The organism is Pseudomonas sp. StFLB209, from assembly GCF_000829415.1.
Taxonomy (GTDB): domain Bacteria; phylum Pseudomonadota; class Gammaproteobacteria; order Pseudomonadales; family Pseudomonadaceae; genus Aquipseudomonas.
On the sequence record NZ_AP014637.1, the window covers coordinates 1644741 to 1757855 of the forward strand.

Sequence of the window (113115 nt, forward strand, 5' to 3'; positions counted from 1 at the left end):
TCGTCGGCATCACCAACAATGCCGAAATCCGCGAAGGCTTCTTCTACGCCAAAGAAAACGACGTGATCATCCGCAACATCACCATTGAGAACCCATGGGATCCCGAGCCGGTCTGGGATGCCGATGACGGCAGCGCAGGCAACTGGAACTCCGAATACGACGGCCTGACCATCGAAGGTGCCAACAACGTGTGGGTGGACCACGTGACCTTCACCGATGGTCGCCGCACCGATGACCAGAACGGCACCGCCAATGGTCGTCCCAAGCAGCATCACGACGGTGCGCTGGACGTCAAGAATGGCGCCAACTACGTCACCATCTCCTACACGGCGTTCAAGTCCCACGAAAAGAACAACCTCATCGGCTCCAGCGACAGCCGCACCACCGATGACGGCAAACTCAAGGTCACCATTCATAACAGCCTGTTCGAGAACATCTCGGCCCGCGCACCACGGGTGCGGTTCGGCCAGGTGCATCTGTACAACAACTACCATGTGGGCAGCACCAGCCATAAGGTCTACCCGTTCAGCTATGCCCATGGCGTTGGCAAGAACTCGAAGATCTATTCCGAGAAGAACGCCTTTGAAATCTCCGGTATCAGCGGCTGCAGCAAGATCGCCGGCGACTACGGTGGCAGCGTCTACCGCGACCAGGGTTCGACCCTCAATGGCAGCACGCTGAGCTGCTCGTGGAGTTCGAACATCGGCTGGACCCCGCCCTACAGCTACAACCCGTTGAACGCCGACAAAGTGGCCGCCGACGTCAAAGCCAAGGCCGGTGCCGGCAAGCTCTGACCCAGCCCGGTGAGCCGCGCATGAAGAACCCTCGGCAACGAGGGTTTTTTATTGCGCCTGACGCGTCACTGCACCAGTTGGTTGATCTCGATGATCGGTAGCAGCACGGCCATGACGATCAGCAGCACCACCGCGCCCATGACCACGATCATCAACGGCTCCAGCAGCGCGGTCATGCCCATTGCCCGGCGTTCGATATCCCGCGACAGGGTCTGCGCCGCACGGTCGAGCATGGGCGGCAGCGAGCCGGTTTTCTCACCGCTGGCAATCAGGTGAATCAGCAGCGGCGGGAATACATTCTCCATGCGCAGCGCGGTGGCCAGGTTGACGCCTTCACGCACTTTGGCAGTGGCTTCGCTGACGCTCAGGCTCAACCGGTCGTTGGACAAGGTCTGACGCGCCGCCTCCAGCGCCCTTAACAGCGGCACCCCGGCGCCGCCAAGGATCGCCAGGGTCGAGGCGAAACGCGCGGTGTTCAGGCCCAGTACGAAGCGGCCAAACAACGGTAACCGCAGCACCCGGCGATGCCAGCTCAGGCGCGCCGCCGGCCGGCGCAGGTACAGCCGCCAGGCCCAGAAGCCACCGGCCAGCATCGTGGCGCACAGCCAGCCCCAGGCGCGGATGAAATCGCTCGCTTCGAGCATCGCCACGGTCAGCCCCGGCAGGTCCTGGCGTGCCTGGGAAAACGCACTGACCACCTGCGGCACCACATAGCTGAGCAGAAAGATCACGATGCCGACCGACAGCAGCCCGACCACACCGGGATAGATGAACGCGGTCAGAATCTTGCTGCGCAGGTTGTTGCGCTCTTCGATGTAGTCGGCCAGTCGCTCCATGACCTGGGCCAGGTCGCCGGACTCTTCACCGGCCGCAATCAGCGCTCGGTAGATGTCCGGAAAATCCTGGGGCCGCGCCGCCAGCGCGTCGGCCAGGCGCATACCGCCACGCACATCAGTGCGCACTGCACTGAGGGTCTGGGCGACGTGCTTGCGTTCAGCCTGCTCGACGGTGGCGCTCAGGGCGGCTTCCAGCGGCAGGCTGGCACCGAGCAGGCTCGCCAGTTGGCGGGTGGCCCAGGCCAGATCGTTGTCCGTCAGCCGCGCGCTGAACAGTCCTGCGCCACCGTTGCTGGCAGTGCTGTCTTGCTGGTGCACCGACAACGCCGTCAGGCCGCGGCTGCGCAGAATGCCAAGCGCCGCGCTCTGGCTGTCTGCGTCCAACAGACCGGACTCAAGCTTGCCATTGGCGTCGGCGGCTTCAAACCGGTAGCGATTCATCACACGTCCCGTGTCACGCGCAGGATTTCCTGCGGCGCGGTAGTACCGTTGCGGATCCAGCGTTCGCCATCGTCACGCATGCTGAGCATGCCGTTACGCTGCGCCGCGGCCCGCAGAGCCAGTTCACCCGCGCCCTGATGGATCAGGCTGCGGATATCGTCATCGATACAAAACAACTCATGAATCCCGGTACGGCCGCTGTAGCCGGTGTGGTTGCATTCAACGCAGCCAAGCGGCCGCCAGGTGCCGGGCGCAGCCGGGTCTGGTTGCCGGCAATGCACGCACAGGCAGCGCACCAGGCGCTGGGCCAGCACGCCGAGCATGGATGAGGCGAGCAGAAAAGGCTCGACGCCCATGTCAATCAGACGGTTGACCGCCGACACCGCATCGTTGGTGTGCAGGGTGGCCAGCACCAGGTGGCCGGTGAGTGAGGCCTGGACCGCGATCTGCGCCGTTTCCAGATCGCGAATCTCGCCGATCATGATGATGTCCGGGTCCTGGCGCAGGATGGCGCGTAACGCCAGGGCAAAGGTCATGTCGATTTTGGCGTTGACCTGGATCTGGCTGATGCCCGGCAAGTCATATTCGACCGGGTCTTCCACGGTGATGATGTTACTGATGGTCGCATCAAGCCGAGCCAGCGCGGCGTACAGGCTGGTGGTCTTGCCGCTGCCGGTGGGGCCGGTGACCAGCACGATGCCGTGGGGCTGGCGGATCAGCGTATCGAGCCGGGCCAGCAACTGTGGGTCCATGCCCAGGCTTTCCAGGTGCAGACGCCCGGCCTGTTTGTCGAGCAGGCGCATCACCACCCGCTCACCGTGGCCGGTGGGCACGGTCGAAACACGAATGTCGATCGGCCGCCCGGCGACCCGCAAGGCAATACGGCCGTCCTGGGGCAAGCGTTTCTCGGCAATGTCGAGCTGGGCCATGATCTTGATCCGCGACACCAGCGCGCCGTGCAGCGCCTTGCGCGGCGAAACCACCTCGCGCAGCGTGCCATCGACCCGATAACGCACCACCGAATGGGTTTCGAACGGTTCGATGTGCACGTCGCTTGCCTGGTCACGCGCCGCCTGGGTCAGCAGGGCATTGATCATGCGGATCACCGGCGCGCCGTCCTGAGTGTCGAGCAGGTCGGTGACTTCCGGCATGTCCTGTATCAGCCGGTCAAGATCGACTTCATTTTCCGCCGCACCGACCACTGCCGCCGCGCTGCCGGTATCGGCGTAGGCACTGGCCAGCAAACCGTCAAGCTCGTCATCGCGTACCCGCTGCAAGCGCGCCGGGCCGAACTGGCGCCGCACCTCGCTGATCGACCAGCCCGGGGTCGACGGGCAAACCGTCAGTACCGGCCCATCCGGGTCTGCGCTGAGCAAAATGCGCTGGGCCTTGGCCCAGGCATAGGGCAAGGCGCTCATAACGCTGGCGTTCCTTGCACGGGCAGCGCACTGCCACGCGGCGCCGGCACACCCAACGCGGCAGGCGGTAACTGCGGCGCCTGCATATCCGGCATTGCCCAGTTGCGTTCCGGTTGCAGCGCGCTCTGGGCACGGCGGATAAAGTCATAACGATTGAGCGTGATGCTGCGTCCTGCCGCGCTGTCGCGGATGATGTAAGGGCGCAGGAACACCATCAGGTTGGTCTTGTTGAGCGAGCGCCGCTCATTGCGAAACAGCGCGCCGACGCCCGGCAGGCTGCCCAGCCACGGCACCGCTTCGTTGCTCTGGCTGTAGCCATCCTGCAGCAGGCCGCCCAGCACCATGATCTGCCCGTCATCGAGCAGGATGCTGGTATCAATGGCACGCTTGTTGGTGACAATGCCTGCGGAACTGGAAGTCGACGACGCACGCTCGTCGATGCTGCTGACCTCCTGATAGATGTCGAGCTTGACTGTGCCACCTTCGGAAATTTGCGGCCTTACATTGAGTTTCAGGCCGACCTCTTCGCGGGTCACGGTCTGGAACGGGTTGTTGCTGGTGCCTCCGCCACCGGTCACGTAACTGCCACTGACAAACGGAATGGTCTGGCCGACGAAAATACTCGCCACCTCGTTATCCAGGGTCAGCAGGTTAGGCGTCGACAACACGTTGGAGCCGCCCTTGCTCTTCAAGGCGCGGGCCAGCACCTTGAGGTCGAGGATGCGGCCAATACCGGGGATCTCCACGGTGCCATTGACGTAGCCCAGGTTCAGCCCCTGGGGCAGCACATCGACACTGCTCTGGCCATTGAGGTTGAGCCCCGAGCCGCCCAGGTTGGCACCGCCGATCACCCCATTGCCATTGAGGTTGCCGGTCAGCCATTGCACACCGAATTCGTTGGCGTCGTCCTCGGCCACCTCGACGATCAGGCTCTCGATCACCACCTGTGCACGGCGCTGGTCGAGCAGGTCGATGACCTCGCGCAGGTTGCGGTACAGCGGCTCCGGCGCGGAAATCAGCAAGGTATTGGTGGTGGTATCGGCCTGGATGGTCACGCCACCGGCGCTGAACGCGACGTTCTGCTCGCCTGCCGCCGCGGTGCCCTGGCCGTAAGCAGCGCCGCTGGACTGGCCGAAACCACTGGTCACGGCGCTGCTCGACGCACTGGCTGACGCTGCACTGCTGCTGCCGGATGAGCTCTGGCTTTGCCCGTTCTGCGCGGAGTTGCTGCCCATCGAGCTGAGGATCGAGCGCGCCGGGTCACCATTGCCGCTGTCACTCTCGCCGGTCAGCAGACCGCGCAGCGCTTGCGCCAGTTTGCTGGCCTGGGCGTTGCGCAGGTAAACCACATGCAGATTGCTCGGGTTACTTTGCGCATTGTCGAGCTTGTAGATCAGGTTGCGCGCCAGGTGCGTGCGTTCGGGGCTGCCGGCGCGCAGGATGATGGTGTTGGAGCGCGCATCGCCGATCACCGAAATCTTCTGGGTCGGGTCACCACCCGGTACATCAAGCAGCTCGGCCACCAATGGCGCGATGTCCACGGCAATGCCGTTCTGGATCTGCACAACATCGGTGTCAATGGCGCTGGGGGTGTCGATCTGCTCGATCAGTTGCGCGACCCGCGCCAGGTTATCGGCCTCGTCAGTGATGACGATGGTGTTGTTGCCGGGGTAAGCGTTGATCGGGTTATTGGGGGCCACGATCGGGCGCAGCACCGGAATCAGGTTCACCGCGTTTTCATAACGCAGCCGGAAGGTGCGGGTGATCATGCCGTTGCCGGCCGGTTTGTCGGCACTGTAGATCGGCCCGCCGAGCAGCTTGGCATCGGCTTCCGGCACCACCTGCGCGACCCCGCCGACATCCACCACACTGAAGCCCTGCATGCGCAGCGCCGCCAGCAGCATGCTGTAAGCCTGACGCGCCGGCACCTGGCCTTCGGAAACCAGGGTCAGGTTGCCCTTGACCCGCGGGTCGACCAGAAACTGCTGGCCGGTGGCGCGCGACAGCGCACGCACCACAGCCTGAATATCGGCCTCGACAAAATTCAGCGTCACCGGCTGCTCGCCCAACCCCAGACCGGCCGCTGATCGGCCACCGCTGCTGGCGGCGGTACGGCCGCGCTCGCTGATGTTATGCAGTTGCCGTGGCGCAGGCCGCGCTTGCTGTTGCGCACGCTGGCGATCAAGCAGCGCATCGCCGCTGCGCGGGGTATCGGCCAGCGGCCGGCCCAGCTCGCTGTCGACCAGCAAAGGCGGCTGGTGCGGCGCGCGGCTGCTGGCGCAGCCGCTCAATGCCAGCAACAACAGCAGCGGCAATACCCTGCGTCCTGCCTTGGATTGTGACCCCTTCATGAAGCTTCCTTAGCGCCCTGCGCCTGATCCATGCGAACAGTGCCAGACAAGGTCCCGGCGCTGTCATCGGTAGCGTTATCGCCGGCCCGTTGCAGGTGCGCTTCGACGACCGGCAGCGCGCCGGGCCGTTGCCGCCCCAGCAGCCAATCGATCAGCGCATCGGCCGGGGCCGCATCGAACGTCAACTGCCAGCCGCCATTGGGCCCGGCCTGCAACTGGTAATGCCCGGCCAGCCCGTAAGCCTCCAGGCTCTGCCTGAGCGCTTGCTCGGTGTCGCCGCCAGCGGCCTGCACACCGGCTTCGCGCAGCAAGCTCTCCAAGGCCTGGGCCTGGCCTTGCAGCTTGGGCGTTTGCGCTTGCCAGTAGGCAATGGTCTTGAGCGGTGGCTGAATCAACAGTGCCCACAACAACAGCCCGACCAGCAGCAGCGCCCCACCCGTCAGCACCCGCTGTTCGCGCAGCGACAGAGCCTGCCAGGCCGCCTGGCCGCGCGTACGCCAGCGCAGCCAGTGGGCGCGAATAATGGCCGGCGACCGCTTACTCATCGATGTCCTCCAGCGGCTGGTCACGAATGTCCGCCGTGGCTGGCGCCGCATTCAGGGTCCAGATCCGGTCAGTGCGCGCGGCGCTGAGCCCCGCCTGGGCCAGGGTTGCCTGCACGGTCTGGTCAGGCGCCAGTGCCGCACTGTCCGCCGCCAGCTCCAACTGCAATTGGCCGTTGCTGAAGCTCAGCCGCTGGACGCTGCCGACCAGTGCCGGCAGCGCCGCGCCGGCCTGCTGCAGCATGGGCACAAAGCTCTGCGCTGGCATGTGCCCCGAGCCGCCCTGCCGCGCCGCCAACTGCTGGCGGGCTTGTTGTAGCGGGTTGAGAATCACCGGCAGTTCCGGGAAGGCCTGGCGGACTTGCGCACTCATCTGCGCCTTGAGTTGCTGGCCGTGCTGCGCTTCACGCGCGGCGTAAAAATTCAGGCCCAGCAACCATACCGTGATCGCCAGCGCGCTACAGGCCAACGCCTTGCCCCAGCCCGGTGTCGAGGCGCCTGCACGGCTTGGCGAACCCTGCAGCCCCCAGCCCGGCACCGGCCCCGACCAGCGCTGTTCAGGCGCCGTGTGCGGTTGCGCACCTTGCGGGGCCGGCTCACCGATCCAGTGCACAAGGCTGCCGCGCAGCGCCAACGGCTCCAGATGATCTTCAAGCATCGGCTCGACCGCCGCGTGATCCAGGCCATGACGCACCAGCAGGTGCCCGTCTTCGACGCTGGCGCTGATCGACCCTTGCGGGGCCAACGCCAGCCGGTACGGCGCCGGATACAAACCGGCCAGCTTCAGACGGTGCTGGGTCAATGCCAGGCTCAGACGCTGCAGGTCGGCCTTGGCCAGCCATCCGACCTGCACCTGCCCGTCATCGCCGCGGCGGCCATGGGCGACCTGCAGCGCCTGACGGCTGCCCAGCACCATCGCCTCGACGGCGCACGCCACGGCAGCGCCGAGCCGGCCGGCCGAGAGCGGCGGTAACGGTAAACGGGTGAGCACGGTGTCTGAAGGGTGCAAAAAACACTCGGCGCTGGCCGGCCCGGCGCTGCCCAACTGCCGGACTGTGCTGTGGGCAGCTTCCAGCAGCTGCCCATGACGGTCGAGGCGGGCAAACTCCAGCGGGCTGTCGGGGGTCAGCTCACGCAACGGCGGCAGGGCAATGCGCAGCCGGCTCATACCCCAGGCCTCGCCCAGATCACTCGCGGCATCTCGTGCTGCGTACGATACAGCAAGGCTTCCAGCGAACTGCGCCGACGCTCTTGGCGGGTCTGGCCCTGATACAGAAACCATTCGCTGGTGATGCCGACATTCAGGCTGTCGATCGACACCTGCGCAAGCCCCAGGCGGTTGACGAAGTCACCACGGTTGATGAACCACTGGCCACGATCACGCGCCTGCACCAGCACCCTGGCCTGGTCCAGCGCCAGCCCCGGCACCACGGCCGCCAGTACTTCGGCACTGGCCGTGTTGCTGTTGACCCAGGTATTGCCCGGAATGATGCTGACGTAACGGCCCAGCCGCTCCAGCACCGCCTCATCAATACCCGCAATGCTGCGCAGGTCGCTCAACTGACTGAGTATTGGCAAGCTTGCCGGCACTGGCCGGCGCGCCGCATCAAGCCGATTGGAAAAACCGCCCGAATCGCGCCCCGTGGCCAGGCTGTCAGCGCCCTCAGGATAATGCGGGAAAGACGCAATGACCCTGGCACTGATGCGCCGCGCCAGGCCGGGGTCGATATCAATCATTGCGCACAACCGCTCGAAGCTGCGCAGTTGACCGCTGTCGAGCCGTTCGTTAAGCAACAGATTATGCAGGTTGAACTTGCCCTGCTGGTCTTGCAGGCGCGCCTCAAGCGCCTGGCCGGCATTGCCGGGGCTGTACTGCCCGAGCGGCTGATTCCAGAGTTGATCGGGCCGGGTTACCGAATCTTGCTGGCCGGCAACCCACAACAAGCGGCGGCCCGCCTCCAGACCGCCCAGCAGCACCTGGCTGCCCTGCACCCGGAACTGCTCGGCCTCAAGGGTGCGGGTGAACACCCCTTGGCGCGCCAGCATGCCGGCGGCAATCACCGCCACTACGGTGACAATCAGCAAGGCGCTGATAATCGCGACGCCGCGCTGGCGGGTGGGCAGATGAGGGCTCACGGCGGCGCTTACAGCTGCCAGGAACCGATATCGGCATTTACGCCGTCGCCGTCAGGCTGCCCGTCGGCGCCCAGCGAGAAGACATCGATCTCACCATTGGCACCGGGGTTGAGGTAATAGTAAGGACGTCCCCAAGGGTCGTTGGGCAAACGTTCAAGGTAGGCGCGCCAGTTATTGTTTCTGGCATTGGCGGGGCGCTCGACCAGCGCCTTGAGGCTCTGGTTCTGGCTCGGGTAGCTGCCGTTATCCAGGCGGTAAAGCTTCAGCGCCTGCATCAGGCCGGCAATGTCCTGCTTCGCGGCGGTGGCTCTGGCCTGGTCTGGCCGGTCAAGCACCTTGGGCACCACGACGGCGGCAAGAATGCCCAGAATCACCACCACCACCATGATCTCGATGAGGGTGAAACCACCTTGACGACCACGGCCTGACGGCGTGGATTTGAGGCACGCGAAATCCATTTCACTCTTCCTTGACTTGTTTCAATCCTCCACGCAGTGTAACAAAACTAACACTGTTGAATAGCCCAATACCCAGCCCCTCAGGCCAGGCCGATATGCTGTTGATCCGCCGCCTGTTTCGAGCAAGAGTCAGCCATGGAGCGGTTGCGCAAGGAGCGAGGTTTTACCCTGATCGAGGTGCTGGTCGCCCTGGCGATCATTGCCGTGGCGATGTCAGCGGCCGTGCGCGTCGCCGGCCTGATGACCCAGAGCAACAGCCTGCTGCACGACCGCGCCATTGCCCTGCTGGCGGCCCAGAGCCGCATCGCCGAATTGCGCCTGGAAAACCGCCCGGCGCGGGGCGTGCGCAGCGTGCGTTGCGATCAGGGACGCCTGCAACTGCGCTGCGAACAGAGCATTGCCGCCATGCCTGACGGGCAATTGCTGCACGTCCAGTTACGGGTGCTGGATAACCAGCGCCAGGCACCACCGCTGGCCAGGCTCGAAACCCTGCTCAATCCGCCGCAGGACACCCCGCAATGAACCGCTCAGGGCCGGGTCAGACGCGACAGCGCAGGCGTCTGGGGCAAGGACGTGATATACAACCGGGTCTGCTCCGCACCCCGCTCGATGAGCACCGCCCCCGCTTCGATGGCCGCCAGGCGCACCCCTTGAGTCAGTGCTTCACCCGCCCGGAAACTGCGCGGCGGGCCGCCATTGATGGCGAGAATTGCGAACGCGCCCTGCGCGCCGGCCATGACCCCGGAGACGCGGATGTCCACTGCCGCCGGCTGGTTGGAAAACCACTGCAACGCAGGATTGTCGGAGCGCGCCAGCGGCGCGGGGCTGTCAATGACCGGGGTATGCGACTCGGCCGGCGTCAGAAACACCGAAGACCACACCAGCACACCGGCCAGCGCGGCCAGCAGCGCCGTGGCCTGGACCAGTTGCGGCGCCGATAAACGAAAGGCAAATGCCACGGGTAAACCTCCTTGTTGTCCGGTATGGCAGTCTACAGGGCACCTCTAAAAACTACCTACGTTGCCATTGCTGCGTTGAAACCAGGCTCAGAATGCTCATTTACAACCTGTAGACTCCACTTCTTCGCCTGCTTTCGCCTTGCACTGGCTGCCTCGCTTACGTTTTTAGAAGTACCCTACAAGACGCCTGTATCTTGGCCGAACCAGCAAGGACGTCAAGTTATCCACACAGGAATGCCGCATTCATGGACAGAGACAGGCAACAGGGTTTTAGCATGATTGAGTTGATGGTCGTGTTGGTGATCGTCGGCATTCTCAGCGCCACGATCAGCCTGAGCATCAAACCCGCCCCGCAGGAGCGCCTGCGCAAAGACGCACAGCGGCTCGTGCAACTGCTGCAGATCGCCCAGGCCGAAGCCCGCGCCGACGGTCGCCCGATCAGTTGGCAGGCCGACGGCCAGGGCTTTGGCTTCAGCCGCCTGAACGACGCAGGCACCGGCACTGAACACTTTGCCGAAGATCCACAACTACGGCCACGCAGCTGGGACTCGGCGCCCGTCAAAGTGCGCACCACGCCTACACCCAGACTGGTACTGGGCAGCGAATGGATCAGCACACCCTGGCAAGTGCAGTTGTCTGACGGCCAGCACCGGGTCAGCATCCGGCGCTCCGCGACCGGGCAGATGCAGGTGGTCAACGAATCATGAACCCGCGCCAGCACGGCTTTACCCTGATCGAAGTCATGGTGGCAATCATGCTGATGGCCATCGTCAGCCTGATCGCCTGGCGCGGCCTGGATAGCGTCAGCCGCGCCGACAGCCATCTGCAGGCCAGCATGACCCAGACCGAAGAGCTCCTGCGCACCTTCAACCAGCTCGAACGCGACCTGGCCTCCCAGGCCAGCAGCGCGCTGGGCGAACCCGAATTGGGCGACCAGGCCGCAGACCGCGAACCGCGCATGGGCGCGCCTGCGGCCATCAGCGTACGCAGCGCCGATGACCAGACCTTCGAGCTGGACGTGATCCGCCACGCACCCGCCCCGGAACACGGCCTGCAACGGGTCCGCTGGTGGCTCAAGGGCAAGACCCTGTACCGCGCCGCCGCCGCACCGCGCAACCGCTACCCGCTGCCGGCGCCAGACAACGGGGTGGCGGTGCTGAGCCGGATCAAAGACTTGCAGATCCGGGTCTGGGACCGGGAGCAGGGCTGGCGGCAATTGAGCGGCAATCGGGTGCTGAAGCCAATGGGGCTGGAGTTGCGATTGACGCGGATGACTGAGCGGGGGGATGAGCACTACCGGCAGGTTTGGGGGCCGTTTTATTAGGCTGGGCTCAAGCAGCGTTGATACATTTCGTTCGGGCTTTAGGCACTTTGTAGCGATTGATTTGCCTGCCGATCTTGTAAATCCCCCACGATCTCCCTTCCCGCTTCATCAAGGAAGATCCGATGTCCCTCGCCATCGTTCACAGCCGCGCTCAGGTCGGCGTACAAGCACCTGCCGTCACCGTTGAAACCCACTTGTCCAACGGCCTGCCGACCCTGACCCTGGTCGGCCTGCCCGAAGGCGCAGTCAAGGAAAGCAAGGACCGGGTGCGCAGTGCCATCGTCAATTCCGGGCTGAAGTTTCCCGACCGGCGCATCACCCTCAACCTCGCCCCGGCCGATCTGCCCAAGGACGGTGGGCGCTTCGACCTGGCCATTGCGCTGGGCCTGCTGGGCGCCAACGGCCAGATTCCGCTCACTGCATTGCAAGACATCGAGTGCCTGGGTGAGCTGGCGTTGTCTGGCGCGGTGCGGCCGGTGCAGGGCGTTCTGCCCGCTGCGCTGGCGGCCCGTGAGGCGCAGCGGACGCTGATCGTGCCGGCCGCCAATGCCGAGGAAGCCTGCCTGGCCTCCGGGCTGACAGTGATTGCGGTCAATCACCTGCGCGAGCTGGTCGCGCATTTCAATGGCCAGACACCGATGACGCCCTATCGCGCCAATGGCCTGTTGCCCCAGGCCCAGCCGTACCCGGACCTCAGCGAGGTGCAGGGCCAACTGGCGGCCAAACGGGCGCTGGTGGTGGCGGCAGCGGGCGGGCATAACCTGCTGTTCAGCGGCCCGCCGGGCACCGGCAAGACCTTGCTGGCCAGCCGCTTGCCGGGGCTGTTGCCGCCGCTGGATGAGCGCGAAGCGCTGGAGGTGGCGGCGATTCATTCGGTGGCCAGCCAGGTGCCGTTGAACAGCTGGCCGCTCAGGCCGTTTCGCCAGCCCCATCACTCGGCATCCGGGCCGGCACTGGTCGGCGGTGGCAGTGTAAGTTCTATCATAATTTGCGGACTACATTATTAACGTGAAATACTCTTTGAATAAATGCGAATTGGCGTTATTCAAATGGATCAGAATCGGGCGTCTCCTCTACGAAAACTCAATGGCTTCTGGCGTGTAGATGGGATATCTGAAGTACATCCAGCTGAGAAAGGCCTAAAAATTGGTTTTGTGCTGTCCCGGTTGAGAGACGACTACACAGACCCTAACGACGGCAGCGCCCGCCTGGATATGGCTCCGGAGCTCCTCGTGCTCAACCCTCGCTGGATCAACGACCTGACCCCAGGATCTGTATGGGAAAACGGAGCATGCGTCAGTAAGCCTGAATGGCTAGGCAGGTCTCTAAGCGTTGACACCTCCCAGGCGAAAAAGCTGCCATTTAGTACGGCAACACAAATTAATGGTAAGTGGACAGCCAAGGGCATCGCCGCAGCCGACTTCCTCCCTAAAAAAGACTATCACTATCTTTTCGCAACTTATTATACCCTGGCGCCAGTTTCCGGTGACGCTCAGTTCAAATGGATGGTAATTCCACACTCTGAACTATTCCGATTCTACTCCGCCGTTTCTGGACGTGTTGCTAAAAACGTACTACGAGGAGATCTCGGCGAACTTGTAGATCTTTCAGTGAATACTGAAATTGATCCAGTGACAATCGTCGAGCGCGTAAAGCTCAAAGAATCCGAAGCGAAATTCTTCGGCAGAATCAAGGCAAGCAAATCATTCGCGGATGAAATATTCAAAATAAATAAAAGAATCACCCTAATCAACATCGAAAACAGACGCACTGGCGCTAGAGCAGCCTTAGCACTGGAGGCAAACTTTCCCTTTGCTGGCCAAACCAACCTGAGCGTTTCAGGTGTCCCGATGCTGCTGGCTAACGAGCCCGCCATCTTCGCAATGCAGATCCATCACTGCACGTATCCTCTGGGGTTCTCGTCTCTTGTTGTGAAGAGTGCTGGAGACAGAGCGGGTGGAGGCAGCCCCGATGAGAGCGGGAAAGGCTATGTAGGGTTCAACGTCCCAGGGCATGACCCAGATGACGAGGATGATGAGATTGCCGACACCCCAGCGGATGCCGATTTAAAGCGCGTGGAAATCTCTCAGGTCAGTTCACTTTTCCCGCAAGACGCTGAAATTTCTATTGAATATCAGAGGTCTTGGAAACACACAACGAACACTGCCAGCTACGTTTCAGAAAAGGTCGATATCGACGGACTCACCTTCGGCGATGGAGATCATCGGGCCAGTTCCCAACACATGGTTGGCGTAGATGATTTCAAAGATGAACCACCGCCGCCGGCCCGACAACTGAAAGACTTCTTCGAAATGCTCCATCACTTCGAAAAGCGCATAAAAGATAAAAACTGGTTAATCCGATCTGTCGCTATTAATGGTTCAATTCCAATTGACCCTAATGAGCTAGAAAACGCTGTTCTTTTCATTACCGCTCTACCGATGCTCGCAAATAAAAAGAGACGCTGGCACATCATTGCCGAGGAAGGAAACGTCAGAACCCGGCAATTGGCTTGTATTGAAGTACAATCTGCTCGTGCCAATCGCTACTTCTACATATTAGAAGTCGAGCTGAAGGACAACGAACCCGGACAGTGCACGCTGCTCGTCCGTCGCCGCGACTTCAAAAAAATCTCACTTGACGACTTTACCAGCTTACTCAAACTAACCTGTTACAAAAATCGCTGGCCTGACTTCGAGAATGACACCTGGGAAAAGTCAAAGCAGCAAGCACTCGCTGACAGATTCAGTAGCGCCCATGTATCACGCAAGCTTCATCACCCCAAAAATAGACTTGGCTGGTCCGACAGTCTCACAACCAGTATTTTGGAATGGTTAAAGTCAGCACTCCCAGTTGACACCAACCAAGCATAGGACGCAAAGCGTGAGTCTGAAATCTATCTCCCACCAGCTGGAGATCCTTTGCCAGGTAGAAAGGCTTTTTCTTTTAGAGCGCCACACCCCGTCTGGACGCGTGCTTTTCCCCGTCATCACCGAGCATGCTAAATCCAGCCTTGATATTGGCAACCCTGGCCAATATGAGTTCTTCCGTGCTCGAACAAAAAGTGACGAGGCACTACATGCTGACTTTCACCCGTGGTGGAACAGCATTAGCGTAACCGTTTGTCACACAACGAAAGCCGTAAAGTTCGGACCAACGGGCCAATTGATCATGCACCCGCAAAATGTCCGCCTGGGCCCGCATTTGATGGCCTGCGTCATTAAGTGGCTTGAACGTCAAAACATCGCCGATTACACCGTGGAGAATGGCTCGCTTTCCTGGAGGGACGCCGAGACCGATGCGGCCCGACTGCAACGCAACAAATTCTACACAGCATTTGGCTTTCACCTGACGGACAGTTCAGGCTCCCGGCATGGCCTTGAGGTGCTCGGTGGCACTTTTGGAGCCGCGACTGTTGGTGCGCTGAGCATCCCTGAACGCTACCAAACAGGGCTGGTGTCTTGGGACCAATTCGCCTGCGCACTGGAAACTGAACGTGAAGACGGGGTAAGGAATCTCGCCGAATTGAAAGAGGTGGACAGGTTCACCGACCGCAAGTCATTTTTCGGCAAATGGCTGTTGACGCTCTGGGGATGGGGGACACCGTTCGACACTCGGCACAAGACGCCTCTCAAGGATAGGGAACTGGGTCATTTCGTTGAAAAGTGAGCGCCACATACCCTTGGAAGAGAGCACGACCTTTCGAGCGGGTGCCAGGGCTTTTATGACCCTATCCAAGGCGTTTATTTCGGGCTGTGGGTGTGTACTGCGTCCGATTTCAGAGAGTGATAGCTGCTCTCGACGGAAGAGCTGAACACTGGCCCCATTGGCCACTTTGAAGGGTCTAAATCCTCTTCAATACGTCCAGCCAGCAGCATCTGGAATTGATCAGGATAGTGACGCAGGAGAAATTTTGCGTCACGTCGTATCCGTTCGGGCAGCGATGGGTCCCGAGAAAGCTCAAGGAGAAACTCCCCCGTTTGGATGACTGCTCGGGTGCGTTCATTTGGCATGGACATGTCGATACCCTCAGCGTTGTCGCACCAGTGGTTGGGTGCTAATGCCCAGTACACTCCCCAGCTTAGCTCAAAGCCCCCTTCAACACCTGGCACAAGAAAGCTCTCAAAAGCTGGGAACCAGGTCTCCCGTGGAGAAGTAACCACGCCAGATCCCTCCGGGACAAAAGCAGGCCCTGACGTGCTTTGCTGCCCCGCTTAACGCCTGCCTGATCAGGCAGCGGAGACCTCCAGGCCCGCTGCTCCAGTTGATTAGTTTCAAGAGCGCTCAAGAACCGAACTTAGGATTTGACCTTGCGTTTTACATATGGATATCCGTATATTCGGTTATCCATATTTATAGGCCTGATCTCATGCTCTCACCGCCTGAGTTGTTCAAGAATCTCTCGGACGAAACCCGTGTTCGGGCAACGCTGTTGATCGCTCAACACGGCGAGCTGTGCGTGTGCGAGCTGATGCACGCGCTCGACGACAGCCAACCGAAGATCAGCCGCCACCTGGCACAGCTTCGCAGTAGCGGGTTGCTTCTGGACCGACGCCAAGGGCAGTGGGTGTATTACCGGCTCAACCCAGCACTGCCGGCCTGGGTTCACGAGGTGCTGAACATCACCGGGACCGCCAACGCCGAATGGTTAAGCGGTGACAGTAGCCGCCTTCAAAGCATGAGTGGTCGGCCTGCCCGCGCCACTACCTGCTGCTGACCCTTTCAGGGCTGCTTTCCATGCTGCTCGCTGCCGCGATTTTTGTTTTTACCCTGGTACTGGTCATCTGGCAGCCCAAAGGGCTGGGCGTGGGCTGGAGCGCGTCTATCGGCGCTGTGCTTGCGTTGGCCGCCGGCGCTGTGACGCTTCAGGACATTCCGGTGGTCTGGAGCATTGTTTGGAATGCAACGGCCACGTTCATTGCGGTCATTATCATCAGCCTGCTGCTTGATGAGGCCGGGTTCTTTGAATGGGCTGCTCTTCACGTCGCACGCTGGGCCAACGGTAGTGGGTATCGTCTGTTCTGCTTCTACGTCTTGCTGGGGGCTGCGGTATCCGCCCTGTTCGCCAATGACGGTGCTGCACTGATATTGACGCCTATCGTGATGTCGATGCTGCTCGCGCTACGTTTCTCTCCAGCGGCAACCCTTGCATTCGTGATGGCCGCCGGATTTATCGCAGACACCGCAAGTCTCCCATTGGTGGTTTCCAACCTGGTGAACATCGTGTCCGCCGATTACTTCGGATTGGGTTTCGCCGAGTATGCCTCGGTCATGGTGCCAGTCAGCCTGGCCAGCGTTGCCGCAACCCTCTTGGTCCTGTTCCTGTACTTTCGCCGGGACGTGCCGAAGCACTACGCCATAGAGGCACTTCAAGAGCCGAAAGCCGTTATTCGTGATCGAGCCACGTTCGTGGTCGGGTGGTGGACACTGCTGGCTCTGCTGATCGGCCTGTTCGCTCTGGAGCCACTTGGCATTCCGGTCAGTGCGGTAGCAGCACTTTGCGCCGCTGCGCTATTCGCAGTCGCCGCTCGCGGTCACCGGATCTCAACTCGGCGGGTACTCAGCGAGGCACCATGGCAGGTGGTGATCTTTTCCCTAGGCATGTATCTCGTGGTCTACGGACTCAAGAATGCCGGCCTGACGAACTACCTGACCCAGGCACTCGACCATCTGGCCGGCCATGGTCTATGGAGTGCTGCCATAGGCACCGGCTTGCTGTCGGCCCTGCTGTCGTCGGTGATGAACAACATGCCCAGCGTGTTGATCGGAGCGCTGTCGATCCAAGCCAGTGCCGCCGACGGCCTGATCCGCGAAGCCATGATCTACGCCAACATCATTGGCTGTGACCTTGGCCCCAAAATCACGCCAATCGGAAGTCTTGCCACCTTGCTTTGGCTGCACGTTCTCGAACGTAAAGGGATGCGCATCACCTGGGGCTACTACTTCAAGGTAGGCATCCTGCTCACCCTTCCGGTTCTGCTGATCACCCTCTCGGCCCTGGCATTGCGCCTGAGCCTCTGACGACCGCACTCAAGCGGCAGGAGCAATCCATGAGAGTTCTATTCATGTGCACGGCCAACAGTTGCCGCAGCATCCTCTCAGAGGCCATGTTCAACCATTTGGCACCCGAGGGCTTTGAGGCCGTCAGTGCCGGAAGTTTCCCAAAGGGGCAGGTACTGCCCCGCAGCCTCACCACCCTGGAACAAACCGGCATCTCCATTGAAGGTCTAAGCAGTAAAGGCAATGACGCGTTTGCGGATAACCCGCCGGACATCGTTGTCACCGTTTGCGACAAGGCTGCCGGCGAAGCATGCCCGGTCTATTTCGGCCCGGCCCTCAAATCCCACTGGGGGCTTGAAGACCCTTCTGACGTCGCAGGAGACGAGGCACAGGTGAACGCGGCTTTCGTGGCCACCCTGGCTCGCATCGAGTCGCGCTGCAAAGCCTTCCTCAGTCTTCCATTCGAAACGCTCACCCGTGACGAGCTCAAGCAAGAGTTGGATCGGATCGGCCATCTTTAACCCGGAGCCCCCATGTCAGATCAACTGCCCAACCTGGATCTGTCCCTGCTCGATGGCCACCTTGGCAAGTCTGAATCGAGCACACATAAACCACGCATCCTGTTGCTGTACGGATCGACGCGAGAACGGTCCTTCAGCCGTCTGCTGGTGGAAGAGGCCGCGAAGCTTCTGGAGCATTTAGGCGCCGAAACCCGCATCTTCAACCCTTCAGGCCCGCCCCTGCCAGACGACGCCCCGGTTGAACACCCAAAGGTCCAGGAACTGCGCGACCTAGTGACCTGGTCAGAAGGCCAAGTGTGGTGTTCTCCAGAAAGACACGGTGCAATATCGGCAGTGTTCAAGGCGCAGATCGACTGGATTCTCTTGGCCTTGGGCGCTATCCGGCCTTCGCAAGGAAAAACCCTAGCCGTTATGCAGGTCTGCGGCGGCTCCCAGTCGTTCAACGTGGTCAACCAGCTGCGAGTGCTTGGCCGCTGGATGCGCATGTTCACGATTCCAAACCAGTCTTCGGTCCCAAAGGCCTACATGGAGTTTGACGATGCAGGCAGGATGAAACCTTCTGCCTACTACGACCGCGTGGTCGATGTCATGGAAGAGCTGATGCGCTTCACACTCCTGCTCAGGGGCCATCCCGAACTGGTAGATCGGTATTCCGAGCGTAAGGAAGCCGTCGAGGCGCTGGCCAAACGCACCAACCTCAGCTCCATCTGATCAATACCGGAGGGCCGGATGTCCAACACCATCACCATACGTGTCGCTGAGCCCGCCGACGCTGAGGTTGTCCAGGCGATCTACGCACCCGTTGTAACGGGAATGAGCAGTCGACCTCCCCATCAGAACCCATCAGGTTTTCAGACTTGGGGACAGTCGTAGGGTGACTGTCTCGCCGGCCAGCAATCGCGTTTGGATCGGCAGAGCCTGTCTAATCGTGAAAGGAGACTCTCTGCCCAATGGCTATAACCAGCGTCCGGGCATAACCCTGTTGCTGGCCGATGAAGATCCTCTGGTGGTGGAGATTGATGGCTTGGGAGTCGTGCAGACCGATGGGATGCTATTGGCACCGCAGATCAAACGAAGATTTACGCTCCCCCAACGATCCAGTAGACCCATGGTACGCACAGCTTTGGGCCCCTTGTTGTGGGGCAAAGGCAGTGCCCGATGACCGCCTCGGCAAAGCAGTAGCAAAAGATAAGTAAACATAGCGTTTTTTGCTATCTTTTAAACAAAGTGCCATCACATGCCTGTCAACGCCAAGCCCACGCCTTTGTACCGCCAATAGCGGCTTGGCCGCTTACATTACGCTTAGGTTGAGCGGTCGGCCTATGCTCATCAGAGGATCGAACGTCTGAAAGAGCGCCTGCCTTATCAGCAAGCAGCTCTATTAGGGGGGAAGGCTTAAAAAGAAGCTCGCGGCCTGGCTTGTTCTCGTGCCTGAATCTGAGAAGTGAGGGTTGCCTGGACTTGGCATAGAGTTGGGCTTTCTCATTGTCACGATCAGCAACGGTCACGACCAAAGCATAGGGTTCTTGGTCCAGCACGTCCGGATGATTCCAGTCGCGGCCCTGCCGAATCACCACCACGAACCATTTCTCGGTTGGCTTGCGTTGCTTGAACGTCCACCTCGACGACTGAACTGTACCTCGGCCTCTCAACTGAGCAGTGATCTCACGATTCGTTTCTGCATCGTCTTTGCGGACTTTGGTCTCGTCTTGCAGGTCCTTATTGAAAAACGCCTGTACCTCATCCAGAGATTTTCCTTTAACCAGACGATAAATGATCTGCGTTGCCACGTAATCCAGGCGCGTTGTTCTAACCGTAGGTGAGTACGCCAAGGTGACCGTCAACTCGCGTAAGCCTCTGGCTGTGCGAAGGTAGGTCGCTGGCAGCGGTTGCGTGTCATGATGTCGTTGGCGGCCCAGGTCCGCTGAACGCTGGCCGGAGAAATACCCACGACCAGTGCCATACTTCGGCAGCTCCAGCGCGGTTGCCCATACTCACCGGCTGGAGTACTTAGGTGCCACTGAAACGAGCGGGCGGGCAAGAAGCCTAGCCATACCGCCCTCTCCCAGTAGGCTCACGTATCACGGTAGCCAGTGCAAGCCCTGTGAGATATCGTATCGCCACCACAAAAGGCGGCCATGCGGTATTGCATGTGATGGGCTGCAAAAAACTAAATTACAAGGACGTGATATGGCTCAAGTACCTATTGAGTACCGTGGCAGAGAGCAAGCGTACGTTAAACACACCATTCTGAAGACCTACCTTCAAAGACTCTTCATGATAATTGGCCGCAATGAGAAAGTGATCAATTATGTAGACTGTTTTGCAGGTCCATGGTCGGAAGAGTCCGATGACCTGCGAGATACCTCCATCGGTATTTCCATGGGTCTTATGAAGGACTGCGCAAAATCGCTTGAAATCCAACACGGTGCAAAAGTAAAGTTTCGCGCCCTCTACATCGAAAAGAACAATACTGCTTACGCAAAGCTTCAGAATTTTCTTAGCGAAAATTCGGATGGTATTGTCGAAGCGAAAAGTTTACACGGTGATTACACCACCATGATTGGTGAAATTGCACTATGGGCCTCAACGGGGTTTACGTTCTTTTTCATCGATCCAAAGGGTTGGCTGAAGGTAATCAATGCACCCGTACTCGCACCGCTCTTGAAACTCAATCGCGCAGAATTTCTAATAAATTTCATGTATGACTTCGTCAACAGAGCTATGTCGATGAAAGCTCAACAGGAAAATATCGAGGCGTTGCTTGGCAAGCAGCTCACTTTTTCCGGAAAAGAGACAGCATTTGAACGACAACAGCTCATTATCGACCAGTACCGCGAGGTCATTGCATCGCTCTTCAAAGGGAGGACTGCTTACGTTACGGTCCAACGGCCTGGCCATGATAGAGTTTTATATTTCTTAATTTATCTCACGCGACATATCAAGGGGATAATTGTTTTTAAAGAGGCTGCTGAGCGCATGGATATGATCCAGCGCGTAAGCCAGTTCGAAATACGCTTAAGACAACAGGAGATGAAAAGACTACCGATTGATGACCTCTTTGCATCCTCGGAGGACCAGACGGAAATGGTGAATGCTGAAGACAATCGGTTATTGGCAAAAAACTACATTTTAAGCCGCCTCACTACATCACCTTTGTTGATTGACAATGACTGCTGGGCTAACTTCCTAATGGAGACTGAGCTTTATCCAACAGATTTACAACTTGCTTTTAAAGAGCTGGCTAGTGAAGGTATGATTTCAAACATAGACAAAGATATCCGCTTACGCAGGAAAAATCCGGTAAAACCTGACTGGGCAAGGAAAAGCGAGCGCTGGATTCTTTGCTCACCGGATGCCCGACTGAATAATTAAAACTAGGTTCATACCATCCGTCCACAAACAGTGATCAAACCACAAGAACACCTATATCAAACTAGGCATTTATAATGACTATGTTATACTCCTCAGTGAGCAGGGCCACGAACAGAAGTGACAGATTTTATATCGAGGTCATAACAGTCGCGCCCGAGTTGATATAACTATCGTGCACGACAGGAGCTAAACTGCAATGAGTAGTCAGACAAGTATAGAATGGACTGAAATGACTTGGAATCCTATAGTTGGGTGCACCAAGGTCTCGCCAGGCTGTAAACATTGCTATGCTGAAAATATGGCACACCGTTTACAAGCGATGGGAACTCCAGGCTACGAAAACGGTTTTAAGTTAAGCCTGCGGCCTGAGAAATTACGCGAGCCTCTCCAGCGTAAAAAACCCACTATTTATTTCGTCAACTCTATGTCTGACCTTTTCCACGAAAAAGTTCCAGACCTCTATATCGACAAGGTCTTCGACGTTATTCGAGAAGCTAATCAACACACATTCCAGATCTTGACCAAGCGAGCGGAGAGACTTGCAGAATATTTCAGCAAGCGTACGCCACCACCTAACGCATGGCTGGGTGTTTCCGTGGAAGATAAGCTTTATGGCGTTCCTCGCATTGATTGCCTGCGCAGGGTCAATTCAACGATCCGGTTTCTATCCGCAGAGCCGCTTCTAGAAGACCTAGGCGACATCGACCTCACAGACATCCACTGGGTTATCGTGGGAGGAGAGTCAGGCGCGAAAGCTCGCCCTATGCAGCAAGAATGGGTCGATAATATTCACCGCCAATGCGACTCCTATGGATCGGCATTCTTCTTCAAACAATGGGGGGGCTGGGGGGCTGATGGTGTCAAGCGCTCAAAGAAAGCAAATGGGCGGCTGTTAAATGGCCAGACCTGGGATGAAATACCGTTGCTGAATCTAGCTTGAGTTAAGGATTTTTGGGATGGCCAAGGATGAAAAATATAAGTGGAATGTTGAGACCGGGACATATCCACAAATCGATCCACACAGCAAAATCAAGCACAAGATTATTGAGGATTACATTCGAAACTACATCACAGTGGTGATGAGCAACGAGCGAATCCCTAGAATAGGCATTAACATTATCGATGGATTTTGTGGTGGTGGGATTTATACCGAAGAGGATAAATTAGGCACCCATTACGGATCGCCGATCATTGCCCTAGATACCATTCAGCAAACAGTGGCAGAGATAAACACCTCAAGAAAAATCCCTCGCGAGGTGCTTGCAAAATATTATTTCATCGACATCAAAAAGGCCAACATTGAACACTTGAAATTTATCTTGAGCCAAAAAGGCTATTCTCACCTTATTGGAAAAGATATTTCCCTCATTAGGTCTCGCTTCACAAATGCTTTGCCAAACATAATAACTCAAATAAAAAACAGTAAACTTTCTGAAAGGGCACTGTTTTTACTAGACCAGTACGCATACAAGGATGTGCCCTTTTCCAGTATAAGGTTAATTTTTGATGAAGTAAAAAATGCAGAGGTTTTGCTTACGTTCAACGTAGACAGTTTGATTGATTATATCTCTGACCGAGATGAAAATCGTAAAGCCTTACAAAATATAAACCTTGAAAAATACATACCGTGGGACATGATCTCATACTACAAAGCGACAAAGCCTTACGAGTGGCAGCACCTCATTCAACGTTTCCTTGCGAAGGGTATCTTGAAGGAGAGCGGTGCAGAGTTCATGACCGTGTTTTTCATCACGCCATTTGGGTCTAATCCACGGACTTACTGGTTCATTCATTTGGCCAAGAACTATCGAGCCACCGCCGTCATGAAGGAAATTCACTGGAAATACGGCAACCACTTTTCACACTTCATGACGCCCTCCCTATTCGTTGGGTATGACACAAAGCGAGATATTGAGGTGACGGATCAACATAGCCTCGGCTTTGGCGAGCAGCATTTTTTTAATGACGTCACAGGCAAGCGTATAGTTTCGGAGCTCTCGGAGCTGCTCCCGAAGAAGATCTACGAAGGTCAAAATCAGACATTCGGAGCAATGATGCGCAGTATGGCAAACGCCACCATGGCAAATGAGAGCATTGTCCGGGATGCACTGCATATGCCACTCATATGCAAGGACATAGAGATTTTCGATAAAGACAATCGCACCAAACGACGTAAAGGCAGCAGTATCAAGGATAGCGACATTGTCGTGCCTGCGGCGCAGCGCTCACTCTTTTTTATTCCGCCAGTATCCATGGTACGAAACACTGAAGCCGAAGATTAAAGCTTTGCACATACAGATAAATCCTCTGTCCCGGACTGGGACAGAGTGGATGCCTGTAGCCTACTCTACACACTGAAGCCTCAATCATTCGTCACGAACTCATCAGAGAACAGTGAAAGCTAACCAAAACTATCGTTTTTCGCTAGATTTTTGGGATGCCCATACAGTGTTATGACCAGCGCAGAATTGACCTAGTTGACGGAGTTTCACTGATCCAGACTTCTACCTTGGGCTTGTGATTACTAGCAAAGGCATTTACTGACCGATCTTGGGTCAGCGTTGCATCAGCCACTGAGTCAACTCTGCGCCAGCCACAACAGATTGCTACCTCTTACTTACAGACTCATTACTCCACATTAGAAGGCGGCTTTTGAAACCGTGGCTTGCTGCCTGGTAATACGTAATCGTGCGGGCGACCAGCGGATCTGTGCTCTGCGAAGCTTTTTCAATACTTGCGCCTAACGCATCGTCGTGACGTCGTAGCCCATTACGCGGGCTGAGGATAGCGAGGTTCTGCCCATCAAAGAGCCCCAAATGCTGGTAGTTACCCAGCACCACACGGGGTGGCAATGTGGGAGCAAGTTGCAGATCCCTTCCGAAAAACGTGGATTCGTAGCTCATATTGAGCAGTCCCAGCAGGGTCGGCGCCAAATCAATTTGACTCGCCAACTGCCCATCATCTCTGGGCTTCACGATTTTTGGGGCATAGATGAAAAGTGGTATCTGATAATTCACCACAGGCAGGTCTTCTTTACCCGCACTGCCGGCGGTGTGATCCGCGACGAAGATGAAGATCGTGTTATCGAACCAAGGTTTCTGTCTCGCGGCCTGCAAGAACTGCCCGATGGCATAGTCCGTATACTTCACGGCTCCGTCACGGCCCTTACCTGACTTGATGTCGATTCTGTTGTCAGGATAGGTGTATGGGCGGTGATTTGACGTGGTCATCAACTGAAGAAGAAAGGGCTTGCCTGCTGCGAAGTTTGCGTCTGCCAGCTTGAGCGTTTGCTTGTAGAGGTCTTCATCAGCCATGCCCCATGCATTTTTGAAATGGATCTCCGATTCGGCAACGCTGCTCTGGTCCACCACTCGATAGCCATTTCCACTAAAAAACGCATTCATATTGTCGAAGTAGCCACGGCCGCCATAGACAAACACGCTGTCATAGCCCACCGCAGAGAGCTGCTGTCCAAGGCTCGCAAACCCGGCTTCGCGGCCGATGCGTTTTACGATCGAACGGCCGGGGGTCGGTGGTATGGAAAGGGTGATGGCTTCCAGGCCCCGATCTGTCCGGGTGCCAGTCGCGTAGAAATTACTGAAGTACAGACTGTGTTTACGCAGTTCATCAAGGTTGGGCGTCAGATTACGAGTATCTCCATTACTCCCCATGTATTTGGCGCTGAAACTCTCAATCGTAACCAGCACGACATTCAGCTTTTTTACCGGCCCTTGGCGCGTGATTTTACGACGGATATCCATAGGGTCGGTGCCGGTGAACACGACGTTTGGCTCACGTAACTCGTCGCGAATACGGGGGCCAACCTGATCAGCCGGCAGGCTCGCGAAAAACTGCTCGTAATCCAGCTCATTGTTGCGAAAGGCTGCAAAAAATTGGTAAGGCCCGTTACTTGCCAGTTCGTTGTTATAGGTGTTACCACCTCGGCCACGTGGCGTGTCCTGATCGACCAGCATCAGGCTTGCCCCCATCAGCAGACACAGCGAAGCCACTGCAACAACGCGAGTACGCCAGCCAGGCAAGGGCGCATCGAGAATCTTCCATAGCGTTTTGCGTAACGCCCAACTGAGCGCCATTGCAGAAGCACCTAGTGCTGTCAGCAAGGTGCCCATGGGGTAGGACTCCAACAGGTTGTTCAATACCTCGTCCGAATACACAAGGTAATCCACCGCGATGAAGTTGAAGCGCACTCCAAACTCATCCCAGAATAGCCACTCCGCCACAGCCGTGAACAACATGACGAAAAAGATGATGAATACCAGTCCTTGCAGACAGCGCTTGTGCCACTTTGAGCGCCATAAAATGGGGGGGCACAACAGGACGTACATCCCTAACGGCAGCATGGCATAGGTGAGGAAGCTCAGGTCGTACAGCAGGCCTTTGGCGAAGACCGAAGCATAGCCACCAACGGGCTCATCGAGATGGCCAATTATCAATGCCAGCCGGGTAATCAGGAAAATGACCAGCCAAATGCCGCTGATCAGCGCTAACAGGCGCAGAGGGGAATGACGCATTTTAAACATTGGCGAATCCTTTCTATATTTTCTTCCTGCCCGTAGGGAGCAGGTTTTTTAAGACTGCGGATTGAAGGAGGCTGCTGGCGTAGATGTTGAAGCTGCGATTGCCAAAATTTCGTCAACGTTTTGTTTAAAAACTTGCGCGGGTCGAACGATAGTTTGGCTACACACTCTCTCTTGGCCGGACAGCGTTGCGATGCAACAACGTGAGTATAGGAAAATCTGAGGATATGCTCGGATGTGTTCGACTTAGTCAACGCGCTGACAGTCTGATCACACTGAACGCCGGTCCTCAGCAAAAGCCCGAACTTGGTATCCGAACCTCTGAGTCGCTGTCTTCGTCAAAGACCAAGGACAAGTACGGAGTAGTCAAACCATCTCGGAATGACAAGACCAAAATCTGACGGTTTTCAGATGCGGCTCATTTCGCCCCGAGGGCTCTGAAGCCAACGGCGCAACTGATAACGCGCCTGCAAGGCAATAGGTGCTTTGCTAATCGCCCTTATGTGACAAACGCAGTCATCGTTCCTTAACAATTTCATGACATTTTTCTTGCGCTATGTGTCCAGCACCCCGTCGGGCACCTGAAAACAAACTAGGCTCATCGATTCGTGGTGCAAAGGGAGTAGCGCATGAAAGTGACAGTGTTCGGAACGGGTTATGTCGGACTGACACAAGCCGCCTGCCTCGCGAAAGTGGGCCATACCGTTTGCTGCGTGGATGTGGACGAAATACGCATCGAAGCGCTACGTAAAAGCATCTGCCCGATCTTTGAGCCTGGTCTTGAAGACCTTTTGCGCAGTGGGTTGGATTGCCAGCGACTGCATTTCACCACCGATGCCGCTGAAGCCAGCCGCTTTGCCGAGGTGGTTTTCATTGCTGTTGGTACACCGCCGCAAGCAGACGGCAAGGCGGACCTGAGCCAGGTGTTTGCTGTTCTGCACTCTGTGCTAAAGCACGCCAACGGTGCTCGGATCATTATCAACAAATCTACTTCGCCGGTCGGGACTGTAGATCGCTTGCTCGCGGAAATCGCTGCCAGTCCGCGACGCGGTCATGGTTTCGAAGTAATCAGTAACCCGGAGTTTTTCAAGGAAGGCTCCGCTGTCAGTGATTGCCTGCGTCCGGATCGGATTATCGTCGGTGGTGCCAGTCAGTCTGCGCTGGAACTCATGCGTGAGCTGTATCAACCGTTCAGCCGTAACCGCGAGAAATTTGTGGTCATGGATGCACGCAGTGCAGAGTTGACCAAGTACGCGGCCAACTGCTTGCTCGCGACCAAGATCTCTTTCATCAATGAAATGGCCAATCTGGCTGAGCAGGTTGATGCTGATATTGAACAGGTTCGGCTGGGCATAGGGTCTGATCCGCGCATTGGCTATGACTTCATCTACCCTGGCTGCGGTTTTGGCGGTTCGTGCTTCCCCAAGGATCTCCAGGCTTTGATCGGTACAGCCGAGGAACATGGTGTCGAGACGTCCTTGCTCAAGGCCGTGGAACAGGTCAACCGCCGTCAAAAGCACCGCCTGTTTGAGAAAGTATTTACTCATTACCACGGTGCACTCACGGGTAAGGTTTTTGCTGTCTGGGGACTGTCTTTTAAACCCGAAACCGACGATATCCGCGAAGCCTCCAGCCACGTCTTGCTTGAAGCACTATGGGCAGCGGGCGCCCAGGTACAGGCTCATGACCCGCAGGCGATGCAAGCCATAAAGCACCATTATGGCGAGCGTGATGATATGAAGCTGGTTCACTGTAAGGAACAGGCGCTTGAGGGTGCAGATGCGTTGGTGGTGGTCACGGAGTGGCAGGACTACCGCGTTCTGAATCTGGATCAACTCGGCAAAGCACTGCGTGATCGGGTGGTTTTCGATGGCCGAAACCTGTTTGATCCTACGCAATTGCGTGAAGCGGGGTTTGAGTACTACGGTATTGGGCGTGGCCAGAGGATCCAGCCATGACGGTGCTCGTGACCGGCGCAGCCGGATTCATTGGTTTTCACGTGGCCAAGCGCCTGTGTGAACTCGGGGTTGAAGTCGTCGGCATCGATAACCTCAACGATTACTACAGCGTCGAGCTGAAACAGTCACGGCTGGCCCTGCTTCAGGGCATGCCTGGTTTCAACTTCAACAGGTTAGACATTACCAACGCAGAGGGGCTGTCCGCGTTGTTCGAGCGACATGGCTTCGAACAAGTCATTCACCTCGCGGCCCAGGCCGGTGTGCGCTATTCCCTGGAGCAACCCAATGCCTATGTCCAATCCAATCTGGTCGGTTTTACCAATGTGCTTGAGGCCTGCCGTCATCACCGCCCAGCACACCTGATTTACGCATCCAGCAGTTCGGTCTACGGGGCCAGTACGCAGATGCCGTTCCGGATAGAAGATGCCGCTGACAGGCCGCTCTCTTTGTATGCCGCTACAAAACGAGCGAATGAACTAACCGCTTACAGCTACTCGCACTTGTACGGATTGCGAGCTACCGGCCTGCGTTTTTTCACGGTTTACGGGCCTTGGGGGCGGCCAGACATGGCGCTGTTCAAGTTTACCCAGGCCATGCTTTGCGAAGAGCCTGTGGATATCTACAACCACGGCGAAATGGCGCGAGACTTCACTTACATCGACGACATTGTAGAAAGCATTTTACGTCTGCGTTTGCGCCCGCCTGAATCACTGGGGGGCGAACCGCCCCACCAACTCTTCAATATCGGTCGCGGTCAGCCCGTCAAACTGCTGGAGTTTGTCGATTGCCTGGAGAAAGCGCTGGGCATATGCGCCAAGCGTCGCTATCTCCCGCTGCAAGCCGGGGATGTGCTGCAAACCTGGGCTGACGTTACTGCGTTGAACCAATGGATCGATTTTCAGCCGCAGGTATCCGTCGACACCGGCGTCAGCGCATTCGTTGCCTGGTATCGGGACCATTATCAATCCGGGCTCCGTCTGCCTTCTCTTTAACAAGGACATCCATGACCACGCCCATTTTTCTTTCCGTTGTGATTCCGGCCAAGAACGAGGCTGAGAACCTCCCCACTCTTCTAAAAGAAGTCAGTGCAGCGCTTGTTGGAGAGCACTACGAGATCCTGGTTGTTGACGACGGCAGCACCGATAACACCTTGCAAGTGCTGAAGGCTCTCAAGGAAAGCGGCCTCAATGAGTTGCGCATCCTGCGTCATGAGCAGTCTCTCGGTCAGAGCACATCGATTTATCACGCAGCTTTGGCGGCTGAGGGTAACTGGCTGGCAACGCTGGACGGTGACGGCCAAAACGATCCTGCCGACATTCCGGGGATGCTGTCACTGGTGCGTGCTCATCAAGGGCGCTCGGATTCTATCCATCTAGTAGCGGGACATCGGGTGAATCGTCGTGACACGGCCAGCAAACGTTGGGCCTCGCGATTCGCGAACGGCCTGCGCAGCCGGCTGCTCAAAGACGCCACACCGGACACCGGCTGCGGCTTAAAGCTGATCGAACGAGCCGCTTTTTTGCGCCTGCCTTACTTCGACCATATGCACCGCTTCATCCCTGCACTGATTCAACGACACAACGGCCGGATGGTCGTCCACCCCGTCAATCACCGTTACCGTCAGGCGGGTGTCTCCAAGTACGGTAATCTGGACCGTGCGCTGGTCGGTGTTCTTGATCTGCTCGGTGTCTGGTGGCTGATCCGCCGAACCCGCCTGAATGTTTCGGCACAGGAGCAGCATCCATGAAACCAGATAACGAAACCCTGTGGCTGATCCTCGGCTTTGTCGGGCAGGCCGTCTTTACCGGCCGTTTCGTCCTGCAATGGCTGTACAGCGAATTCAAGAAGCGCAGCGTCATTCCGGTGGGTTTCTGGTACCTGAGCATGCTTGGCAGCTCAATCTTGTTGGTCTATGCCATTTACCGAGAGGACCCGGTGTTCATAGCAGGTCAAGCCTTTGGTCTGGTTGTGTACATGCGCAACCTTCAGTTGATCAGCCAGCAGGCCAAGACACCTAAGGAGTAATGACGTTGCGAACTCCCTTTTCGCCTCGCCTCGAAGGATGGTTGCTGGTCGCACTGGCAGTCTTGCTGGTCGGAGCCGGTCTAGGCTTACGCCAACCGCAGAATGTGGACGAAGAACGCTTTCTGGGCGTTGCTCTGGAAATGCTACAGAACGGGTCTTGGTTTGTCCCTCACAGGGCAGCCGAGATCTATGCCGATAAACCGCCATTGTTCATGTGGGCAGTCGCATTCTTTATCTGGCTGACCGGTAGCCCGAACACAGCGCTCTACCTGCCAGCCCTGTTCTCGGCAGGCGTAACCACCGCAGTTCTCTACGACCTGGGGAGTCGTCTCTGGAACCGACGTATCGGTCGATACGCCACCTTGCTGTTCCTGGCCACCTATCAAACCTACAGCATCCTGCGGACCGGTCAGATCGACAGTTTCCTTTGCTTATGGATCGCGCTGGGCTTCTACGGACTGACTCGCCATCTGTTGCTTGGACCAGCCTGGGGCTGGTTCTATTTCAGTTGCGCAGCGATGGGCCTTGGGATCATCAGCAAAGGCGTGGGTTTTGTACCGGCATTAATGCTGATCCCCTATGCCTACGCCGTTCGTAAAGGCTGGCACGGTGTGGTGAAAATGCCTGGTCAGGCCGCACGCTGGACACTTGGTCTACTGGTCGTATTACTTGCGTGCTGTACCTGGCTGGTGCCGATGGTGATTTCGGTCGTGCGTGACGGTGGGCCGGAAGGCTTTGCTTATATTCACGAAATACTTCTGCACCAGACGGCCAATCGCTACGCCAACGCCTGGCACCACCGTGAGCCTATCTGGTATTTCTTTGTCAACGTCATCCCTCAGTACTGGCTTCCGCTGGTATTCGCACTGCCTTGGCTGATCCCGGCCTGGCGAAGGCAATTGAGCAAGCAGGACGGTCGAGTACTGGTACTGCTCGGCTGGGTCTTGCTGGTCCTGCTGTTTTTCAGCCTTTCCAGTGGCAAGCGTAAGCTCTATATCTTCCCGGCCCTGCCTGGCCTGGTTCTGGTGGCTGCCCCACTGGTGCCATGGCTTGTGCGACGCTGGTTTCAAAAGCGCGCGCGGGCTGCGCGATTCTTACCGATAGTGGTTGTTGTATGGCTGGGTCTGTGGTTTGCAAGAGGTTTCATCGAGCCTGTCATTGAAGGTGATAACCCCCACAAAGACCTGATGCAACAGGCCGCTAAAGTCACCCAAGGAGCCGATCTGGTATTGGTCAATTGGCGTGAGGGCCACTGGCTCTATGCCCGTCAACCCATTGTGCACTTTGGCTTCGCCCGCGAATTGGCGGTCGAGCAGGCTGCCAGCTGGCTACGAGAGCACCCTGGCACCTTTGCGCTGGTTCCTGACGGACTGTTGGCAAACTGTTTCCTGCCTGAAAAAGCCCATGCCTTGGGGCAGACGTCCAGAGCGGACTGGTTCGTGGTCGATGCCCAAGCTGACAACGGCTTATGCCGGTCTGAACACCCTCTGGAAGTTTATCGTTTCGCCTGGAAACAAAATGTTCAATGACACACAGCCCAGTCGGAAACCAAGCAGGGAGTGCCTGAAGCCATGCTTCTGGAGAAGATGAAAACAACGCGGCTGGTTTGGTCGGGCCTCCATCGGCGACGAGTATCATTCGCGCAGATTCTGTTCGTCATAAGTGCTATGGGCGTATTGATGATGGCATCCGCTGTGTCGACGCACTTTCAGCTTCATCAGCAGATCTATCAGTACGGACGCATCTGGCTCAAAGGCAACGAGGCACCTGGGAAAAACATCTGGTTGCCGGACTTTCATGTCGTTGTCGACGCCAAGCCAATCGGCCCGGATGTGTCCAATATCTCCGGGATAGCTTACGACTACGATCACCATCGCCTGCTAGCCGTGACCAATAAGGGGCCTATGCAGCTGCTGGCGTTAGATATGAACGGAGATATTCTGGAGCGCTATCCACTGATCGGTTTTGATGACACCGAAGGGTTGGCTTACCTGGGTAATGGCCGTGTGGCGCTTTGCGACGAACAGCTCCAGCAGCTCGACATCATCACGTTGCCTGCGCAAGCTCGCCCCATTCAGGTCGAGGAGGCTCAGTACATCGCGTTAGTGATCAATCCCAGTAGTCATAACAAGGGCTTTGAAGGCGTGACCTATGACCCTGATAACGACCGTCTGTTTGCGATCAAGGAGCGTGATCCGCGCCAGCTATTCGAAGTATCTGGCGTCTTGCGGTCAATTGATCAGGGTCGATTGCAGATAAAAGTCATCGACCGACTGGAGTGGGTGACTGAGAGTGTTGCTTCACGTGATCTTTCGGACGGTTACTACGATCCGCTTACCGGACACCTGCTGCTACTCAGCGATCAATCTCGCTCAATCACGGAGCTGGACGGTAACGGAAGGTTTGTCAGCGTTAAATCGTTAGCAGCGGGGTTTTCTGGCCTGAAAGACAGCGCTCCACAGCCGGAAGGACTGACCATGGACCGAGATGGCAACCTGTACGTGGTCAGCGAGCCGAATCTGTTCTACAAGTTTTCGAGCGTATCTAAACACCCGGTAGAATGAGTCAGCCCCTGATTACATTGAGTTGTACGGGCGTCGCATAAGCGGGGGGATCTGGCTCCTCCCCCTAGACCGTGCGATATCATCACGTCTTCAACGGTCTGTTATCTGATTATAAGCAAGTGATTTTCTCTGGTTATAAACCGTCGCAGCGACAACCATAGCGAGGAGGATACCCAGCAGTACCGCTGAAGAACCAACAGTGCCGAAGTCTAGACCACCTTTTGAGTATGGCTTGGTCAGCACATCTCCCAGCGTCGCACCAAAGGGGCGAGTGAGTACAAAAGCGATCCAGAATAAAGCGACAGAGGATATTCGCGTTCTGTAGTGCAGGACTGCCACGATGGCGATAGCGCTGCCCACGAGCACTGCACCGCCCATGAAGCCTAGCCCTGAATCATCAGCGAGGAAATCGCCCAAGGCCGTGCCGAGCGTGTTGGAAAACAGAATTGCAAACCAGTAAAAACACTCTGCTTTCAATGAGGCAATACGATCAACCGATAATGATTTCTCGCTCCAGTACCAGACTGAGAAAATTGCCAACAACACCGCGATCAAAATAGCCGAACCCGTCGCGTACCCAAGGCCTAGCGTACGATCCATGAAGTCGGACATTGTGGTACCAGCAGTACTGGTAGATAAAATGACGGTCCAATAAAGTGCCGGGTGATGTCGCCTGCTGGCAAGCTGTGTAAACAAAGTTACCACGAACAAGCTTATGAGTATCAGTGAGCTTAAAGCATAACCAACATCCAGGGTCATTGATAACAAATCACCCGCTGTTTCACCAAGCGTAGTGGCGCAAATCTTCATAATCCAGAATGCGAGCGTGATTTGAGGTAGCTTATTCATTTCATGGCTCTTACTTATTAGTGGATGGTGCAGGCTGAAGGCAATGAGCCCTAACATGGACAATGATCACAACGATCATGTTGAATATTTGTGTGGTGATTATGAAAAAAACGTATCAGGATCCAATCAAATATCTTGCTGTGTCGACGCTGATACCATTGCTACCATTCCAGAGATAGCTTCGGGTCAACGTGCAACCTTGTTTGGTACAAGCTTAAAACTGTCGCAGACCACTCAAGAGCTGTTTCAGCAATTTGCGTTGTAGTGCAAAAATTGCCACAGCGATGTTGATGCTGTGTTCGAGCCCGCTCAGGCTCAGCTAAGTTTCGCGCTGTAGTGTCCCTCCTTGAATCCATGACAGGAACAGAGGAGGCACCGCCGATGCAAAAGCAAAGCACTGGCTGGCTCAATAAAGTCCCGGAAGTGACGCTGTCCTTCTGGATCATCAAGGTGATGTCCACCACAGTGGGAGAGACCTTCGCCGACTTTCTCGCCGTCGACATCGGCTGGGGGCTGGGTATCACAAGCGTGGTGATGGCCCTGCTGCTGACCGCAGCACTGACCTTGCAGATGCGCAAGCACAAGTGCGAACCCTGGATCTACTGGCTGTGCGTGATTCTGGTGAGCATCCTCGGCACGCAGATCACCGACATCCTCACCGATGAGCTGAACGTCAGCCTCTATACCAGCACAGCCGTCTTCTCCCTGTTGCTGGTCGCCAACTTCGCCGTCTGGTATGCGCTGGAGCGCAACCTTTCGATACGCCGGATCGTGACCGCCCGGCGCGAACTGTTCTACTGGACCACGGTGCTGTGCACCTTCGCCTTGGGCACTGCGGCAGGTGACCTGGCGACCGAAGCGCTGGGCCTTGGTTTCGGCTTGGGCACCTTGATATTCAGTGGATTGATCGCCGCTTGCTTGGTGGCCTGGCGCTACGGCGTCAATACCGTGCTGGTGTTCTGGGTCGCTTACATCCTCACGCGACCTCTCGGCGCCTCGCTGGGCGATCTGCTGACCCAGTCCAGCGATTACGGCGGCCTCGGCATGGGCGCCAGCTGGACCAGCGCGATTTTCCTCTGCGTCATCTGCATGCTGGTCGGCGTTGCTCAGTTCGGCGCCGTCCAAGCCAAACGCGTCTCTTCCTGAACCTGCTTCTTGATCACAAGGTACATACCCATGGTTATACGTCATAAACTACTCGCCACCCTGTCCATCGCTTGCCTGGCCGTCGTATTGGGCTCCACCGAAGGCTGCTCCAAGGCCGACGCTCCGGCGCCCAGCACTGCCGGGGTCCACGCGCCCAGCAAATTGGGTGATCTGAGCGTTTTCCGCAGCATTGCTGAAGATGTTACCAGCAAGGTTCAGGCCCAAGACCTGCCCGGCGCCAAGGCACGCATCAAGGATCTGGAGAAGACCTGGGACAATGCCGAGGCCGGCATCAAGCCGCGTGCTGCCGGCGACTGGCACGTGCTGGACAAGGCCATCGACCGTGCCCTCGACGCCTTGCGCGCCAGCCAGCCGCAGCAAGCGGACTGTAAAGCCGCGATGGATGACCTGCTCAAAGCCTTCGACAGCTTGCAAGGCCCGAGACAAGGCTGACCTTGGGACGCTATCGTTGCTCGACTGGTTTGTGCCTTGGAGGCCGCATGCGCATACTTTTGGTCGAAGACGACGGCATGATTGCCCACGCCATGCAGGCGGCCCTGAAGGTCGCGGGCTACGCCGTCGACTGGGTCGATGATGGCCTGACCGCCGAAGCGGCGTTGCGCACCCAGGTCTATGACCAAGTCCTGCTCGACCTCGGCCTGCCCGGCCAAGACGGCCTTCAACTGCTCGAACGCCTGCGGGCCGCCGACAACCCAGTACCGCTGCTGATCATCACTGCGCGCCCGGGGCTGGAGGACCGCCTTCGCGGGCTGGACGGCGGCGCCGACGATTTTCTGCAAAAACCCTTCGAGATGGCCGAGCTACTGGCCCGAATGCGCGCCGTGATGCGTCGAAAAGGCGGCCGGGCGGCGCCGGAGCTTGGCTACGGCAAGGTCAGCCTCGACCCTGCCCTAAAGTGCGCGCGCATTGAGGGGCAGGAGGCCGTGCAGTTGTCCGCCCGCGAATTCGCCTTGTTACAGGCTCTGCTGGTCAGGCCGGGGGCGATTCTTTCGCGCAGCGAGCTGGAAGACCGGCTGTACGGCTGGGGCAACGAAGTCGAAAGCAACGCCGTGGAATTTCTCATCCATGGGCTGCGACGCAAGCTGGGCAAGGATGTCATTCGCAATGTCAGGGGGTTGGGATGGATGGTCTCAAAGGACAACTGAGGCATTCGCTGCAACTGCGCCTGTCGGTGGCGCTTGCTGTGGCGATCCTGCTAGTGGCGACGCTGACAGGCATTTTCAGCTACGTCTCGGCCTATGACGAAGCCCTGGAGTTCCAGGACAACAGCCTGCGCCAGGTCGCCGCGCTGCATACCCGCCAAGGCCTTACGTTCCACTATTCCGCCGCAATGCCTGCCACCCCGGACGACGATGAGGAAACCCGCATCGTTATCCAGTTCCTGGCCGATGGTGCCAACGCCGTACATAACGACGACAGCCAACTGCCATTGCCCATTTCCGACTCTGTGGCCGATGGTCTGTCGACCGTGGATGTGGGCCATGAACCCTTTCGAGTCTGGGTAGGCAAGGACGCTACCGGTGCGCGTTTTGTGGTGGCTCAGGAAATCGACAGCCGCAACCGTGATGCGCGCAACAGCGCTTGGCGTGCATTGCTGCCGTTTGCCATCCTTTTTCCCATCCTATTGGTAGTGGTCGCCGACCTGATCCGCAAGCTGTTCAAGCCGGTGGCCACCTTGGCCGCCTCGCTCGACAACCGTGGAGACCAAGACTTGCGCCCTATTGATGACCAGACCCTTGCCAGCGAGATTCGCCCCTTTGTGCAAGCTATTAACCGCCTGCTCGGGCGTGTGTCGCGTACCTTGGAGGGGCAGAAGCGCTTCGTTGCCGATGCCGCCCATGAACTGCGCACGCCGTTGACGGCCTTGTCGCTTCAGGCCGAAGCCCTGGAGGCCGAGCCGCTGCCCGCAGCCACTCAGGCGCAGGTGCAGCTGTTGCGTAGTGGAATCGGGCGAAGCCGCAAACTGGTCGAGCAGATGTTGGCGCTGGCCGCTGCGCAACTGACCGAGCCCTTGCCGGGCAATGTGTCGGTGTATTCAGCTTGCCGTCGGGTGCTGGAAGACTTGATGCCGTTGGCGACGCGCAAACAACTCGACATTGGCGTCGAAGGCGAGGACGCCAGCCTGCCGATACGTGACGTCGAGTTGCGCGTGGTGATCAAGAATCTGGTCGAAAATGCCATCAACCATGCCCTGCCAGGCGGACAGGTGGATGTGCGCATTCTGAGCACCCACCAAGCGGTGGAGGTGGTGGTCAGCGACGACGGCCCCGGCATAGCGCCCGAGGAATGGGCGCGGGTATTCGACCCGTTCTATCGCGGACAGGGCCACCAGGTGCCGGGTTCGGGACTGGGGCTGTCCATCGTACAGACCCTGGTGCAGCGCTCATGCGGGCAGGTCGAGGTCGGATTCACTAATGCAGCCAGCCGCAGTGGTTGCTCGGTACGCCTGCGCTGGCCGCTATGAATATGCGCCCACGCGCTGGCGGTCTGGAGCAGGGCTGCTAGAGTCACGAGTACCTATCACGACCCGGACAAGGAACGTCTGCTCATGACTGCTCCATGCCCCTGCGCATCAAATGCTGCCGGGCCGCTTTCGGCTACCCCTCAATTTCCGCAGCATGATTTCCTGACATTTTTTCATCTTGGACACATTGAAAGGATGGCCACGCGTAACTGTGCGCAGGGTCTAGGCCATGCCTAATTCTATGTTCATCTATCGATTGCTGCCTCTCATGTTGTTCATGGCATCGCCAGTGACTTGGGTGTTCCTCTGGTTGGTAGGTTACATCCGCCACCATCAGCTGAACCGCACGCATCTCGGCAACCGAGGCTCCGTTTCGTTGACGGGAGTGCTACTGGGGAGCGGTGTTGCTCAACAAATGCCAGGCACATATAGGTCATCACAGTTTCCACCCCATAACTAGAACGTGTTTGCCAACCTGATTTTGGAGCGGTAGGTCAATGAACAAGGAAGTGGTAACTTCCCCCGCAGTGAGCGGGGAAAGGAAAGGCATCAACCCACTTGGGATCATTCTGCTGGTGGCGTTGTGGATGACCGTGGGGGTCAACGCGGCATTCTGGTCGAAGGTGTGGAGGGCCATCGATGGTTTCAACAACGGCAACCCATTGTTCCTGATCAGCCTGCCGCTGTTCGTGCTGGCCTGGCACTTCGTTATCCTCTGGGTGCTTTGCTGGGGCCGCTTGCTGCGGCCGGTACTGGCACTACTGGTGTTGATAGCCTCGGCCGCCAGCTACTTCATATCCCGTTATGGCATTGTCATCGACGCGTCGATGATGACAAATATGTTGCAAACCGACGTCGCCGAGGCCCGTGACCTGCTCAGTACTGGCATGCTGGTCTGGCTGCTGGCAACGGCAGCGCTGCCCATCGCGGTGCTTTACCGCCTGCCGTTGCATCGCCCACGCTGGCAGCGGCAGGCCTTGTGGCGCATAGGCAGCCTGACGGCGGTGCTGGTGATGGTAGGGGTCATCCTGGCGACCCAGTACCAGTCCTACGCTTCGCTGCTGCGCAATAACCGCGAAGTGCGCCTGATCCTTGTGCCGTCAAATGTGCTTGGCGCTGTGCACAGCTATGCCAAAGGCAGTCTGGCCAAGCCCAAGACTTTCACCCAGGTTGGCCTTGATGCGCACCAGCGAGCCGACACGAACGCCGATGGACGTCGCAAGCTGCTGGTGCTGGTTGTTGGCGAGACAGCCAGGGCGATGAACTTTTCACTCAACGGCTACGAACGGGAGACCAACCCCGAACTTGCACGCCGCAAGGTACTGAGCTTTCGCGATGTCAGTTCCTGTGGCACCTCTACGGCAGTGTCAGTACCCTGCATGTTTCAGGATCTGGGCCGCGAAGACTGGAAGGACCAGTACGGCGACCACCGTGAAGGCCTGCTCGATGTGCTGCAACGGGCCGGTGTCGACGTGCTGTGGCGCGACAACAACTCCGGTTGCAAGGGTGCCTGTGACCGAGTGCCTAGCCAGGACGTGTCTCACGCCAATCTCGTGGCGCTGTGTAGCACGGGTGAGTGCTTCGACGAAGTGCTGCTTTCCGGCCTGCAAAGCTACTTCGACCAGAGCGCAGGCAACACCGTGGTAGTGCTGCACATGAAAGGTAGCCATGGCCCTTCCTACTACAAGCGCTACCCCGCCGCTTTTGAACGCTTCACCCCGGTGTGCCGTGACAACCAACTTGACCAGTGCGAGGACGAGGCAATCCGCAACGCCTACGACAACACCTTGCTATACACCGACCATGTGCTGGGCTTGGTGATCGATATGCTCAAGAGCAACGTCAGTAGATTCGATACCGCAATGCTTTACGTTTCCGACCACGGCGAATCACTGGGCGAAAAGGGCGTATACCTACACGGCTTACCTTATGCTATGGCGCCAGTGGAGCAAACACAGGTGCCGATGGTGCTGTGGTTGTCTCAAGAGTTGGCAGAAAAACGGGGCATTTCCCAATCTTGTATGGCGAAGCGTACCGATGTGGCGTTATCTCACGACAATCTTTTCCATTCCGTCCTTGGCCTGATGGATGTACAAACCTCGGTCTATCGCGACAAGTTGGATCTATTCCAGCCTTGCCAGCCGGGCCGGCTGGCAAGTAATGAGACCGCTGACGTCCCGCATAGATAAAGGGACCGGCTCTACCCATAGCAGTGTCGTAAGTGCGCACTACTAGACTGAACTCATGGGTCAATACACAGACGGCATTCGCAATGCCTTACCAGCGGGAATTAACCACTTTCATTAGCCTCTCTGCCCAATCTCGCTGTACACCTAGCACCTCACTCAAGGTTTTCCAGCTCACCTGCTCGCCACGACTGGCAAGATAAGCTGCTGCCTCAAGCACTTCCTGTTGAGTAGGCGAATAGACACGTTGATCAAGCCGAGAGACCGCCTCCTCAAGCCAAAAAGGAAGCAGATCGGGATATTCGGTAATTCTGCTGCGTGACAAGTGTGCAGCATGACAGCTGTCGATAAATCGGTCTGGCCACTCTTGGAGTAGCCAACATGCGCGTAGCAGCAGGATGAGCCTGCGTTCGGTGCGCAAGTATTCGAAATCCTGCTTGCATGCCGGCAACGCCGGAGTGCCGAGCTCACCGCAAAAAATGGTTTCGAACCGAGGCCCATACCTGCAATTGAGCAGTCTCAATATTGCTCTGAGCCCGGTAAAGAACGGGATGCTGCATGGACCTCCTATTCGTAGATACCTCCAGGGAAAAAGCTCTGGATGACTGATCAATGCGATTAGAAAATCCACCGAGTGATGGTCCGGCCACTCGGAGAACCTGGGCGTTGTCGCACCCAGATCGTAGAAGCACTGGTGACAATGCCGCAGATCTTCAGCATATGGATTCTTATGCCTACCAATCCCATGCCTATGGAACATCACCGGGGACTGACATTGAGGACAGACATCTTCCATGATGCAGGAGTGGATAGGGCAGATGACGGTTGAAGCAAGGCGCCACAACAGGCGGTAGTAGGGAGATGGGTCGGTTTGCATGCAGATGGGACAGTACTGCATTCCCGGACGCTTGCGATTGCGATGGTAAACCCCTAAGGCCAGCAACCAGCTCACGTCACCGTGCAGAGGCAGTTCCGAAAAAAAGGTGCCTTCGTACTGACGTAATGTCATGCGACGCAGCGTGGAGAACGGTTGCTGCGTTCGATGCCTGATCAATTGAAGCAATTGATCAGATGGATGTCGATCAATGTCCTGTGTCCACAGAGGCCGCTTGTAGCCGAGCAGGCGGTTAAAGAACGTGTGTAAGGGAAAGCCGTTTGAGAAGGCCAGCCGCACCAACCAGGACGAAAGTATCTCGCCCTCCTTTGGCTGCGGATGGATTGGAAGCATCTAGATCTCCACGTTGATCAGCTTTCGTTGAGACGGCGACACATACCCACATTTGTTCAACACATCGACCGTGATTTGCTCTTGGCCACGGCTGATTGCGTATGCACTTGCCTTGTTCAAAAGCAGCGACAGCTCGCCAATGGTTCCCTCACACAAAGCTGCTAGCTTCATGGCTAGGACTGGTTCGACCAAGCCAGAGGCCTTTCGCAACGGAAGCACCTTTTCAAACGATGCGAGCAGTCGGTTGAGTTCAGGCCCGACTCTCCATTTGGGGAGAATTTCGGGCGTGAAGCGATTCTGAATCTGGGGATCAATGCCGACCGCACTGATCAACGTTTCATCACCAACGCCGACCATGGATATCTGAAGCTCGTTGGAAAGATATTTGATGACGTTCAAGAACTCGCGCTGTGCAGGGGCTGTAGCAGCGAGCATGTTGTGCATCTCATCGATGATAAGAACCTTGAGCTGTACCTGCCTGAGTATCTCGACGACACGGGCTCGCTTGTCTGCAACAGTTCCGTTAGGAAGGCGCTTGAGCAGCGGGTGGAGAATCTCTGTATAGAAACCCGCCTCGGTAGGTTTCGGTGGTGTCTGGATCATTAGCACCGGCGCAATGATGCTCTCCCCCCCTGGATTGTCAGAGGGGAGATGCCGAGCTGCGAAGCGATTGACCAGCCCTGTTTTGCCGTTATTCGTCCGTCCGATGAGCAGCACGTTTGGCATTCGTGTGACCCTCGGATGAGTGAACAACCACTCAAGCGTGGTATCGATCTCCTTCGCACGAGGGTATCCCAGCCATCGAGGTGATGTGAGCTGAAGTATTCGCTCTTCGTCACTCAGGTGCCGGCATTTCTCGGCGAGCGGCTCCACCAGGTGTTCGAAGTTACTCATGGCATTAACCTACTTCGATTTCATCATAAGGCTCGACAACATCCGGGGCCTCAGTTGCCGAATCCACCGCCACTGATGGTTCAGGTGTGGTGTGAACGCCTTTCCAGCCATGGCGCCGTTCTGCCATACGCCGTTTACGCTTCTCAGAAGCCCGAGCATTACGCGCCAATCGGGTTTTCTCAATGGCATCACTCTCGACGGCACGCATGCGACGCACACCCTCGAAGATTGCAGCCTCATCAACCCTGGCACCTGGCGTTTCACGGATGCGCCGTGTCACTTCTCGCAGTTCCCAGACGCTTATCGCTGGGTGACTGGAGTTGAAGTAAGGGACCGGGTGGTAAATCTGTTCATCAGGATCAAGAAAGTAAACGACACTGATATCACGAGGGTCCTGTACAAAAATGAATTTGCGTCCCTTCCCGTCGTCACCATCTTCCGCGATCCGGGTACGCAGAATCGGCGCGTAATAGTGAATGCCATCAATTTTCGCGCCGTGCCGCTGGACGGTTCGTTGAAAGTAAGGCGTGAAATCCAGCCTGAATTTCTCCTCATTTTCTATCGGCTCTGGCAAGCCCACACCCGGCCTGTCGTTGGTGCCGTGTACGCACTGGCTGTAATAGTTGATTGGCGATACGCCATTCAGTCCGGCATGTGCTTCGTTGTGGTAGACGTAGACAACGAAAATCGTAAACCACAACTCCAGCTCCTTCAGCGTCATACACGCTCTGCCTTCAGAGTCGTAATCAAGCTTGTCGAGCGTGTTGGAAAAGGTGGTGCCAGGCAGTTCGTGCCCCTTGGCCATGAACGTCCGAAATGCACGTTCAATGTGAGGGCCGTAGTTCGGCTGCTTTCTCGGCCTGTGCTCAAGAATGATCCCGTACTCGTTGCATCCACGGGTCAACGCATGGCCTTTGAACTCTTTCGCATTGTCGACGTGAATTTTCTGCATCAAACCGTAAATGGGCCACTCCGCCGGGATGTCTCGGGCCGCCAACCAGTAGCTTTTCTGCATGACTGCGTGAGCGATGCAGAGCGCTGCCGAGTTTGCGCCGACCGGGTCCAAGGAGAAGAAGAACCCGCCAATCATCCTGGTATGCACGTCGATACTCATGGTGAGGTTCGGACGCCCAATAGGAAGGCGATCAGCTTCATCGACGATGATCACGTCTACCGGTGTGTGGTCGATTTGTACCACTGAGTTCGGAACATCGGTCGCGGGAAACGCCCCTCTCAAAGGCCGGTACTTGTCCTTCGCAGACCGAGGTCCCAACCGTTTTTTGTGCCGCTCCCGTTCATCAATATCCCTGACACGCTGGTGAATCGTATTGACGTGCGGCGGTTGTAGTCCGAGCTCTTCGCACTCGGTTTTGATGTCCTGGTGCAGCTTCTTGACCGTGGGCCGCTCAAGAACCAAGTAGGATTTCTGGATCCATTTTTCAATGACTTCCTCCAGTTCCTGATCCAGACGGAACTGACCCTTGTCATTCCTGGCCGAACGTAGCAATGAAGAAACCAGCCCTGTTTCCTCAAACCGCTTAATCCATCTGTAGATCGTCGATACGCTTCTTCCTGACGAGGCGGCAGCGGCCTGTACGTCCTCCAGATTATTGCGACCATTGGCCAGCAGAGGCTGGATCAGCTTGTGGCGTTCAACAGCTGCTGTCCAATCACGGTCTTCAGCAAAAATGTGTTTCGCGCTGAGCGTAGAGTCGCGCCCTGGAGTAGATCGTAATTCTGTAGCGCGAACAATGTGCGTGGAATGATCCTCTGTAACTCGGATCACGGCTTCCAGCAGCCCTTTCAACTCCAAAACAATGCAGGCTTGGTTTTGCCAGTAGGCCAAACTGCCAATGCGGATCGTTGTCATGATTGAGCCTCTTTCATAGGCCAGATTCGCGAGGTCATGGTCAGCTTCAGATCAAGGTCGCAGCCGATGTCGCCAGTGGCGAGCATGTGCCAAAGAGCTGGAATCAGAAGCGCCCGTCCTCGGGGGGCTGAAGACAACGCATGCAGAAGGAAGTCGGGGTCAGCCTCCCCCAAGTCCCAAAGCACATTGAGGATGTGGTCGCGCATGGCAGGATCAATCTTCCTGGCAATGTACGGCCATAAGAACTTCACATTCGCGAGATAGACCGTCCGGATCTCAACCTCGGTGTAAACCCGGAATACCCAGCCCCGCTCCTTGCAATACGCCTTCGCTGCCCGGAACTTGGGCAAATAGGTGCGCCAGGCAGCACGGAAGTCCTCTCTGAACTTGACCTCATAGAGGATTGAGGGGTCATGCGGCACGACATGCTTGAACTGGATCAACCCATCAGGCGTGTACGAGCGAGCGTTCCCCTCTTCATCGAGATAGCGGATGGTCAACGGCTGCGGACTGAACTGTTTCACCCGGCGATCAAACCGGATGAGCTCCATCATGTCCCTTTCCAAGGTCGACTCATACTGCCCCATTTTGGGGACAGTCCCGGTGACGCCCCGAGACGTACCGCTGATTTTTCGGACTGGCGCACTGAAGGAATCTGTCATTTTTTCAAATTCCAATGTATTGAACTGGGTTTTTAGCATTTTCTACTAGATATTACAGGCAGCCGCCCACAACCTGGCGAGATAACCTTGGCACACCACGGAATCTTGTTTCTTGACGAGCTGCCGGAGTTCGACCGCCGGGTGCTGGAGGTACTGCGCGAGCCGCTGGAGTCAGGCCATATCGTGGTGTCCCGCGCCCGCGACCGGGTGCGCTTCCCGGCGCGTTTTCAACTGGTGGCGGCAATGAACCCCTGCCCCTGTGGATACCTTGGCGAGCCCAGTGGCCGCTGCCGCTGCTCCACCGATCAGATCCAGCGTTATCGCAACAAGCTGTCTGGCCCGTTGCTGGACCGTATCGACCTGCACCTGACCGTGGCCCGCGAAGCCACCAGCCTCACCGCCTTGCCGGCAAGCGGCGAAACCACCGCCAGCGCCGCGGCCAAGGTGGCCGCAGCGCGGGACCGCCAGTTGCAGCGTCAGGGCTGCGCCAACGCCTTTCTCGACCTGCCCGGCCTGCGCAGCCACTGCACGTTATCCACAGCCGATGAAAAATGGCTTGAAACAGCCTGCGAACGCCTGACCTTGTCGCTGCGTGCGGCGCACCGTCTGTTGAAGGTGGCGCGCACCCTGGCCGACCTGGAGCACAAAGACGCGATTGAACGCGGCCATCTGGCCGAGGCGTTGCAGTATCGGCCGGCGAGCAAGTAGCCCGGTCGTCAGGCCAGCAGTCTTGCACCACTCGGACAATCAAAAATCCTCTGCCCGACTGCGTGCCAGACGTACCCTTCTGTCGCTGTTGGCTTCCAGCTCTTCGGTCTCGAACACCGGGTCTTCCTGCAGTGCCTGGAAAACCCGATCTGAAACCCCGACGGTGAACAAGACCAGCATGAAATCAACACCACAAAATGCCAGTTCAGGCCCTGCGTCACCTATCTATAATCACTCTATAGTTCTCTATAAATAGCGATAAACAGGCCTGCGCACGCCTTTCTATAATTGCTCTATAATCGCTCTATAATTCCCTATAGAGCAACATTGAGAGGTTGGTGATGTCTACTGAAATCCTCTACCACCGCCCGGCCCTGGCGCAGCGACTTGCCAAATTGATCATGCAGGTTGCTGTTGGCAGTGCGGCAAGCTCAGGGGTATTTCTTGCGGCCCCCAGGCGTACGGGCAAGTCGACCTTCGCGCGAGAAGACCTGCGTCCCGCGCTTGAGGCAGCCGGCGCCATCGTGCTGTACGCCGACCTGTGGAAAGACCTGACCAAGGACCCTGGGGTCGTCATCGTCGATGCCGTACGTGAAACCATTGGCCGTAACCAGGGCTACGTCACCCGCCTGGCGAAGGCCAGCGGCATGGATAAAGTCACCGTGGGCGGATTGAGTTTCAGCCTGGACAAGATAGGCATGGGCAAAGACATTGACCTGACCACGGCACTCACCGCGCTCTCGGATGAATCCAGGCAGATGATTGTGCTGATGATCGATGAGGCCCAGCACGCGATCACCACCGACGAAGGCGTAGCTGCCCTTTTTGCGCTCAAAGCCGCCAGGGATGAGCTCAACAGCTCGAAACACCATGGCCTGCGGGTGGTTTGCACCGGGTCGAACCGTGACAAGCTGGCCATGTTGCGCAATAGCAAGGACCAGGCGTTCTTTGGCGCCGCGATGGTGCCGTTCCCGACACTGGATAGGGACTTCGTTGAGTGGTTTTGCACTCATGTGGATCTGCCCCAGCCACTCGATCCCGCCAATGTTTTTGTGCTGTTTCAGGAAAGTGGCTATCGCCCGGAATTGCTCGGCGCCGCTGCCGATGAAATTCGCTTCGATCTGATGCTGGCCCCGGAAAACGTCCCGGAGCGCTTTGCAGAGCTGGTACGCGCTCAGGCAGAGGAGCTCAATGCCAACCTCAAGAAAGTCATCCACAGCCTCACGCCTATCCAGTCTGCAGTGATTCGTGTGATGAGCGCCAAGGGCGAAGACTATGCGCCCTTTGAAGCACCAACCATGGAGCTGTATGCCAAGGCGATGCAGCGAGCAGGCATTGATCCAGCCGAGATAAGGGTCGAAGTACCCGGTGTCCAGCAGGCGCTTATTGCCCTGCAAGAGAAGAAGCTGGTCTGGAAAGCATCCAGAGGCGTGTATGCGGTCGACGAAAACGTGATTGTCGATCTGCTGCGCGGGGACGGCCTGCTGGAGGGCCTCTACTGAGACCCGCCAGCGCCATTGACTCAAACCATCGACTTACCTGAAGCGATCCACCTCGCCCAGCAATTCAGCCGCCAGGTCGTTGAGTTCCTTGGCGGTCACGGCCAGGTTGGCAACCACTTCGCGCTGTTCGCCGTTGGTCATGGCAATGCTTTGCAGGTTGCCGCTCAGCGCCGTGGCGGTGCTGCTTTGCTCCTGCGTAGCGGTGGTAATGGCGGCGAACTGCTGGCCGGCCGAGCGGCTTTGCTCGTCGATCTGAGCCAGGGCTTCGGCGACCTTGGCGTTGCGTGCCAGGCCGTCCTGCATCAGCGAGTTGCCTTGCTGCATGGTGTTGATGGCCATGCCGGTTTCCTGCTGGATGCTGGCGATCATGGTCGAGATTTCGTCGGTGGCCTGACGGGTGCGCGAAGCCAGGCTGCGCACTTCATCGGCAACCACGGCGAAACCGCGCCCCTGCTCACCGGCACGTGCTGCTTCGATGGCCGCGTTCAGTGCCAGCAGGTTGGTCTGCTCGGCGATCGAGGTGATCACCCCGACGATGCTGCCGATTTCCTGAGACCGCTGCCCCAGGGTATCGACCACCTTGGCGGTGCTGTTCAAGGATGCCGCGATCTGTTGCAGCGAAGCCGAGGCTTCGTCCATTGAGCTGCGACCAATGCGGGTCTGGCGAGCGTTTTCCTGGGCCATGCGCTCGGTGTCTTTCATGTTGTCGGCGATGTTCAGCGAGGTGGCGCTGAACTCTTCCACCGCACCGGCCATGCTGGTGATTTCCCCGGACTGCTGCTCCATGCCGGCGTAGGCGCCGCTGGACAGCCCAGAAAGGGCATGGGCACGGTCGCTGACCTGCCGCGACGCGGTACGAATATGCTCGACCATGTTCGACAGGGCTTCACCCATGGTATTGAAGCTGCCGGCCAGCAGGCCGATTTCATCGTGGCTGGTCACCGCCAGACGCACCTTTAGGTTGCCCGACCCCAGCGCTTCGGCCTGGCGTACCAGTTCCGACAGCGGACGCAGTTTGCTGCGCAGCAGCCAGATTGCACCGCCTACCGCAATCAGCATGGCCAGCAGGCTGCCGATCGCCAGTTGGGTGCCGACGCTCCAGGTTACCGAGGCGATCTCGTCCTTCGGCATGCTCGCCACCACCGTCCAGGGCCCACCACTGAAAGGGGCGCCAACGCTGTAGAAGGTCTCGTCGGTGTCTTGCCAGTACTGCCCTTTGCCAGGCTGCTTGACGGCTTCGGCCACCGCCTTGCCGGCCTGTTCCGCCGCCTTGACGCCGGCCGGCGGCACCAGCCATTTGCCTTGATCGTCGAGCAGCGCCAGCGAGCCGGTCTTGCCGATACGGAAGTTCTTCAGGTCTTCGAACTGGGCGTTCTGCGCATCGGTGTAGTCAAAGCCGACGAACAGCGCGGCGATGATCTTGCCACTGCTGTCGCGCACCGGGCTGTACTGGGTCATGTAGTAACGGCCGAACAACACGGCCTTGCCCACATATTCCTGACCGGCCATCAACCGCGCATAGGCCTGACCCTGGCGGTCGAGCAAGGTGCCGATGGCGCGGGAACCGTCCTGTTTCATCAGCGAGGTGCTGATCCGCGCGAAATCATCGCCGCTGCGCACGAACACCGTCGCCACACCCGCCGTGAGGCGGCGGAAGTCATCGACTTCACTGAACTCGTTGTTCAGTGGCTGACCATCGAGAAACAGACCCGGGGTTTGCGTGCCGGCCACTGTGTAGGTGGTGCCGGTCTGCAAGGTCAGACCCGAGGAAAAGCGCTTTTCGAACAGGCCCGCCAGACGCTGGGTACTGTCACGAAGCGTGGTATGAAAGGTGTTGAGCTGGTCTGACAGCAAGCGTGATTCGCTGGCCAGGTGTTCTTCGCGGATGACCAGGTTGGCAGCATCGAGCGAGCGCAGGGCAAATAGGGTGCTGCAACTGATCACCACCGCGAGGATGATGGTCAGGGCAATACCTAACTGAGAGGCAATCCGGGCACGAGGCTTGGACATGGCAACTCCATACTGAAGCGTCCGACTACCCATCCGGGGCAGCGCCGTCCAGCAATATTATGTTGAAGGGAATATTTCCTTGAGATCGACAGCTCCATGCAAAGGATTCGGCCTCGCGGGCACATACTTGAGCGGGCCGCGCGGAGAATCGCAAACGATTGCGTATCTGTCTGTAACTCTTAAAGATTTAGTTGCACGGCTAGTTGAACAGTCCCTTCAGCCTCACTGGTCACCTGGAGGTTCAAGTAGGCCGAGGAACGAACTTATTAGTTGGTGTCCAAACGCCATACTGCCCAGAATAGGCAGCTTTTATCCTTTTATCGAATCGAGCCTGAAAAAATATGCAGCCGGCTGCCCTCAAGGAACTCTGGACCATCCTGCGCCTGGCAGGGCCGCTGATCGCCTCGCAATTGGCGCACATGCTGATGGTCTTCACCGACACGGTGATGATGGGCAAACTCGGCCCCGACGCGCTGGCCGGCGGCGGTCTGGGCGCGGCGACCTATAACTTCGTGACCTTTTTCTGCATCGGGGTGATGGCGGCGGTCGGCACGCTGGTCGCGATCCGCCAGGGCGCCGGCGACACCGAGGGCGCCACCCGGCTGACCCAGGCCGGGCTGTGGCTGGCCTGGGGCATGGCGGTAGTGGCGGCCGTGGTGCTGTGGAACCTCGAACCGCTGCTGCTGCATTTCGGCCAGACCCCGAACAACGTGCACATGGCCATGCAGTTCCTCAGCACCTTGCCGCTGGCGCTGCCGGGCCTGCTCAGTTTCATGGCCCTGCGCGGTTTTACCAGCGCGCTGGGCCGGGCCGGGCCGGTGATGGTCATCAGCCTGGTGGGCGCTGCGGCCAACTTTGTTCTCAACTACGCGCTGATCGAAGGCTGGTTCGGCTTGCCGCATCTTGGCCTGTGGGGTATCGGGCTGGTCACTGCGGTGGTCACCAACGCCATGGCCATTGCCCTGGCGCTGCACATCCGTCGGCATCCGGCCTATGACGCCTACCCGATCCGGGCCGGCCTCGGCACATTGTCGCGCAGCCATCTGAGCGAGCTATGGCGCCTGGGCCTGCCGATTGGCGGCACTTATGCGGTGGAGGTCGGGCTGTTCACCTTCGCCGCCTTTTGTATGGGCGCGCTGGGCACCACCCAGATGGCCGCCCATCAGATCGCCCTGCAGACCATTTCCATGGCCTTCATGATTCCGGTAGGGATTTCCTATGCGGTGACCATGCGCATCGGCAAGCACTACGGCGCCGGCGATTTGCTCATGGCGCGCACGGCTGGCCGGGTGGGCATCGGGTTCGGCGGCGCATTGATGCTGCTGTTTGCCCTGCTGTTCTGGCTGGCCCCCCGCACCATCGTCGGACTGTTTCTGGACATCAACGATCCGGCTTTCAATGACATCGTGGTCCTGGCGGTGAAATTGCTGGCGATTGCTGCCTGGTTCGAACTGTTCGATGGCACCCAGACCATTGCCATGGGCGCGATTCGCGGTCTCAAGGACGCCAAGACCACCTTCCTGATTGGCCTGGGCTGTTATTGGCTGATTGCCGCGCCGGCGGCCTGGCTGTTGGGCTTCCAGAGCCCGGCCGGCGCCGAAGGTGTGTGGTGGGGGCTGGCGCTGGGTCTGTTGTGCGCGGCGGCGACCCTGACCTGGGCGTTCGAGCGGCGTATGGCCAAGATGCTGCGCAGGGCTGACAGGCAACCGGCAAAGGCCGCCTGAACATCAAACCCCGCCGAGCACCGTCCGGCCTTGGTCGGCCAGTAGATAATCGGTCAGTTGCAGGATCGGCAGCGGCCGCTGAATCAGAAACCCTTGGGCCTGATCGCAGCCGAACTCGCGCAGCAGGGCCAGTTGCGCCGGGGTTTCGATGCCCTCGGCGACCACTTCAAGCCCCAGGTTATGCGCCAGGTTAATCATCGCGTGGACCAGCTTGCGATTCTCTTCGCGCTGTTCCATTTCACCGACGAAGCTGCGGTCGATTTTGAGCAGGGTAATCGGCAGGCTGTTGAGGTGCACAAAAGATGAGAAGCCGGTGCCGAAGTCGTCCAGCGAAAAACGCACACCCAACACGCGCAAGGCATCCATGGTCTTGCTGACCAGATCACTGCGGCGCATCACTGCGGTTTCGGTCAGTTCGAACTCCAGCCAGCGGGCATCGATGCCTTGCTCGGCAATCAGGCGGCTGAGGGTGTCGAGCAACTGGCTGTCCTGGAACTGGCGAAACGACAGATTGACCGCCATGTGCAACGGCTCGATGCCCTGCTCGCGCAGGACGCGCATGTCACGCAGGGCCCGGAAGATCACCCAGTACCCCAACGGCACGATCAGGCCGCTCTGCTCGGCCAGCGGCACGAACTCACTGGGCGGCAACAACCCGCGCTCGTGATGGCGCCAGCGCACCAGCGCTTCGAGGCCGACAATCCGCCCGCTGGTCATGCACAGCCGCGGCTGGTAGTGCAGCTCCAGCTCGTCGCGGCGCAACGCACGGCGCAGTTCGGCTTCGAGGTCGGCCAGGCTGCGGGCATTGCGGTTGATGTGTTCGTCAAACTGATGCCAGGTACAGCCCTGCCGACTCTTGGCCTGGCGCATGGCGATATGCGCGTGCCACATCAAAGGGTCGGCACCGAAACCGCTGCGGGCGTGAGCAACCCCCAGGCTGCAGCCGATCAGCAGGCTTTCGCCATCGACCCAGTAGGGTTCGGACAACGCCTCGATAATCCGCTCGGCCACTTGCGCGGCGCGTTGCGGTGCGTCGCGGGTGTCGATCAGCAAGGCGAACTCGTCGCTGCCCAGGCGGGCGACCTGGTCGTTGACGTCCAGTTGCCGCTTGAGCCGTGTCACCACTTGCAGAATCAGCCGGTCGCCGGCCTGATGGCCCAGCGCATCGTTGGCACGGCGGAAATTGTCGAGGTCCAGATGCCCGAGCGCCAGCCCGGCGCTGCCCGGTTCAGCCAAGCGGGCCGTCAGCAGAGTCTGGAAGCCCTGACGGTTGGCGATGCCGGTCAACGGGTCCTGTTCCGCCAGACGCTGTAGCGTGTCCTCCAGGTGCGCGCGTTCACGAACGTGGCGCAGGCAGCGGCGCAGCGCATCGGGGCTCAGGCTGTCGCCCACCAGCCAGTCGCTGACACCCGCCAGCGGGGCATCGGGTTCGATATCCAGCAGCATCACGATCGGGACATTGCAGGTGCCGGCCGCCGGTTGCAGTTCAGGGGTGGTCAGCAGCACCGTGTGACGCTCGCCAGCGTAGCTGGCGCCGTCAACCTGCCAGTCTGCGATCTGCTGCAACACGATATCGCTGGGCAACGCCGCAACGCAGGAATTCAGCCGTACCAGCCAGGCTGGTTCATGAACCAGCAGCAGTAACCGCAAGGGCTCGACAGGCGTTGACAAGCTGACTCCCTATTCCGAAGAAAAACAAGGGGGCGACGCACCTCGACATGAGGTGTCGGCTGCACGTAATTGAGTGCTATGCGCAAATGTAACAAAACCAAGAAATTAAGATAGGCCATCGGTGCAAAACGCTTGAAGGTCGCTGCACATTGCCGCGAGCCTGTTAAAATGCCCGGCCATTCGTCCATGACCCGTCCTATCTCTCATGTCCCGACTCAACCCCCGGCAGCAGGAAGCCGTGAACTACGTCGGCGGGCCGCTTCTGGTGCTCGCCGGGGCAGGTTCCGGCAAGACCAGCGTGATTACGCGCAAGATCGCCCATCTGATCCAGAACTGCGGCGTGCGTGCCCAGTACATCGTGGCCATGACCTTTACCAACAAGGCCGCCCGAGAGATGAAAGAGCGGGTCGGCACCCTGCTGCGCAAGGGCGAAGGGCGCGGCCTGACGGTCTCGACCTTCCATAACCTGGGCCTGAACATCATCCGCAAGGAGCATTCGCGGCTGGGTTACAAGCCGGGTTTCTCGATCTTCGATGAAGGCGACATCAAGGCCCTGCTGACTGACATCATGCAGAAGGAGTACGCCGGCGACGACGGCGTCGACGAAATCAAGAACGTCATCGGCTCGTGGAAGAACGACCTGATCCTGCCCGAAGAAGCCCTGGCCAATGCCCGCGGCCCCAAGGAGCAGACCGCCGCCATCGTCTACGCCCACTACCAGCGCACCCTCAAGGCTTATAACGCGGTGGACTTCGACGACCTGATCCTGCTGCCGGTCAAGCTGTTCCAGGAGCACCCCGACATTCTGGAGAAATGGCAGAACCGCGTGCGCTACCTGCTGGTGGACGAATACCAGGACACCAACGCCAGCCAGTACCTGCTGGTGAAAATGCTGATCGGCACGCGCAACCAGTTCACCGTGGTCGGCGACGACGATCAGTCGATCTATGCCTGGCGCGGCGCACGGCCGGAAAACCTGATGCTGCTCAAGGACGACTACCCGTCGCTCAAGGTGGTGATGCTTGAGCAGAACTACCGCTCTACCAGTCGCATTCTGCGCTGCGCCAACGTGCTGATTGCCAACAACCCGCACGCCTTCGAGAAGCAACTGTGGTCGGAGATGGGGCACGGCGATGAAATCCGCGTGATCCGCTGCCGCAACGAAGAGGCCGAGGCTGAACGGGTGGCGATGGAAATCCTTACCCTGCACCTGCGCACCGAACGGCCCTACAGCGATTTCGCGATCCTGTATCGCGGCAACTACCAGGCCAAGCTGATCGAGCTGAAGCTGCAACACCACCAGGTGCCGTATCGTCTGTCCGGTGGCACCAGCTTCTTCAGCCGCCAGGAAGTGAAGGACCTGATGTCCTACTTCCGCCTGCTGGTCAACCCCGACGACGACAACGCCTTCTTGCGGGTGATCAACGTGCCGCGTCGGGAAATCGGCTCCACAACCCTGGAAAAGCTCGGCAACTACGCCACCGAACGCAAGATCTCGATGTACGCCGCCACCGATGAACTGGGCCTTGGCGAACACCTCGACAGCCGCTACACCGACCGCCTGCAACGCTTTAAACGCTGGATGGACGGTGTGCGCCAGCAGTGCGCACAAAACGATCCCATCGCCGCCCTGCGCAGCATGGTCATGGACATCGACTACGAGAACTGGATTCGCCAGAACAGCTCCAGTGACAAGGCCGCCGACTACCGCATGGGTAACGTGTGGTTTTTGATCGAGGCGCTGAAGAACACCCTGGAAAAAGACGAAGATGGCGAGATGACCATCGAAGAGGCGATCGGCAAGCTGGTGCTGCGCGACATGCTCGAACGCCAGCAGGAAGAAGAAGACGGCGCTGAAGGCGTGCAGATGATGACCTTGCATGCTTCCAAGGGCCTGGAGTTTCCTTACGTGTTCATCATGGGCATGGAAGAAGAGATTCTTCCGCACCGCTCCAGCATCGAAGCCGACACCATCGAAGAAGAGCGCCGCCTGGCTTACGTGGGCATCACCCGCGCCCGCCAGACCCTGGCCTTCACCTTTGCCGCCAAGCGCAAACAATACGGCGAAATCATCGACTGCACGCCCAGCCGCTTCCTCGACGAACTGCCACCGGACGACCTGGCCTGGGAAGGCCAGGAAGAACAGCCGGTAGAGGTCAAGGCCGCACGGGGCAACAACGCCCTGGCGGATATCCGGGCAATGCTCAAGCGCTAGCGGCAGTACAGTACGAAATCTTTGTGGGAGCGACCTTGGTTGCGAAAGGGCCGGTAAAGTCACAGCATCTACTGCGAATGTGCTGCCGTCTTCGCCGGGATGCCGGACCACAGCAACCGGAGCGCCGGCCGGCTGCTCCCACCGGTCTAACAGAACAGTATTGCGGCTAAAGCCGCTCGTATGGGGTTGCGTGTTGGCCGCGCACTCAGTCCGGGCGCTGGATGACCTTCAGGCGCTCGGCAGACGAGGCGCTGAAGATCTCGGCATAGCGCAGGGTGGCGTTGGCGTGCTCACGCATCAGCGCTTCGGCCCGCGCCCCCTGGCGGCTGATCAGGGCATCGACGATTGCGTGATGCTGCATGTGCGCGTAGTTGAAGCGTCGGTATTCGCGGGCCATGTCGTTACGGTCCACCGCCAGGGCGCTGACCGAGGCAAACGGCAGGTGGTCGTTGCGGGCCAATGCATCGGCAATCGCCGGGTTGCCGCTGCCTTCGACGATGACCTGATGAAAGCGCATGTTCAGGTCGTGATAGACCTCCAGATCCTGCTCGGTCACGTAGCCCTTGTCGAACAGTGCGTCCCCATCGGCCAGACACCTCTGCAACTGCTCGCACGCCTGAGCAGTCAGGCCGCGTTCGGCGCTTTGCCGGGCAGCCAGTCCTTCGAGCACGCCGCGCACTTCAACCGCACCGGCAATGTCCTGAGTACTGACCGAGCGCACCTGAAAGCCGCGCCCGCCATGGCGGACCAGCAAGCCTTCCTGCTCCAGGGTCCGAAACGCCATGCGCACCGGCATGCGTGACACGCCGAACAACTCGGCGGTGGGCACTTCCATCAGCCGTTCGCCGGCTGGCAGCTCGCCTGAGGCGATCATCTTGCGCAACGCAACCAATACCGTTTGGCCAGGCTTGCTCATCCAGGCAGCTTCCGTGAGTCGAGAGGCGGCTATGGTAGCTCAGCTGGCAGAGCCCAGAAACGGCAACGGGCTACGCGCGCTGTAGAGCCCGGCCAGATGCCGGTCGGCGTCGGGCAGCAGCCAGGTGAAAAAGAACTGCGCGGTTTGCAGCTTGGCGCTGCGTTGCGAGTCGCTGGCGGGCAGGTTCTGCGCCACCCGCGCCGCACGGCACCAGGCAAACGCCAGCAGGGTCAGGCCGCACAGTTTCAGGAAGTCGCCGGCGGCGCGGTAAGGGTATTCGGCGTCCTCGGCGCTGTGCTGCACGACGCCATGCCAGGCCTGCGTCAGGCTCTCAGCGCGACGCTGCAACTCGACACCCAACCCGCTGCATGGGGGTACGGCGATCGCCAGTCGCGCCTCTTCATCCAGGATGTGCAACCACTGTTGCAGCGCCTCGCCGTTATCGCCAAGTACTTTGCGCAGCAGCAGGTCGTTGGCCTGAATCTCGTTGGTGCCTTCGTAAATCATGGCGATGCGGCTGTCGCGCAGAGTCTGTTCGATCGCAAACTCCGCCACATAGCCGTAGCCACCAAACACCTGTAGCGCCTGGCTGGCCTGGCGAAACCCCTGTTCGGTGAAGTACGCCTTGATGATCGGCGTCAGCAGCCCGCTCAGTTGCGCCGCCTGGGCGCGTGCTTGCGCTTCGCTGGCCTGTTCGGCCTGATCGAGCAGATGCGCGGCCCAATAGCCGGCCGCCCGCAAGCCTTCGCTGATCGCGCGCAGCTCCAGCAGGGTGCGGCGCATCGCCGGGTGGTAGTGCAAGGGGTCGGCGGCACTGGCCGCCACCCCGTCCGGACGTAGTGGTGCACGCATTTGCCGGCGCTCGCCGGCGTACTGCAAGGCGTTCTGCCAGGCCGCCTCGGTATGCCCCAGGCCTTGCAGGCCGACATGCAGGCGGGCCGAGTTCATCATCACGAACATCGCCGCCAGCCCCTGATGCGGCTGGCCGATCAGCCAGCCTTGGGCCTCTTCGAAGACCAATGAACAAGTGGCACTGCCTTTAATGCCCATCTTGTGTTCGATGCCGTCGCAGCGCACCCCGTTGAGTCGGCCGTCATCCAGTTGCCGGGGCACCAGAAACAGCGAAATGCCCCGGCTGCCGGCCGCTGCGTCTGGCAAACGGGCCAGCACCAGGTGCAGGATGTTGCCGCTCAGGTCGTGATCGCCACCGGAGATGAACAGCTTGTTGCCGCTCAGCGCATGGCTGCCATCAGCCTGGGGTATGGCGCGGCAACGCAGCAGGCCGACGTCGCTGCCGGCCTGGGGCTCGGTCAGGCACATGGTCGCCAGTGCCTGCCCGCTGACGATATCCGGCAGGTAGCGGCTCTGGATCCACTGCGGGGCGTGATGCTTGAGGCACAGGTAGGCGCCATGGGCGATGCCGGTGTACATCGCCCAAGCGTGATTGCTGGCGTAGAGCATTTCCTGCAGCGCCGCCTCCAGCACCTGCGGCAGCCCTTGGCCGCCCAGCTCTGCAGCGCACGCCAAGGCCGGCCAGCCGCCTTCGACATAAGCACGATAGGCCTGGGCAAAACCGTCCGGGGTCTGCACCTTGCCGTCCGTGAAGCGGCAGCCCTGGCGGTCGCCGCTGGCATTGAGTGGCGCCAGCACCTCACAGCAGAACAGCCCGGCCTGCTCCAGCACCTGCATGGCCAGTGGTGTATCGAGCCCGTCGAAAGCGGCGCTCTGGCGCCAGGCCTGTGGGGCATCGAGCCAGTGTTCAAGGACGAACTGCATGTCGCGCAGTGGGGCCTGGTAAGTCCACATGGCAATCTCCTTTGCCGGTCATGTTCTCAGTGTTGCCAATCCGGGTTTTCGATCAGCACCGCCATGCCCTGCCCGCCGCCGACACAGGCCGCGGCAATGCCATAGCGCAGGTTGTTGTCGCGCAGTTGCCGGGCCAGGCTCAGCACCAGGCGCAAGCCGCTGGCGGCTAACGGATGGCCGAGGCCGATGGCGCCACCCCGGCGGTTGAGCCGTTCGCCGTCCAGTTCCAGCTCACGGGCCACGGCCAGTACCTGGGCGGCCTGGGCTTCGTTGATTTCCAGCAAGCCGATGTCATGCAGTTGCAGGCCGCTGCGCTGCAACAGCAGGCGGATCGCCGGCGCAGGACCGATGCCCATGTATTCAGGGGCTACGCCGACCACCGCACTGGCGCGCAGCCAGGCCAATGCTGGGCGGCGGGCAGCCGATGCAGGGCCAACCAATGCAGCCGCCGCGCCATCGACCACCGCGCAGCTATTGCCAGCGGTCTGCACCCCGCCCTCATGCACCGCCCGCAGCCGTGCCAGGGCGGCCAGTTCGGTGCTGCGCGGGTGGCTGTCCTGGCTGACGCTCTCGACTCCGCGCGGCAAGCGGATGCCGCGTGGCTGATAGCCGGCCAGCTCGAAGCATTCGTTGCTGACCGGCAGAATTTCTTCCGCCAGCCAGCCGCTGGCCTGTGCTTGCAGCGTCAGTTGGTGACTTTGCAAGGCGTAGCTGTCTACCGCCTCGCGCGCCAGCTCATAGCGCACAGCGAGACGATCAGCGGTGGCGATCATATCGATGCCCGGTGCCGGATCGTGCAACGCCTCCCAGAGAAAGTCCTTGAACCCCACTTCGCCGCCCAGACGAAAGCCGTCGCGATGGGTGTAGGCGGCAATCGGGTTGCGCGACATCGATTCGGCCGCCACGCACAGCGCCAGTTGCGCGCCTTCGCCCACTTGTATGGCCGCCTGGCGCAGCAGTTCGAAACCGGTGGCACAGATCCGCTGCACCGCCAGTGCCGGAACCTGCTGCGGCACGCCGCTGTACAGGCCGATATGCCGGGGCAGCAGGTAGGCATCAAAGCTGGCCTGGGCCATGGAGCCGGCCAGCACGCTGTCGACATCGGCTGCCTGCAAGCCGGCCTGCGCCAGTACACCGCGACCGACCTTGATCCCCAGATCGATCGGTGACACTTGAGCCAGCGCACCGCCCAGGTCTGCCCAGGGGGTGCGCAAGGCAGCGAAAATCGCCACGTCGGAAAACGCCGAGTACTGGCCGGCGCGGTTCATGCCGGTGTGCCTGGCAGCAGCGCTTCGGCGCGCAGGATCGAGGCGTCTTCGCCCCGGTACAGCGCCTCGACCAGGCTGGCGCGCCATTGCAGCACGGCGCGCTGATTGATCGAGCCCTTGTCGGTGATTTCGCCACGGTCAATCGAAGGCGCTTCGGCCAGCAGTGCGACCCACTCCAGGCGGCTGGCATTGCCGCTGGCGTCTTTGTTCAGGCGCCTTAGCCAGGCCGCAAACCACTGGCGCACGGCGGGGCTGGCCAGCACCTGAGCATCGCTGGCGCTGGCGTCCAGGCCGGCCAGCTGCCGGCACTCATGCAGGCGCGGGAATACCAGTGCGCCAAGGCATTCGCGGTCAGGGGCGGTGACCACGATATCCTGCACATAGGGCGAGCCTTCCAGCACGGCCCGGTTGCGCAGCGGCCCGACACTGACAAACACCCCCGACGACAGCTTGAAGTCCTCAGCAATCCGCCCGTCGAACATCAGGCCCAGTTGCGGGTCAGTCGGGTCAGCGAGTTTCAGCGCGTCGCCCGAGCAATAGAAGCCTTGCTCATCGAAGGCCTCGGCGGTCTGCTGCGCCGAGCGCCAGTAGCCGGGCATGATGTGCGGGCCGCGAAAGCGCCCTTCCAGCTTGCCGTCCACCGGCACCAGCCGCACTTCGCAACCCGGCGCCGGCAAGCCGATGTAGCCGGCCTGGGACAGCGGCCCGGTGGTGAAGGTGCAAGACGGCGAGGCTTCGGTCATGCCCAGCCCGGCCATCATGCGGATACGCTCGCCGCAGTGTTGTTCCGCGACCCGGTCCAGGCGGTCCCAGATGCTCTGCGACAACCCGGCGGCGGCGAAGAAGAACAGTTTCATGCGGGCAAAGAACCGCTCACGCAATTCAGCGTCTTTTTCCAGTGCATTGACCAACTCTTCCCAACCCTTGGGTACGGTCAGGTAGGCGGTGGGCGAGATTTCCTTGAGGTTGCGCAGGGTCTCGGCAAAGCCCTGAGCGGTAGGTTTGCCGTTATCCAGGTAAAAGGTCCCGCCGTTGTACAGCACGATGCCCAGGTTATGGCTGCCACCGAAGGTGTGGTTCCACGGCAACCAGTCGACCAGCACCGGCGGCTCTTCGCCGAACACCGGAAAGGTCTGCAACAGCATCTGCTGGTTGGCGCAGAGCATGCGCTGGGTGGTAATCACCGCCTTGGGCAGCTTGGTGGAGCCTGAGGTGAACAGAAACTTGGCAATGCTGTCTGGCCCGGTGGCAGCAAACGCGGCATCGGCTTCGGCACCGCCAGGTTGTTCAAGCAGGCTGGCGAAGCGGATGCCGACCCTGCCAGCAACCTCGCCGCGCACGCTGATGACCGGCACATCCGCTGCCAGCACCGCGTCGATGGCTTTCTGGTAGGGCGCGCTGTCGCTGACGAATACCAGACCGGGCTGCAACACTTCACAGACATGTCGCAGCTTGGCGAAATCCTGGGACAGCAGCGAATAGGCCGGCGAAACCGGGCAGTAGGGAACGCCGGCATACATGGCGCCCAAGGCAATCTTCAGGTGTTCAATATCGTTGCCTGACAGCAGTGCCAGCGGTCGCTCGGCGCTCAGGCCATAGCCCAACAGGCTCTGGGCGATGGCGCGTACGTCAGCCAGCATCTGCGCATAGCTGACGTGCTGCCATTGGCCTTGTGCATCGCGGGCGGCAATAAAGGTTTGCTGGCCGCGCACATCGGCCCAGTGCAGCAGACGGTCGAGCAGCCGTGCGGGACGGTCGGCCAAAGGTTCCAGGGTGCGGATATGCACGATGCCCTGGCTCTGGGTGACCTCTACTTCGGGGTGCCCGATAGACACCTGGCGATAGCGTGCCTGGGCGGGCCGGGCAGTTGCGGGTTGCGGATTCACTTGCTGTTCCTCCATCGAGGCCGGCGGGCGTCTTGTTTTTGTCAGGGGCGCACGATCGGGTGCCTGTTGGCGCTAGATCGGGTAATGCCGTGGGCCGTTCTGCAGGGTGACCCAGCGCAACTGGGTAAAGAAATCCACCGAGGCGCTGGCGCCGAAACTGCCGTAGCCGCTGGACTTGACCCCGCCGAACGGCATTTGTGCTTCGTCGTGCACGGTCGGGCCGTTGATATGGCAGATCCCCGACTCGACCCGCTGAGCCAGCGCCAGGGCACGGCTGGTGTCGCGGCTGAAGATCGCCGCCGACAAGCCGAACTCCGAGTCGTTGGCCAGGCGCAGCAATGCTTCGTCGCCCTCTGCACGCAGCACCACCGCCACCGGGCCGAAGGACTCTTCGCGGTACAGGCGCATGCTGTCGGTCACCCGATCAAGCAGGGTCGGCTGCATGATGCTGCCACTGCACTGCCCGCCCGCCACCAGGGTGGCGCCCTGACTGACGGCATCGTTGACGAGGCCAAGAATGCGTTCACCGGCGCTGGCATCGACCAGCGAACCGAGTACCGACGCCGGATCATCCGGGTTGCCGGCGCGCAGGGTGGCGATCTTGGCTGCCAGCTTGGCGACAAAGGTGTCGGCGACCTTGCTGTCGACAATCAGCCGCTCGGTAGACATGCAGATCTGCCCCTGATTGAAGTAGGCGCCAAACGCGGCAGCCTCCACAGCGGCATCCAGGTCGGCGTCATCGAGCACCAGCAACGGCGCCTTGCCGCCCAGCTCCAGCAACGCAGGCTTGAGGTGGCGGGCCGCCAGTTCGCCGACAATCCGCCCGACATGGGTCGAGCCGGTGAAGTTGACCCGGCGTACGGCGGGGTTGGCGATCAGCCGTTCGACGATCGCCGGGGCGTCGGCCGGCGCGTTGCTGATGACGTTGACCACGCCATCGCCGAGCCCGGCTTCATGGAGGATCTGGCCGATCAGCCGGTGCACCGCCGGGCTCAGTTCCGAGGCCTTGAGCACCACGGTATTACCGCAGGCCAGCGGCATGGCGATGGCCCGGGTGGCAAGAATCACCGGGGCGTTCCAGGGAGCGATACCCAGCACCACGCCGCACGGCTGACGCAAGGCCATGGCGAAGCTGCCCGGTACATCCGAGGGGATGACCTGACCATTGATCTGGGTGGTCATCGAGGCGGCTTCGCGCAGGATGTTGGAAGCCAGCTTTACGTTGAAGCCATACCAGTTGGCCATGGCACCGGTTTCGCCGGCCGCCGCGATAAAGCGTGCGCTGTTGGCCTGAAGCTGGTCAGCCGCCTTGAGCAAGCGGCTGCGGCGCTCGTTGGGCGCCAGGGCAGACCAGCCTGGAAACGCCGCCTGGGCGGCGGCGACCGCCGCGTCGGCGTCTTCCAGGGTGGCGGCGGCAACCCTGGAGACCACCTCGCCGGTCACCGGATTACGGCGTTCGAAGGTGCGACCGTCACGCGCGGGCAATGACTGCCCGCCAATCAGCAAAGGCACGTCCAGCATGGTGATTCCTCTTTATTGTCTTTATCGGGAACACATGTCGATTTGGTGTAGCGCCGAGAATCTCAGCGCTTGTAGGCTTGCAGGCCCGGCTTGATGCTTTTTTCGTCGAGGAACTGCTTCATACCCTGCTCGCGACCGCCTTCGGTGTCCAGCAGGCGCGACTGGTCGAGCTTGGCGTACAGGTAGTCTTCGTTCTGCTCCCAGGTCAGCTCGCGGCAACGCTTGAAACCATGCTTGGCGGCGCGCAGCACCACCGGGTTCTTTTCCAGCAGGTTGCGGGCCAGTTCGATAGTGGTTTCGCGCAGCTGCGCCAGCGGCACGCTTTCATTGACCAGGCCCATTTCAGCGGCTTTTTTACCGCCGAAGGTCTTGCCGGTCATGATGTAGTACAGCGACTGGCGGTGGCCTACGGTGTCGGCCATGGCCTTGCTGACCAGGTTACCCGGCGGGATGCCCCAGTTGATTTCCGACAGGCCGAAGGTCGCTTCGTCAGCACAGATCGCCAGATCACAGGCCACCAGCGGGCTGAAACCACCGCCGAAGCACCAGCCATTGACCATGGCGATGGTCGGCTTGGAGTACATGCGCAGCAACTTCCACTGCCATTGCGAGGCCTCACGGCGGATCTTTTCCTGGAGAATTTCCGGGCCGGCGTCGGTTTCACGGAAGTACTCCTTGAGGTCCATGCCGGCGGTCCACGACTCACCGGCACCGGTCAGCACCAGCACACCGGCGTCGGCATCCTGCTCCAGAGTTTCCAGCACATCGATCATTTCCCGGTTCAGGGTCGGGCTCATGGCATTGCGTTTTTCCGGGCGATTGAGAATGACCCAGGCGATGCCTTCTTCGATCTCGACTTTGACGGTGCTCCAGCGGCCTTCGTAGTTGCTCATGTCGGTTGCTCTCTTGTTCTGGGTGGGGGCTTGTTCTGAACGGCGGCGTGTTCCGGGAGTGCCGATGAGCAGAAATTAGCCCGGCAAATTAGTTATGTCAATTAACTATTAATCGAGTTAATCGAAAACTTAACGGTCAGTGGATGTCAGATCACCTCATGCGGCTAGTTAGCGGTAGCCTTTGCCAAGCGATCACGGCAAACTGCATAGCCTTGTTAACTGAAGATCAGGACCTTTTGCCATGGCCAAGCCCTCCACAGCACCGCTGCCCCGTGATGTGGTGCCTGACGATGCTGGCGCCCCGGCGGCGCTGGATGCCGCGCTGGACGACCTGATCGGTTACGCCCTGCGCCGCGCCCAGCTCAAGCTGTTCCAGAACCTGATCGGCCGCCTGGCGGTGCATGACCTGCGCCCGGCGCAGTTTTCCGCCTTGGCGATCATCGACCAGAACCCCGGGCTGATGCAGGCCGACCTGGCCCGTGCCCTGGCCATCGAGCCGCCGCAAGTGGTGCCGCTGCTCAACAAGCTTGAAAGCCGTGCGCTGGCGGTACGGGTGCGCTGCAAGCCGGACAAACGCTCTTACGGCATTTTCCTGAGCAAGGGCGGTGAAGCCCTGCTCAAGGAATTGAAGCAGATCGCCGCGCAGAGCGACCTGGACTCGACCTCGGCACTGGATGACGCCGAGCGCGAGCAGTTGCTGCATCTGCTGCGCAAGGTCTATCAAGACTGACCGGGCGCCTCACCACAGCGGCAAGGTGTAGGTGGCCAGAAAGCGGGTCTGATTTTCATCACGAAAGGCCGCCCCGGCGGGGAAGTCGTTGCGGTAGATCGCCTTGCGCACCACAAAGCCCAGTTGCTTGAGCGGCCCGCTCTGGATCACGTAACCCAGCTCCATCTGGAATTCCCGTTCCTTGCGGTCATCGGCGTTCAGTGAGGCCAGCTCGATGTTGTCACCACGCACGTAACGCAGCCGGCTCTTGAGCCCCGGCACGCCGAGGGCAGCGAAGTCGTAGTCATAGATGGCTTGCCAGGTACGTTCTTTGGCATTGAGAAAGTCCGAAGCCATGGTCAACTCGCTCATCCCCATCAGTTCGGTGCCAGACACATAGGGTGTAGCCGTGTCGCCGCTCGAATGCATGTAGCCCACGCTGACCTTGTGCCCGCCAAAGCGGTAACCCAGCAAGGCCGAAGCGTTGATGTTGTCGACCTTGCCAGCCTTGGCGCTGCCGGCCTCGTCACTGAAGAAACTGCGCAGGTCGGTGGTCAACACGCCGTCGCCCAATGGCTGGTTGTGCAACAGCGCCAGGGTGCTCTGCCGGTACAGGTCATCGACCTCGGCATGGTAGAGGCGGATACCCAGGTCCTTGCTGAACTGGTAGTCACCGCCCAGATAACTCATGTGCGAGGTGGTCGCCGCGCCCCTGAAGCGGCCGTTGGGCGAAGCAATGCCCATCGCCTGATAGGAGGTGGAGTCGCGCCGGTTGATGCGGTCGATGTAGCCGGCGTTGAAGGTCAGCCCGTCGATATCTTTGGAGGTCAGGATGGTGCCGCGAAAAGTCTGCGGCAGCAGGCGCGACGGGCTGGCAAAGGCGAACGGCAGGAAGATCGACACATCGCCGGTCTTCACCGTGGTCTGGCCCCAGCGCAGCTTGCCGGTCAGGGCCAGCCGCGAGTAATCATCCGGCGCGCGCCTGTCACTGGCCGATACCGGTAGCAGCTCGGTGCTGCTGCGCTCTGGCGAGGAGTCGAGCTTGATCCCCACCAGGGCGCGGGCGTCCAGGCCAAGGCCCAGTTTGCCAGGGGTGTAGCCCGACTCCAGGTTGAGGATGAAGCCCTGAGCCCACTCTCGGGCCGCCGTCTTCGCCCCGTCATCCTTGTAGTCACGGTCCAGATAATAGTTGCGCAGGGTCAACGTACCGTGGCTGTCTTCCAGCAGCCCTTCGGCATGCAGGCCGGTGCTGCACAGGCCCAGCAGAAGCAGAGGATAAGCACCCAGTCGGGCGCCATTGATCATCGGATGAGTGTCTGGCATGTCCGTGGTCCATTTATTTTTGTTGTACTGGAACGCTGTCGGCCGCCTCAGGGGCGGCCTGCGGAGCAAGAATGGAAATGCGCGAGGCGCCCGTCAACGGAAACCATCCGATAATCGAACGTTAATTTTGTTATCTATTTTTGCCTCAGCACCGTTCTTTCTGTTAAGTCCATGTTTTAAAAGCCTTAGTCGGGTAACAAGCATTCACAGCCGACCCTTTGCTTTTTAGTTATCTTTGTTAATCTTATTTCAAGCCGACCCCAGGTCTGCGTTTACAACAAAAACAAGAACGAGGTTATCCATGGACAGTTCACTGCGCCGCCCGGCGCCCACTATTGTGCTTTGCTTCATCGTTGCGCTGATCGAAGGCTTTGACCTGCAGGCTGCCGGCACCGCGGCGGCGGGACTGCGACACACCTTCGAGCTGGACCCGAAAATGCTCGGCTGGGTATTCAGTGCCGGGATCATCGGCCTGCTGCCTGGTGCATTCTTCGGCGGCTGGATCGCTGATCGGATCGGTCGCAAGAAAATACTCATCGCAGCCGTGCTGCTGTTCGGGGTGTTCTCGCTGGCCACCGCCTACGTTCAGAGCCTTACGGCATTGCTGTTGGTGCGCTTGCTGACCGGCCTGGGTCTGGGCGCCGCCCTGCCCAACCTGATTGCCTTGTGCGCTGAAGCGGTTGGCGAAGAGCGTCGCGGTACGGCGATCAGCATCATGTATGCCGGCGTACCGCTGGGCGGTGCGCTGGCGGCGGTGGTCGCCATGCTGGGCGGTGATCACTGGCAAATGACCTTCATCATCGGTGGCCTGGCGCCGCTGCTGGTGGTGCCGCTGATGATGGTCCTGCTGCCTGAATCAACGGTGTTCCGCCAGGAGGTCGATCCGAACTCGCGGGTTTCGACCCCGCAGGCGCTGTTTGGCGAAGGCCGGGCGCGGATTACTCTGGCGCTGTGGATAAGTTATTTCTTTACCCTTACCGTGATGTACATGCTGCTCAACTGGCTGCCGTCGCTGCTGATGGGCCAGGGCTTCAGCAAGCCGGAAGCGAGCCTGGTACAGATGCTGTTCAACATCGGTGGCGCGCTCGGCTCGCTGTTCGGTGGCCTGCTGCTCGACCGCTTCAATGGCGTGAAAGTGGTGATTGGCGTGTACCTGGGGTTGCTGGCGTCGCTGATTGGCGTTGGACTCTCGGTGGGGATCGTGCCCATGGCCATCGCCGGCTTCTCGGTAGGCGTATTCGTGATGGCCGCGCAACTGGTGCTGTACGCCATGGCCCCGCCCTCCTACCCGACTGCCGTACGCGCCACCGGAGTGGGTGCTGCGGTGGCCATCGGCCGCCTTGGGTCAGTGGCCGGTCCTTTGGCCGCCGGGCAGATTCTCGCCGCCGGGGCCGGCACCAGCGGCGTGCTGCTGGCGACCTCGCCGGGGCTGGTGATTGCCGCGCTGGCGATCATCACCGTAGTCGCCAGACCGGGCCTGGCAACGCGAGCGCCGCTGAAGACAGCCAATTAAGGGCTGAATGCAAAACACCCCCGACAGATACCTGCCGGGGGCGTTTTTATTACTTGGGCAATTTAGTGAGCGAACTGCGCCGCCAGCTCGCGCAGCATCACTTCAGCATCCAGCACCTTGCGCACCGACTCTTCAGCTTTCTCGCGACTGATGTTCAGACGCTCGAACAGCTCGTCAGGGATGCTCTCGACCGGACCGGAGCCGATCCCGTGTTGCCGCAGCAGTTGCACTGCCAGATACACCAGATTGGCATATTCGCAGTGCTCGCCCGCGTATTGCGGGTCGTGCTGGAAGCGCAGTGCAGTGGCCAGTTCATCCGGCATGTCCCAGGAACGCATCAGCCAGGCACCGATCTGCTCGCGGCTGATGCCCAGCAGATGCTGTTCGACGTAGCTGTGATGCAGGTGCGGATTGACCTCCAGCTGGCGGCAGATCAGCGAGAAATGTGGCGGGAACACATGGGCCAGCAACAGGTAGCCAAAGTTGTGCAGCAGGCCGGCCAGGTAAGTCAGGCCCGCTTCAGGACGCTTGGCGCGCGGGATGGCGCGGGTCAGCCCTTCGATGACCGCCGCGGTGTAGATCGACTGCTGCCAGTACGGGGTGGTCTGCTGCGGGTGATCCTTGGGCAGGCTCAGGGTCTTGCCCAGTGCCAGACCCAGCGCCAGATTGATCACCAGATCGAAGCCCAGCACCCGAACAATCGCGTCTTCCACCGAACGGATCTTGCCGGTCGAGGCGTAGTAAGGCGAAGCCGCCCAACTGACCACCTGCGCGGCCAGGGCCGGGTCGGTTTCCACGACACCGGTGATGTCATCGATGGTGGCATCGGGGTCGACCCGCAGCTTGATGATTTTCTGCGCAGTACCAGCCAGCGGCGGGATTTCCAGGGTCGCTTCCAGGCGCTGCTGAATGCGTCGTGCGGTGAACGCATGAACGGCCTGGGTGATTTCTTCGCGGTCGTCGTCAGGACGGTCGAAGTTGGGCTGAACCAGAGCAACCAGTTGCCCGAAGTTGGCCGCGCTGGCCTTGCTCAGCATGCCCTTGAAATCATCACTGGCGATTTCCAGCAGCAGGCCCGGCTCACCGGACCCCACCAGCAGCGACGATTGCTGCAGCAACCGTTCGTCGTACAGGCACGGCGAGCTGGTCAGTGCCGGCAGGCCGGGCAGGCTTTGCAGGTTGTGTTTGACCAGCATGCGCGACAGGCGCTCATAAGAGACCGCCTTGAGTTCGCGGCCGGTCAACTCGGTGATGCGGTTCAAATCGAGCAGTTGGTTCTGCGGGAACAGAATCAGCAGCGCGCCGACGGCGTCTTCGACGAGTACGGCTTGCACCTTGCGCTCGACAGGTAACGTGACATCGTCCACGACTTCCTGGTAGCGGATGGACAATTTTTCCAACAACTGCCGGATTACGGACGGGGTGTGGAGAGAGTCATCGACGTGGGCTACTTCTGTCATGGTCTGAGTCCAATTCCTACATTTTGTGCAGTATAACCAGCTTATCGAGCCTCAGCCCGGCGAGCATGTAAAAGCGTTGTCTACATCACACCTGACCATATTGCTGGCCGTGACGCAACCAGCGGTCAAGCAATGGGCTGACATGTTGCGGCCAGCGCTCCAGCAGCGCCTGGGCTGCATCGCGCACCGCCGGGAGCAGGTCGGCATCGCGCATCAGATCAGCGACCTTGAATTGCAGCAGGCCGGTCTGGCGGGTGCCGAGCATCTCGCCGGGGCCACGAATTTCCAGGTCTTTTTCGGCGATCACGAAGCCGTCGTTGGTCTCACGCATGATGCCCAGACGTTGACGGCCGATTTGTGACAACGGTGGATGATAGAGCAACACGCAGTGACTGACCGCACTGCCGCGCCCTACCCGACCGCGCAACTGATGCAGTTGAGCCAGGCCCAGACGCTCGGGGTTCTCGATGATCATCAGGCTGGCGTTAGGCACGTCTACGCCGACTTCAATGACAGTAGTGGCAACCAGCAGCTGAACGGTTCCTTGTTTGAACTCGGCCATGATCGCGGCCTTCTCGGCAGGCTTCATCCGTCCGTGGATCAGGCCGACGCGCAATTCGCCCAGGGCCATGCTCAATTCTTCGAAGGACGTCTCGGCCGCCTTGCAGGTCAGCTCTTCGGATTCTTCAATCAGGGTGCAGACCCAATAGGCCTGGCGACCTTCGGCGCAGGCGGCGCGCACCCGCTCAATGACTTCTACGCGTCGACTGTCGGCGACCAGAACGGTATTGACCGGCGTACGGCCAGGCGGCAATTCGTCGAGGATCGAAGTATCCAGGTCGGCATAAGCGCTCATCGCCAGGGTGCGCGGGATCGGGGTCGCGGTCATGATCAACTGGTGCGGGCACATCCGCCCGCCGACACCTTTGCTACGCAGGGCCAGACGCTGCTGGACACCGAAGCGGTGCTGTTCGTCGATGATCACCAAGGCAAGGTTCTTGAACTGCACCTCGTCCTGAAACAACGCATGGGTGCCGACCACCATGGGGGCGCCGCCAGTGATCTGCTCCAGCGCCGAGACCCGGGCCTTGCCCTTGAGCTTGCCAGCCAGCCAGGCAACCTCGATGCCCAGCGGCTCCAGCCAGCGCTGGAAATTGAAGTAGTGCTGTTCGGCAAGGATCTCGGTGGGCGCCATCAACGCCACCTGATAGCCCGCCTCGATAGCCTGCAGCGCGGCCAGCGCCGCCACCACGGTCTTGCCCGCGCCAACATCGCCCTGAATCAGGCGCAGCATCGGCTCGGACAGGCTGAGGTCGTAGGCAACCTCTTTACCGACCCGCTGCTGGGCGCCGGTCGGGGCAAAGCCCAGATTGCCCAGAAACAGTCCAGGCAAGCGTGTGGCAGGCGGCATGGCCGGTGCCTGCTGGGCACGCAGGCTCTCGCGCAGACGCTGTTGCGACAACTGGTGAGTCAGCAGCTCTTCAAAGGCCAGCCGATGCTGTGCCCAGTGGTGCCCCAGGGCCAGCTCTTCGACATCGGCGTCGGCCGGCGGATGATGCAGGTAACGGATGGCGTCATCCAGTGGTGCCAGTTGGTAGTCGCTGATCAGTTCTTTGGGCAGCCAGTCCGGCAGGCTTTGCGGGCCGAGCATGGCCAGGCTCTGCTGGCTGAGCTGACGCAGGCGCTGTTGGGTCAGGCCTTCGGTAGTCGGGTAGATCGGTGTCAGGGTCTGCTCTACCGGCGGTGCTTCATCGCCGCTCAGGGCGCGGTATTCGGGGTGGTAAATCTCCAGACCCGAAGCGCCGGGGCGGGCCTCACCGAAACAGCGCAGCGGCGTGCCGCGCTTGAGGCCTTCTTTCTGGGCATTGCTGAAGTGGTAGAAGCGCAGGCTGACCGTACCACTGCCGTCGCCCAGGCGCACCAGCAGGCTGCGGCGCTTGCCCATCACCACATCGGCACCGCTGACCACGCCCTCGATGACCGCATCCTGGCCGGGCCGCAACTGGCCGATAGGCACCACCCGGGTGCGGTCCTGGTAGCGCAGCGGCAGGTGGAACAGCACATCCTGCAGGTTCTCCAGCCCTACCCTGGCGAGTTTTTCAGCCATCGCCTCACCGACACCCTTGAGTGCCGTGACCGGGACCTGAGAAAGCTCGTTCATCGCTAGACTGCCTGGCCCGCTTCTGCCTTGGGACGGGCCACGGAACACAGACGCACCGAGTCAGCCAGAATTTCGATGGCTTTAGGCCGCGGGAAGCTGGCACGCCAGGCGATGGCGACAGTGCGAAATGGGGTTGGTGGCGTCAGCGGACGGACCTCGATCACGCCTGGCGCATAGTGATGGCTGTGGACCGCCGACAGCGGCAGGATCGATACGCCAAGCCCTGAGGCAACCATGTGCCGAATGGTTTCCAGCGAGCTGGACTCGACGGTGGTGTGCCGGGCGCCTTCGCTGTTCTTGGTCAGTGTCGGGCACGCTTCCAGAACCTGATCGCGGAAACAATGGCCTTCGCCAAGCAGCAACAGGCTCTTGTCGTTCAACGCGGAGGAGTCGATGGTCTGCTTGCGCGTCCAGGGGTGCTCGGCCGGCATCAGCACGTAAAACGGCTCGTCGTACAGCGGCAGGGTCAGCACGTCTGCTTCGTTGAACGGCAACGCGATGATTACGGCGTCCAGCTCGCCGTTACGCAGCTTGTCGCGCAGCACGTGGGTGAAGTTTTCTTCGATGTACAACGGCATCTGCGGGGCAACCCGGTGCAGTTGTGGAATCAGATGCGGGAACAGGTATGGACCGACGGTGTAAATGGCGCCGACCTTGAGCGGAGCAGTCAGCTGGTTCTTGCCGGCCTGGGCCAGTTCGCGGATGCCCTGGGCCTGTTCGAGGACTTTCTGGGCCTGGGCGACAATGCCCTCACCGACCGGAGTCAGGCGTACTGCACTCTTGCTGCGTTCGAAGATCAGTACACCAAGTTCGTCTTCGAGCTTTTTCACGCCGACCGACAGCGTAGGCTGGCTGACATGGCAACGTTCGGCAGCATGGCCGAAGTGCTGCTCTTGAGCGAGCGTGACGATATAGCGCAATTCTGTAAGGGTCATAACGTGCGTCCATGTGGTTGCGCGCCCAGCATAGCGGCTGCAATCAATAGACGCACGTTATCAAAGGCGCATCTGTGTATCAAAAAACCGATTCAGGAGCGGTACGCAAAGCGGCGGCCGTCATGGCCCGCCAACTTTGCGTCTGGCCTGTCAGCGTTTATCCAGGGAATAAACGAAGGGTGCCAGAATCTCGATCGAACCGTTGTTCAGTACTTCAGCCGGAGGCTTGGGTACCGGTTGCGCACGGCGGATCATCTCCAGTGTGGCGCGGTCCAGTGACGGGCTGCCGGAACTGCTGGCGATCTCGAAGGACAACACGTTGCCCTGCGCATCGACCACGAACCGCAGTCTGGCCACCCCTTGCATGCCACGACGACGGGCATCCTCAGGGTACTTCTTGTACTTGGCCAGGTGCCGCAGCAGGTCGCTCTGCCAGCTTGGCAGCGCGTTGCTCGGTGGCGACGGCGGGCTAGGCGGCGTCGTCGGCGCGGCAGCCTTGTCAACCTTGACCGGAGTTGGCGGTGTATCCACCGGTTTCTCGTCGGCCGGTTCTTCCTTGGGCGGCTCAGGCTTCTTCTCGATCGGCTTTTTCGGCTGAGGTTTGGGCTTGGGCTTTTCCACTTTCTTGGGCACGACGATTTCCGGCTTCGGCGCCTCGGCGACCTCAGGCATCGGAATCTCTTCTTCCGGTGCAGGTGGCGTCGGTGGCTGCACGACCGCTGGAGGCGGTGGCGGCAGTGGCTCGGGCAGTGGTGGAAGCTCGATCATCATCGCAGGCGGCGGCAGTTCTATTGCCTGGGAGGCCGGCCAGCGCAGTGCCAGATACACTGCAACGGCATGCACGACCAGCACCAACAACAGACTACCGCTATAGCGCGTCAGTGTTTGGCGCATGCTGGTCATTTTTTCCCAACCGTCTCAAGGCCTACCAGGCCGACCTTCAGATAACCGGCAGCGCGCAGGGTGTTCATGACTTCCATCAGGTCGCCGTAATCCACGCCCTTGTCAGCCTGGAAGAAGATGGTGGTGTCCTTCTTGCCCTTGGTGCGCTGGTCCAGCACCTGGCCGATCTGCTCGCGAGGAATCTGATCGTTGCCCAGGTACAGGTTCTTGTCAGCCTTGACGCTGAGGAACACCGGCTTTTCCGGTCGCGGTTGCGGCTGTGCGGTTGAGGCCGGCAGGTCAACCTTGATGTCCACGGTGGCCAGCGGGGCGGCCACCATGAAGATGATCAACAGAACCAGCATGACGTCGATGAACGGCGTCACGTTGATTTCATGGTTCTCGGCGAGATCGTCGCCGCCTTCATTCAGATGCAGACCCACGTGTCAGCCCACCTTGGACATTTGCGGTTGCTGTTGGCTGCGCTCGCTTGGCTCTGGCAGGTGGTCCAGGTCACGGCTGACCAGCAGCAGCACCTGAGCCGATGCGTCGGAGACCTGCGCCTTGTAACCGGCGATGGAGCGGGCGAAGACGTTGTAGATCACCACCGCTGGAATCGCTGCGACCAGACCGATGGCCGTGGCCAGCAGGGCTTCGGCAATACCAGGGGCCACGACCGCCAGGTTGGTGGTCTGGGTCTTGGCGATACCGATGAAGCTGTTCATGATGCCCCATACGGTACCGAACAGACCGACGAACGGCGCGGTGGAACCGATGGTCGCCAGTACCCCGGTGCCGGTGCTCATGGTCCGGCCACTGTTGGCCACAATACGCTCCAGACGGAAGCTGACACGCTCTTTGATGCCTTCGCGTTCACGGCTATTGGCCGATAGACGCATCTCTTCGAGGGCGTCGTGCACCAGAACATGTGCCAGCGTGCCTTCGGCACGGTTCAGCTCGGCGGCTTCGCTGAGGGTACGGGCCTTTTTCAGGCTCGGCACTTCATTGCGCAGGCGACGTTTGGCGCCCAGCAGCTCAAGGCCCTTGGCGATCCAGATGGTCCAGGTGATGATCGAGGCCAGGGCCAGACCGATCATGACGGCCTTCACCACGATGTCGGCGTTCTGGTACATGCCCCACGGCGACAGGTCATGCGCGGACATGCCCAGGCTGTTCTCGCCCTCAAGTGCCAGCGAATCGTCAGCCGCCACAGGCGCTACGGCCGGGGTGGCGCTCGGCGCTGCAGTGGCATTGCCCGCTGGCGCCGGGGCGCTGGCCGCCGCTGGTGCTGCGCTATTGGCGGTCGGTGCGGCCTGATCGGCAAAGGCTGCCGGGGCGAGCGTCAGGCTCAACACAAGTGCGGCTGCCGCGCGCCAGGCGCGAGACATGCCGAAAAGCGTGGTTAGCGAGGCGGGTGATGGAGTGCGTGTCATGCTGGCCGGACCTGAATGTATATAGAACATAATGCGCAATCATGAAGAAACTGCGCAGGTGCGTTAACAAAGGGCGACCATTATTGCAAATCGTTCTTGTTAACTAAAGTAATAATGTATCTTTTTTTGCCACAAATTTGGCTACAGCATTAAATTTTGTGAAATTTCATGGATTTACTGCCGAGCTTGAGAGGAGAAATCTGATGTCTACCCCGAAGGTGGTGATCGCTGGCTGTGGTGATGTGGGCTCGCGTCTGGCTATTGAATTACAAGCACTTGGCTGGGATGTACAGGGGCTACGCCGCAATATTGCCGCGCTGCCGGAGGGTATTTCCGGTATCGCGGCAGATTTGTTTGCGGCGGCTCTGCCCAAGGGCTGGCCAAGCGGCAGCATTGACTATCTGGTGTATTGCGCAACGCCTTCGCAACGCGATGAGGCCGGCTATCGACAGGCGTATGTCGAAGGCCTGCAACATACACTGAGCTGGGTGCGCCAGTCGGGCCAACAGCCGCGCCGCGTTGTCTTTGTTTCCAGCACCGGGGTGTACGGCCAACAGCAAGGCGAGTGGATCGACGAAACATCGGCCACTGAGGCTGAGCGGTTTTCCGGCCAGGTCTTGCTGGAGGCCGAGCGCGTGGCACTCGATTGCGGCTGGCCAGCCAGTGTCGTGCGCCTGGCCGGGATCTACGGTCCAGGCCGCAGCGATCTGTCGGGCAAGGTGCGCGAGGGCTATCGGGTAGCGATTGATCCGCCAGTGTATGCCAACCGTATTCACGCCGACGATGCCGCAGGCTTGCTGGCGCATCTGCTCAAGGCCGACGCCGAGGGTGTGGTGCTACAGGATTGCTATCTGGGGGTCGATGACGAGCCGGCAGCGCTGGCCGAGGTGGTGGCCTGGATGCGCGAGTATCTGGGGGTTAGCCAATGGTCCGAGCAGCAGGTGTTGCGCCGGGCCGGCAGCAAGCGCTGCAGCAATGCCCGGGCGCGGGCACTGGGCTGGACGCCGCGCTACCCGGATTATCGCGCCGGGTATGCGGCGTTGCTGGGTTGATCAACGGTCGGCGCAGCGGCGACATCTTCGCCGCTAAAGCGGCTCCTACTGTTGCTCAAGCAGCCAGCGGCGCTGGCCGGGACGCAGCTGAGGCATTTCGTCGGCTTCAGCGGTGTTGATGGCCTGGAAAATCTCCAGCTGCTGGCCTTTGCGGGCAAAGATCCACGGTGCACCCTGTTCGGCGCGCTCCAGCCACATGCTGTCGTACTCGCCGCTCATGGCTGCACAGTCACCTGCCAGGCACAGCGCATAGCGATCGTTGCCGCCCAGCCCCTGCACTCGGCCATCGGGCGAGAACTGAACGCTGCTGCCCTGGCCGTCGCCACTGACAATGGTCCATTTGCCGCCCAGATAAGCCGAGTACAGCGCATGCTCAAAGCTGCTGCCCGGTGGCGCATCGGCAGCGAGGCTGACCTTGGGTTTGACGAAGCGCTGCTCAGGACCTGACTCGCTGGCCGCCTGGGTCAGCTGGCTGCCATCAATGCTCAGGTCTTCGAAGAAGTTGCCATAGAACTCGATACGCAGCTTGCCGGCCTTGGACTCGATGATCTTGCCTTCGCCGAGCTCAAAGCCATTGGAAAAAGATGCCTGGCCGGCCTTGGTGTCGACCTGCCATTCCAGATTCGGGCCGCTGGACAACATGGCTTCACGCATGTTGCTGCCTTTGACGGCGGCATCAATGGCATTCTGATTGATCCAGATACCATCGGGGTTGACGTCGGTATGGCTGGCACAGCCACTGACGAGTGCGGCCAACAGCGTAAGGGCAAGCGCACGACGCATAAGGGAATCCTTTCTTTGCACAGGATGACGCAGCGCCTGGACGCTGCGCCGGGGCGGTTTACTCAAGGACCAGAATGGCGTCCATTTCGACCTGCGAGCCGCGTGGCAGTGCGGCAACGCCGATGGCGGCGCGGGCCGGGTAAGGCTGCTCGAAGTACTTGCCCATGATCTCGTTGACCTTGGCGAAATGGCCCAGGTCAGTGAGAAAGATGTTCAGTTTGACGATGTCTTTGAACGAGCCGCCAGCCGCTTCGGCGACGGACTTCAGGTTTTCGAAGACCTGGGTGATCTGGGCTTCGATGCCGTCGACCAGCTCCATGGTGTTCGGGTCCAGCGGGATCTGCCCGGACATGTAAACGGTGTTGCCCGCCTTGATGGCCTGGGAATAGGTGCCGATGGCGGCAGGTGCCTTGTCGCTGTTGATGACAGTCTTGGACATGAGAACTCCTGTTAAAGGGGTGTCAGGCGCGCATGCGGGTAATGCGGGTTACCCCGGCCAGGGCGCGCAGCTTTTTGATGACGCGGGCCAGGTGTACGCGATCGTGCACGCTGACCACCAGTTGGACCACGCTGATGCGACCATCGCGCTCATCCATGCTGATCTTCTCGATGTTGCCGTCGGCGGCATTGACGCTGCTGGCCAGCAGCGCGATCAGGCCACGCTGGTGCTCAAGCTCGACGCGCAACTCGACGTTGAATTCGCCAGTGACATCCTTGGCCCAGGACAGATGCAGGCATTTTTCCGGGTTATGGCGGATCTCACTGATATTGCGGCAGTTTTCCAGGTGCACGACCATGCCCTTGCCCGCCGACAGGTGGCCGACGATCGGGTCGCCCGGAATCGGCGTGCAGCACTTGGCATAACTGAGTACCAGGCCTTCGGTGCCGCGGATCGCCAGCGGGCCTTCAGGGCTGGGCAGTTGCTCGCCGTCACCCAGCAAGCGGCGTGCGACCACATAGGCCATGCGATTGCCCAGGCCGATGTCTTCGAGCAGATCTTCCAGGACTTCGGCGCGGTACTCGATCAGTGCGGCCTGAACGCGCTCGGCGCTGACTTTGTCCAGGCTGGTCTCGAAGCCGTTGAGTACCTTGTTGAGCAAGCGCTCGCCGAGGCTGATGGACTCGGAACGGCGCTGCAGCTTCAGGGCGTGGCGAATATGGGTACGAGCCTTGCCGGTGACCACAAAATTGAGCCAGGCCGGGTTCGGCCGGGCACCCGGCGCGCTGACGATCTCGACGGTCGAGCCGCTTTGCAGCGGCTCGGAGAGCGGAGCCAGGCGGCGGTTGATCCGGCAGGCAATGCAACTGTTGCCGACGTCAGTGTGCACGGCGTAAGCAAAATCCACCGCCGTGGAGCCTTTTGGCAGCTCCATGATCCGCCCTTTGGGGGTGAACACGTAGACTTCGTCGGGGAACAGGTCGATCTTGACGCTTTCGATGAACTCCAGCGAGTTGCCGGCGCGTTGCTGCATTTCCAGCACGCCCTTGACCCATTGCCGGGCGCGGGCATGGGAGCCCTTGGGCTGCTCGTCATCACTGGACTTGTAAAGCCAGTGCGCGGCGATGCCGTTATTGGCCATTTCTTCCATTTCGCGGGTGCGAATCTGGATTTCGATGGGCACCCCGTGCATGCCGAACAGCGTGGTATGCAGCGACTGGTAGCCGTTGGCCTTGGGGATCGCAATGTAATCCTTGAAACGCCCAGGCAGTGGCTTGTAGAGGTTGTGTACGGCGCCCAGTACCCGGTAGCAGGTATCGACCTTGTCGACGATGATGCGAAACGCATACACGTCCATGATTTCGTTGAAGGCCCGGCGCTTGCCGCGCATCTTCTTGTAGATGCCGTACAGATGTTTCTGGCGGCCGCTGACATCGCCTTCGATGCCGTCCACTGCCAGACAGTGGCTCAACGACTCTTCGATCTTGTTGACCAGTTCCTTGCGGTTGCCACGGGCGCGCTTGACCGCCTGGTGAATGCGCGAGGAGCGCATCGGGTACATGGCCTTGAAGCCCAGGTCTTCGAACTCGATGCGTACGCTGTGCATGCCCAGCCGGTTGGCGATGGGGGCATAGATCTCGAGGGTTTCCTTGGCGATTCGCCGGCGTTTTTCGCCGGACAACACCTCAAGGGTACGCATGTTATGCAGGCGGTCGGCAAGCTTGACCAGGATCACGCGGATATCGCGGGCCATGGCCATGGCCATTTTCTGGAAGTTTTCCGCCTGGGCCTCGGCCTTGGTCTCGAAGTTCATCTGGGTCAGCTTGCTGACCCCGTCGACCAGGTCTGCGACGGTCTCACCGAACTGCGCACTGAGCGCTTCCTTGGCGATGCCGGTGTCTTCGATCACGTCATGCAGCATCGCGGCCATCAGGCTCTGATGGTCCATGTGCATGTCAGCGAGGATATTGGCGACGGCCAAAGGGTGGGTGACGTAGGCTTCGCCGCTGCGACGGCGCTGGCCGTCGTGGGCTTGCTCGGCGTAGAAATACGCGCGACGGACCAGGTTGACCTGATCCTTGCCTAAATAGGCCGAAATGCGTTCGGCGAGGGCGTCTATGCTCGGCAAGGCGCTACCCCCTGCCGATGGCTCTTACCCTGCGCCGTACCACATCGACCCGGCATAGGCTTAAACGGCCTCGCTGGACTCGTCCTCGAAGGCGGCAAACAATGGCTCGTCTTCGACGATTTCAGCTTCGGCGATCACTGCATTGTCGATCAGGCCGGCGGCGATTTCGCGCAGGGCAAGTACGGTAGGCTTGTCGTTTTCCCAAGCCAGCTTGGGCTCTTTGCCGCCAGTGGCGAGCTGACGCGAACGCTTGGTAGCGAGCATGACCAGCTCGAAGCGGTTATCGACGTGTTCCAGGCAGTCTTCAACAGTCACGCGGGCCATGGTATTCCTCGTAGCAAATGCGTATGCGCGGTGCCCGGATGGGCGAGCGGACTCGGTAGTGTACAAGCGGTCGGTAGCAAGCTTCAAGCGGCAAGCCACAAGCGGGCCGATTCAGGCCAGCAATTGGCTGAGCAGCTCTTGGTGCTGACGCGCCTGATGCGCCTGACTCAAACGGTTGGCACGGAAAATGGCTTTCAGATCCTGCAGCGCGACGTCAAAATTGTCGTTGATCACCAGGTAGTCATAAGCGGCGTAATGACTCATCTCGCTGACCGCTTCGCGCATCCGCCCTTCGATGATCTCGTCGCTGTCCTGGCCACGGTTGTTCAAGCGCTGGCGCAGCGCTTCGCGGCTGGGCGGCAAAATGAAGATCGAGCGTGCGTCGGGCATCAGGTTGCGCACTTGTTCAGCGCCCTGCCAGTCGATTTCCAGAATCAGGTCGTGACCGGCATCGAGCACTTGCTGCAGGCTGCTCTGCGAGGTGCCATAGAGGTTGCCGAACACTTCGGCCTGCTCCAGGAAATCGCCCTGCTCGATCATGCGCAGAAACTCGGCGCGCTCGACGAAGTGGTAGTTCACCCCGTTGGTTTCGCCCGGGCGCATGGCGCGCGTGGTGTGCGAGACGGAAACGCGAATTTGCGGCTCGTCGGCGATCAGCGCCGTGACCAGGCTGGTCTTGCCTGCCCCGGACGGGGCGGAAACGATATACAGGGTGCCGGTACTATGGGTCATTTGGGGTTCAGCCTTACTCAATATTCTGCACTTGTTCGCGCATCTGCTCGATCAACACCTTGAGGTTGACCGCGGCCTGGGTGCTGCGAGGATCGAACGCCTTGGAGCCCAGCGTGTTGGCCTCGCGGTTGAGCTCCTGCATCAGGAAGTCCAGGCGCCGCCCGGCCTGCCCGCCGGTCTTGAGCACCCGGCGCACTTCCGTGACATGGGTGTTGAGACGGTCGAGCTCTTCGGCAACGTCGCTTTTCTGGGCGAGCAGGACCATTTCCTGCTCCAGGCGCTGCGGGTCCAGCTCGGCCTTCATGTCATTGAAGCGGTCGAGGATCTTCTGCCGCTGCGCAGCCAGCATCTGCGGCACCAGAGCGCGCAGGGTGGTGACTTCCTGGCTGATGGCGTCCAGTCGCTCGCTGAGCAGCGCTGCCAGGCCCGCGCCTTCACGCGCCCGACCGTTTTTCAGCTCCTCGAGCGCTTGGCTGAACAGCGCCAGCGCAGCGCTGTTCAGTGCCTGGGGATCAGCCGCGTCGCCGACCAACACCCCAGGCCAGGCCAGTACTTCCAGCGGGTTGAGCGGGGCCGGTTGCTGGATCAGCGCGGCAACCTGCTCGGCGGCGGCGACCAGTTGCGCCGCACGCTCGCGGTCAACCTGGAGCGGTTTGCCGGCCGTTTCTTCGACAAAGCGCAAGGTGCACTCGACCTTGCCCCGTGACAGCCCTTGACGCAGCGCTTCACGAATCGCACCTTCCAGGTCGCGGAACGCTTCAGGCAAGCGCAGGTGGGGTTCGAGGTAGCGGTGGTTGACCGAGCGCAGCTCCCAGCTCAGGGTGCCTTGGGTTCCGGCCTGTTCGGCGCGGGCAAAGGCGGTCATGCTGTGCACCATGGGGTGTACCTCTATTGAGTCCCACGCGCAGCCCGGTCGCAGGCGGCGTGGAAGTCGTGAAAGTCGACAGGCTGCAAAAGCGCAGGATTGTAACGCAGGCGAGGCTGGCGCCCAAACGGCTGATGCATACAGATGCCGGCCGCTGGTCAGGGTTCCGGTATTTATGGATCGCGACCGGTCAGGCAAAGCAATTCGCGATTGAAGCTCGACAGCCCCTATAATGCTCGGCAGTTTTCCGTCCTGTACAGGTATTGCCAGATGAAACGTCCAAGTGGTCGCGCTGCCGATCAACTGCGCCCGATCCGTATCACCCGCAACTACACCAAACACGCCGAGGGCTCTGTACTGGTCGAGTTCGGGGACACCAAGGTCATCTGCACGGTCAGCGTCGAAAACGGCGTACCGCGTTTCCTCAAAGGCCAGGGCCAGGGCTGGCTGACCGCCGAATACGGCATGCTGCCGCGCGCCACCGGCGAGCGTAACCAGCGCGAAGCCAGTCGTGGCAAGCAGGGCGGCCGGACCCTCGAAATCCAGCGCCTGATCGGCCGTTCGTTGCGCGCGGCACTGGACATGTCCAAGCTGGGCGACATCACCCTGTACGTCGACTGCGACGTGATCCAGGCCGATGGCGGCACCCGAACCGCGTCGATCACCGGTTCCATGGTCGCACTGATCGACGCCCTCAAAGTGGTCAAGAAACGCGGCGGCCTGAAGGCGGGCGATCCGCTCAAGCAGATGGTCGGCGCCGTGTCGGTCGGTATCTATCAGGGCGAGCCGGTACTTGACCTGGATTACCCCGAAGACTCCGCCGCCGAAACCGACCTTAACGTGGTGATGACCAGTGCCGGCGGCTTCATCGAAGTCCAGGGCACCGCCGAAGGTGCGCCGTTCCAGCCCGAAGAACTCAACGCGATGCTGGAACTGGCACGCAAAGGCATGGCCGAAATATTCGAACTGCAGCGCGCCGCGCTGGCTGACTGAGACACCGACCCGGGGACCTGAAATGACCGACAGCCAACAACCCTCGCTGCACAAGCCAGGCCCGCAAGCGCGGCAGTGGGCGATGCTTTGTCATCTGTCGGCGTTTTTCGGGCTGGTCTTTCCGTTCGGCAACCTGCTGGGGCCGCTGGTGCTCTGGCAGCTCAAGAAAGAGTCCGACCCGTTTATCGACGCTCAGGGCCGTGAAGCGCTGAACTTCCAGATCACCGTCAGCATTGCCGCGACCATCAGCTTCATGCTGGTGTTCGTGGTGATCGGCATACCGCTGTTGATGCTGGTCGGCCTGGGCGCCTTGGTGCTGACCATCATTGGCGGCGTAAAAGCCAATGACGGCCTGAACTACCGCTACCCGTTCACCTGGCGCCCGCTGTAGGAGCAGCTTTAGCTGCGAAGGCTTCGCGGCTAAAGCCGCTCCTACGGCGTAGACCCAAGCCTTCGCCCAATAAAAAGCCGACATCATGTCGGCTTTTTGTCGTCCGGTGGCTGACCCTCAATCAGGTGGTCAGTGTCCAGTCGTAGTCCACGATCAGCGGCGCGTGCTGCGAGAAGCGCGGCTGGCGAGGCAGGCGTGCGCTGCGTACGAAACGGCGCAGGCCCGGTGTCAGAATCTGATAGTCGAAGCGCCAGCCCAGATTGAGCATCTCGGCCTGTTCGCTGTCCGGCCACCAGCTGTACTGATCGCCTTCACGATTGACTTCACGCAGTGCATCCACATAACCCATATTGCCGACGATCTCGTCCATCCAGGCGCGCTCCGGCGCAAGGAAGCCTGGCGACTGCTGACTGTCGCGCCAGTTCTTGATGTCGAGCTTCTGCTGGGCAACATACAGCGAACCGCAGTAAATGTACTCGCGGCGCTTGCGACGCTGCTTGTCCAGATACTTGCCGAAGTCATCCATAAGCTTGAATTTCTGATTCAGGTCTTCATCGCCGTTCATGCCCGAAGGCAACAACAGGGTGGCAATGCTGACTTTGTCGAAATCTGCCTGCAGGTAACGCCCGTAGCGGTCAGCGGTCTCGAAACCCAGACCGCTGATGACCGCCTTTGGCTGCAACCGCGAGTAAAGCGCCACGCCGCCCTGGGCAGGCACCTCGGCTTCGCATGCATACAGGAAGTAACCATCCAGCTGGTAGGCTGGATCATCCAGTTCAAAGGCGGAGGCGCGGGTGTCCTGAAGGCAGATGACGTCGGCATTCTGAGCTTGCAGCCAGCTGAGCAAACCACGCTCGACTGCAGCCTGAATGCCATTTACGTTCACACTGATGATCCGCATAAATGGCCCCAAAAATCACGTGCGTGTATGATACCCGAGGTCTAATCAATTAGCTAAATCCGTGCTTTCAGGGCTTTTTCATGCAAGCGTATCAACGCGATTTCATTCGTTTTGCCATCGATCGCGGCGTGCTGCGCTTCGGTGAGTTCACTCTCAAGTCAGGGCGCACCAGCCCTTACTTCTTCAATGCCGGTCTGTTCAACAGCGGCGCCGCACTGGCGCAACTGGGGCGGTTCTACGCCTCGGCGATCGTTGACAGCGGGATCGACTTCGACGTGCTGTTCGGCCCGGCCTACAAAGGCATTCCGCTGGCGGCCGCTACCGCCGTGTCGCTGGCCGAGCATCACGACCGGGACCTGCCCTGGTGCTTCAACCGCAAGGAAGCCAAGGCCCACGGCGAGGGCGGCAGCCTGGTCGGCGCACCTTTGACCGGCAATGTGCTGATCATTGATGACGTGATTACCGCCGGCACCGCGATTCGTGAGGTCATGCAGATCATCCAGGCCCAGGACGCTACGGCGGCCGGCGTGCTGATCGCGATGAACCGCCAGGAGCGTGGCAACGGCGAGTTGTCGGCGATTCAGGAAGTCGAGCGCGACTTCGGCATTCCGGTCGTGAGCATCGTCTCGCTCAACCAGGTGCTGGAATTTCTCGCCGACGACCCACAACTCAAGCAACACCTGCCTGCAGTGCAAGCGTACCGGGCGCAATACGGCGTCTGAGGGAAACCTATGACCGGCTGGGCGAAGCACCGCAGTGATCGAAACCTGAGCAGCACGTCGCGGCGCGTCGTGCAGGCTACCGGGCTGGTGTTGCTGCTGGTCAGCTTTGGCCAGGGTGCGGCAATGGCTGCCGAGCCTCCTGAGGTGCTGCTCTATCGCTATGTCGACAGCCGTGGCATAACCGTCATGGATCGCCAGGGCGTGCCGCCGGAGTACGCAGGCAAAGGCTATCAGGTACTCAACGCCCAGGGGCGAGTGGTACAGGTAGTCCCGCCGGCCCCCAGTGCCGAGCAGATTCGTCAGGCCGAGGCGGCCAAGGCCCAGGCCGGTGCCGATGCGCAGTTATTGCGCCAGTATCGCAGTGTCGATGATGTCGAGCGCGCCAAGGCTCGCAAGCTGGCAGAGATCGACGCGCTGATCGGCGTGGCCCAAGGCAATACCCAGGGCCTGGCTGCCCAGCAGGCCAGCCTGCAGGGCCAGGCCGCCGATCTGGAACGGGCAGGGCGGGCGGTGCCGCAGAACCTGATTGACCAGATGAACGACCTGCGCGATCAGCACAATGCGCTCAAGGCCGAGATCAGTCGTTATCAGCAGGCGCGTCAGCAGGCAGAGTCAGACTTCGCCCAGTTGCGGGTGCGGGTCTCCAGCCTGCTGCAGTAACGCAGTAAAAAGGCCCCGTCAGTTCGCACTGACGGGGCCTTTTTATTATCGCAATGACCGCAATCAGTGACGCTTGCGGTTGGTGATCAGCGTACCCACGCCGCTGTCGGTGAAGATTTCCAGCAGTACGGCATTGGGCACACGGCCATCGATGATGTGCGAGCTGTGTACGCCGCCCTGCACCGCTTCCAGCGCGCAACGGATCTTCGGCAGCATGCCGCCGTAGATGGTGCCGTCAGCGATCAGGCCATCGACCTGTTCGGTGGTCAGGCCGGTCAGGACTTCACCTTGCTTGTCCATCAGGCCGGCAATGTTGGTCAGCAGCATCAGTTTCTCGGCCTTGAGGGCTTCGGCAACCTTGCCGGCGACCAGATCGGCATTGATGTTGTACGACTCACCGTTCGGGCCGACACCGATCGGCGCGATCACCGGGATGAAGTCGCCCTTGACCAGCATGTTCAGCAGGTCGGTATTGACCCCGACCACTTCGCCAACGTGACCGATGTCGATGATTTCGGCCTTGGTCATTTCCGGCGTCTGGCGGGTAACGGTGAGCTTCTTCGCACGAATCAGCTCGGCGTCCTTGCCGGTCAGGCCGATGGCGCTGCCACCATGACGGTTGATCAGGTTGACGATGTCTTTGTTGACCTGGCCGCCGAGGACCATTTCCACCACATCCATGGTCTGCGAGTCGGTCACCCGCATGCCGTCGATGAAGTGGCTTTCAATGGACAGGCGCTTGAGCAGGTCACCGATCTGCGGACCGCCGCCGTGAACGACCACCGGGTTGATACCGACCGCTTTCATCAGCACGATATCGCGCGCAAAGCCGGTTTTCAGCTCTTCGCTTTCCATGGCGTTGCCGCCGTACTTGATTACCAGCGTCTTGCCAACGAAACGGCGGATGTATGGCAGTGCTTCGGACAATACCTTGGCGACGTTAGAAGCGGCATCACGTTCGAGGGTCATTCGGGGCTCCAGTCAAAGATCAAACTATCAGAACGGCAAGTCGAGGTCCGGCGCAACTTTCTTGAGCTCGGTATGGAAAACGTTCTGGATGCGCTGCAATTCAGCCTCGGTTTCGGCTTCGAAGCGCAGCACCAGCACCGGCGTGGTGTTGGACGCACGCACCAGACCCCAGCCTTTCGGATAATCGACACGGACACCGTCGATGCTGGTCAGTTTGGCGTCGCCCCACTGGGCCTGTTTCTCCAGAGCCTCAATGATGCTGAACTTGGTGACATCGGTCACCTTAATATTGATCTCTGGGGTGGAAACGTCATCCGGGAAAGAGGCGAACAGCTGTTCGGCGGTTTCGGTTTTCTGGCTGAGGATTTCCAGCAGCCGTGCAGCGCTGTAGATACCGTCATCGAAACCGAACCAACGCTCCTTGAAGAAGATGTGGCCGCTCATCTCGCCCGCCAGCAACGCGCCGCTTTTCTTCATTTGTTTCTTGATCAGCGAGTGGCCGGTTTTCCACATCACCGGACGACCGCCGTGCTCACTGATCAACGGGGTCAGGCGGCGGGTGCACTTGACGTCGAAGATGATGTCGGCGCCCGGATTGCGCTCCAGCACGTCCAGCGCGAACAGCATCAGCAGGCGGTCAGGGAAGACCACATTGCCCTCGTTGGTCACCACCCCCACACGGTCGCCGTCGCCGTCGAAGGCAAGGCCCAGGTCGGCGCCGGTTTCCTTGACCTTGGCAATCAGGTCCTGAAGGTTTTCCAGCTTGCCCGGATCGGGGTGGTGGTTAGGGAAATTGCCGTCGACTTCCTCGAACAGGGAAATCACTTCACAGCCCAGCGCTTCAATCAGCCGCGGCGCGATGACCCCGGCAGCGCCGTTGCCGCAGTCGACCACCACCTTGAGGCGGCGGGCCAGGGCGATGTCCTGGGTGATCTGCTGGTAGTAGCGCTCGAGGATGTCGACCTTGGTGATGCTGCCTTTTTGCTCGGTCAGGTTGTTGGTTTTGATGCGCTCAAGCAGGGCCTGGATCTGTTCGTTGGCCAGGGTGTCGCCTGCGATGACGATCTTGAAACCGTTGTAGTCCTTGGGGTTGTGGCTGCCGGTGAGCATCACGCCAGTCTTGCCGGCCAGCACGTTGGCGGCGTAGTACAGCGCCGGAGTCGGGACCAGGCCGACATCGCTGACATGACAACCGGCGTCATGCAGCCCCTGAATCAGTTGTTGTGACAGTTCCGGGCCAGACAGACGGCCATCGCGACCCACGCTGACGTTGGGTTCGTTCTCGGCCAGGCTCTGGGCGCCGATGGCCCGACCGATCCAGTAGGCGGTTTCAGCGTGCAGGGTATCGCCGACCACACCGCGAATGTCATAGGCGCGGAAGATCGACTCGGGAAGCTGGGGTGCCACGGATGCTGGGCTGTTCATAAAGAGGGTGTGCTCCGATCTCGGGAGATCCTGGTTGTCGTCGAGAATGTCGATATCAAGGATATCGGTGTTCTGGAACAGCGGATCGCTCCAGGCGGTGCCAGGCTTGGCGGCCGGGGGCGATACTGCAACGCTGCCTTCAGAGGTGTCGGGTTTTGCGCCGCTTCTGTCGCCAGTAGCCGCGTGAGGCGCGGTGTACAGCGAAAGACGGGCAAGGGCCTGAGCCAGTCCTTGCAGGGCAGGGAGGCTCAAACCGAAGGGTTTGACGGTTTTTCCGCGAGAGAGTTCTTGCACCAGTTGATCCAGTTGCCGGGTGTCGTCGACGATCAGCCTTTGCAGGCGGCGCTCGTTTAGGTACAGCCCCAGCACGCTGCCCGCCAGGGCGACCAGCAAAGCCAGGCCGAGCAATAGCCAGGGGATCGGGTTGTGCAAGGCCGGACCTGGGGTGAATTCAAGCCGCCAGCCCGGATAGCCGGTCTCGAAAACCTGCGGCTTGCCGGCACCGGCCAGCCCGCGCTGCAGGAAAACCTGCTCCGGGCCGTTGCCGAACTGCTGGCTTAACACCACTTGCCCGGCGTCTTCGGGAATGCCTGGAATGGCGTTGAGCAGACGCTTGGGGTCGAAGGCCAGCAACAAGGTGCCGCTGGCCGGCTGGCTCGGGTCGCTGCGCAGCGCTGCCACGCTGTAAATGACCCAGCGCTCGCCGATCTTGCGTGCCTCCGGCACCGGTGCCTGACCCTGAATCGCCTTGTTGAGCAGGTCCAGGGTCGAGTAGCTGACCGGCAAGCTGCTCTGGGTGTCGATGTCGGCCAGGCCTTTGGCATCGATCCGTGCGCCAATCAGGCCGTCCCAGTAACGCAGCCGCTCCTGCACAGCGCTGCGGGCCTGCTCATCATGACTCTGCAGGGCCTGCAACAGGGCGGGATTGTTGGCGGCCGCCTGGGTGTCGGCACCGATCTGGCGCAAGGCCAGATTGATCGCCAGCGCCTGGCTGTTACCCCAGGCCTGGATCTGCTGGTCATGCTGTTGCGGGCTGCTGGCCAGGCCGACGGTGATCAGTACCAGCGCCGCCGCCAGGCCGGCAAACGCCGGAATCAGACCGGGCAGCAAGGCGTGCAAGGCAGAAGCAGAAGGCTTTTGCCCTTCGGCAGACGAATGCTGGTTGATGCTGCGCTGACTGCCTTCCACCCGACTGCTCTCCGATTATTCGTCCTGAATCCGGGGTTGCCTGTGCAAATCTGTCAATGACTGCCTGAGTGACCGAAGCCGCCGGCACCGCGCTGGGTCTGCTGGAACTCCTCGACCAGCTCGAAACGGGCCTGCACCACCGGCACCAGCACCAACTGCGCGATGCGCTCGCCAACCGCGATGGTGAACGGAGTCTGGCCGCGGTTCCAGCACGAGACCATCAGTTCGCCCTGATAATCGGAGTCGATCAGGCCGACCAGGTTGCCCAGCACGATGCCGTGCTTATGGCCCAGCCCCGAACGCGGCAGAATCAGCGCGGCCAGGCCCGGGTCTTCGACGTAGATCGACAGGCCAGTGGGAATCAGCAGGGTCTGGCCGGGCTCCAGCACGGTGTCCTGCTGCAGCATGGCGCGCAGGTCAAGGCCAGCCGAGCCGCTGGTGGCGTAGGCCGGAAGAGGGAAGTCGCTGCCAATGCGGGGGTCGAGGATCTTGGCTTGTAGAGCGTGCATTCGTAGTTAAACCTGATTCATGCGTTCGGCGATAAAAGAGATCAGCTGGCGGGCAATCTTGCCTTTGCTGGTCTGGGCAAAGAGCGTTGCATGCAACGCCCGGTCGATCACGCTGCAGGCGTTTTCTTCACTATTGAAGCCGATGCTGGGGTTGGCGACATCGTTGGCGACAATCAGATCGAGATTCTTGTCCTTGAGCTTGCGTGCAGCATAGTCGAGCAAATGCTCGGTCTCGGCGGCAAAACCGACACTGAACGGACGATCCGGGCGGGTCGCGATGGTCGCCAGGATGTCGGGGTTACGGACCATCTGCAGCAACAGGCCGTCGCCGGTGCTGGGGTCTTTCTTGAGTTTGTGCGGGGCGACCACTTCCGGGCGGTAGTCGGCCACGGCGGCCGAGGCAATGAACAGATCGCACGGAATCGCTGCTTCGCAGGCGGCCAGCATGTCGCGGGCGCTGACCACGTCAATGCGCGTGACCCGGTCCGGCGTCGGCAGGCTGACGGGACCTGTGATCAGTGTCACCCGCGCGCCGGCTTCCACGGCCGCTTCGGCCAGGGCAAGGCCCATCTTGCCGGAGCTGTGGTTGGTGATGTAACGCACCGGGTCGATATTTTCCTGAGTGGGCCCGGCAGTGATCACCACGTGCTGGCCGGTCAGGCTCAGGCGCTGGAAGCACTCGGCGGCGCACATCGCCAGCTCGCCGGGCTCGAGCATCCGGCCAAACCCCACGTCGCCGCAGGCCTGGCTGCCCGATGCCGGGCCGAACACTTTCCAGCCGCGCTCTTCGAGCTGCCGTGTGTTGGCCTGCACCGAGCTGTCGCGCCACATGGCCTGGTTCATCGCCGGCGCAATCGCCACGGTGGCGTCGGTGGCCAGCACAATAGTGGTCAACAGGTCATTGGCGATGCCCTGGGCCAGGCGGGCGATCAGGTCAGCGGTTGCCGGGGCGATGAGAATCAGGTCCGCCCAGCGGGCCAGCTCGATATGCCCCATCGCGGCTTCTGCCGCCGGGTCGAGCAGCTCCAGATGGACGGGGTGTCCCGAGAGCGCCTGCATGGTCAGAGGGGTGATGAACTCCGCTCCGCCCTTGGTCATGACGACCCGCACTTCGGCCCCCTGGTCGCGCAAGCGGCGGACCAGTTCGGCGCTTTTGTAGGCCGCGATGCCGCCGCCGACGCCCAGAACGATGCGTTTTCGATACAGCCGCTGCATAGGCCTGCCTTGTCTTGATCAATGTTGCGCAATCGCAGCAGCCCCGGTGCCGGGTAGCCGCAGAAAAATCCGGGCTAAGATAGCACAGCGTCCGCAGTGGAGCAGCGGCGCCCACAGCTCTGTAGGAAAAGTCAGCGCGTGAGGCTCTGGCCCGGCAAAAGCTGGCGAGCCGTTGCGATCTGCGGTACTAGCTTGTGGGACGTGCGCGGCCCCTTGTTTGCGCCGCGCCTGAACACAAGGAGGTGGTGCATGAGTATCCGCGACTGGCCTGCTGCGGAGCGTCCGCGCGAGCGTCTGCTGAGCATGGGCGCGCAGAGCCTTTCCGATGCAGAACTGCTGGCCATTTTCCTGCGCACCGGCGTCTCAGGCAAAAGTGCCGTCGATCTGGCCCGGCATCTGTTGAGTGAATTCGGCAGCCTGCGCGCGTTGCTGGAGGCCGACCTCGATGCCTTCAGTTCACACCTGGGGCTTGGCCCGGCGAAGTTCTCCCAACTTCAGGCGGTGCTGGAAATGGCCCGTCGGCACCTGGCTGAAAGCGTCCGCCATGCGTCGGCGCTGGAAAACCCGCAGCAGGTTCGCACCTATCTGAAATCACAGCTGCGCCATGAGCCTCACGAAGTGTTCGCCTGCCTGTTTCTCGACAGCAAGCATCGCGTGCAGGCGTTCGAGGTACTGTTCCATGGAACGATCAATGCGGCCTATGTTCACCCGCGCCAGGTGGTCAAACGCGCCCTGGCACACAATTCGGCCAGCCTGATCCTGTGCCATAACCACCCCTCCGGGGTCAGCGAGCCAAGCCGGGCCGACATCGAGCTGACCAAGCGCCTTATGGAGTCGCTGGCACTGGTGGATGTGGTGGTGCTCGACCATGTGATCGTCGGAGAGGGCGAGCCGTTGTCACTGGTGGAGCGCGGGCTGATGTAGCGGCAGGAGCACACTGACCGAAAGCCCGCCAGCCTCGCGGTTACGCAGCATCAGCCGGCCGCCATGCAGCATGGCGATGCGCTTGGCGATGCTCAGGCCCAGACCGTAGCCGCCGGAACGCTGGTTGCGTGAGGCTTCACCACGTACGAACGGGTCGGTGATGGTTGGCAGCTGTTGCTCGGCAATGCCGGGGCCGCGGTCGAGGATCTCGATGTGCAGGTGCTGGTCGTCCGATTGCACGTTGAGACTGACCTGCCGGGCATAGCGCAAGGCATTGCTCAGCAGGTTTTGCAGGCAACGTTGCAGCAACAGCTCATTGACCTGCACCACGCCGCCACGTCCGCTGACCGGCAAGGGTTCCTCAGCGCTGCACAGCTCATCGCACAAGCGAGCGAGCAGCTCGTCGATATCGACAGGCTGCACGGTGTGTTTCTCGGCGCTCTGCAAATAATCGAGCACCTGGGCGATCATGCGCTCCATTTCGACAATATTGTGCCGCAGCCGCTCGCGAGGACGCTCTTCGCTGACCCGCTCGATCAGCAGACGCATGCGGGTCAGCGGGGTACGCAGGTCGTGGGATACAGCTGCCAGGAAATAGGCCTGGTCATCGAGCATGGCTTTGAGCCGCTGCTGCATGCTGTTGAAGGCCAGCGCGGCCTGGCGAACCTCTTGCGAGCCTTCGATGGTCAAGGGTGGCTGTTCGAGGTTGTCGCCCAGCGCCATGGCAGCCTCGCCCAGACGCTTGAGCGGGCGCAGGCACAGACGCACCGCCACCAGACAGATCACCAGCACGGCCAGAATGCGCAGGGCATACACCCGCAACAGATAATCGGCGATCAGCACCCATGCCGACTCGCCGCTCCAGCCCTGCATTTCCTGCGCCTCGACGTGCAGCCAGCGCTGGTCCGGCAGCTGGAGCGCAAAGCGCAGATGCGCCTGGGCGGTGCGCAGGCCGAACAGGCTATGCCAAACGATCGGCTGGCCCTGCGTATCGGTCAAGGTCGCGCTGAGCAGGCGCAGCGGGTAATCGCGTCCGGTTTCAATGCGCAACGCCTGACCGAGCAGTAATTCAATGCGCCGCTGGGCGCGGCTGGGTTCACCGCCGGGCACACGGGGCGGTGCATCTGACAGGCAGCGCAACTGGTAATGGGTGCGAACCTGAAGCTGTTCGGGCGCACGGCAGTCAATCTGCTCGATGATCGCCGCAGTGTCACGCGCCATAAGCCGTACGGGCGCTTCCAGAACCTGCGCAAAACGCACATCGAACCAGATACTGCTCGATGCCAGCTGAATGCCCAGCACCCCAAAAACCATGATCACCAGCAACTGGGCGAACAGGGTTTTGGGCCATAGCCTTTGCAGAAAGCGCCGCATCTCAGGACGCGGGACCGGTGATGCTCAACAGATAGCCTTCATTGCGGATGACAGAAAGTCTGCACCTTGCCGTTCGGACGGCTCTGAGTCAATAAACACTGGAGCAGGCGAGCCAGGAAAACGATGACTGAAGCCTGATCGCTCTGGCCCATGGCTATGAGCAAACAGAGTACATTCGGCAACCCTAACGGCCAGCAGTACAGCAATGAACGAAACCTTCAATATCTATTGTGACGAATCCTGCCACCTGGAGAATGACGGTCAGCGCGCCATGGTGCTGGGCGCTGTCTGGTGTCCAGAGGCAAAACGCCTGGAGATCGCCCGGCGTCTACGTGAAATCAAATCAAGACATAAACTGCCCCGCGATTTCGAAATCAAGTGGACCAAGGTGGGCTCCGCCAAACTACAGTTCTACCTGGACTGTATCGACTATTTTTTTGACGATGACGATCTGCACTTTCGTGCGTTGGTTGTTGCCGACAAGGCTTGTCTCAACCACCGGCAGTACCGGCAAAGCCATGACGACTGGTACTACAAGATTTATTTCTCGATGCTCAAGACCATCTTCGACCCAGACGCTGGATACCATGTCTACATCGATATCAAAGACACATTAGGGCATGAGAAGGTCACCAGACTCCACGAGGCGCTGGCCCACAACGCCTATGACTTTTCTCGCAAGGTAATCCGCCGTGTACAGCGCATTCACTCTCATGAGGCAGAACAATTGCAGTTGGCCGACTTGCTCATTGGCGCGCTGTCCTACCTGCATCGCGGACTGTGTGGCAGCGAAGCCAAGCAGCGACTGATTGCGCGAATTCGCGAGCGTAGCCGCTATAACCTGAAGCAGAACACGTTGCTGCGTGAGTCCAAGTTCAACCTGTTCTTCTGGAGCGGGAGCCAAGACTTATGAGCCTGCCGGGATGGCTGCCTGAACTGGAAGAACTGAAAGCTTATGGTGGCGATTTTTCTCGTTATCTGGATGCGATCTACGAGATATTTTGTGCCGACTTTGTGGTTTCGAAACCCGTATTCGCTGGTAAGCGTCTTGGCTTGAAGCGTCATCCGGTTATTCAGGGCAAGGAGGCTACGTTTTGGCACATGATTTCAGAGGGGCACGACGAAGCGGAGCGCCTGCCTGATTTGCGGCGTTGCGAGCGTATTCGCTGGCCCAGACCAATAATAGAAAATGCTGCCGATACAAGGCTAAAGATCTGGCGTGAACCGAAAGGCTCAACTACTCGTGTATTGATATGGTTTGCCGAAGCCCAATACTTGGTGGTGCTGGAAGAGCGCAAGGACTACACCCTGCCTTGGACGGCCTATCCAGTCGAACGAGAGCATCAGCAGAAGAAACTGGAGCAGCGTTGGGAGCGCTACAGTCAGGAGAGTTAGGCTGGCCGCGCCCTCCACAGGAGGACGGGGCCGTTACTCCTTCTACACTGACACCCTAAGGCTGGTAGATGAGCTGGTGCCAACGGTAGGCCTTACCTGTCTGGATTTCAAGCTACACGCTGTTTTTTCTGACGATATGCCTGCTTTTCGTCACAGTCATTGCAAAAAACGCCGCATCTCAGGACGCGGGACCGGTGATGCTCAACAGATAGCCTTCATTGCGAATGGTGACAATCTGCACGCTGGCACGCTCATCGCTTTTGAATGACTGACGCAGCCGGCTGATGCACATGTCCACCGAGCGGTCGTCGGGCTGATAGGCGCGGCCGAAGGCGCTGCGGGTGAGCTGCTCACGGGTCAGCACTTCTTCATGGGCATTGAGCAACTCGCTGAGCACACGGTAATCGGAGCGTGGCAACGGCAACTGGCGCTGGTCCGGCAGGGTCAGTTCGCGGCGGGCGTGGTCGAGCCGGTAGCCGGCAAAGTGCTGAGTCTTGTCCGGGCGGGCAGGGGACTCGGGGGCCAGGCGCGTCGCGCGCCGCAGCACGGCCTTGATTCGCGCCAGCAACTCACGGGGCTCGAACGGCTTGGCCAGGTAGTCGTCGGCACCGACCTCCAGGCCGATCACCCGGTCCAGCGCTGCGCCCCGGGCCGACAGCATGATCACGCCCATGCTCGAATCGCGTGGCAATTGGCGGCACAGGCTCAGGCCGTCCTCGCCGGGCAGCATCAGGTCCAGGATCAACAGGTCTACGGTCTGCTCACGCAGACACTGCCACATCTGCTGACCGTCGGCAGCCGCCAACACACGATAACCGGCCTCGCTGAGGTAGTCGCAGAGCAGCTCGCGGATCTCGTCATCATCATCGACCACCAGCAAGGTTTCGCCTGATTGTGGTGGCAATCCGGGCGGCGAGGTGTCGCGCTCATTACATTCCATTACAAGCCCATACATACGCGCGGTACAGCGAAGTGAGGTGGTTGATAAAAATCGTATCAAAACCTAACTGCAAACACGAAGCGATTACAATGACTCACTTGGGCAGCACCTCTTCTACCATCCTCCATCTCCCTGCCAACCCTACCGACATTTTCACCCTCAAGCGCTCTAACGTGCTGATCGGCCTGGGCCTGAGCGCACTGATTGCCAGTCACAGTGTTAACGCGGCCGACGCTGTCGAACTCAACGCCATTGATGTCCGCGACAGCGCCTACACCGAACAGGATGCCACCGGCCAGGCCGGTTACACGGTTAAAAGCACCAGCAGTTCCACCGGCCTTAAGCTGACCCCAAGGCAGACCCCGCAGTCGGTGACCACCATCACTCAGGAGCAGATGACCGACCGCAATATCACCAATATGGAGCAGGCACTGGACGCCGCGCCGGGGGTGAGCATGAGCAAGCTGGAGGTCGGCGGGCGTACCGAGTACCGCGCCCGTGGCTACGCCATCAGCAACTGGAAGGTCGATGGCCTGCAGTATCCGGGGGGGTCGGATTTCAGCGGCGCCGGTTCGTCGCTGAACATGGACATGTACGAGCGCATGGACGTGGTCCGCGGCGCCAACGGCCTGTTGGGCGGCACCGGAGATCCGTCAGCCACCGTCAACCTGATCCGCAAGCGTCCGACCCGCGAGTTCGGCGGCAGCGCCTACGTGACCTATGGCAGTTGGGACAAGGCCCGCCTGGGCGCCGACCTGAACCTGCCGCTGTCGGAAGATGGTCGTCTGCGTTCGCGCTTTGTGGTTTCCCAGCAGGAGGCCAACTCGTTCCGCGACGAGCAGTCCGACCGCTCGCGGGCAGCGCTGGCCAATGTCGAGTTCGATCTGGATGACGCCACCACCCTTGGCGCCGGCTTTCAGTATGAGTATTACAAGATTGTCGGCGGCGGCTGGGGTGCCAATATCCCGATCTGGTACGGTGACGGCAGCAAGACCGACCTGCCGCGCAGCACCAACGTGGTGCCGAGCTGGAGCTTTGGCGAGTACACCACCCGTACCGCGTTCGGCTCGCTGACCCATCGCTTCGACAATGACTGGACCCTGAACGTCAATCTGGCGCAGACCACCACCGACGCCCTTAACCACCGCGGCCTGGCCAAGGTCAACTCGTCGTCGGGCGGCAATTATGTCGGTTACTTCAACCGCGATGGCAGCGGTGCGGTACTCAATGGCCTGCACAGCTCGACTGACACCACTCAACAGTCCGGCCAGATTGATCTGAGCGGCCCGTTCCAGCTGTTCGGCCGTACCCATCAGGCGATGTTCGGCTACAACGACAGCCGCACCGTGGCCTGGTCGCCGCAATACAGCTGCACCATGTCCAGCGCCCTGCGCACCAGTGCGCCAGCGCTGGGCTGCCAGTTCCGTGGCAACAACGGTTTTGCGCTCAGCGACTGGCGCAACGGGGTAAATGACGATTACTACATCGATGCCCGCCAGACCGGCCTGCACAGCAAGACCACCACGCGCCTGCAGGGTATGTATGCGGCAACCCGGATCAGCATCACCGATCCGCTGTCGGTGATTGCCGGGGTGCGCACCAGCAACTATGACGCAGTGACCATCGCCACCTCCGGGGCACGCAGCAGCCAGAGCGAGAACGGTATCGTCACCCCATATCTGGGCGCGGTGTATGACCTCAATGACAACTACTCGCTGTATGCCAGCTATACCGACATTTTCACCCCGCAGACTCAGGAAGACGCCGGCGGCAGCAAGATCGAGCCGATTCGTGGCAAGAGCTACGAAACCGGGATCAAGGGTGAGTGGTTCGACGGTCGCCTGAATGCCCAGGCTGCGTATTTCCGCACCCAGCAGGACAACAAGGCCGTTACCGATGGCGCCAGCCTGACCCCGACCGGCGCGCAGGCCTACAAGGCCGGCTCCGGGGTGGAAACCAACGGTATCGATCTGGAAGTGGCCGGGGCGATCACGCCGAACTGGAACGTCTACGGCGGCTACACCTGGCTGCACTTTCGGCGCCTCGATTCCGACGGCCGCAGTGACCCTTCGCACCTGTTCAAACTGTCGACCACCTACCACCTGTCTGGCGCGCTGGATCGTCTGACCGTGGGTACCGGTGTGACTGCACAGACCAACATCCGCGCACTGTCGACCCCGGCCGGCCAGCCCACCAACGGCGTGAGCCGCAGCGCCAGCGACGTCAACTGGTCCGGTTATGCGATCTGGAATGCCATGGCCCGCTATGACATCACGGACGACACCGCACTGACCCTGAACGCCAACAACCTGTTCGACAAGCACTACTTCACCCGCTATGGCTTCTATGCCGGGGCGATCTACGGTGATCCTCGCAGCCTGTCGCTGACCCTGCGGACCCAGTTCTGACCGCTCTCGCGCGTCAGACAAACAAAGCGGCGCCCATCTGAATGGGCGCCGCTTTTTGTTGGATGGTTGTTCGGACTCAGCGCGCACTCAGCGCCGAGTAGCTGTTCATCAGGTTGCGGTAGTTGGGAATACGCTGGCTCAGCAGGTTACCCAAGCCTTCGATGTCGTTGCGCCAGTCGCGGTGCAGCTCACAGGCTACCGAGAACCAGTTCATCAGTTGGGCGCCAGCCTGGCTCATGCGGTTCCACGCGGCCTGTTGCACGGTTTCATTGAAGGTGCCGGAAGCATCGGTCACCACAAACACTTCAAAACCTTCTTCCAGGGCCGACAGCACCGGGAAGGTCACGCACACGTCGGTGACGACACCGGCGATGATCAGTTGCTTGCGGCCGGTGGCCTTGATCGCCTTGACGAAATCTTCGTTGTCCCAGGCGTTGATCTGGCCAGGGCGGGCGATGTACGGCGCATCCGGGAACTGCTCTTTGAGCTCCGGCACCAGCGGGCCGTTGGGGCCTTGCTCGAAGCTGGTGGTGAGGATGGTTGGCAGCTCGAAGAACTTGGCCAGGTCACCCAACGCCAGCACGTTGTTCTTGAACTCGTTGGGCGAGAAGTCCTGCACCAGCGAGATCAGGCCGGTCTGGTGGTCGATCAGCAGTACAGCGGCGTCGTCTTTGTTCAGGCGGTTGTAGGTGAAGTTGGCCATGGGGTAGATCCTTTATCTGAGAAGTTGTGGGGTAAGTGGCGTTGCGTTCAACTTGGACACAGATTAAGGATTTACCTGAACGGGATAAATCGGCTGAAAAGCGTTTTACTGTCACCCTGAAGGAGACAATGGCAGGATTGTGCCTTTGATGGGCCGGGCAGGGCAGCGCTTGCCGGCGCAGGCAAGCGCTGTGGGGCGGCCGGTTACTTCACCTGTACCTTGTAGAAGTCCTGACGACCAAACGGGTTGACCTGATAGCCGCTGACCTCCTTACGGGTCAGTACAGCGGCGGTAGGGTGCGCCAGAGGCAGCCACAGGGCTTGTTGCTGGATCTGCGCCTGCGCCTGCTCATAGAGCTTGCTGCGCGCAGCCTGGTCGCTGGTGGCCTTGCCATCGCTGATCAGCTTGTCGAGGGTCTTGTCGCAGTAGCGGGCGAAGTTGGTGCCCGACTGCACCGCAGCGCAAGAGAATTGCGGGGTCAGGAAGTTGTCCGGGTCGCCATTATCGCCCGCCCAACCCATGAACAGCAGGTCATGCTCACCGGCCTTGGCGCGGCGGATCAGCTCGCCCCATTCAATGATCTTGATCTCGGCATCAATACCGATCTGCTTCAGGTCTGCCTGCAGCAGTTGGGCGCCCAGCGACGGGTTAGGGTTGAGCAGGCTGCCCGATGGCCGGGTCCAGATCGTGGTTCTGGTGCCTTCCTTCACCCCGGCCTTGGCCACCAGTGTCTTGGCTTTGGCGATATCGTGGGCGTAGCCGGGCAGGTCCTTGGCATAGCTCCAGGTATTGGGTGGGTAAGGGCCGGCGGCGCTCTCGGCGGTGCCTTCAAACACCGCCTTGAGGTAGTTGGCCTTGTCGAAGGCCAGATTCACGGCCTGGCGTACCTCGGCTTTGTCAAAAGGCGGATGCTGGCTGTTGATCGCCACGAAAGCGGTCATGAAGGCCTCGGTCTTTTCGACCTTGAGATTCTTGTCCTCGTTGGCGGCCTGGATATCCAGCGGTTTGGGCGACAGGGCGATCTGGCACTCGTTGCGTTTCACCTTCTGCAAACGCACGTTGGCGTCGGTGGTAATCGCATAGACCAAGGTGTCGATGGCCGGCTTGCCGGCGAAGTAGTCCGGGTTGCCGGCATAGCGCACCACGGCATCTTTCTGGAAGCGTTTGAACACGAACGGGCCGGTACCGACCGGCTGGGTGTTGAGTTTCTCCGGAGTACCGGCCTTGAGCAGTTGCGCGGTGTATTCAGCCGAGTAGATCGAGGCGAAGCCCATGCTCAAGGTGGCCAGGAAGGTGGCGTCGGCGCGGTTCAGCACAAAGCGTACGGTATGCGGGTCGGGCGCTTCGATCTTCTTGATCAGTGCAGGCAACTGCATCGATTGGGCATGCGGAAAGCCACTTTGGGCGATCTTGTGCCATGGGTTCTGCGCATCGAGCATCCGGTTGAAACTGAACAGCACGTCATCGGCATTGAGCTCACGGCTCGGCTTGAAGTATTCGGTGCTGTGAAACTTGACCCCGTTGCGCAGTTTGAAGTCATAAGTCAGGCCATCGGCCGAGACGCTCCAGCTTTCAGCCAGGCTCGGGACCAGCCTGGCGCTTTGGGCGTCGAAATCCACCAGGCGGTTCATCAGCACATCAGCCGAGGCATTGGTGGTGGTCAACGAGTTGTATTGCACGACATCGAAGCCCTCGGGGCTGGCTTCGGTGCAAACGACGAGGTTGGCGGCCTGGGCCATGGCCGGCATCAACAGCGGGGCGAACAACAACGGGAGTGCAGCTAGGCGCATGCTTGGATTCCTTATCAGATTGGGCCCCATCTGCCGGTGCAGTCTGGTGAGGCCTTTACCCTAGACGATGTACCTGCACAGAACAATCGCGGCGCGGCGACGAATGGTCAGCCGCTGTTGCCCTAGCCAGGGCGCGACGAAGCCTGGGTAAATCCACGGCGAACTGCTTTGCTTGTTGTTGCTCTTGTGGGTTTCTGGTATAAAGCAGCGCTCTTTTCTAGGGCCCGGTTTCTTGCTCATCTGCTGTAGCCGGTAAGACCCTTGAAGAAACGCGGCGCCCAGGCGCCAAATGACTGAGAGATAAGCGGCCAACCCATGCCGGGTTGGGCATGTGGTTTTAGAGGGCTGAGGCATGTCGAGAGTCTGTCAAGTTACCGGTAAGGGTCCGGTAACCGGGAATAACATTTCCCACGCAAACAACAAAACCCGTCGTCGTTTCCTGCCAAACCTGCAGCATCACCGCTTCTGGGTTGAAAGCGAGAAGCGTTTTGTCCGTCTGCGCGTTTCCGCCAAGGGCATGCGTATCATCGACAAGCGTGGCATTGAGGCCGTTCTGGCTGATCTGCGCCGCGATGGCAAGGTTTAAGGAGACTGATCATGCGTGAATTGATTCGTTTGATTTCGAGCGCCGGTACTGGTCACTTTTACACTACCGACAAAAACAAGCGTACTACTCCCGACAAGATCGAGATCAAGAAGTACGATCCTGTTGTGCGCAAGCACGTGATCTACAAGGAAGGCAAGATCAAGTAATTGATCCGGCTTCCAAGAAAAAGGCCCGTATCGCGAGATACGGGCCTTTTTCGTTTTCGTGACCGGGGTATCAGCCAAAGCTGAAGCCGCTGACCCGGTGCGCATGATCGATGACGATGGTGATGCGGCCCAGGTCGAATTCGCGGGTGGTGATGTCGTTCGGCCCGTGCACGCGGCCGCGGTCGGTCAGTTCGCTGACATAGGCGCACAGCGCTGGCACATAGCGCGTGCCGATGAGGTAGTGCAGTTCACGGGGGATTTCTTCGTTGGTCATCTCATCGTCCTTTGCGAGATTGGCTGGGTGCACCACCAGCCGGCCTGCCGAGGGAGAGGGGGCATATCGGCCGGCTGGCGATGCAGGTGACAGCATCGTTCGCAGAGGGTCGGGCGTGGCGTTACATAATTATATTTTCGCCTCGAAGATCACATAAATCTTGCGGCAGCTTTCCAGCACCTCCCAGGTGCCCTTGAAGCCCGCCGGAATCACGAAGCGATCACCGGCGCGCAAAGTCTTGCCCTGCCCTTGCTCATCGCGCAGCACAGACACGCCGTGGACGATCTCGCAGTATTCATGCTCGGTGTAGCTCACCGCCCATTGGCCCGGCTCGCCTTCCCAGACCCCGGCGCTGAACTGGCTGCACGGGCTGTCGTAATGGTTGTAGACCGTCTGCTGCGGGTCGCCCTTGAGGATCTTTGGCGGCGCGGGGCGGTAGCGCTCAGGCTGGGTGCCGGCTTCGCTGAAGTCGACGATGCTTTGAATGTCCATGCAAGTCCCCTGTGATGAAAGATGATACCGGTTTGAGCCAGTACAGCCTGAGCGGTTCTGGCTGTCGAGAGTCGTTCAATAAATTCAACATAACTCACAGCCAGAGCACAGTTTGTCAAATATATTGGTTTTGTCTGATGGCTGGTTTAGGGTGGTGGGTATTTTCGGCTATCCCTAGCTGACCATCATCGACCATGAAGAGGACATGCGTATGACCACCCTGACTCTTGCTGACTGGCAACAACGTGCCCGCGACCTGAAGATCGAAGGCCGGGCCTTTATCCAGGGCCAGTACACCGATGCCGCTGGCGGCGCCACGTTCGACTGTATCAGCCCGGTCGATGGACGGCTGCTGGCCAAGGTTGCCAGTTGTGACGAGGTTGACGCCCAAAAGGCCGTCGACAGCGCGCGCAAGGTGTTTGAAGCCGGCACCTGGTCGCGCATGGCACCGGCCAAGCGCAAGGCCACCATGATCCGTTTCGCCGGCCTGCTGCGCCAGAATGTCGAAGAGCTGGCACTGCTCGAAACCCTCGACATGGGCAAGCCGATCAACGATTCATTGAAAATCGACGTACCCGGCGCTGCCCAGGCACTGAGCTGGAGCGGCGAGGCGATCGACAAACTGTATGACGAGGTTGCGGCCACCCCGCATGACCAGCTGGGCCTGGTGACCCGCGAAGCGGTGGGCGTGGTGGCGGCCATCGTGCCGTGGAATTTCCCGCTGATGATGGCCTGCTGGAAACTGGGGCCTGCGCTGTCCACCGGTAACTCGGTGGTGCTCAAACCATCGGAAAAATCGCCGCTGACGGCCATTCGCATCGCGCAACTGGCGGTCGAGGCCGGTATCCCGGCGGGCGTGCTCAACGTCCTGCCAGGCTATGGGCACACCGTGGGCAAGGCACTGGCGCTGCACATGGACGTCGACACCGTGGTGTTTACCGGCTCGACCAAGATTGCCAAGCAGTTGATGGTCTATGCCGGCGAATCGAACATGAAGCGGGTCTGGCTGGAAGCCGGCGGCAAGAGCCCGAACATCGTGTTTGCCGACGCGCCGAACCTGCAGGCCGCTGCCGAAGCCGCCGCCAGCGCCATCGCCTTCAACCAGGGCGAGGTCTGCACGGCCGGTTCACGCTTGCTGGTCGAGCGCTCGATCAAGGACCAGTTCCTGCCGCTGGTGATAGAGGCGCTCAAAGGCTGGAAACCGGGCAACCCGCTGGACCCGGCCACCACGATCGGCGCGCTGGTCGATACCCAGCAGTTGAACACGGTGCTGTCCTACATTGAGGCAGGGCATGCCGATGGCGCCAAACTGGTCACCGGCGGCAAACGTATTCTGGAAGAAACCGGCGGCACTTACGTGGAGCCGACCATCTTCGACGGCGTGAACAACGCCATGAAGATCGCCCAGGAAGAAATCTTCGGTCCGGTGCTGTCGGTGCTGACCTTCGACAGCGCCGAGGAGGCAATCGGCATTGCCAACGACACCCAGTACGGCCTGGCTGCTGCGGTGTGGACCGCCGACCTGTCCAAGGCCCACCTGACCGCCAAGGCACTGCGCGCCGGTAGCGTATGGGTCAACCAGTACGACGGCGGCGACATGACCGCACCGTTCGGTGGTTTCAAGCAATCGGGTAACGGCCGCGACAAGTCGCTGCATGCGTTCGACAAGTACACCGAGCTGAAATCGACCTGGATCAAGCTTTAAATACAGTGCCTGTTGCTGGCGTCCAGCACGCACAGGGCATTGCAGGAGCCGCTTTAGCTGCGAAGTCCTTGTGGTCTTCGCGGATAAATCCGCTCCTGCGGGTCCGTATCATGTGATCATTCGCGCCGCTGAATGATCTGGAGTCTTTGCAATGCCTTGGGGTACCTATTTCGCCGTACTGGCCTCAGTGCTGAGTGTCGGTCTGGCGGTGGGCGTCAGCATGCCGCTGGTGTCGCTGCGCCTGGAGAGCTGGGGCTATGGCAGCTTCGCCATTGGCGTCATGGCCGCCATGCCGGCCATCGGCGTGCTGGTGGGTGCGGGACTGGCCAGCCGCCTGGCCGCCCGGCTGGGCACGCCACAGTTGATGCGGGTGTGCCTGTGGGCCGGCGCCTTATCGGTCGGCATGCTGGCACTGTTGCCGTATTACCCGGTGTGGCTGCTGCTGCGCCTGATGATCGGCATGATCCTGACCATTGTCTTCGTACTGGGCGAGAGCTGGATCAACCAGTTGGTGATCGAGCGCTTGCGCGGGCGGCTGGTGGCCCTGTATGGCTGCACCTACGCGCTTAGCCAGCTAAGCGGACCTTTGCTGCTTGGCTGGATCGGCACCGAGGCCGACTACGGCTTCTGGATCGGCGTGGTGTTGCTGCTTGGCTCGCCGCTGCTGTTGCTGGGCCGCGGCGGCGCCCCCAGTACCGAGGCATGCCATGTCGGCTTCAAGGACCTGATCGGTTTTTGCCGCAAGTTGCCGGCGATTGCCTGGGCGGTGTCGCTGTTCGCCGCCTTCGAGGCAATGATCCTGACCCTGCTGCCGGTGTACTGCCTGCGTCAGGGCTTCACGGCCGAAGTGGCGCTGATGATGGTCAGCGTCGTGGTCGTGGGCGATGCCTTGCTGCAACTGCCGATCGGCATGCTCGCCGACCGCCTGTCGCGCCGCGGCCTGTTCACCGGCTGCGCGTTGATGTTGCTGGTGTCGAGCCTGCTGGTGCCGGTATTTATCCATACGGTGTTTATCTGGCCGCTGTGGGTGTTGTTCGGGGCCAGCGCCGGCGGGTTGTTCACCCTGTCGCTGATTCTGATCGGCGAGCGCTTTCGCGACGATGCACTGGTGCGCGCCAATGCCCACGTGGCACAGCTGTGGGGCATTGGCTGCCTGCTCGGGCCGCTGGCGGCCGGTGCTGGCAGCCAGTGGGTCAGCGGGCACTCATTGCCGTGGCTGATGGCCGCTGGCGCGTTCGGGCTGGTGGTGTTGCTGCTGCGTCAGGGCGCGTTTGGTGCAGCGCCAGCGAAAGCCTGAAACCGCGCCGCTATTGCACGGCAAACACGTAACCCATAGGACCAATGCCGATCAGTTAAGGCGGATTACACAAATTTCTCGCCTTGGGCTGAACCTGTGGGAGGGAGTTCTACTCGCGACAGGGCAAGTAAAACCGGTCGCTCCTACAGCATCCGCTCCAGGCCGATGGCCTTGCTCATCCAGGCATTGAAGCGCCGCCACCAGTCGCCCGGCTCCTTGTCCAGAGTGTGGATCTGGCCGTTGTCTTCGGTTACCCACACCAGTTCGTCGTTTTGCAGCCTGACCTGGTAGCTGCGCTGCGGCGACATCCCTTCCAGGGTCAGCTCACGCAGTTGTTCGGCCAGCGGCGGGCTGTCGACCAGGATGCCGATTTCGGTGTTCCACAACACCGAGCGCGGGTCGAAGTTGAATGAGCCGACGAACAGCTTCTGCCGGTCGAAAATCATCGCTTTGCTGTGCAGGCTGGAGTCTGAGCCGCTGGTCAGCAGCGACGGCCTGGCGAACAGCCGTGACTGGCTGTAGGTCGACGGGTCGCCGGGCTGGCGACGCATTTCAAACAACTTCACCCCGTGCTGCAGCAAAGCCTTGCGATACGGCGCGTAGCCGCCGTGTACGGCGGGCACATCGGTCGCTTGCAGCGAGTTGGTCAACAGGCTGACCGCCACGCCGGCGTCCGAGCGCCCGGTGAGGTACACCAGCCCGGCCTGGCCGGGAACGAAATAGGCCGAGATCAGCATCAACTCCTGTTTGACGTTGCGCAGTTCAGGCGCCAGTTGAGTCGTCAGCAGCAGGTGCGGATCCGGTTCGCCCTGGGCAAGGACTTTGGTCGGCGCGTCCCACAGCACCTGGTTGTGCGCCCAGGTCAGTTGCTTGAGCCAGGTGGGCAGCATGGGCTGTTGCCGGTAGCTCAGCAGCCGCTCATAGAGCGCCTTGTGCTGCTGGTGCGCCTGCTCCAGAGACGTGGCCAGGCGGCGCCGGGCCTTGCTCAGGTCATGGTGGCCGGGCAGGAAATACATGAAATGGTTGATCGGCTTGCTCAGGGTGCTGTTCCAGTACTGGTCGAAGCTGTGCCCGAGCTGCTGCGCCACCGGTCCTGCGGCCAGCAGGTCGATGTCGGTGAAGTTCAGGTTCGGCTCGGCGTCGAAGTACTCGTCACCCAGATTGCGCCCGCCCACGATGCCCACGCTGTTGTCGGCCAGCCACAGTTTGTTGTGCATGCGCCGGTGCTGGCGCGACAGGTTCATGAGCCGGCCGACGCTGCGGGTCACGCCGGTTTCGCGGCCCAGCGCTTGCGGGTTGAACAGGCGGATCTGGATGTGCGGGTGGGCGGCCAGGGTGGCGATGGTCTGGTCCTGACCGTCGCTGGTGGTGTCGTCGAGCAGGATGCGAATGCGCACGCCGCGGTCGGCGGCCTGCAGCAGTTCCTCGACCAGCGCACGGGTGCTCAGGCCGTCGTGGACGATGTAGTACTGCAGGTCCAGGCTGGTGCGGGCCATGCGAATCAGCTCGGCACGGGCGCTGAACGCCTCGCTGCTGCTGGACAGCAGACGAAAGCCCGAACGCCCTTCGTGGGGCAGGGCAAGGGCCTGAATGCTGCGGCCAAAGCTCGACTGTTCAGCAGGCAACGCCTGGCTGGGTTCGTCGTGCACGGTGCGCTGCGCGCAGCCGCCCAGGCCCAGCGCCGCTGCCAGCAAAAAAGGCACAAACCATGATTTGTTCAAGATGCGCTGCCCGCAGAACCGATTTGGCGATATGACCGCACCATGCCGCTAAAATTAGCAGGACTGTGCCAGTAATTGCTTGATCACCTCACCCACCGTGCGCACCGCCGCCTCAATACGCGGCGTCGGGCGCACGGCGAAGTTCAGGCGCAGGCAATTGCGGTACTTGCCGGAGGCAGAAAAGATACTGCCCACGGCGATCTGGACCTTGTGCTCCAGCAGGGCGCGGTTCAAGCGCACCGTATCGAAGTCCTCGGCCAGTTCGACCCACAGCATGAAACCACCCTGTGGACGGCTGGCGCGCGTGCCTTCGGGGAAGTAGCGCAGCACCCAGTCGAGCATCTGGTCGCGGTTGCGCTGATACTGGCTGCGCATGCGCCGCAGGTGCGGTTCAAAGTGCCCGCCCTGCAGGAATTCGCTGATCGCCAGTTGCGGCTGCGGCGCGGTGGAGCCAGTGCCGATGTACTTCATGTGCAGCACCCGCTCCAGATAACGCCCCGGCGCGACCCAGCCAATCCGCAGGCCGGGCGCCAGGGTTTTGGAGAATGAGCTGCACAGCAGCACGCGGCCGTCTTCGTCGAATGACTTGATGGTGCGCGGGCGTGGATAGCTGAAGGCCAGGTCGCCGTACACGTCATCCTCGATGATCGGCACGTCGAAGCGCTGGGCCAGGCGCAGCAACGCGCGCTTGCGCTCCTCGGGCATCACGTAGCCCAGCGGATTATTGCAACTGGGCGTTAACTGGATGGCCTTGATCGGCCATTGCTCCAGGGCCAGCTCCAGGGCTTCGAGGCTGATGCCGGTCAATGGATCAGTGGGGATCTCCAGCGCCTTCATGCCCAGCCCCTTGAGGGTCTGCATGACACCGAAAAAGCTCGGCGAGTCCACCGCGACGATATCACCGGGCGCGCACAACGCACGGATGCAGGCGCTCAGCGCTTCATGGCAGCCACTGGTGATCAGCAGGTCGCTGGCATTCAACTGGCAGCCGGAGTCGAGCAACAGCCGGGCAATCTGCTCGCGCAGCGCCTGCACACCGAGGATGTTGTCGTAGTACAGACCGGGCATGTCCTGATGGCGGCTGAGCTGGCCCATGGCACGCAGCAACGGCTTGAGGGTCGGGCTGTTGACGTCCGGCATGCCACGCCCCAGCTGGGTCAAACCCTCGGCGGGCGACACCCGGATCATGTCCAGCACCTGCTCCCACTGGGAGATATCCACAGGCCGCTGCACCGGCCGCCCCACCACCGGCAGCGCCGGTGCCTTGCGGCTGATGGGCACGAAATAGCCAGACTTGGGCTTCGGCGTCGCCAGGCCGCTGTCTTCCAGCACCCGATAAGCTTGCTGCACGGTGCTCAGGCTCACCCCGTGCTCGATGCTCAAGGCACGCACCGAAGGCAGCCGGTCGCCGGGGCGATAGAAGCCGTTTTCGATGCGCGTCCCCAACAACTCGGCAAGGTTGACGTACAGGGTCATGGCGTACTCCCGGCAGAACGAAAGGCGATAGCAATACAGATAGGCCGAAAATAAACCATTCAGTGACTAATACAAGGACTCTGTATGGAAAATATAAGCTTTTTTTGAATCTGTATCGTCCTGCGGATTGCGCTCATCATTCGCTTACGGCAATCCACCAGGGAGCGAGCGAAGATGAACAGCTTCACAGATGTGCAATCGGCTTTACCAGGCAGCCAGCGGCAAACGCAGCCGCAGGTCAATAGCGGCTCGCGCACTGTCACCCATACAGAGGCAAGTCCGGCGGTCAGCCGCTGGGCACTGTATCGTCATCGCCGGACCTCACGCCGCGCGCTGCTGGAACTCACCGATGACGAACTGCGCGACATCGGTCTGGACTATTCCCAGGCGTGTATCGAAGCCGGCAAACCGTTCTGGCGCGCCTGACTGCCCGTCAGACCAACTCTTTGAGCCGATGCCAGAGCATGCCCAGCGCCAGCAGCGGCGAACGCAAGTGTTTGCCGCCAGGGAAGGTGATATGCGGCACTTTGGCGAACAGTTCAAAGCCCGCACTGTGCTGGCCGGCGATGGCTTCGGCCAATAGCCGGCCGGCCAGGTGCGTGGCGTTGAGGCCGTGACCGGAATAGGCCTGGGCATAAAACACATTGGGGTGCTGTTTGAGGCGGCCGATCTGCGGCAGGCGGTTGGCGCCGATGCCGATCATCCCGCCCCATTGATAATCAATGCGGACATTGGCCAGTTGCGGGAACACCTTGAGCATCTTGGGGCGCATGTAGCCCGCGATGTCCTGCGGGTCACGGCCTGAGTAATGACAGGCGCCGCCGAACAGCAGGCGGCGGTCGGCGGACAGCCGGTAATAGTCCAGCGCCACCCGCTGGTCACACACCGCCATGTCTTGCGGCAGCAACTGACGAGCCTGTTCTTCACTCAGCGGTTCGGTGGCGATGATGTAGCTGCCGGCAGGTAACACCTTGCCGCCCAGCTCCGGGTTCAAGTCATTGAGGTAAGCGTTGCAGCCCAGCACCAGAAACTGTGCCTGCACCTGGCCCTGAGCGGTGTGGACCTTGACCTGCGGGCCGTAGTCGATACGCGTGACCTGTGACTGCTCGAACAGCTGCACGCCCAGAGACTGCGCCACAGCGGCTTCACCCAGCGCCAGATTGAGCGGGTGCAGGTGCCCCGAGCCCATGTCGATCAAACCACCGACGTACTGATCAGAACCCACCACGCTGCGCATCTGCCCCGGTTGCAGCAGTTGCAGTTCATGGCGGTAGCCCAGGCTGCGCAGCTCTTCGAGGTCTTCGGCAAAGCCTTGCAGGTCGGCGGGCTTGTTGGCCAGGTCGCAATAGCCCCACTTCAGATCGCACTGGATGTTGTGCCGCTCGATACGCTGACGGACGATTTCCACAGCTTCAAAGCCCAGCAGCTTGAGCTGGTGCACACCTTCGCTGCCGATCACCGACGTGAACTGCTCAAGACCATGGCCGACACCGCGAATCAACTGCCCGCCATTGCGCCCGCTGGCGCCCCAGCCGATTTTTCGTGCTTCCAGCAACGCCACACTCAAGCCCCGTTCGGCCAGCTCGATGGCGGTATTAAGCCCCGAAAACCCACCACCGACCACGCATACATCGACCTTCAGTTCACCTTGCAGCCTTGGGTAGTCCGGCTGTGGATGGCTGCTGGCGTTGTAGTAAGAGTTGGCGTGCTGGGTCATGGGGCTTCCTGGTGAATTCGCAGACAGCGACGAGGATAAGACGGTGTCCAGTGCCTGCCAACTGCGGCACAATCGCCGCGTTATGTCAGAGAACAGAGTTGATGAGCTGTAACCGTGAAAAAATCCGTACCCTACGGCGCCAGATTCCTTCCTTCGACTGTATACCCGGTTGTCATGACTGTTGTGGGCCGGTAACCACCTCGCCGGAAGAAATGTCCCGCCTGCCGCGCAAAAGCGCTGCCGAGCAACAGGCTGCGCTCGATGAGCTGAACTGCGTGCACCTGGGGCCCGATGGCTGCACCGTGTACGACGAGCGTCCGCTGATCTGCCGGCTGTTCGGCACCACACCGCGCCTGCCATGCCCCAATGGCCAACGCCCGGTGGAAATGATCCACCCACAGACCGAAAAACAGATTCATGCCTGGATGGCGGCCAACCGTCAGGTGCTCGTCTGAGCCCGAATTACCCCGTAGGAGCCGCTTTAGCGGCGAAGCTATAGCGGCTGCCTTCGCCGCTAAAGCAGCTCCTACGGGCTGCCTTCCCGGCTAAAGCCGGTCCTACGGGGTATGGGGTCAATCCGCAATCGGCAGGCTGAGGCTTTCTTTGACTTCTTCCATCACGATATAGCTCTTGGACTCGCGCACATGCGGGAGTTTGAGCAGGATGTCGCCCAGCAGCTTGCGGTACGAGGCCATCTCCGAGATGCGCGCCTTGACCAGGTAGTCGAAGTCCCCTGACACCAGGTGACACTCCAGCACATGGGGCAGCTTGAGGATCGCGCGGCGGAACTCATCGAAGGTGTCGCCGGACTTGTAGTCCAGGCTGATCTCGACGAACACCAGCAGGCTGGCCTTGAGGGTCTGCGGGTTGAGGCGGGCGTTGTAGCCCATGATGATGCCTTCGCGCTCCAGACGCCGGACCCGTTCGGTGCAGGGCGTGGTAGACAACCCGACCCGTTCGCCCAGCTCCGTGAAAGAGATGCGCCCATCAGCCTGCAGGATGCGCAGGATATTGCGATCGATCTTGTCCAGCTCACGCTTCGACTGGTGCTGGGTGCGCATGGGTAATCTCCCTCTGTCTAAGCGCCGTTTACCGAGAAAACGCCTCGAATATAGCTTTTTATACAGTGAAAAGCACTGCCTGAACCTTCTTATACTGCGCACATCTCTTACTCATTCTGCACAACGTCAGCGGCTATCCGCGATGAGGTAATCAACATGCGCGTTCTGGTTCTCGGCAGTGGTGTGATTGGTACGACCAGTGCCTACTATCTGGCCCGCGAAGGCTTTCAGGTGACCGTGGTCGACCGTCAGCCGGCAGTGGCCATGGAAACCAGCTTCGCCAATGCAGGCCAGGTCTCGCCCGGTTACGCCTCGCCGTGGGCAGCGCCCGGTGTGCCGCTCAAGGCCATCAAGTGGCTGCTGGAGCGCCACGCGCCATTGGCAATCAAGGCCACCGCGCAAATCGACCAGTACCTGTGGATGGCGCAGATGCTGCGCAATTGCACCGCCAGCCGCTATGCGGTGAACAAAGAGCGCATGGTGCGCCTGTCCGAATACAGCCGTGACTGCCTCGATGAACTGCGTGCCGAAACCGGTATTGCCTATGAGGCACGGCAATTGGGCACCACCCAGTTGTTCCGCACCCAGGCGCAACTGGACAACGCGGCCAAGGACATCGCCGTCCTGGAACAGTCCGGTGTGCCGTACGAGCTGCTTGACCGTGACGGTATCGCCCGGGTCGAGCCAGCGCTGGCCGGGGTGGTCGGCAAACTCAGCGGCGCGCTGCGGCTGCCCAATGATCAGACCGGCGACTGCCAGCTATTCACCACCCGCCTGGCCGAAATGGCCGTAAACCTGGGGGTGGAATTCCGCTACGGCCAGAACATCGAGCGCATCGACTTTGCCGGCGACCGTATCAATGGTGTGTGGATCGACGGCAAGCTGGAAACCGCTGACCGTTACGTGCTGGCGCTGGGCAGCTACTCGCCGCAGTTGCTCAAGCCGCTGGGCATCAAGGCACCGGTGTATCCGCTCAAGGGCTACTCGCTGACCGTGCCGATTACCCGTGGCGAGATGGCGCCGACCTCGACGATTCTCGACGAGACCTACAAGGTTGCGATCACCCGGTTCGACAACCGTATCCGCGTTGGCGGCATGGCAGAAATTGCCGGTTTTGACCTGTCGCTCAACCCGCGCCGACGCGAAACACTGGAGATGATCGTCGGTGATCTCTATCCTCTGGGCGGCGATCTGAGCCAGGCCAGTTTCTGGACCGGCCTGCGCCCGACCACCCCGGATGGTACGCCGATTGTCGGTGCTACCCGGTATGGCAACCTGTTCCTCAATACCGGCCACGGAACGCTGGGCTGGACCATGGCCTGCGGTTCCGGTCGCCTGCTGGCGGATCTGATCGCCCGCAAGACGCCACAGATCAGCGCCGCAGGTCTGGATATTTCCCGCTACGGCAAGGCCGCCGAAGCCGCCAGACATGGACACCCGACCCCGGCCCATCAGTAATTTGCTGCAAACCGGTTTTCTCGATTCACCCCACAAGAAAGATGAGCCATGCGTCCAGCCCGTGCCCTGATTGACCTCAACGCCCTGCGCCACAACTACCGGCTGGCCCGCCAGCACTCTGGTGCCAGAGCGCTCGCCGTAATCAAGGCCGATGCCTACGGGCACGGTGCAGTGCGCGTCGCCCAGGCGCTGCAGAGCGAGGCCGATGGTTTTGCCGTGGCCTGCATCGAAGAGGCCCTGGAGCTACGGGCAGCCGGTGTCAGCGGGCCGATTCTGTTGCTCGAAGGTTTTTTTGAAGCGCAGGAACTGGACCTGATCGTCGAGCATGACTTCTGGTGCGTAGTGCATTCGCAATGGCAGATCGAGGCTATCGAGCGCACGGCGGTGGGCAAACCGCTGACCCTGTGGCTCAAGCTCGACAGCGGCATGCACCGGGTCGGCTTGTTCCCGGCCGATTACCAGGCCGCCTACCAGCGCCTGCTGGCCAGCGGCAAGGTGGCCGACATTGTCTTGATGAGCCATTTCGCCCGCGCTGATGAGCTGGACTGCCCGCGCAGCGCAGAACAACTGGCGGTGTTCGAGGCTGCTCGTCAGGGACTCAAGGCCCTGACCAGCCTGAACAACTCGCCGGCACTGCTCGGCTGGCCACAGATCAACAGCGACTGGGTACGGCCGGGGATCATGCTTTACGGCGCCACACCGTTCGAGCAGGCACACCCGTTGGCCGATCAGTTGCAGGCGGTGATGACCCTGGAGTCGAAAGTCATCAGCGTCCGTGAGCTGCCGGCCGGTGAGCCAGTGGGCTATGGCGCGTCCTGGATCACTGATCGGCCGAGCCGGATTGGCGTGGTGGCGATGGGGTATGCCGATGGTTACCCGCGCCATGCACCGACCGGCACGCCGGTCATCATCGACGGCCAGGCCGCACGCCTGGTGGGCCGCGTGTCGATGGACATGCTGTGCGTTGAGCTCACCGACCTGCCCGCCGCCGGGCTCGGCAGCCACATCGAGTTCTGGGGGCCAAACCTGTCGGCCAGCACCGTGGCGGCGCACGCCGGGACCATCCCGTACCAATTGTTCTGCAACCTCAAGCGCGTCCCGCGTCGGTACAGCGAAGGCTGAACCCCGGCGGCAAAACCGCCTGCTTGTTGTAAATATCAAACGCTGTTGCCATCATGCCCCGGTCTCGACTTTAACCTCAGGCTTTGTACGAGCTTGTCTGCGCGTCGATCATGCTGCGATTGAAGACGATCCGAAGAGATCGTGCAGCAACGGAGCAGTTGCCCGGTGTGGGTGATGCCCTGGTGGCGGCGGGGTAGCCTGGTCCCTGTCCATCCCCCGCGACGCGCATTCGTACCAAGCCTCCGAACCTGGAGGACTGCCGAATTGGACGTCGGTGAGCGACTGCAATACATCCGTAAGCTCAAGGGCTTGTCCCAGCGTGAACTGGCCAAACGGGCGGGTGTGACCAATAGCACCATTTCCATGATCGAGAAGAACAGCGTCAGCCCCTCGATCAGTTCGCTGCGCAAGGTGCTCGGCGGCATTCCGATGTCCATGGTCGAGTTCTTTTCCGAAGAGCTGGCCCCGGAGAACACCAGCAAAGTGGTGTACAAGCCCGGCGAGCTGCTGGATATCTCCGACGGCGCGGTGACCATGAAACTGGTGGGCAAGTCGCATCAGGGCCGGGCCATCGCCTTCCTGACCGAAACCTATCCGCCCGGCGCCGACACTGGCGAAGAAATGCTGGTTCACGAAGGCGAAGAGACCGGCATCCTCATCGAAGGCCGCCTGGAGCTGATCGTCGGCAACGACACCTACCTGCTGGAAGTCGGCGACAGCTATTACTTCGAGAGCACCCGCGCGCACCGCTTCCGCAATCCCTTCGATGAACCGGCGCGACTAATCAGCGCAGCCACCCCCGCCAATTTTTGATAACACCTCTGCGAGCCCCGTTTATCGGGGGCTTGCCGGTTTATTGACCTAAGACAATGGTAATACCCCTTCGCGATGTAGGGGCGTTTCAGGCGAACAGGCGCGTCGTTATACTTTTCGCCTGCTCGCACAGCCGTTAACCGTAATGGCGAGCCTGACCTGCCACCATGAGGGTGAACGCGTGAACCTGACAACAATCGGCCTGGTACTGGCCACTGTGCTGAGCCTGGCGCCCATCGGCCTGCAGGCGGCATCCAACGAAGAGATCGCCAAACGGCTGGAGCCGGTCGGCAAGGTTTGCGTGCAGGGCCAGCAATGCGTGGGCGTGGGCGTGAACGTGATCGCGGCGGCGAGCGGCGGTGCGGGCAAGTCGGCAGACGACGTCATCGCCAAACACTGCACCGCCTGCCACACCATCGGCCTGCTGGATGCGCCGAAAATTGGCGACACCGCCGCCTGGAAAAAACGCGCCGACGAGCAGGGCGGCCTTGATGGTTTGCTGGCCAAGGCCATCAGCGGGGTCAACAGCATGCCCGCCAAAGGCACCTGTGCCGATTGCACCGACGACGAGCTCAAAGCCGCGATCCAGAAGATGTCCGGGTTGTAGGCGATCGCCCGCCGCCTCGGCGCCGCGCTGTCGCGCAGCAAACACGAAGCCCGTAGGACCGGCTTTAGCCGGGAAAGCTTCGCAGTTGAAGCTGCTCACAAGGTCAAATGCGTTCCAGGGTGTTATGCAACCCCGCCAGTAGCAGCCGCTGATACAGCTCTTCAAGCAGCCCGTCGGGCTGGTCTAGGCCCATGCGTTGCAGATGCACAGCAAATGCCTCTGGCTCGGGTGCATCCAGCGCAGCCTTGCCCAGTTGCAGGATTTCGCTCAGTTTGAATTTGCTCTTGAGCCAGTTCAGGGCGCGCAGCAGGTCGCGCTCTTCAGGCTCGAAGTCGCTGCCCAGCGGGTATTCGGCAAACAACTGCGGATAACTGCCCGCCAGGGCCTTGAGCCGCTCAGGTGTGTTGTCAGTGAAGCGCGGGTCCAGGGCAAAGCCTTCAGGCAGTTTGCCGGCCCGCTGGGCCTGTTCGATCAGGCCGGGCTGGAAGCGTGAATCGCAGATATTGAGCAACCGCTCGATCACCGTGGCATCAGTTTGACCGCGCAGGTCGGCGATGCCGTATTCGGTGACCACGATATCGCGCAGGTGGCGGGGAATGGTCGCATGCCCATACGACCAGACAAGGTTGGAACTGACCTCGCCACCGGACTCGCGCCAACTGCGCAAGATCAGAATCGAGCGAGCATCTTCCAGCGCGTGGGCCTGAGCGACAAAGTTGTATTGCCCGCCCACACCGCTGAGCACCCGGCCATCTTCCAGTTGGTCCGAGACTGCCGCGCCCAGCAGGGTCATGCAGAACGCGCTGTTGATGAATCGTGCATCACGGCGTTGCAGGCGCTTGAGTTCTTCGTTGCCATACAGCTCGTTGATGAAGCTGATTGCGCTCATGTTGAACTGCGCACGGCGTTCGGCCGACAGTTCGTTCAGGCGCGCATAGAAGCTGCGCGGCCCGAGAAAGAACCCGCCATGCAGCACCACGCCGTCGGTTGTATGGCTGTCATCGAGCATGCCCATGTCGGCAAGCCGTTGTTGCTCAAGGTCGGCGTAGACCTTGCGCCGCACGATGCCGGCGTCGGCCAGGGCCAGCAGACCGTTGACGAACATCTCGCTGCAACCGTAAAGCCCCTTGGCGAAAGGCTCGGTGCCGCCTTCGCGGTCGATCAGGGTTTGCCAGTTACTCATGTTCAAGTCGGCCAGCAGGTGTCGGTAACCGGCGTTATCCGCCTGACGGGCGAGCAGGGCGGCGGTCAGCGCATCGCCCATCGAACCGATACCGATCTGCAAGGTGCCGCCGTCACGCACCAGGGTGCTGGCGTGCAGGCCGATGAAGTGATCCTGAAAACCCACCGGCATGTTCGGCGTGGAGAACAACGTGGTGGTTTCCGGCTCTTCGAGCAGCAGGTCGAAGGCGGCCAGGTCCAGTTCCGAGTCGCCGGGCATGTAGGGCAGGTCGGCATGCACCTGACCCAGCACCAGGATGGTTTCACCCGCAGTACGGCGTTTGGCGATCATCGGCAGCAGATCGAGGGTCACATCGGGGTTGCAACTCAGGCTCAGGCAGCCAGGCCGTTGCGGGTCCTGGGCCACCAGTTGCGCAATCAGGTTCAGGCCCTTGGCATTGATATCCCGCGCCGCATGGCTGTAGTTGCTGCTGACGTAATCCTGCTGCGCCGTCTGGCTGTCGAGCAGGCT

The 113115-nt window shown here is 60.2% G+C and carries 103 protein-coding genes and 2 pseudogenes (2 of these 105 running past the window's edge); 51 read left to right on the top strand and 54 right to left on the bottom strand.

From position 1 onward, the window contains the following. Positions 1-794 carry the 3' portion of a pectate lyase family protein gene (locus PSCI_RS07655; RefSeq protein WP_045484886.1) on the top strand. Its footprint begins 346 nt before the window's first position, so only the last 794 of its 1140 coding nucleotides appear in the window; its start codon lies off the left edge, out of view; it ends in the stop codon at positions 792-794. Positions 795-859: 65 nt separating this feature from the next. Here the strand turns inward: PSCI_RS07655 and gspF are convergent, their stop codons facing one another. The 7 genes from gspF to gspG are packed head-to-tail and all read right to left on the bottom strand — an operon-like array spanning position 860 to position 8976. Then, on the bottom strand, positions 860-2071 hold the full coding sequence (gene gspF, locus PSCI_RS07660; RefSeq protein WP_045484889.1) for a type II secretion system inner membrane protein GspF: 1212 nt from the start codon (positions 2069-2071) through the stop codon (positions 860-862). Then, complete coding sequence (gene gspE, locus PSCI_RS07665; protein WP_045484892.1) at positions 2071-3489, bottom strand: type II secretion system ATPase GspE; 1419 nt, start codon at positions 3487-3489, stop codon at positions 2071-2073. The genes gspF and gspE overlap by 1 nt, the downstream gene beginning before the upstream one ends. Beyond that, complete coding sequence (gene gspD, locus PSCI_RS07670) at positions 3486-5840, bottom strand: type II secretion system secretin GspD (RefSeq protein WP_045484895.1); 2355 nt, start codon at positions 5838-5840, stop codon at positions 3486-3488. The genes gspE and gspD overlap by 4 nt, the downstream gene beginning before the upstream one ends. Beyond that, positions 5837-6385, bottom strand: coding sequence for a type II secretion system protein GspM (gene gspM, locus PSCI_RS07675; RefSeq protein ID WP_045484897.1), 549 nt, complete (start codon positions 6383-6385; stop codon positions 5837-5839). Before gspM ends, gspD begins: the two co-directional genes overlap by 4 nt. Further along, a complete protein-coding gene (gene gspL, locus PSCI_RS07680; RefSeq protein ID WP_045484899.1) occupies positions 6378-7550 on the bottom strand; it encodes a type II secretion system protein GspL in 1173 nt (390 codons plus the stop codon). The genes gspM and gspL overlap by 8 nt, the downstream gene beginning before the upstream one ends. Next, the gene (gspK, locus tag PSCI_RS07685; protein WP_045484901.1) at positions 7547-8518 is read right to left on the bottom strand and encodes a type II secretion system minor pseudopilin GspK; all 972 of its coding nucleotides are present in this window, start codon (positions 8516-8518) and stop codon (positions 7547-7549) included. The genes gspL and gspK overlap by 4 nt, the downstream gene beginning before the upstream one ends. Before the next feature lie 8 nt (positions 8519-8526). Next, positions 8527-8976, bottom strand: coding sequence for a type II secretion system major pseudopilin GspG (gene gspG, locus PSCI_RS07690; protein WP_045484903.1), 450 nt, complete (start codon positions 8974-8976; stop codon positions 8527-8529). A gap of 135 nt (positions 8977-9111) precedes the next feature. On the opposite strand from gspG, the gene gspI reads away from it, so the two are divergent. Next, complete coding sequence (gene gspI, locus PSCI_RS07695; RefSeq protein WP_045484905.1) at positions 9112-9498, top strand: type II secretion system minor pseudopilin GspI; 387 nt, start codon at positions 9112-9114, stop codon at positions 9496-9498. Between the two features lie 5 nt (positions 9499-9503). Here gspI and PSCI_RS07700 read toward each other — a convergent pair whose 3' ends face one another. Next, on the bottom strand, positions 9504-9935 hold the full coding sequence (locus PSCI_RS07700) for a type II secretion system protein N (protein ID WP_045484908.1): 432 nt from the start codon (positions 9933-9935) through the stop codon (positions 9504-9506). A gap of 245 nt (positions 9936-10180) precedes the next feature. Between PSCI_RS07700 and gspH the strand changes: the two genes are divergently transcribed. The 5 genes and pseudogenes from gspH (at position 10181) to PSCI_RS28175 (ending at position 14928) form a co-directional block, all read left to right on the top strand. Next, on the top strand, positions 10181-10642 hold the full coding sequence (gene gspH / locus PSCI_RS07705; protein WP_045484911.1) for a type II secretion system minor pseudopilin GspH: 462 nt from the start codon (positions 10181-10183) through the stop codon (positions 10640-10642). After that, positions 10639-11259: a PulJ/GspJ family protein gene (locus PSCI_RS07710; protein WP_045484914.1), complete on the top strand. Its 621-nt coding sequence runs from the start codon at positions 10639-10641 to the stop codon at positions 11257-11259. Before gspH ends, PSCI_RS07710 begins: the two co-directional genes overlap by 4 nt. Positions 11260-11381: 122 nt before the next feature. Continuing rightward, positions 11382-12230, top strand: a pseudogene (locus tag PSCI_RS07715) (YifB family Mg chelatase-like AAA ATPase); the annotation flags it as partial. Positions 12231-12308: 78 nt separating this feature from the next. Next, the gene (locus PSCI_RS07720) at positions 12309-14132 is read left to right on the top strand and encodes a hypothetical protein (protein WP_045484917.1); all 1824 of its coding nucleotides are present in this window, start codon (positions 12309-12311) and stop codon (positions 14130-14132) included. Positions 14133-14142: 10 nt separating this feature from the next. Next, positions 14143-14928 (top strand): hypothetical protein, encoded by a 786-nt coding sequence (locus PSCI_RS28175; RefSeq protein ID WP_052483363.1) that lies wholly within the window; start codon positions 14143-14145, stop codon positions 14926-14928. Positions 14929-15002: 74 nt separating this feature from the next. Here PSCI_RS28175 and PSCI_RS30040 read toward each other — a convergent pair whose 3' ends face one another. Further along, positions 15003-15278, bottom strand: a complete 276-nt coding sequence (locus PSCI_RS30040; protein WP_084710208.1) for a BPSL0761 family protein — start codon at positions 15276-15278, stop codon at positions 15003-15005. Positions 15279-15628: 350 nt separating this feature from the next. Here PSCI_RS30040 and PSCI_RS07730 point away from each other — a divergent pair, with 350 nt between their 5' ends. Genes PSCI_RS07730 through arsH form a run of 4 tightly spaced genes read left to right on the top strand, consistent with a single transcriptional unit; the run spans position 15629 to position 18491 of the window. Then, complete coding sequence (locus PSCI_RS07730) at positions 15629-15976, top strand: metalloregulator ArsR/SmtB family transcription factor (protein ID WP_045484919.1); 348 nt, start codon at positions 15629-15631, stop codon at positions 15974-15976. Between the two features lie 20 nt (positions 15977-15996). After that, the gene (locus PSCI_RS07735; RefSeq protein ID WP_045484921.1) at positions 15997-17280 is read left to right on the top strand and encodes an arsenic transporter; all 1284 of its coding nucleotides are present in this window, start codon (positions 15997-15999) and stop codon (positions 17278-17280) included. A gap of 29 nt (positions 17281-17309) precedes the next feature. After that, entirely contained in the window at positions 17310-17780 is a 471-nt protein-coding gene (locus PSCI_RS07740) for an arsenate reductase ArsC (RefSeq protein WP_045484923.1), read from the top strand. Between the two features lie 12 nt (positions 17781-17792). Then, entirely contained in the window at positions 17793-18491 is a 699-nt protein-coding gene (gene arsH / locus PSCI_RS07745) for an arsenical resistance protein ArsH (RefSeq protein WP_045484925.1), read from the top strand. Between the two features lie 533 nt (positions 18492-19024). Here the strand turns inward: arsH and PSCI_RS07750 are convergent. Then, the gene (locus tag PSCI_RS07750) at positions 19025-19570 is read right to left on the bottom strand and encodes a hypothetical protein (RefSeq protein WP_045484927.1); all 546 of its coding nucleotides are present in this window, start codon (positions 19568-19570) and stop codon (positions 19025-19027) included. 400 nt (positions 19571-19970) lie between these two features. Here PSCI_RS07750 and tcmP point away from each other — a divergent pair, with 400 nt between their 5' ends. From tcmP to PSCI_RS07765, 3 genes are all read left to right on the top strand, one after another. Next, entirely contained in the window at positions 19971-21155 is a 1185-nt protein-coding gene (gene tcmP, locus PSCI_RS07755) for a three-Cys-motif partner protein TcmP (RefSeq protein ID WP_045484929.1), read from the top strand. Between the two features lie 196 nt (positions 21156-21351). Further along, positions 21352-22095, top strand: a complete 744-nt coding sequence (locus PSCI_RS07760) for a phage Gp37/Gp68 family protein (protein WP_045484932.1) — start codon at positions 21352-21354, stop codon at positions 22093-22095. A gap of 16 nt (positions 22096-22111) precedes the next feature. Then, entirely contained in the window at positions 22112-23437 is a 1326-nt protein-coding gene (locus PSCI_RS07765; RefSeq protein WP_045484935.1) for a three-Cys-motif partner protein TcmP, read from the top strand. Positions 23438-23761: 324 nt separating this feature from the next. Here PSCI_RS07765 and PSCI_RS07770 read toward each other — a convergent pair whose 3' ends face one another. Then, positions 23762-25696 carry an LTA synthase family protein gene (locus PSCI_RS07770; RefSeq protein ID WP_045484939.1) on the bottom strand — a complete coding sequence of 645 codons (1935 nt, stop codon included), beginning with the start codon at positions 25694-25696 and terminating at the stop codon, positions 23762-23764. A gap of 626 nt (positions 25697-26322) precedes the next feature. Between PSCI_RS07770 and PSCI_RS07775 the strand changes: the two genes are divergently transcribed. Genes PSCI_RS07775 through PSCI_RS07800 form a run of 6 tightly spaced genes read left to right on the top strand, consistent with a single transcriptional unit; the run spans position 26323 to position 32240 of the window. Continuing rightward, complete coding sequence (locus PSCI_RS07775; protein ID WP_045484942.1) at positions 26323-27651, top strand: UDP-glucose dehydrogenase family protein; 1329 nt, start codon at positions 26323-26325, stop codon at positions 27649-27651. After that, entirely contained in the window at positions 27648-28643 is a 996-nt protein-coding gene (locus tag PSCI_RS07780; protein ID WP_045484944.1) for an NAD-dependent epimerase/dehydratase family protein, read from the top strand. The genes PSCI_RS07775 and PSCI_RS07780 overlap by 4 nt, the downstream gene beginning before the upstream one ends. An 11-nt stretch (positions 28644-28654) precedes the next feature. Continuing rightward, positions 28655-29398 carry a glycosyltransferase family 2 protein gene (locus PSCI_RS07785; RefSeq protein WP_045484946.1) on the top strand — a complete coding sequence of 248 codons (744 nt, stop codon included), beginning with the start codon at positions 28655-28657 and terminating at the stop codon, positions 29396-29398. Beyond that, positions 29395-29676, top strand: coding sequence for a lipid-A-disaccharide synthase N-terminal domain-containing protein (locus tag PSCI_RS07790; RefSeq protein WP_045484948.1), 282 nt, complete (start codon positions 29395-29397; stop codon positions 29674-29676). Before PSCI_RS07785 ends, PSCI_RS07790 begins: the two co-directional genes overlap by 4 nt. Further along, positions 29676-31205, top strand: coding sequence for an ArnT family glycosyltransferase (locus PSCI_RS07795; protein WP_045484951.1), 1530 nt, complete (start codon positions 29676-29678; stop codon positions 31203-31205). Before PSCI_RS07790 ends, PSCI_RS07795 begins: the two co-directional genes overlap by 1 nt. Before the next feature lie 42 nt (positions 31206-31247). After that, positions 31248-32240, top strand: coding sequence for an SdiA-regulated domain-containing protein (locus PSCI_RS07800; RefSeq protein ID WP_045484955.1), 993 nt, complete (start codon positions 31248-31250; stop codon positions 32238-32240). Between the two features lie 90 nt (positions 32241-32330). On the opposite strand, the gene PSCI_RS07805 is transcribed toward PSCI_RS07800, so the two are convergent. Continuing rightward, positions 32331-33089: a COG4705 family protein gene (locus PSCI_RS07805; RefSeq protein ID WP_045494009.1), complete on the bottom strand. Its 759-nt coding sequence runs from the start codon at positions 33087-33089 to the stop codon at positions 32331-32333. Positions 33090-33144: 55 nt separating this feature from the next. On the opposite strand from PSCI_RS07805, the gene PSCI_RS29010 reads away from it, so the two are divergent. The 6 genes from PSCI_RS29010 (at position 33145) to PSCI_RS07830 (ending at position 38909) form a co-directional block, all read left to right on the top strand. Next, positions 33145-33354, top strand: coding sequence for a hypothetical protein (locus PSCI_RS29010; RefSeq protein ID WP_144403213.1), 210 nt, complete (start codon positions 33145-33147; stop codon positions 33352-33354). A 116-nt stretch (positions 33355-33470) separates the two neighbouring features. Continuing rightward, on the top strand, positions 33471-34235 hold the full coding sequence (locus PSCI_RS07810; protein WP_045484957.1) for a COG4705 family protein: 765 nt from the start codon (positions 33471-33473) through the stop codon (positions 34233-34235). Between the two features lie 30 nt (positions 34236-34265). Then, positions 34266-34688 carry a hypothetical protein gene (locus PSCI_RS07815; RefSeq protein ID WP_045484959.1) on the top strand — a complete coding sequence of 141 codons (423 nt, stop codon included), beginning with the start codon at positions 34266-34268 and terminating at the stop codon, positions 34686-34688. 47 nt (positions 34689-34735) lie between these two features. After that, positions 34736-35401: a response regulator gene (locus PSCI_RS07820; protein WP_045484961.1), complete on the top strand. Its 666-nt coding sequence runs from the start codon at positions 34736-34738 to the stop codon at positions 35399-35401. Next, positions 35377-36720, top strand: coding sequence for a sensor histidine kinase (locus tag PSCI_RS07825; RefSeq protein WP_045484963.1), 1344 nt, complete (start codon positions 35377-35379; stop codon positions 36718-36720). Before PSCI_RS07820 ends, PSCI_RS07825 begins: the two co-directional genes overlap by 25 nt. Positions 36721-37217: 497 nt before the next feature. Continuing rightward, on the top strand, positions 37218-38909 hold the full coding sequence (locus PSCI_RS07830; RefSeq protein ID WP_045484964.1) for a phosphoethanolamine transferase: 1692 nt from the start codon (positions 37218-37220) through the stop codon (positions 38907-38909). A gap of 88 nt (positions 38910-38997) precedes the next feature. Here the strand turns inward: PSCI_RS07830 and PSCI_RS07835 are convergent, their stop codons facing one another. From PSCI_RS07835 to PSCI_RS07850, 4 genes are read right to left on the bottom strand one after another with little or no spacing between them, the layout of a single operon-like run. After that, the gene (locus tag PSCI_RS07835; protein ID WP_045484966.1) at positions 38998-40134 is read right to left on the bottom strand and encodes a TniQ family protein; all 1137 of its coding nucleotides are present in this window, start codon (positions 40132-40134) and stop codon (positions 38998-39000) included. Then, positions 40135-41028, bottom strand: coding sequence for a TniB family NTP-binding protein (locus PSCI_RS07840; RefSeq protein ID WP_045484968.1), 894 nt, complete (start codon positions 41026-41028; stop codon positions 40135-40137). Between the two features lie 4 nt (positions 41029-41032). Then, on the bottom strand, positions 41033-42898 hold the full coding sequence (locus tag PSCI_RS07845; protein ID WP_045484970.1) for a helix-turn-helix domain-containing protein: 1866 nt from the start codon (positions 42896-42898) through the stop codon (positions 41033-41035). Next, positions 42895-43452 carry a TnsA endonuclease N-terminal domain-containing protein gene (locus tag PSCI_RS07850; protein WP_197540944.1) on the bottom strand — a complete coding sequence of 186 codons (558 nt, stop codon included), beginning with the start codon at positions 43450-43452 and terminating at the stop codon, positions 42895-42897. Before PSCI_RS07850 ends, PSCI_RS07845 begins: the two co-directional genes overlap by 4 nt. Positions 43453-43617: 165 nt before the next feature. Between PSCI_RS07850 and PSCI_RS07855 the strand changes: the two are divergent. Next, positions 43618-44268, top strand: a pseudogene (locus PSCI_RS07855) (ATP-binding protein); the annotation flags it as partial. A gap of 39 nt (positions 44269-44307) precedes the next feature. Here the strand turns inward: PSCI_RS07855 and PSCI_RS29430 are convergent. After that, positions 44308-44448: a hypothetical protein gene (locus PSCI_RS29430; protein ID WP_158497584.1), complete on the bottom strand. Its 141-nt coding sequence runs from the start codon at positions 44446-44448 to the stop codon at positions 44308-44310. A 161-nt stretch (positions 44449-44609) separates the two neighbouring features. Here PSCI_RS29430 and PSCI_RS07865 point away from each other — a divergent pair, with 161 nt between their 5' ends. Next, the gene (locus PSCI_RS07865) at positions 44610-45770 is read left to right on the top strand and encodes an ATPase (protein ID WP_045484975.1); all 1161 of its coding nucleotides are present in this window, start codon (positions 44610-44612) and stop codon (positions 45768-45770) included. 33 nt (positions 45771-45803) lie between these two features. Here PSCI_RS07865 and PSCI_RS07870 read toward each other — a convergent pair whose 3' ends face one another. Then, positions 45804-47780 (bottom strand): methyl-accepting chemotaxis protein, encoded by a 1977-nt coding sequence (locus PSCI_RS07870; RefSeq protein ID WP_045484977.1) that lies wholly within the window; start codon positions 47778-47780, stop codon positions 45804-45806. Positions 47781-48121: 341 nt separating this feature from the next. Here PSCI_RS07870 and PSCI_RS07875 point away from each other — a divergent pair, with 341 nt between their 5' ends. Further along, positions 48122-49504 carry a NorM family multidrug efflux MATE transporter gene (locus PSCI_RS07875; protein WP_045484980.1) on the top strand — a complete coding sequence of 461 codons (1383 nt, stop codon included), beginning with the start codon at positions 48122-48124 and terminating at the stop codon, positions 49502-49504. 3 nt (positions 49505-49507) lie between these two features. Here PSCI_RS07875 and PSCI_RS07880 read toward each other — a convergent pair whose 3' ends face one another. Further along, positions 49508-51175, bottom strand: a complete 1668-nt coding sequence (locus PSCI_RS07880) for a putative bifunctional diguanylate cyclase/phosphodiesterase (protein ID WP_045484983.1) — start codon at positions 51173-51175, stop codon at positions 49508-49510. 205 nt (positions 51176-51380) lie between these two features. Here PSCI_RS07880 and rep point away from each other — a divergent pair, with 205 nt between their 5' ends. Next, on the top strand, positions 51381-53390 hold the full coding sequence (gene rep, locus PSCI_RS07885) for a DNA helicase Rep (protein ID WP_045484985.1): 2010 nt from the start codon (positions 51381-51383) through the stop codon (positions 53388-53390). 205 nt (positions 53391-53595) lie between these two features. On the opposite strand, the gene PSCI_RS07890 is transcribed toward rep, so the two are convergent. The 6 genes from PSCI_RS07890 to PSCI_RS07915 form a co-directional block, all read right to left on the bottom strand. Further along, positions 53596-54306, bottom strand: coding sequence for a GntR family transcriptional regulator (locus PSCI_RS07890; protein WP_045484987.1), 711 nt, complete (start codon positions 54304-54306; stop codon positions 53596-53598). A 39-nt stretch (positions 54307-54345) separates the two neighbouring features. Beyond that, entirely contained in the window at positions 54346-56112 is a 1767-nt protein-coding gene (locus PSCI_RS07895; RefSeq protein ID WP_045484989.1) for an acyl-CoA dehydrogenase, read from the bottom strand. A gap of 26 nt (positions 56113-56138) precedes the next feature. Then, positions 56139-57380 carry a thiolase family protein gene (locus tag PSCI_RS07900; protein WP_045484991.1) on the bottom strand — a complete coding sequence of 414 codons (1242 nt, stop codon included), beginning with the start codon at positions 57378-57380 and terminating at the stop codon, positions 56139-56141. Further along, positions 57377-59281 (bottom strand): feruloyl-CoA synthase, encoded by a 1905-nt coding sequence (locus tag PSCI_RS07905; RefSeq protein WP_045484993.1) that lies wholly within the window; start codon positions 59279-59281, stop codon positions 57377-57379. Before PSCI_RS07905 ends, PSCI_RS07900 begins: the two co-directional genes overlap by 4 nt. A gap of 57 nt (positions 59282-59338) precedes the next feature. After that, complete coding sequence (locus PSCI_RS07910; RefSeq protein ID WP_045484995.1) at positions 59339-60787, bottom strand: aldehyde dehydrogenase; 1449 nt, start codon at positions 60785-60787, stop codon at positions 59339-59341. Between the two features lie 62 nt (positions 60788-60849). After that, complete coding sequence (locus tag PSCI_RS07915; RefSeq protein ID WP_045484997.1) at positions 60850-61680, bottom strand: p-hydroxycinnamoyl CoA hydratase/lyase; 831 nt, start codon at positions 61678-61680, stop codon at positions 60850-60852. A gap of 241 nt (positions 61681-61921) precedes the next feature. Here PSCI_RS07915 and PSCI_RS07920 point away from each other — a divergent pair, with 241 nt between their 5' ends. Continuing rightward, positions 61922-62410, top strand: coding sequence for a MarR family winged helix-turn-helix transcriptional regulator (locus tag PSCI_RS07920; RefSeq protein ID WP_045485002.1), 489 nt, complete (start codon positions 61922-61924; stop codon positions 62408-62410). 9 nt (positions 62411-62419) lie between these two features. Here PSCI_RS07920 and PSCI_RS07925 read toward each other — a convergent pair whose 3' ends face one another. Continuing rightward, entirely contained in the window at positions 62420-63712 is a 1293-nt protein-coding gene (locus tag PSCI_RS07925) for an OprD family porin (RefSeq protein WP_045485003.1), read from the bottom strand. A 301-nt stretch (positions 63713-64013) separates the two neighbouring features. Here PSCI_RS07925 and mhpT point away from each other — a divergent pair, with 301 nt between their 5' ends. After that, complete coding sequence (gene mhpT / locus PSCI_RS07930; RefSeq protein WP_045485004.1) at positions 64014-65225, top strand: 3-(3-hydroxy-phenyl)propionate transporter MhpT; 1212 nt, start codon at positions 64014-64016, stop codon at positions 65223-65225. 62 nt (positions 65226-65287) lie between these two features. Here the strand turns inward: mhpT and PSCI_RS07935 are convergent, their stop codons facing one another. The 6 genes from PSCI_RS07935 to exbB form a co-directional block, all read right to left on the bottom strand. Beyond that, the gene (locus PSCI_RS07935; RefSeq protein WP_045485006.1) at positions 65288-66685 is read right to left on the bottom strand and encodes an aminoacyl-tRNA deacylase and HDOD domain-containing protein; all 1398 of its coding nucleotides are present in this window, start codon (positions 66683-66685) and stop codon (positions 65288-65290) included. Between the two features lie 85 nt (positions 66686-66770). Next, complete coding sequence (recG, locus tag PSCI_RS07940; RefSeq protein ID WP_045485011.1) at positions 66771-68846, bottom strand: ATP-dependent DNA helicase RecG; 2076 nt, start codon at positions 68844-68846, stop codon at positions 66771-66773. 2 nt (positions 68847-68848) lie between these two features. Further along, positions 68849-69781, bottom strand: a complete 933-nt coding sequence (locus PSCI_RS07945; protein ID WP_045485012.1) for a hydrogen peroxide-inducible genes activator — start codon at positions 69779-69781, stop codon at positions 68849-68851. Between the two features lie 150 nt (positions 69782-69931). Beyond that, the gene (locus tag PSCI_RS07950) at positions 69932-70684 is read right to left on the bottom strand and encodes an energy transducer TonB (protein WP_045485013.1); all 753 of its coding nucleotides are present in this window, start codon (positions 70682-70684) and stop codon (positions 69932-69934) included. After that, a complete protein-coding gene (exbD, locus tag PSCI_RS07955) occupies positions 70681-71106 on the bottom strand; it encodes a TonB system transport protein ExbD (protein ID WP_045485015.1) in 426 nt (141 codons plus the stop codon). Before exbD ends, PSCI_RS07950 begins: the two co-directional genes overlap by 4 nt. Before the next feature lie 3 nt (positions 71107-71109). After that, complete coding sequence (gene exbB, locus PSCI_RS07960) at positions 71110-72096, bottom strand: tonB-system energizer ExbB (protein WP_045494018.1); 987 nt, start codon at positions 72094-72096, stop codon at positions 71110-71112. 203 nt (positions 72097-72299) lie between these two features. Between exbB and PSCI_RS07965 the strand changes: the two genes are divergently transcribed. Continuing rightward, the gene (locus PSCI_RS07965) at positions 72300-73148 is read left to right on the top strand and encodes an SDR family oxidoreductase (RefSeq protein ID WP_045485017.1); all 849 of its coding nucleotides are present in this window, start codon (positions 72300-72302) and stop codon (positions 73146-73148) included. A gap of 45 nt (positions 73149-73193) precedes the next feature. Here the strand turns inward: PSCI_RS07965 and PSCI_RS07970 are convergent, their stop codons facing one another. From PSCI_RS07970 to PSCI_RS07995, 6 genes are all read right to left on the bottom strand, one after another. Then, positions 73194-73931: a hypothetical protein gene (locus tag PSCI_RS07970; protein ID WP_045485020.1), complete on the bottom strand. Its 738-nt coding sequence runs from the start codon at positions 73929-73931 to the stop codon at positions 73194-73196. Positions 73932-73989: 58 nt separating this feature from the next. Further along, complete coding sequence (locus PSCI_RS07975; RefSeq protein WP_045485023.1) at positions 73990-74370, bottom strand: RidA family protein; 381 nt, start codon at positions 74368-74370, stop codon at positions 73990-73992. A 22-nt stretch (positions 74371-74392) separates the two neighbouring features. Then, a complete protein-coding gene (spoT, locus tag PSCI_RS07980; RefSeq protein WP_045485025.1) occupies positions 74393-76498 on the bottom strand; it encodes a bifunctional GTP diphosphokinase/guanosine-3',5'-bis pyrophosphate 3'-pyrophosphohydrolase in 2106 nt (701 codons plus the stop codon). A 60-nt stretch (positions 76499-76558) separates the two neighbouring features. After that, positions 76559-76822 (bottom strand): DNA-directed RNA polymerase subunit omega, encoded by a 264-nt coding sequence (gene rpoZ, locus PSCI_RS07985; protein WP_045485028.1) that lies wholly within the window; start codon positions 76820-76822, stop codon positions 76559-76561. A 111-nt stretch (positions 76823-76933) separates the two neighbouring features. Continuing rightward, the gene (gmk, locus tag PSCI_RS07990) at positions 76934-77554 is read right to left on the bottom strand and encodes a guanylate kinase (protein ID WP_045485031.1); all 621 of its coding nucleotides are present in this window, start codon (positions 77552-77554) and stop codon (positions 76934-76936) included. A 13-nt stretch (positions 77555-77567) separates the two neighbouring features. Further along, positions 77568-78431, bottom strand: coding sequence for a YicC/YloC family endoribonuclease (locus PSCI_RS07995; RefSeq protein ID WP_045485034.1), 864 nt, complete (start codon positions 78429-78431; stop codon positions 77568-77570). A 258-nt stretch (positions 78432-78689) separates the two neighbouring features. On the opposite strand from PSCI_RS07995, the gene rph reads away from it, so the two are divergent. Then, positions 78690-79412, top strand: coding sequence for a ribonuclease PH (gene rph / locus PSCI_RS08000; RefSeq protein WP_045485038.1), 723 nt, complete (start codon positions 78690-78692; stop codon positions 79410-79412). Between the two features lie 22 nt (positions 79413-79434). After that, positions 79435-79803, top strand: a complete 369-nt coding sequence (locus PSCI_RS08005) for a DUF4870 domain-containing protein (RefSeq protein WP_045485041.1) — start codon at positions 79435-79437, stop codon at positions 79801-79803. Positions 79804-79924: 121 nt separating this feature from the next. On the opposite strand, the gene PSCI_RS08010 is transcribed toward PSCI_RS08005, so the two are convergent. Beyond that, on the bottom strand, positions 79925-80704 hold the full coding sequence (locus tag PSCI_RS08010) for an exodeoxyribonuclease III (protein WP_045485044.1): 780 nt from the start codon (positions 80702-80704) through the stop codon (positions 79925-79927). A gap of 80 nt (positions 80705-80784) precedes the next feature. Here PSCI_RS08010 and pyrE point away from each other — a divergent pair, with 80 nt between their 5' ends. Both pyrE and PSCI_RS08020 read left to right on the top strand, forming a co-directional pair. After that, positions 80785-81426 (top strand): orotate phosphoribosyltransferase, encoded by a 642-nt coding sequence (gene pyrE / locus PSCI_RS08015; protein ID WP_045485047.1) that lies wholly within the window; start codon positions 80785-80787, stop codon positions 81424-81426. 123 nt (positions 81427-81549) lie between these two features. Continuing rightward, positions 81550-82086: a DUF4124 domain-containing protein gene (locus PSCI_RS08020; RefSeq protein WP_084710211.1), complete on the top strand. Its 537-nt coding sequence runs from the start codon at positions 81550-81552 to the stop codon at positions 82084-82086. Positions 82087-82149: 63 nt separating this feature from the next. Here the strand turns inward: PSCI_RS08020 and argB are convergent, their stop codons facing one another. From argB to coaBC, 4 genes are read right to left on the bottom strand one after another with little or no spacing between them, the layout of a single operon-like run. Next, on the bottom strand, positions 82150-83055 hold the full coding sequence (argB, locus tag PSCI_RS08025; protein ID WP_045485049.1) for an acetylglutamate kinase: 906 nt from the start codon (positions 83053-83055) through the stop codon (positions 82150-82152). 27 nt (positions 83056-83082) lie between these two features. Continuing rightward, a complete protein-coding gene (locus PSCI_RS30045; RefSeq protein WP_045485051.1) occupies positions 83083-85668 on the bottom strand; it encodes a phosphomannomutase/phosphoglucomutase in 2586 nt (861 codons plus the stop codon). Positions 85669-85721: 53 nt separating this feature from the next. Then, positions 85722-86177, bottom strand: coding sequence for a dUTP diphosphatase (dut, locus tag PSCI_RS08035; protein ID WP_045485054.1), 456 nt, complete (start codon positions 86175-86177; stop codon positions 85722-85724). Between the two features lie 6 nt (positions 86178-86183). Beyond that, a complete protein-coding gene (gene coaBC, locus PSCI_RS08040; protein ID WP_045485057.1) occupies positions 86184-87392 on the bottom strand; it encodes a bifunctional phosphopantothenoylcysteine decarboxylase/phosphopantothenate--cysteine ligase CoaBC in 1209 nt (402 codons plus the stop codon). A gap of 249 nt (positions 87393-87641) precedes the next feature. Between coaBC and radC the strand changes: the two genes are divergently transcribed. After that, entirely contained in the window at positions 87642-88316 is a 675-nt protein-coding gene (gene radC, locus PSCI_RS08045) for a RadC family protein (protein WP_045485059.1), read from the top strand. Here the strand turns inward: radC and PSCI_RS08050 are convergent. Further along, on the bottom strand, positions 88290-89690 hold the full coding sequence (locus PSCI_RS08050; RefSeq protein ID WP_045485062.1) for an ATP-binding protein: 1401 nt from the start codon (positions 89688-89690) through the stop codon (positions 88290-88292). The two genes, radC and PSCI_RS08050, sit on opposite strands and share 27 nt — an antisense overlap. 205 nt (positions 89691-89895) lie before the next feature. On the opposite strand from PSCI_RS08050, the gene PSCI_RS08055 reads away from it, so the two are divergent. Together PSCI_RS08055 and PSCI_RS08060 are read left to right on the top strand one after the other, a co-directional pair. Further along, the gene (locus PSCI_RS08055; RefSeq protein WP_045485065.1) at positions 89896-90603 is read left to right on the top strand and encodes a DUF3800 domain-containing protein; all 708 of its coding nucleotides are present in this window, start codon (positions 89896-89898) and stop codon (positions 90601-90603) included. Continuing rightward, the gene (locus PSCI_RS08060; protein WP_045485068.1) at positions 90600-91085 is read left to right on the top strand and encodes a hypothetical protein; all 486 of its coding nucleotides are present in this window, start codon (positions 90600-90602) and stop codon (positions 91083-91085) included. The genes PSCI_RS08055 and PSCI_RS08060 overlap by 4 nt, the downstream gene beginning before the upstream one ends. Before the next feature lie 178 nt (positions 91086-91263). On the opposite strand, the gene PSCI_RS08065 is transcribed toward PSCI_RS08060, so the two are convergent. Further along, positions 91264-92025 (bottom strand): response regulator, encoded by a 762-nt coding sequence (locus PSCI_RS08065; protein WP_045485070.1) that lies wholly within the window; start codon positions 92023-92025, stop codon positions 91264-91266. A gap of 89 nt (positions 92026-92114) precedes the next feature. On the opposite strand from PSCI_RS08065, the gene PSCI_RS08070 reads away from it, so the two are divergent. After that, entirely contained in the window at positions 92115-94433 is a 2319-nt protein-coding gene (locus tag PSCI_RS08070; RefSeq protein ID WP_084709892.1) for a TonB-dependent siderophore receptor, read from the top strand. Between the two features lie 76 nt (positions 94434-94509). On the opposite strand, the gene ycaC is transcribed toward PSCI_RS08070, so the two are convergent. Then, the gene (gene ycaC / locus PSCI_RS08075; protein ID WP_045485072.1) at positions 94510-95136 is read right to left on the bottom strand and encodes an isochorismate family cysteine hydrolase YcaC; all 627 of its coding nucleotides are present in this window, start codon (positions 95134-95136) and stop codon (positions 94510-94512) included. A gap of 203 nt (positions 95137-95339) precedes the next feature. After that, the gene (locus tag PSCI_RS08080; protein WP_045485074.1) at positions 95340-96926 is read right to left on the bottom strand and encodes an ABC transporter substrate-binding protein; all 1587 of its coding nucleotides are present in this window, start codon (positions 96924-96926) and stop codon (positions 95340-95342) included. Positions 96927-97278: 352 nt separating this feature from the next. Here PSCI_RS08080 and rpmB point away from each other — a divergent pair, with 352 nt between their 5' ends. Both rpmB and rpmG read left to right on the top strand, forming a co-directional pair. Continuing rightward, a complete protein-coding gene (gene rpmB / locus PSCI_RS08085; RefSeq protein ID WP_045485076.1) occupies positions 97279-97512 on the top strand; it encodes a 50S ribosomal protein L28 in 234 nt (77 codons plus the stop codon). Between the two features lie 11 nt (positions 97513-97523). Continuing rightward, entirely contained in the window at positions 97524-97679 is a 156-nt protein-coding gene (gene rpmG, locus PSCI_RS08090) for a 50S ribosomal protein L33 (RefSeq protein WP_003177274.1), read from the top strand. A 70-nt stretch (positions 97680-97749) separates the two neighbouring features. Here rpmG and PSCI_RS08095 read toward each other — a convergent pair whose 3' ends face one another. Further along, entirely contained in the window at positions 97750-97953 is a 204-nt protein-coding gene (locus tag PSCI_RS08095; RefSeq protein WP_045485082.1) for a hypothetical protein, read from the bottom strand. A 129-nt stretch (positions 97954-98082) separates the two neighbouring features. Next, positions 98083-98445, bottom strand: a complete 363-nt coding sequence (locus tag PSCI_RS08100; RefSeq protein WP_045485084.1) for a cupin domain-containing protein — start codon at positions 98443-98445, stop codon at positions 98083-98085. Positions 98446-98656: 211 nt separating this feature from the next. On the opposite strand from PSCI_RS08100, the gene PSCI_RS08105 reads away from it, so the two are divergent. Together PSCI_RS08105 and PSCI_RS08110 are read left to right on the top strand one after the other, a co-directional pair. Beyond that, positions 98657-100150, top strand: a complete 1494-nt coding sequence (locus PSCI_RS08105; protein ID WP_045494027.1) for an aldehyde dehydrogenase — start codon at positions 98657-98659, stop codon at positions 100148-100150. A 151-nt stretch (positions 100151-100301) separates the two neighbouring features. Continuing rightward, positions 100302-101447, top strand: a complete 1146-nt coding sequence (locus PSCI_RS08110; protein ID WP_045485086.1) for an MFS transporter — start codon at positions 100302-100304, stop codon at positions 101445-101447. A gap of 143 nt (positions 101448-101590) precedes the next feature. Here PSCI_RS08110 and PSCI_RS08115 read toward each other — a convergent pair whose 3' ends face one another. Together PSCI_RS08115 and PSCI_RS08120 are read right to left on the bottom strand one after the other, a co-directional pair. After that, entirely contained in the window at positions 101591-103168 is a 1578-nt protein-coding gene (locus PSCI_RS08115; RefSeq protein WP_045485088.1) for a phospholipase D family protein, read from the bottom strand. Between the two features lie 54 nt (positions 103169-103222). Next, positions 103223-104644: an aminotransferase-like domain-containing protein gene (locus tag PSCI_RS08120; RefSeq protein WP_045485090.1), complete on the bottom strand. Its 1422-nt coding sequence runs from the start codon at positions 104642-104644 to the stop codon at positions 103223-103225. Positions 104645-104818: 174 nt separating this feature from the next. On the opposite strand from PSCI_RS08120, the gene PSCI_RS08125 reads away from it, so the two are divergent. Next, positions 104819-105070 (top strand): DUF1127 domain-containing protein, encoded by a 252-nt coding sequence (locus tag PSCI_RS08125; RefSeq protein ID WP_045485092.1) that lies wholly within the window; start codon positions 104819-104821, stop codon positions 105068-105070. A gap of 7 nt (positions 105071-105077) precedes the next feature. On the opposite strand, the gene PSCI_RS08130 is transcribed toward PSCI_RS08125, so the two are convergent. Continuing rightward, a complete protein-coding gene (locus tag PSCI_RS08130) occupies positions 105078-106361 on the bottom strand; it encodes an NAD(P)/FAD-dependent oxidoreductase (protein WP_045485093.1) in 1284 nt (427 codons plus the stop codon). Positions 106362-106462: 101 nt separating this feature from the next. Here PSCI_RS08130 and PSCI_RS08135 point away from each other — a divergent pair, with 101 nt between their 5' ends. Then, entirely contained in the window at positions 106463-106816 is a 354-nt protein-coding gene (locus PSCI_RS08135; protein ID WP_045485095.1) for a YkgJ family cysteine cluster protein, read from the top strand. 117 nt (positions 106817-106933) lie between these two features. Here the strand turns inward: PSCI_RS08135 and PSCI_RS08140 are convergent, their stop codons facing one another. Beyond that, the gene (locus PSCI_RS08140; RefSeq protein WP_045485096.1) at positions 106934-107422 is read right to left on the bottom strand and encodes an Lrp/AsnC ligand binding domain-containing protein; all 489 of its coding nucleotides are present in this window, start codon (positions 107420-107422) and stop codon (positions 106934-106936) included. A 156-nt stretch (positions 107423-107578) separates the two neighbouring features. On the opposite strand from PSCI_RS08140, the gene dadA reads away from it, so the two are divergent. The 4 genes from dadA to PSCI_RS08160 all read left to right on the top strand — a co-directional run bounded on the left by dadA (position 107579) and on the right by PSCI_RS08160 (position 111422). After that, a complete protein-coding gene (gene dadA / locus PSCI_RS08145; protein ID WP_045485097.1) occupies positions 107579-108880 on the top strand; it encodes a D-amino acid dehydrogenase in 1302 nt (433 codons plus the stop codon). A 48-nt stretch (positions 108881-108928) separates the two neighbouring features. Continuing rightward, entirely contained in the window at positions 108929-110002 is a 1074-nt protein-coding gene (gene alr / locus PSCI_RS08150; protein WP_045485098.1) for an alanine racemase, read from the top strand. A gap of 264 nt (positions 110003-110266) precedes the next feature. After that, positions 110267-110815 carry a cupin domain-containing protein gene (locus tag PSCI_RS08155; RefSeq protein ID WP_045485099.1) on the top strand — a complete coding sequence of 183 codons (549 nt, stop codon included), beginning with the start codon at positions 110267-110269 and terminating at the stop codon, positions 110813-110815. 145 nt (positions 110816-110960) lie between these two features. After that, positions 110961-111422, top strand: a complete 462-nt coding sequence (locus PSCI_RS08160; RefSeq protein ID WP_084709894.1) for a c-type cytochrome — start codon at positions 110961-110963, stop codon at positions 111420-111422. A 103-nt stretch (positions 111423-111525) separates the two neighbouring features. On the opposite strand, the gene PSCI_RS08165 is transcribed toward PSCI_RS08160, so the two are convergent. After that, a protein-coding gene (locus PSCI_RS08165) for an acetyl-CoA hydrolase/transferase C-terminal domain-containing protein (RefSeq protein ID WP_045485100.1) crosses the window boundary here: on the bottom strand, positions 111526-113115 show its 3' portion. It continues 339 nt past the right edge of the window; 1590 of the gene's 1929 nt are visible here — the last part of the coding sequence; the start codon falls outside the window, past its right edge; the stop codon is at positions 111526-111528.

Bases quoted from the DNA above. Each gene is read 5' to 3' on its own strand.
- PSCI_RS07815 (WP_045484959.1), top strand. From the start codon at position 34,266: ATGGTTATACGTCATAAACTACTCGCCACCCTGTCCATCGCTTGCCTG.
- coaBC (WP_045485057.1), bottom strand. From the start codon at position 87,392: ATGCAGCGGCTGTATCGAAAACGCATCGTTCTGGGCGTCGGCGGCGGC.
- recG (WP_045485011.1), bottom strand. From the start codon at position 68,846: ATGAACGAGCTTTCTCAGGTCCCGGTCACGGCACTCAAGGGTGTCGGT.
- PSCI_RS08160 (WP_084709894.1), top strand. From the start codon at position 110,961: ATGGCGAGCCTGACCTGCCACCATGAGGGTGAACGCGTGAACCTGACA.
- PSCI_RS07915 (WP_045484997.1), bottom strand. From the start codon at position 61,680: ATGAGCAACTACGAAGGCCGCTGGAGCACCGTCAAAGTCGAGATCGAA.
- PSCI_RS07995 (WP_045485034.1), bottom strand. From the start codon at position 78,431: ATGGTGCACAGCATGACCGCCTTTGCCCGCGCCGAACAGGCCGGAACC.
- gspH (WP_045484911.1), top strand. From the start codon at position 10,181: ATGGACAGAGACAGGCAACAGGGTTTTAGCATGATTGAGTTGATGGTC.
- rpmB (WP_045485076.1), top strand. From the start codon at position 97,279: ATGTCGAGAGTCTGTCAAGTTACCGGTAAGGGTCCGGTAACCGGGAAT.
- PSCI_RS07720 (WP_045484917.1), top strand. From the start codon at position 12,309: ATGGATCAGAATCGGGCGTCTCCTCTACGAAAACTCAATGGCTTCTGG.
- PSCI_RS08065 (WP_045485070.1), bottom strand. From the start codon at position 92,025: ATGGAATGTAATGAGCGCGACACCTCGCCGCCCGGATTGCCACCACAA.
- mhpT (WP_045485004.1), top strand. From the start codon at position 64,014: ATGGACAGTTCACTGCGCCGCCCGGCGCCCACTATTGTGCTTTGCTTC.
- alr (WP_045485098.1), top strand. From the start codon at position 108,929: ATGCGTCCAGCCCGTGCCCTGATTGACCTCAACGCCCTGCGCCACAAC.
- PSCI_RS07810 (WP_045484957.1), top strand. From the start codon at position 33,471: ATGCAAAAGCAAAGCACTGGCTGGCTCAATAAAGTCCCGGAAGTGACG.
- PSCI_RS07970 (WP_045485020.1), bottom strand. From the start codon at position 73,931: ATGCGTCGTGCGCTTGCCCTTACGCTGTTGGCCGCACTCGTCAGTGGC.
- PSCI_RS07945 (WP_045485012.1), bottom strand. From the start codon at position 69,781: ATGACCCTTACAGAATTGCGCTATATCGTCACGCTCGCTCAAGAGCAG.
- PSCI_RS07965 (WP_045485017.1), top strand. From the start codon at position 72,300: ATGTCTACCCCGAAGGTGGTGATCGCTGGCTGTGGTGATGTGGGCTCG.
- PSCI_RS08080 (WP_045485074.1), bottom strand. From the start codon at position 96,926: ATGCGCCTAGCTGCACTCCCGTTGTTGTTCGCCCCGCTGTTGATGCCG.
- pyrE (WP_045485047.1), top strand. From the start codon at position 80,785: ATGCAAGCGTATCAACGCGATTTCATTCGTTTTGCCATCGATCGCGGC.
- PSCI_RS29430 (WP_158497584.1), bottom strand. From the start codon at position 44,448: ATGCTGGTCTTGTTCACCGTCGGGGTTTCAGATCGGGTTTTCCAGGCA.
- argB (WP_045485049.1), bottom strand. From the start codon at position 83,055: ATGACCCTCGAACGTGATGCCGCTTCTAACGTCGCCAAGGTATTGTCC.
- gspI (WP_045484905.1), top strand. From the start codon at position 9,112: ATGGAGCGGTTGCGCAAGGAGCGAGGTTTTACCCTGATCGAGGTGCTG.
- PSCI_RS07830 (WP_045484964.1), top strand. From the start codon at position 37,218: ATGAACAAGGAAGTGGTAACTTCCCCCGCAGTGAGCGGGGAAAGGAAA.
- PSCI_RS08050 (WP_045485062.1), bottom strand. From the start codon at position 89,690: ATGCGGCGCTTTCTGCAAAGGCTATGGCCCAAAACCCTGTTCGCCCAG.
- PSCI_RS07820 (WP_045484961.1), top strand. From the start codon at position 34,736: ATGCGCATACTTTTGGTCGAAGACGACGGCATGATTGCCCACGCCATG.
- PSCI_RS07785 (WP_045484946.1), top strand. From the start codon at position 28,655: ATGACCACGCCCATTTTTCTTTCCGTTGTGATTCCGGCCAAGAACGAG.
- PSCI_RS08125 (WP_045485092.1), top strand. From the start codon at position 104,819: ATGAACAGCTTCACAGATGTGCAATCGGCTTTACCAGGCAGCCAGCGG.
- PSCI_RS07925 (WP_045485003.1), bottom strand. From the start codon at position 63,712: ATGCCAGACACTCATCCGATGATCAATGGCGCCCGACTGGGTGCTTAT.
- gspM (WP_045484897.1), bottom strand. From the start codon at position 6,385: ATGAGTAAGCGGTCGCCGGCCATTATTCGCGCCCACTGGCTGCGCTGG.
- gmk (WP_045485031.1), bottom strand. From the start codon at position 77,554: ATGACCCATAGTACCGGCACCCTGTATATCGTTTCCGCCCCGTCCGGG.
- ycaC (WP_045485072.1), bottom strand. From the start codon at position 95,136: ATGGCCAACTTCACCTACAACCGCCTGAACAAAGACGACGCCGCTGTA.
- PSCI_RS07800 (WP_045484955.1), top strand. From the start codon at position 31,248: ATGCTTCTGGAGAAGATGAAAACAACGCGGCTGGTTTGGTCGGGCCTC.
- PSCI_RS07735 (WP_045484921.1), top strand. From the start codon at position 15,997: ATGCTGCTCGCTGCCGCGATTTTTGTTTTTACCCTGGTACTGGTCATC.
- PSCI_RS07710 (WP_045484914.1), top strand. From the start codon at position 10,639: ATGAACCCGCGCCAGCACGGCTTTACCCTGATCGAAGTCATGGTGGCA.
- gspD (WP_045484895.1), bottom strand. From the start codon at position 5,840: ATGAAGGGGTCACAATCCAAGGCAGGACGCAGGGTATTGCCGCTGCTG.
- PSCI_RS08095 (WP_045485082.1), bottom strand. From the start codon at position 97,953: ATGACCAACGAAGAAATCCCCCGTGAACTGCACTACCTCATCGGCACG.
- gspG (WP_045484903.1), bottom strand. From the start codon at position 8,976: ATGGATTTCGCGTGCCTCAAATCCACGCCGTCAGGCCGTGGTCGTCAA.
- gspL (WP_045484899.1), bottom strand. From the start codon at position 7,550: ATGAGCCGGCTGCGCATTGCCCTGCCGCCGTTGCGTGAGCTGACCCCC.
- PSCI_RS07935 (WP_045485006.1), bottom strand. From the start codon at position 66,685: ATGACAGAAGTAGCCCACGTCGATGACTCTCTCCACACCCCGTCCGTA.
- PSCI_RS08120 (WP_045485090.1), bottom strand. From the start codon at position 104,644: ATGACCCTGTACGTCAACCTTGCCGAGTTGTTGGGGACGCGCATCGAA.
- gspE (WP_045484892.1), bottom strand. From the start codon at position 3,489: ATGAGCGCCTTGCCCTATGCCTGGGCCAAGGCCCAGCGCATTTTGCTC.
- PSCI_RS07890 (WP_045484987.1), bottom strand. From the start codon at position 54,306: ATGAGCAAGCCTGGCCAAACGGTATTGGTTGCGTTGCGCAAGATGATC.
- PSCI_RS08140 (WP_045485096.1), bottom strand. From the start codon at position 107,422: ATGCGCACCCAGCACCAGTCGAAGCGTGAGCTGGACAAGATCGATCGC.
- PSCI_RS07740 (WP_045484923.1), top strand. From the start codon at position 17,310: ATGAGAGTTCTATTCATGTGCACGGCCAACAGTTGCCGCAGCATCCTC.
- PSCI_RS07835 (WP_045484966.1), bottom strand. From the start codon at position 40,134: ATGCTTCCAATCCATCCGCAGCCAAAGGAGGGCGAGATACTTTCGTCC.
- PSCI_RS07875 (WP_045484980.1), top strand. From the start codon at position 48,122: ATGCAGCCGGCTGCCCTCAAGGAACTCTGGACCATCCTGCGCCTGGCA.
- PSCI_RS07825 (WP_045484963.1), top strand. From the start codon at position 35,377: ATGGATGGTCTCAAAGGACAACTGAGGCATTCGCTGCAACTGCGCCTG.
- PSCI_RS07975 (WP_045485023.1), bottom strand. From the start codon at position 74,370: ATGTCCAAGACTGTCATCAACAGCGACAAGGCACCTGCCGCCATCGGC.
- tcmP (WP_045484929.1), top strand. From the start codon at position 19,971: ATGGCTCAAGTACCTATTGAGTACCGTGGCAGAGAGCAAGCGTACGTT.
- PSCI_RS07910 (WP_045484995.1), bottom strand. From the start codon at position 60,787: ATGCTGGACGTGCCTTTGCTGATTGGCGGGCAGTCATTGCCCGCGCGT.
- rpoZ (WP_045485028.1), bottom strand. From the start codon at position 76,822: ATGGCCCGCGTGACTGTTGAAGACTGCCTGGAACACGTCGATAACCGC.
- PSCI_RS08135 (WP_045485095.1), top strand. From the start codon at position 106,463: ATGAGCTGTAACCGTGAAAAAATCCGTACCCTACGGCGCCAGATTCCT.
- gspF (WP_045484889.1), bottom strand. From the start codon at position 2,071: ATGAATCGCTACCGGTTTGAAGCCGCCGACGCCAATGGCAAGCTTGAG.
- PSCI_RS08105 (WP_045494027.1), top strand. From the start codon at position 98,657: ATGACCACCCTGACTCTTGCTGACTGGCAACAACGTGCCCGCGACCTG.
- dut (WP_045485054.1), bottom strand. From the start codon at position 86,177: ATGCACGCTCTACAAGCCAAGATCCTCGACCCCCGCATTGGCAGCGAC.
- PSCI_RS08055 (WP_045485065.1), top strand. From the start codon at position 89,896: ATGAACGAAACCTTCAATATCTATTGTGACGAATCCTGCCACCTGGAG.
- PSCI_RS07765 (WP_045484935.1), top strand. From the start codon at position 22,112: ATGGCCAAGGATGAAAAATATAAGTGGAATGTTGAGACCGGGACATAT.
- PSCI_RS07850 (WP_197540944.1), bottom strand. From the start codon at position 43,452: ATGATGGAGCTCATCCGGTTTGATCGCCGGGTGAAACAGTTCAGTCCG.
- PSCI_RS08020 (WP_084710211.1), top strand. From the start codon at position 81,550: ATGGCTGCCGAGCCTCCTGAGGTGCTGCTCTATCGCTATGTCGACAGC.
- PSCI_RS08110 (WP_045485086.1), top strand. From the start codon at position 100,302: ATGCCTTGGGGTACCTATTTCGCCGTACTGGCCTCAGTGCTGAGTGTC.
- PSCI_RS07805 (WP_045494009.1), bottom strand. From the start codon at position 33,089: ATGAATAAGCTACCTCAAATCACGCTCGCATTCTGGATTATGAAGATT.
- PSCI_RS07870 (WP_045484977.1), bottom strand. From the start codon at position 47,780: ATGTCCAAGCCTCGTGCCCGGATTGCCTCTCAGTTAGGTATTGCCCTG.
- PSCI_RS07775 (WP_045484942.1), top strand. From the start codon at position 26,323: ATGAAAGTGACAGTGTTCGGAACGGGTTATGTCGGACTGACACAAGCC.
- dadA (WP_045485097.1), top strand. From the start codon at position 107,579: ATGCGCGTTCTGGTTCTCGGCAGTGGTGTGATTGGTACGACCAGTGCC.
- PSCI_RS08060 (WP_045485068.1), top strand. From the start codon at position 90,600: ATGAGCCTGCCGGGATGGCTGCCTGAACTGGAAGAACTGAAAGCTTAT.
- PSCI_RS07760 (WP_045484932.1), top strand. From the start codon at position 21,352: ATGAGTAGTCAGACAAGTATAGAATGGACTGAAATGACTTGGAATCCT.
- PSCI_RS07865 (WP_045484975.1), top strand. From the start codon at position 44,610: ATGTCTACTGAAATCCTCTACCACCGCCCGGCCCTGGCGCAGCGACTT.
- PSCI_RS08070 (WP_084709892.1), top strand. From the start codon at position 92,115: ATGACTCACTTGGGCAGCACCTCTTCTACCATCCTCCATCTCCCTGCC.
- PSCI_RS07950 (WP_045485013.1), bottom strand. From the start codon at position 70,684: ATGACCAGCATGCGCCAAACACTGACGCGCTATAGCGGTAGTCTGTTG.
- PSCI_RS07900 (WP_045484991.1), bottom strand. From the start codon at position 57,380: ATGAACCGCGCCGGCCAGTACTCGGCGTTTTCCGACGTGGCGATTTTC.
- PSCI_RS08010 (WP_045485044.1), bottom strand. From the start codon at position 80,704: ATGCGGATCATCAGTGTGAACGTAAATGGCATTCAGGCTGCAGTCGAG.
- PSCI_RS07780 (WP_045484944.1), top strand. From the start codon at position 27,648: ATGACGGTGCTCGTGACCGGCGCAGCCGGATTCATTGGTTTTCACGTG.
- PSCI_RS07920 (WP_045485002.1), top strand. From the start codon at position 61,922: ATGGCCAAGCCCTCCACAGCACCGCTGCCCCGTGATGTGGTGCCTGAC.
- PSCI_RS07895 (WP_045484989.1), bottom strand. From the start codon at position 56,112: ATGTGGACTTACCAGGCCCCACTGCGCGACATGCAGTTCGTCCTTGAA.
- PSCI_RS07790 (WP_045484948.1), top strand. From the start codon at position 29,395: ATGAAACCAGATAACGAAACCCTGTGGCTGATCCTCGGCTTTGTCGGG.
- rph (WP_045485038.1), top strand. From the start codon at position 78,690: ATGAAACGTCCAAGTGGTCGCGCTGCCGATCAACTGCGCCCGATCCGT.
- PSCI_RS07840 (WP_045484968.1), bottom strand. From the start codon at position 41,028: ATGAGTAACTTCGAACACCTGGTGGAGCCGCTCGCCGAGAAATGCCGG.
- PSCI_RS07905 (WP_045484993.1), bottom strand. From the start codon at position 59,281: ATGGAGGAACAGCAAGTGAATCCGCAACCCGCAACTGCCCGGCCCGCC.
- PSCI_RS08100 (WP_045485084.1), bottom strand. From the start codon at position 98,445: ATGGACATTCAAAGCATCGTCGACTTCAGCGAAGCCGGCACCCAGCCT.
- PSCI_RS08005 (WP_045485041.1), top strand. From the start codon at position 79,435: ATGACCGACAGCCAACAACCCTCGCTGCACAAGCCAGGCCCGCAAGCG.
- PSCI_RS07795 (WP_045484951.1), top strand. From the start codon at position 29,676: ATGACGTTGCGAACTCCCTTTTCGCCTCGCCTCGAAGGATGGTTGCTG.
- PSCI_RS29010 (WP_144403213.1), top strand. From the start codon at position 33,145: ATGGACAATGATCACAACGATCATGTTGAATATTTGTGTGGTGATTAT.
- PSCI_RS07845 (WP_045484970.1), bottom strand. From the start codon at position 42,898: ATGACAACGATCCGCATTGGCAGTTTGGCCTACTGGCAAAACCAAGCC.
- rpmG (WP_003177274.1), top strand. From the start codon at position 97,524: ATGCGTGAATTGATTCGTTTGATTTCGAGCGCCGGTACTGGTCACTTT.
- PSCI_RS08130 (WP_045485093.1), bottom strand. From the start codon at position 106,361: ATGACCCAGCACGCCAACTCTTACTACAACGCCAGCAGCCATCCACAG.
- PSCI_RS07730 (WP_045484919.1), top strand. From the start codon at position 15,629: ATGCTCTCACCGCCTGAGTTGTTCAAGAATCTCTCGGACGAAACCCGT.
- rep (WP_045484985.1), top strand. From the start codon at position 51,381: ATGTCCCGACTCAACCCCCGGCAGCAGGAAGCCGTGAACTACGTCGGC.
- arsH (WP_045484925.1), top strand. From the start codon at position 17,793: ATGTCAGATCAACTGCCCAACCTGGATCTGTCCCTGCTCGATGGCCAC.
- radC (WP_045485059.1), top strand. From the start codon at position 87,642: ATGAGTATCCGCGACTGGCCTGCTGCGGAGCGTCCGCGCGAGCGTCTG.
- exbB (WP_045494018.1), bottom strand. From the start codon at position 72,096: ATGACACGCACTCCATCACCCGCCTCGCTAACCACGCTTTTCGGCATG.
- PSCI_RS30040 (WP_084710208.1), bottom strand. From the start codon at position 15,278: ATGTCCATGCCAAATGAACGCACCCGAGCAGTCATCCAAACGGGGGAG.
- PSCI_RS07770 (WP_045484939.1), bottom strand. From the start codon at position 25,696: ATGTTTAAAATGCGTCATTCCCCTCTGCGCCTGTTAGCGCTGATCAGC.